Source organism: Pseudomonas sp. S3_G06, assembly GCF_054667565.1.
Genome location: NZ_CP162738.1, coordinates 5,042,501 through 5,154,268 on the forward strand (window position 1 = coordinate 5,042,501; position 111,768 = coordinate 5,154,268).

General features: G+C 60.7%; 110 protein-coding genes (2 of these 110 only partly in view). 62 read left to right on the forward strand and 48 right to left on the reverse strand.

The annotated features are described in order from the left end of the window. Positions 1 to 76 carry the start of a CaiB/BaiF CoA transferase family protein gene (locus AB4N47_RS22420; RefSeq protein WP_073470759.1) on the reverse strand. Its footprint begins 1,145 nt before the window's first position, so the window shows 76 of its 1,221 coding nt (coding positions 1-76); it begins with the start codon at positions 74 to 76; its stop codon lies off the left edge, out of view. A gap of 14 nt (positions 77 to 90) precedes the next feature. Next, positions 91 to 1,272 (reverse strand): acyl-CoA dehydrogenase, encoded by a 1,182-nt coding sequence (locus tag AB4N47_RS22425; protein WP_024015035.1) that lies wholly within the window; start codon positions 1,270 to 1,272, stop codon positions 91 to 93. Between the two features lie 157 nt (positions 1,273 to 1,429). On the opposite strand from AB4N47_RS22425, the gene AB4N47_RS22430 reads away from it, so the two are divergent. The 10 genes from AB4N47_RS22430 (at position 1,430) to AB4N47_RS22475 (ending at position 11,282) form a co-directional block, all read left to right on the forward strand. After that, positions 1,430 to 2,329: a LysR family transcriptional regulator gene (locus AB4N47_RS22430; protein ID WP_341638290.1), complete on the forward strand. Its 900-nt coding sequence runs from the start codon at positions 1,430 to 1,432 to the stop codon at positions 2,327 to 2,329. A 434-nt stretch (positions 2,330 to 2,763) separates the two neighbouring features. After that, positions 2,764 to 3,885: a Re/Si-specific NAD(P)(+) transhydrogenase subunit alpha gene (locus AB4N47_RS22435; protein ID WP_341638289.1), complete on the forward strand. Its 1,122-nt coding sequence runs from the start codon at positions 2,764 to 2,766 to the stop codon at positions 3,883 to 3,885. Positions 3,886 to 3,900: 15 nt separating this feature from the next. Continuing rightward, complete coding sequence (locus AB4N47_RS22440) at positions 3,901 to 4,221, forward strand: NAD(P) transhydrogenase subunit alpha part 2 (RefSeq protein ID WP_003220416.1); 321 nt, start codon at positions 3,901 to 3,903, stop codon at positions 4,219 to 4,221. Next, on the forward strand, positions 4,221 to 5,654 hold the full coding sequence (locus AB4N47_RS22445; protein ID WP_341638288.1) for an NAD(P)(+) transhydrogenase (Re/Si-specific) subunit beta: 1,434 nt from the start codon (positions 4,221 to 4,223) through the stop codon (positions 5,652 to 5,654). The genes AB4N47_RS22440 and AB4N47_RS22445 overlap by 1 nt, the downstream gene beginning before the upstream one ends. A 214-nt stretch (positions 5,655 to 5,868) precedes the next feature. Beyond that, positions 5,869 to 7,362, forward strand: coding sequence for an acetyl-CoA hydrolase/transferase family protein (locus tag AB4N47_RS22450; RefSeq protein WP_071173986.1), 1,494 nt, complete (start codon positions 5,869 to 5,871; stop codon positions 7,360 to 7,362). Between the two features lie 321 nt (positions 7,363 to 7,683). Further along, complete coding sequence (locus AB4N47_RS22455; protein WP_007911656.1) at positions 7,684 to 7,899, forward strand: DUF1127 domain-containing protein; 216 nt, start codon at positions 7,684 to 7,686, stop codon at positions 7,897 to 7,899. A 333-nt stretch (positions 7,900 to 8,232) separates the two neighbouring features. Continuing rightward, entirely contained in the window at positions 8,233 to 8,550 is a 318-nt protein-coding gene (locus AB4N47_RS22460) for a DUF2388 domain-containing protein (protein ID WP_042608980.1), read from the forward strand. A 108-nt stretch (positions 8,551 to 8,658) separates the two neighbouring features. Next, positions 8,659 to 8,976, forward strand: a complete 318-nt coding sequence (locus tag AB4N47_RS22465; RefSeq protein WP_341638287.1) for a DUF2388 domain-containing protein — start codon at positions 8,659 to 8,661, stop codon at positions 8,974 to 8,976. Between the two features lie 27 nt (positions 8,977 to 9,003). After that, positions 9,004 to 9,324 (forward strand): DUF2388 domain-containing protein, encoded by a 321-nt coding sequence (locus tag AB4N47_RS22470; protein ID WP_041476450.1) that lies wholly within the window; start codon positions 9,004 to 9,006, stop codon positions 9,322 to 9,324. Further along, a complete protein-coding gene (locus tag AB4N47_RS22475) occupies positions 9,321 to 11,282 on the forward strand; it encodes a DUF7844 domain-containing protein (protein ID WP_024015030.1) in 1,962 nt (653 codons plus the stop codon). Before AB4N47_RS22470 ends, AB4N47_RS22475 begins: the two co-directional genes overlap by 4 nt. A gap of 58 nt (positions 11,283 to 11,340) precedes the next feature. Here AB4N47_RS22475 and trpA read toward each other — a convergent pair whose 3' ends face one another. Next, positions 11,341 to 12,150 carry a tryptophan synthase subunit alpha gene (gene trpA, locus AB4N47_RS22480; protein ID WP_024015029.1) on the reverse strand — a complete coding sequence of 270 codons (810 nt, stop codon included), beginning with the start codon at positions 12,148 to 12,150 and terminating at the stop codon, positions 11,341 to 11,343. Continuing rightward, a complete protein-coding gene (trpB, locus tag AB4N47_RS22485) occupies positions 12,150 to 13,382 on the reverse strand; it encodes a tryptophan synthase subunit beta (protein WP_341638286.1) in 1,233 nt (410 codons plus the stop codon). Before trpB ends, trpA begins: the two co-directional genes overlap by 1 nt. A gap of 113 nt (positions 13,383 to 13,495) precedes the next feature. Here trpB and AB4N47_RS22490 point away from each other — a divergent pair, with 113 nt between their 5' ends. Then, positions 13,496 to 14,413, forward strand: coding sequence for a LysR family transcriptional regulator (locus AB4N47_RS22490; RefSeq protein WP_341638285.1), 918 nt, complete (start codon positions 13,496 to 13,498; stop codon positions 14,411 to 14,413). Here the strand turns inward: AB4N47_RS22490 and AB4N47_RS22495 are convergent. Further along, positions 14,386 to 14,712 carry an ElaB/YgaM/YqjD family protein gene (locus AB4N47_RS22495; RefSeq protein ID WP_039757078.1) on the reverse strand — a complete coding sequence of 109 codons (327 nt, stop codon included), beginning with the start codon at positions 14,710 to 14,712 and terminating at the stop codon, positions 14,386 to 14,388. The two genes, AB4N47_RS22490 and AB4N47_RS22495, sit on opposite strands and share 28 nt — an antisense overlap. 166 nt (positions 14,713 to 14,878) lie before the next feature. On the opposite strand from AB4N47_RS22495, the gene AB4N47_RS22500 reads away from it, so the two are divergent. Both AB4N47_RS22500 and AB4N47_RS22505 read left to right on the forward strand, forming a co-directional pair. Then, on the forward strand, positions 14,879 to 15,094 hold the full coding sequence (locus tag AB4N47_RS22500; protein WP_016772305.1) for a dodecin: 216 nt from the start codon (positions 14,879 to 14,881) through the stop codon (positions 15,092 to 15,094). A gap of 129 nt (positions 15,095 to 15,223) precedes the next feature. Continuing rightward, a complete protein-coding gene (locus AB4N47_RS22505; RefSeq protein WP_341638284.1) occupies positions 15,224 to 15,448 on the forward strand; it encodes a DUF1161 domain-containing protein in 225 nt (74 codons plus the stop codon). 172 nt (positions 15,449 to 15,620) lie between these two features. Here AB4N47_RS22505 and AB4N47_RS22510 read toward each other — a convergent pair whose 3' ends face one another. Then, positions 15,621 to 16,622 carry an LLM class flavin-dependent oxidoreductase gene (locus tag AB4N47_RS22510; protein WP_122506359.1) on the reverse strand — a complete coding sequence of 334 codons (1,002 nt, stop codon included), beginning with the start codon at positions 16,620 to 16,622 and terminating at the stop codon, positions 15,621 to 15,623. Between the two features lie 240 nt (positions 16,623 to 16,862). Here AB4N47_RS22510 and AB4N47_RS22515 point away from each other — a divergent pair, with 240 nt between their 5' ends. Then, on the forward strand, positions 16,863 to 17,294 hold the full coding sequence (locus AB4N47_RS22515) for an OsmC family protein (RefSeq protein WP_016772308.1): 432 nt from the start codon (positions 16,863 to 16,865) through the stop codon (positions 17,292 to 17,294). A 241-nt stretch (positions 17,295 to 17,535) separates the two neighbouring features. Beyond that, entirely contained in the window at positions 17,536 to 17,775 is a 240-nt protein-coding gene (locus AB4N47_RS22520) for a DUF1161 domain-containing protein (protein ID WP_071173978.1), read from the forward strand. A 7-nt stretch (positions 17,776 to 17,782) separates the two neighbouring features. Here the strand turns inward: AB4N47_RS22520 and AB4N47_RS22525 are convergent, their stop codons facing one another. Together AB4N47_RS22525 and AB4N47_RS22530 are read right to left on the reverse strand one after the other, a co-directional pair. Then, complete coding sequence (locus tag AB4N47_RS22525) at positions 17,783 to 18,202, reverse strand: PA0061/PA0062 family lipoprotein (protein ID WP_016772310.1); 420 nt, start codon at positions 18,200 to 18,202, stop codon at positions 17,783 to 17,785. A 39-nt stretch (positions 18,203 to 18,241) separates the two neighbouring features. Next, positions 18,242 to 18,664, reverse strand: a complete 423-nt coding sequence (locus AB4N47_RS22530; protein WP_016772311.1) for a PA0061/PA0062 family lipoprotein — start codon at positions 18,662 to 18,664, stop codon at positions 18,242 to 18,244. Between the two features lie 58 nt (positions 18,665 to 18,722). Between AB4N47_RS22530 and AB4N47_RS22535 the strand changes: the two genes are divergently transcribed. Beyond that, positions 18,723 to 19,799 carry an aminopeptidase gene (locus AB4N47_RS22535; protein ID WP_341638283.1) on the forward strand — a complete coding sequence of 359 codons (1,077 nt, stop codon included), beginning with the start codon at positions 18,723 to 18,725 and terminating at the stop codon, positions 19,797 to 19,799. Between the two features lie 99 nt (positions 19,800 to 19,898). Here the strand turns inward: AB4N47_RS22535 and AB4N47_RS22540 are convergent, their stop codons facing one another. Both AB4N47_RS22540 and AB4N47_RS22545 read right to left on the reverse strand, forming a co-directional pair. Further along, entirely contained in the window at positions 19,899 to 20,549 is a 651-nt protein-coding gene (locus AB4N47_RS22540) for an HAD family hydrolase (RefSeq protein WP_341638282.1), read from the reverse strand. A gap of 28 nt (positions 20,550 to 20,577) precedes the next feature. Continuing rightward, positions 20,578 to 21,123: a gamma carbonic anhydrase family protein gene (locus AB4N47_RS22545; protein ID WP_125917040.1), complete on the reverse strand. Its 546-nt coding sequence runs from the start codon at positions 21,121 to 21,123 to the stop codon at positions 20,578 to 20,580. A 62-nt stretch (positions 21,124 to 21,185) separates the two neighbouring features. Here AB4N47_RS22545 and prlC point away from each other — a divergent pair, with 62 nt between their 5' ends. From prlC to AB4N47_RS22560, 3 genes are all read left to right on the forward strand, one after another. Then, the gene (gene prlC, locus AB4N47_RS22550) at positions 21,186 to 23,264 is read left to right on the forward strand and encodes an oligopeptidase A (protein WP_460154347.1); all 2,079 of its coding nucleotides are present in this window, start codon (positions 21,186 to 21,188) and stop codon (positions 23,262 to 23,264) included. Continuing rightward, the gene (locus AB4N47_RS22555) at positions 23,261 to 23,551 is read left to right on the forward strand and encodes a YheV family putative zinc ribbon protein (RefSeq protein ID WP_016772316.1); all 291 of its coding nucleotides are present in this window, start codon (positions 23,261 to 23,263) and stop codon (positions 23,549 to 23,551) included. Before prlC ends, AB4N47_RS22555 begins: the two co-directional genes overlap by 4 nt. Positions 23,552 to 23,664: 113 nt before the next feature. Beyond that, on the forward strand, positions 23,665 to 25,689 hold the full coding sequence (locus AB4N47_RS22560) for a M3 family metallopeptidase (RefSeq protein WP_460154348.1): 2,025 nt from the start codon (positions 23,665 to 23,667) through the stop codon (positions 25,687 to 25,689). A gap of 5 nt (positions 25,690 to 25,694) precedes the next feature. On the opposite strand, the gene AB4N47_RS22565 is transcribed toward AB4N47_RS22560, so the two are convergent. Beyond that, on the reverse strand, positions 25,695 to 26,342 hold the full coding sequence (locus AB4N47_RS22565; protein ID WP_341638279.1) for a phosphatase domain-containing protein: 648 nt from the start codon (positions 26,340 to 26,342) through the stop codon (positions 25,695 to 25,697). A 280-nt stretch (positions 26,343 to 26,622) separates the two neighbouring features. Here AB4N47_RS22565 and AB4N47_RS22570 point away from each other — a divergent pair, with 280 nt between their 5' ends. From AB4N47_RS22570 to AB4N47_RS22595, 6 genes are all read left to right on the forward strand, one after another. Beyond that, positions 26,623 to 27,369, forward strand: a complete 747-nt coding sequence (locus AB4N47_RS22570) for a gluconate 2-dehydrogenase subunit 3 family protein (RefSeq protein ID WP_341638278.1) — start codon at positions 26,623 to 26,625, stop codon at positions 27,367 to 27,369. Positions 27,370 to 27,371: 2 nt separating this feature from the next. Then, positions 27,372 to 29,156 (forward strand): GMC family oxidoreductase, encoded by a 1,785-nt coding sequence (locus AB4N47_RS22575; RefSeq protein WP_460154349.1) that lies wholly within the window; start codon positions 27,372 to 27,374, stop codon positions 29,154 to 29,156. A 12-nt stretch (positions 29,157 to 29,168) separates the two neighbouring features. Continuing rightward, positions 29,169 to 30,470, forward strand: a complete 1,302-nt coding sequence (locus AB4N47_RS22580; protein ID WP_341638276.1) for a c-type cytochrome — start codon at positions 29,169 to 29,171, stop codon at positions 30,468 to 30,470. Between the two features lie 74 nt (positions 30,471 to 30,544). Further along, on the forward strand, positions 30,545 to 31,603 hold the full coding sequence (locus AB4N47_RS22585) for a PA0069 family radical SAM protein (RefSeq protein WP_341638275.1): 1,059 nt from the start codon (positions 30,545 to 30,547) through the stop codon (positions 31,601 to 31,603). Positions 31,604 to 31,840: 237 nt separating this feature from the next. Beyond that, on the forward strand, positions 31,841 to 32,569 hold the full coding sequence (locus tag AB4N47_RS22590; protein WP_016772323.1) for a carbonic anhydrase: 729 nt from the start codon (positions 31,841 to 31,843) through the stop codon (positions 32,567 to 32,569). A 90-nt stretch (positions 32,570 to 32,659) separates the two neighbouring features. Beyond that, positions 32,660 to 34,186 (forward strand): SulP family inorganic anion transporter, encoded by a 1,527-nt coding sequence (locus tag AB4N47_RS22595; RefSeq protein ID WP_016772324.1) that lies wholly within the window; start codon positions 32,660 to 32,662, stop codon positions 34,184 to 34,186. Positions 34,187 to 34,322: 136 nt separating this feature from the next. Here the strand turns inward: AB4N47_RS22595 and AB4N47_RS22600 are convergent, their stop codons facing one another. Continuing rightward, on the reverse strand, positions 34,323 to 34,973 hold the full coding sequence (locus tag AB4N47_RS22600; RefSeq protein WP_024015006.1) for a hypothetical protein: 651 nt from the start codon (positions 34,971 to 34,973) through the stop codon (positions 34,323 to 34,325). A 370-nt stretch (positions 34,974 to 35,343) separates the two neighbouring features. On the opposite strand from AB4N47_RS22600, the gene coxB reads away from it, so the two are divergent. The 4 genes from coxB to AB4N47_RS22620 all read left to right on the forward strand — a co-directional run bounded on the left by coxB (position 35,344) and on the right by AB4N47_RS22620 (position 39,866). Continuing rightward, positions 35,344 to 36,471, forward strand: coding sequence for a cytochrome c oxidase subunit II (gene coxB / locus AB4N47_RS22605; protein ID WP_016772326.1), 1,128 nt, complete (start codon positions 35,344 to 35,346; stop codon positions 36,469 to 36,471). Between the two features lie 82 nt (positions 36,472 to 36,553). After that, entirely contained in the window at positions 36,554 to 38,140 is a 1,587-nt protein-coding gene (gene ctaD / locus AB4N47_RS22610) for a cytochrome c oxidase subunit I (protein WP_016772327.1), read from the forward strand. A gap of 261 nt (positions 38,141 to 38,401) precedes the next feature. Continuing rightward, positions 38,402 to 38,953, forward strand: coding sequence for a cytochrome c oxidase assembly protein (locus tag AB4N47_RS22615; protein WP_076564848.1), 552 nt, complete (start codon positions 38,402 to 38,404; stop codon positions 38,951 to 38,953). A gap of 25 nt (positions 38,954 to 38,978) precedes the next feature. Continuing rightward, entirely contained in the window at positions 38,979 to 39,866 is an 888-nt protein-coding gene (locus tag AB4N47_RS22620; RefSeq protein WP_016772329.1) for a cytochrome c oxidase subunit 3, read from the forward strand. Positions 39,867 to 39,935: 69 nt separating this feature from the next. Here AB4N47_RS22620 and AB4N47_RS22625 read toward each other — a convergent pair whose 3' ends face one another. Next, complete coding sequence (locus tag AB4N47_RS22625; RefSeq protein WP_016772330.1) at positions 39,936 to 40,139, reverse strand: twin transmembrane helix small protein; 204 nt, start codon at positions 40,137 to 40,139, stop codon at positions 39,936 to 39,938. A gap of 70 nt (positions 40,140 to 40,209) precedes the next feature. Here AB4N47_RS22625 and AB4N47_RS22630 point away from each other — a divergent pair, with 70 nt between their 5' ends. The 5 genes from AB4N47_RS22630 to AB4N47_RS22650 are packed head-to-tail and all read left to right on the forward strand — an operon-like array spanning position 40,210 to position 44,118. Then, a complete protein-coding gene (locus tag AB4N47_RS22630) occupies positions 40,210 to 40,950 on the forward strand; it encodes an SURF1 family protein (RefSeq protein WP_341638274.1) in 741 nt (246 codons plus the stop codon). Then, positions 40,916 to 41,509, forward strand: a complete 594-nt coding sequence (locus AB4N47_RS22635) for a hypothetical protein (protein WP_341638273.1) — start codon at positions 40,916 to 40,918, stop codon at positions 41,507 to 41,509. Before AB4N47_RS22630 ends, AB4N47_RS22635 begins: the two co-directional genes overlap by 35 nt. A gap of 10 nt (positions 41,510 to 41,519) precedes the next feature. Continuing rightward, entirely contained in the window at positions 41,520 to 42,599 is a 1,080-nt protein-coding gene (locus AB4N47_RS22640; RefSeq protein WP_341638272.1) for a COX15/CtaA family protein, read from the forward strand. Beyond that, on the forward strand, positions 42,587 to 43,486 hold the full coding sequence (gene cyoE, locus AB4N47_RS22645) for a heme o synthase (protein ID WP_341638271.1): 900 nt from the start codon (positions 42,587 to 42,589) through the stop codon (positions 43,484 to 43,486). Before AB4N47_RS22640 ends, cyoE begins: the two co-directional genes overlap by 13 nt. Further along, positions 43,483 to 44,118 carry an SCO family protein gene (locus AB4N47_RS22650; protein ID WP_341638270.1) on the forward strand — a complete coding sequence of 212 codons (636 nt, stop codon included), beginning with the start codon at positions 43,483 to 43,485 and terminating at the stop codon, positions 44,116 to 44,118. The genes cyoE and AB4N47_RS22650 overlap by 4 nt, the downstream gene beginning before the upstream one ends. 233 nt (positions 44,119 to 44,351) lie before the next feature. On the opposite strand, the gene AB4N47_RS22655 is transcribed toward AB4N47_RS22650, so the two are convergent. The 3 genes from AB4N47_RS22655 to AB4N47_RS22665 all read right to left on the reverse strand — a co-directional run bounded on the left by AB4N47_RS22655 (position 44,352) and on the right by AB4N47_RS22665 (position 46,868). Further along, positions 44,352 to 45,122: a MetQ/NlpA family ABC transporter substrate-binding protein gene (locus tag AB4N47_RS22655; RefSeq protein WP_039757123.1), complete on the reverse strand. Its 771-nt coding sequence runs from the start codon at positions 45,120 to 45,122 to the stop codon at positions 44,352 to 44,354. 64 nt (positions 45,123 to 45,186) lie between these two features. After that, the gene (locus AB4N47_RS22660) at positions 45,187 to 45,861 is read right to left on the reverse strand and encodes a methionine ABC transporter permease (RefSeq protein WP_016772337.1); all 675 of its coding nucleotides are present in this window, start codon (positions 45,859 to 45,861) and stop codon (positions 45,187 to 45,189) included. Next, positions 45,861 to 46,868, reverse strand: coding sequence for a methionine ABC transporter ATP-binding protein (locus AB4N47_RS22665; protein ID WP_016772338.1), 1,008 nt, complete (start codon positions 46,866 to 46,868; stop codon positions 45,861 to 45,863). Before AB4N47_RS22665 ends, AB4N47_RS22660 begins: the two co-directional genes overlap by 1 nt. 262 nt (positions 46,869 to 47,130) lie before the next feature. Here AB4N47_RS22665 and katE point away from each other — a divergent pair, with 262 nt between their 5' ends. Then, positions 47,131 to 49,272 (forward strand): catalase HPII, encoded by a 2,142-nt coding sequence (gene katE, locus AB4N47_RS22670; protein WP_341638269.1) that lies wholly within the window; start codon positions 47,131 to 47,133, stop codon positions 49,270 to 49,272. 94 nt (positions 49,273 to 49,366) lie between these two features. Here katE and AB4N47_RS22675 read toward each other — a convergent pair whose 3' ends face one another. Genes AB4N47_RS22675 through AB4N47_RS22690 form a run of 4 tightly spaced genes read right to left on the reverse strand, consistent with a single transcriptional unit; the run spans position 49,367 to position 52,166 of the window. Next, a complete protein-coding gene (locus AB4N47_RS22675; protein WP_460154350.1) occupies positions 49,367 to 50,080 on the reverse strand; it encodes a PA5502 family lipoprotein in 714 nt (237 codons plus the stop codon). Positions 50,081 to 50,117: 37 nt separating this feature from the next. Next, positions 50,118 to 50,906, reverse strand: coding sequence for a zinc ABC transporter permease subunit ZnuB (znuB, locus tag AB4N47_RS22680; RefSeq protein WP_016772340.1), 789 nt, complete (start codon positions 50,904 to 50,906; stop codon positions 50,118 to 50,120). Beyond that, on the reverse strand, positions 50,899 to 51,684 hold the full coding sequence (gene znuC, locus AB4N47_RS22685; protein WP_024014991.1) for a zinc ABC transporter ATP-binding protein ZnuC: 786 nt from the start codon (positions 51,682 to 51,684) through the stop codon (positions 50,899 to 50,901). The genes znuB and znuC overlap by 8 nt, the downstream gene beginning before the upstream one ends. Beyond that, complete coding sequence (locus AB4N47_RS22690; protein ID WP_016772342.1) at positions 51,684 to 52,166, reverse strand: Fur family transcriptional regulator; 483 nt, start codon at positions 52,164 to 52,166, stop codon at positions 51,684 to 51,686. Before AB4N47_RS22690 ends, znuC begins: the two co-directional genes overlap by 1 nt. A 66-nt stretch (positions 52,167 to 52,232) precedes the next feature. Here AB4N47_RS22690 and AB4N47_RS22695 point away from each other — a divergent pair, with 66 nt between their 5' ends. Continuing rightward, a complete protein-coding gene (locus tag AB4N47_RS22695; RefSeq protein ID WP_460154351.1) occupies positions 52,233 to 53,153 on the forward strand; it encodes a zinc ABC transporter substrate-binding protein in 921 nt (306 codons plus the stop codon). A 128-nt stretch (positions 53,154 to 53,281) separates the two neighbouring features. On the opposite strand, the gene AB4N47_RS22700 is transcribed toward AB4N47_RS22695, so the two are convergent. Both AB4N47_RS22700 and AB4N47_RS22705 read right to left on the reverse strand, forming a co-directional pair. After that, the gene (locus AB4N47_RS22700; RefSeq protein WP_110644676.1) at positions 53,282 to 54,235 is read right to left on the reverse strand and encodes a homoserine kinase; all 954 of its coding nucleotides are present in this window, start codon (positions 54,233 to 54,235) and stop codon (positions 53,282 to 53,284) included. Between the two features lie 53 nt (positions 54,236 to 54,288). Continuing rightward, on the reverse strand, positions 54,289 to 54,579 hold the full coding sequence (locus tag AB4N47_RS22705; RefSeq protein ID WP_039757137.1) for a DUF2782 domain-containing protein: 291 nt from the start codon (positions 54,577 to 54,579) through the stop codon (positions 54,289 to 54,291). 74 nt (positions 54,580 to 54,653) lie between these two features. On the opposite strand from AB4N47_RS22705, the gene polA reads away from it, so the two are divergent. Continuing rightward, complete coding sequence (gene polA / locus AB4N47_RS22710) at positions 54,654 to 57,458, forward strand: DNA polymerase I (RefSeq protein WP_341638266.1); 2,805 nt, start codon at positions 54,654 to 54,656, stop codon at positions 57,456 to 57,458. A gap of 416 nt (positions 57,459 to 57,874) precedes the next feature. Here the strand turns inward: polA and yihA are convergent, their stop codons facing one another. Further along, positions 57,875 to 58,519 carry a ribosome biogenesis GTP-binding protein YihA/YsxC gene (gene yihA / locus AB4N47_RS22715; protein ID WP_039757139.1) on the reverse strand — a complete coding sequence of 215 codons (645 nt, stop codon included), beginning with the start codon at positions 58,517 to 58,519 and terminating at the stop codon, positions 57,875 to 57,877. Positions 58,520 to 58,710: 191 nt separating this feature from the next. Between yihA and AB4N47_RS22720 the strand changes: the two genes are divergently transcribed. The 7 genes from AB4N47_RS22720 (at position 58,711) to AB4N47_RS22750 (ending at position 65,977) form a co-directional block, all read left to right on the forward strand. Further along, entirely contained in the window at positions 58,711 to 59,016 is a 306-nt protein-coding gene (locus AB4N47_RS22720; RefSeq protein ID WP_460154352.1) for a c-type cytochrome, read from the forward strand. 30 nt (positions 59,017 to 59,046) lie between these two features. After that, a complete protein-coding gene (locus tag AB4N47_RS22725) occupies positions 59,047 to 59,658 on the forward strand; it encodes a c-type cytochrome (protein ID WP_016772348.1) in 612 nt (203 codons plus the stop codon). A gap of 199 nt (positions 59,659 to 59,857) precedes the next feature. Next, entirely contained in the window at positions 59,858 to 60,499 is a 642-nt protein-coding gene (locus AB4N47_RS22730) for a thiol:disulfide interchange protein DsbA/DsbL (protein WP_016772349.1), read from the forward strand. A gap of 14 nt (positions 60,500 to 60,513) precedes the next feature. Then, on the forward strand, positions 60,514 to 61,392 hold the full coding sequence (locus AB4N47_RS22735; protein ID WP_133335424.1) for an endonuclease/exonuclease/phosphatase family protein: 879 nt from the start codon (positions 60,514 to 60,516) through the stop codon (positions 61,390 to 61,392). Then, the gene (locus AB4N47_RS22740) at positions 61,389 to 63,404 is read left to right on the forward strand and encodes a GGDEF domain-containing protein (protein WP_341638265.1); all 2,016 of its coding nucleotides are present in this window, start codon (positions 61,389 to 61,391) and stop codon (positions 63,402 to 63,404) included. Before AB4N47_RS22735 ends, AB4N47_RS22740 begins: the two co-directional genes overlap by 4 nt. Positions 63,405 to 63,505: 101 nt before the next feature. Further along, positions 63,506 to 64,288, forward strand: coding sequence for an N-acetylmuramoyl-L-alanine amidase (locus AB4N47_RS22745; RefSeq protein WP_341638264.1), 783 nt, complete (start codon positions 63,506 to 63,508; stop codon positions 64,286 to 64,288). 75 nt (positions 64,289 to 64,363) lie between these two features. Then, on the forward strand, positions 64,364 to 65,977 hold the full coding sequence (locus AB4N47_RS22750) for an EAL domain-containing protein (protein ID WP_076564816.1): 1,614 nt from the start codon (positions 64,364 to 64,366) through the stop codon (positions 65,975 to 65,977). On the opposite strand, the gene AB4N47_RS22755 is transcribed toward AB4N47_RS22750, so the two are convergent. Further along, complete coding sequence (locus tag AB4N47_RS22755) at positions 65,974 to 67,764, reverse strand: ATP-binding protein (protein WP_122748201.1); 1,791 nt, start codon at positions 67,762 to 67,764, stop codon at positions 65,974 to 65,976. The two genes, AB4N47_RS22750 and AB4N47_RS22755, sit on opposite strands and share 4 nt — an antisense overlap. A gap of 10 nt (positions 67,765 to 67,774) precedes the next feature. Further along, complete coding sequence (gene algB / locus AB4N47_RS22760; RefSeq protein ID WP_024014980.1) at positions 67,775 to 69,121, reverse strand: sigma-54-dependent response regulator transcription factor AlgB; 1,347 nt, start codon at positions 69,119 to 69,121, stop codon at positions 67,775 to 67,777. Between the two features lie 428 nt (positions 69,122 to 69,549). Here algB and AB4N47_RS22765 point away from each other — a divergent pair, with 428 nt between their 5' ends. From AB4N47_RS22765 to AB4N47_RS22785, 5 genes are all read left to right on the forward strand, one after another. Next, a complete protein-coding gene (locus AB4N47_RS22765) occupies positions 69,550 to 69,834 on the forward strand; it encodes a hypothetical protein (RefSeq protein WP_024014979.1) in 285 nt (94 codons plus the stop codon). Between the two features lie 74 nt (positions 69,835 to 69,908). Then, positions 69,909 to 70,073 (forward strand): DUF1328 domain-containing protein, encoded by a 165-nt coding sequence (locus tag AB4N47_RS22770; RefSeq protein WP_003177151.1) that lies wholly within the window; start codon positions 69,909 to 69,911, stop codon positions 70,071 to 70,073. A gap of 2 nt (positions 70,074 to 70,075) precedes the next feature. Next, positions 70,076 to 70,540 carry an inhibitor of vertebrate lysozyme family protein gene (locus AB4N47_RS22775; protein WP_016772356.1) on the forward strand — a complete coding sequence of 155 codons (465 nt, stop codon included), beginning with the start codon at positions 70,076 to 70,078 and terminating at the stop codon, positions 70,538 to 70,540. Between the two features lie 715 nt (positions 70,541 to 71,255). Further along, positions 71,256 to 72,587 carry a glutamate/aspartate:proton symporter GltP gene (gltP, locus tag AB4N47_RS22780; protein WP_024014978.1) on the forward strand — a complete coding sequence of 444 codons (1,332 nt, stop codon included), beginning with the start codon at positions 71,256 to 71,258 and terminating at the stop codon, positions 72,585 to 72,587. 201 nt (positions 72,588 to 72,788) lie between these two features. Next, entirely contained in the window at positions 72,789 to 74,018 is a 1,230-nt protein-coding gene (locus AB4N47_RS22785) for a nucleoside recognition domain-containing protein (RefSeq protein WP_071173947.1), read from the forward strand. 115 nt (positions 74,019 to 74,133) lie between these two features. On the opposite strand, the gene AB4N47_RS22790 is transcribed toward AB4N47_RS22785, so the two are convergent. From AB4N47_RS22790 to AB4N47_RS22840, 11 genes are all read right to left on the reverse strand, one after another. Beyond that, positions 74,134 to 74,760 carry an ABC-type transport auxiliary lipoprotein family protein gene (locus AB4N47_RS22790; RefSeq protein WP_130888802.1) on the reverse strand — a complete coding sequence of 209 codons (627 nt, stop codon included), beginning with the start codon at positions 74,758 to 74,760 and terminating at the stop codon, positions 74,134 to 74,136. Next, positions 74,757 to 75,695, reverse strand: coding sequence for an MlaD family protein (locus tag AB4N47_RS22795; protein ID WP_341638261.1), 939 nt, complete (start codon positions 75,693 to 75,695; stop codon positions 74,757 to 74,759). The genes AB4N47_RS22790 and AB4N47_RS22795 overlap by 4 nt, the downstream gene beginning before the upstream one ends. 1 nt (position 75,696) lies before the next feature. After that, positions 75,697 to 76,500, reverse strand: coding sequence for an ABC transporter ATP-binding protein (locus tag AB4N47_RS22800; RefSeq protein WP_016772360.1), 804 nt, complete (start codon positions 76,498 to 76,500; stop codon positions 75,697 to 75,699). Next, positions 76,497 to 77,645 carry an ABC transporter permease gene (locus AB4N47_RS22805; protein ID WP_071173944.1) on the reverse strand — a complete coding sequence of 383 codons (1,149 nt, stop codon included), beginning with the start codon at positions 77,643 to 77,645 and terminating at the stop codon, positions 76,497 to 76,499. The genes AB4N47_RS22800 and AB4N47_RS22805 overlap by 4 nt, the downstream gene beginning before the upstream one ends. Before the next feature lie 54 nt (positions 77,646 to 77,699). Beyond that, positions 77,700 to 78,728: a DUF5924 family protein gene (locus AB4N47_RS22810; RefSeq protein ID WP_323167199.1), complete on the reverse strand. Its 1,029-nt coding sequence runs from the start codon at positions 78,726 to 78,728 to the stop codon at positions 77,700 to 77,702. Between the two features lie 211 nt (positions 78,729 to 78,939). After that, positions 78,940 to 80,334 carry a M16 family metallopeptidase gene (locus tag AB4N47_RS22815; protein ID WP_341638259.1) on the reverse strand — a complete coding sequence of 465 codons (1,395 nt, stop codon included), beginning with the start codon at positions 80,332 to 80,334 and terminating at the stop codon, positions 78,940 to 78,942. Between the two features lie 175 nt (positions 80,335 to 80,509). Beyond that, on the reverse strand, positions 80,510 to 82,168 hold the full coding sequence (locus tag AB4N47_RS22820; RefSeq protein ID WP_110599651.1) for a Na/Pi cotransporter family protein: 1,659 nt from the start codon (positions 82,166 to 82,168) through the stop codon (positions 80,510 to 80,512). A 314-nt stretch (positions 82,169 to 82,482) separates the two neighbouring features. Then, positions 82,483 to 83,184 (reverse strand): hypothetical protein, encoded by a 702-nt coding sequence (locus tag AB4N47_RS22825; protein WP_341638258.1) that lies wholly within the window; start codon positions 83,182 to 83,184, stop codon positions 82,483 to 82,485. Further along, on the reverse strand, positions 83,162 to 83,794 hold the full coding sequence (locus AB4N47_RS22830; RefSeq protein WP_282387731.1) for a hypothetical protein: 633 nt from the start codon (positions 83,792 to 83,794) through the stop codon (positions 83,162 to 83,164). The genes AB4N47_RS22825 and AB4N47_RS22830 overlap by 23 nt, the downstream gene beginning before the upstream one ends. Beyond that, positions 83,791 to 84,948, reverse strand: a complete 1,158-nt coding sequence (locus tag AB4N47_RS22835) for a DUF2515 family protein (protein WP_341638257.1) — start codon at positions 84,946 to 84,948, stop codon at positions 83,791 to 83,793. The genes AB4N47_RS22830 and AB4N47_RS22835 overlap by 4 nt, the downstream gene beginning before the upstream one ends. 17 nt (positions 84,949 to 84,965) lie before the next feature. Then, positions 84,966 to 85,463, reverse strand: a complete 498-nt coding sequence (locus tag AB4N47_RS22840) for a PAAR domain-containing protein (RefSeq protein ID WP_341638256.1) — start codon at positions 85,461 to 85,463, stop codon at positions 84,966 to 84,968. 575 nt (positions 85,464 to 86,038) lie between these two features. Between AB4N47_RS22840 and AB4N47_RS22845 the strand changes: the two genes are divergently transcribed. Further along, positions 86,039 to 86,398 (forward strand): DUF6124 family protein, encoded by a 360-nt coding sequence (locus tag AB4N47_RS22845; protein ID WP_460154353.1) that lies wholly within the window; start codon positions 86,039 to 86,041, stop codon positions 86,396 to 86,398. A gap of 129 nt (positions 86,399 to 86,527) precedes the next feature. Here the strand turns inward: AB4N47_RS22845 and AB4N47_RS22850 are convergent, their stop codons facing one another. The 3 genes from AB4N47_RS22850 to AB4N47_RS22860 form a co-directional block, all read right to left on the reverse strand. Beyond that, the gene (locus AB4N47_RS22850) at positions 86,528 to 87,295 is read right to left on the reverse strand and encodes a TerC family protein (protein ID WP_056791183.1); all 768 of its coding nucleotides are present in this window, start codon (positions 87,293 to 87,295) and stop codon (positions 86,528 to 86,530) included. 85 nt (positions 87,296 to 87,380) lie between these two features. Beyond that, positions 87,381 to 88,688, reverse strand: coding sequence for a CitMHS family transporter (locus AB4N47_RS22855; RefSeq protein ID WP_073470799.1), 1,308 nt, complete (start codon positions 88,686 to 88,688; stop codon positions 87,381 to 87,383). 403 nt (positions 88,689 to 89,091) lie between these two features. Next, entirely contained in the window at positions 89,092 to 89,418 is a 327-nt protein-coding gene (locus AB4N47_RS22860) for a DOPA 4,5-dioxygenase family protein (RefSeq protein WP_341638255.1), read from the reverse strand. Between the two features lie 81 nt (positions 89,419 to 89,499). Here AB4N47_RS22860 and AB4N47_RS22865 point away from each other — a divergent pair, with 81 nt between their 5' ends. Beyond that, positions 89,500 to 90,165, forward strand: a complete 666-nt coding sequence (locus tag AB4N47_RS22865; protein ID WP_341638254.1) for an NAD(P)-dependent oxidoreductase — start codon at positions 89,500 to 89,502, stop codon at positions 90,163 to 90,165. 45 nt (positions 90,166 to 90,210) lie between these two features. Here the strand turns inward: AB4N47_RS22865 and AB4N47_RS22870 are convergent, their stop codons facing one another. Then, complete coding sequence (locus AB4N47_RS22870; protein WP_341638253.1) at positions 90,211 to 91,161, reverse strand: choline sulfate utilization transcriptional regulator; 951 nt, start codon at positions 91,159 to 91,161, stop codon at positions 90,211 to 90,213. A 114-nt stretch (positions 91,162 to 91,275) separates the two neighbouring features. On the opposite strand from AB4N47_RS22870, the gene betC reads away from it, so the two are divergent. The 3 genes from betC (at position 91,276) to AB4N47_RS22885 (ending at position 95,507) form a co-directional block, all read left to right on the forward strand. After that, a complete protein-coding gene (gene betC, locus AB4N47_RS22875) occupies positions 91,276 to 92,790 on the forward strand; it encodes a choline-sulfatase (RefSeq protein ID WP_341638252.1) in 1,515 nt (504 codons plus the stop codon). A 16-nt stretch (positions 92,791 to 92,806) separates the two neighbouring features. Continuing rightward, positions 92,807 to 93,727 (forward strand): choline ABC transporter substrate-binding protein, encoded by a 921-nt coding sequence (gene choX, locus AB4N47_RS22880; RefSeq protein WP_341638251.1) that lies wholly within the window; start codon positions 92,807 to 92,809, stop codon positions 93,725 to 93,727. A 211-nt stretch (positions 93,728 to 93,938) separates the two neighbouring features. Next, positions 93,939 to 95,507, forward strand: a complete 1,569-nt coding sequence (locus AB4N47_RS22885) for a SulP family inorganic anion transporter (protein ID WP_341638250.1) — start codon at positions 93,939 to 93,941, stop codon at positions 95,505 to 95,507. A gap of 75 nt (positions 95,508 to 95,582) precedes the next feature. On the opposite strand, the gene aroE is transcribed toward AB4N47_RS22885, so the two are convergent. Together aroE and hemF are read right to left on the reverse strand one after the other, a co-directional pair. Next, on the reverse strand, positions 95,583 to 96,404 hold the full coding sequence (gene aroE / locus AB4N47_RS22890; RefSeq protein ID WP_341638249.1) for a shikimate dehydrogenase: 822 nt from the start codon (positions 96,402 to 96,404) through the stop codon (positions 95,583 to 95,585). A gap of 9 nt (positions 96,405 to 96,413) precedes the next feature. Beyond that, positions 96,414 to 97,328, reverse strand: coding sequence for an oxygen-dependent coproporphyrinogen oxidase (gene hemF / locus AB4N47_RS22895; protein WP_016772373.1), 915 nt, complete (start codon positions 97,326 to 97,328; stop codon positions 96,414 to 96,416). A 150-nt stretch (positions 97,329 to 97,478) separates the two neighbouring features. On the opposite strand from hemF, the gene AB4N47_RS22900 reads away from it, so the two are divergent. Continuing rightward, positions 97,479 to 98,456 (forward strand): quinone oxidoreductase family protein, encoded by a 978-nt coding sequence (locus AB4N47_RS22900; protein ID WP_341638248.1) that lies wholly within the window; start codon positions 97,479 to 97,481, stop codon positions 98,454 to 98,456. 179 nt (positions 98,457 to 98,635) lie between these two features. Here the strand turns inward: AB4N47_RS22900 and AB4N47_RS22905 are convergent, their stop codons facing one another. From AB4N47_RS22905 to AB4N47_RS22920, 4 genes are all read right to left on the reverse strand, one after another. Further along, positions 98,636 to 99,403: a hypothetical protein gene (locus AB4N47_RS22905; RefSeq protein WP_341638247.1), complete on the reverse strand. Its 768-nt coding sequence runs from the start codon at positions 99,401 to 99,403 to the stop codon at positions 98,636 to 98,638. 159 nt (positions 99,404 to 99,562) lie between these two features. Then, positions 99,563 to 100,120, reverse strand: coding sequence for an L-threonylcarbamoyladenylate synthase type 1 TsaC (locus AB4N47_RS22910; RefSeq protein ID WP_039757175.1), 558 nt, complete (start codon positions 100,118 to 100,120; stop codon positions 99,563 to 99,565). A gap of 55 nt (positions 100,121 to 100,175) precedes the next feature. Then, positions 100,176 to 101,273, reverse strand: coding sequence for a DNA-processing protein DprA (gene dprA / locus AB4N47_RS22915; RefSeq protein ID WP_341638246.1), 1,098 nt, complete (start codon positions 101,271 to 101,273; stop codon positions 100,176 to 100,178). Between the two features lie 84 nt (positions 101,274 to 101,357). Beyond that, positions 101,358 to 102,383 carry a LysM peptidoglycan-binding domain-containing protein gene (locus AB4N47_RS22920; RefSeq protein ID WP_071173929.1) on the reverse strand — a complete coding sequence of 342 codons (1,026 nt, stop codon included), beginning with the start codon at positions 102,381 to 102,383 and terminating at the stop codon, positions 101,358 to 101,360. A gap of 159 nt (positions 102,384 to 102,542) precedes the next feature. Between AB4N47_RS22920 and def the strand changes: the two genes are divergently transcribed. The 5 genes from def to AB4N47_RS22945 all read left to right on the forward strand — a co-directional run bounded on the left by def (position 102,543) and on the right by AB4N47_RS22945 (position 107,234). Then, positions 102,543 to 103,049, forward strand: coding sequence for a peptide deformylase (def, locus tag AB4N47_RS22925; RefSeq protein WP_016772378.1), 507 nt, complete (start codon positions 102,543 to 102,545; stop codon positions 103,047 to 103,049). 56 nt (positions 103,050 to 103,105) lie between these two features. Next, positions 103,106 to 104,065 carry a methionyl-tRNA formyltransferase gene (gene fmt / locus AB4N47_RS22930; RefSeq protein ID WP_341638245.1) on the forward strand — a complete coding sequence of 320 codons (960 nt, stop codon included), beginning with the start codon at positions 103,106 to 103,108 and terminating at the stop codon, positions 104,063 to 104,065. Next, complete coding sequence (gene rsmB / locus AB4N47_RS22935; protein WP_123441920.1) at positions 104,062 to 105,372, forward strand: 16S rRNA (cytosine(967)-C(5))-methyltransferase RsmB; 1,311 nt, start codon at positions 104,062 to 104,064, stop codon at positions 105,370 to 105,372. The genes fmt and rsmB overlap by 4 nt, the downstream gene beginning before the upstream one ends. A 21-nt stretch (positions 105,373 to 105,393) precedes the next feature. Next, entirely contained in the window at positions 105,394 to 106,770 is a 1,377-nt protein-coding gene (trkA, locus tag AB4N47_RS22940) for a Trk system potassium transporter TrkA (protein ID WP_016772381.1), read from the forward strand. Between the two features lie 149 nt (positions 106,771 to 106,919). Next, the gene (locus AB4N47_RS22945; protein ID WP_122698783.1) at positions 106,920 to 107,234 is read left to right on the forward strand and encodes a tetratricopeptide repeat protein; all 315 of its coding nucleotides are present in this window, start codon (positions 106,920 to 106,922) and stop codon (positions 107,232 to 107,234) included. A 57-nt stretch (positions 107,235 to 107,291) separates the two neighbouring features. On the opposite strand, the gene AB4N47_RS22950 is transcribed toward AB4N47_RS22945, so the two are convergent. After that, entirely contained in the window at positions 107,292 to 108,179 is an 888-nt protein-coding gene (locus AB4N47_RS22950; protein WP_024014955.1) for a lysophospholipid acyltransferase, read from the reverse strand. Positions 108,180 to 108,220: 41 nt separating this feature from the next. After that, a complete protein-coding gene (gene tag, locus AB4N47_RS22955; RefSeq protein WP_263216541.1) occupies positions 108,221 to 108,778 on the reverse strand; it encodes a DNA-3-methyladenine glycosylase I in 558 nt (185 codons plus the stop codon). A gap of 81 nt (positions 108,779 to 108,859) precedes the next feature. Between tag and glyQ the strand changes: the two genes are divergently transcribed. Both glyQ and glyS read left to right on the forward strand, forming a co-directional pair. Further along, positions 108,860 to 109,813, forward strand: a complete 954-nt coding sequence (gene glyQ, locus AB4N47_RS22960) for a glycine--tRNA ligase subunit alpha (RefSeq protein WP_003187265.1) — start codon at positions 108,860 to 108,862, stop codon at positions 109,811 to 109,813. Beyond that, a protein-coding gene (gene glyS, locus AB4N47_RS22965) for a glycine--tRNA ligase subunit beta (protein ID WP_341638244.1) crosses the window boundary here: on the forward strand, positions 109,810 to 111,768 show its 5' portion. The gene runs 96 nt beyond the window's last position; 1,959 of the gene's 2,055 nt are visible here — the first part of the coding sequence; the start codon lies at positions 109,810 to 109,812; its stop codon lies off the right edge, out of view. Before glyQ ends, glyS begins: the two co-directional genes overlap by 4 nt.

Sequence of the window (111,768 nt, forward strand, 5' to 3'; positions counted from 1 at the left end):
CGAGGATTTGCCCGGCCCAAGGCCCGGCCAGTACTCGCGATAAATCCAGTACCCGCAGATGCGACAGCGCGCCCATGGTCCGCCCTCCTATTAATAGAACGCCTGCAGACCGGTTTGTGCACGCCCGAGGATCAGCGCGTGAACGTCATGGGTACCTTCATAGGTATTCACCACTTCCAGGTTGACGAGGTGACGGGCCACGCCGAACTCATCGGAGATGCCGTTACCACCGAGCATGTCGCGCGCCATCCGCGCGATATCCAGCGACTTGCCGCAGGAGTTGCGCTTCATGATCGAAGTGATTTCAACGGCGGCGGTACCCTCGTCCTTCATCCGGCCCAAGCGCAGGCAGCCTTGCAGTGCCAGAGTGATTTCGGTCTGCATGTCGGCGAGTTTCTTCTGTACCAGCTGAGTTGCGGCCAACGGACGACCGAACTGCTGACGATCCAGAGTGTATTGGCGCGCAGTGTGCCAGCAGAATTCGGCAGCGCCCAGCGCGCCCCAGGAAATGCCATAGCGTGCGGAATTGAGGCAGGTGAAAGGACCTTTCAGGCCACGGACATCCGGGAAAATGTTCTCTTCCGGCACGAACACGTTGTCCATGACGATCTCACCGGTGATCGAAGCGCGCAGGCCGACCTTGCCGTGAATCGCCGGAGCGCTCAGACCTTTCCAGCCTTTCTCCAGAACGAAACCACGGATGTCGCCAGCATCGTCCTTGGCCCAGACCACGAATACGTCAGCGATCGGGCTGTTGGTGATCCACATCTTCGCGCCAGTCAGGCTGTAGCCGCCATCGACTTTGCGCGCCCGGCTAATCATCGCGCCCGGATCGGAACCGTGGTTCGGTTCGGTCAGACCGAAGCAACCGATCCATTCGCCGGAAGCCAGTTTCGGCAGATACTTCTGTTTCTGTGCTTCGGTGCCGAATTCGTTAATCGGCACCATCACTAGCGAGGATTGCACGCTCATCATCGAGCGGTAGCCGGAGTCGACGCGCTCGACCTCTCGGGCAATCAGGCCGTAGCTGACATAGTTCAGACCGCTGCCACCGTATTGTTCGGGAATGGTGGCGCCGAGCAGTCCGACTTCACCCATCTCGCGGAAGATTGCCGGATCGGTCTTCTCATGACGGAAAGCTTCGAGCACACGCGGCGCCAGACTCTGTTGAGCGAACTGGGCGGCGGTGTCGCGGATCATCCGCTCTTCTTCGGTGAGCTGTTGATCCAGCAGCAGGGGATCGATCCAATTGAAACTAGCTTTACCGCCCATGAGTGTGCCCTCGCAATCGGGTGAATTAACGTGGCATTGATCCTAGGCGCGGTTCGCCATCGCGGCAAACGAGGATTTCGCATCCTGTTGTGCTAATTTCTCACTCCGAAACGTCGCGAATTGCCTTTTATGCGGCGCATTAGTGAGGTTGACGTACATGCGCAGGAAGATCCCCAGCACCGCCGCACTGATCAGCTTCGAAGCTGCCGCCCGCCATGAGAGCTTTACCCGGGCCGCTGAAGAGCTGTCGCTCACACAGGGTGCCATTTGCCGACAGATCGCCAGCCTTGAGGAATTCCTCAGCGTGGAGTTGTTCCGACGCTCGCGACGTGGGGTGAAGCTGACGGAAGCGGGACTTTCCTACAGCCGCCGGGTGGCGACTCAGCTCGATGCAGTGGAGCGCGACACCCTCTCGGTGATGGGCCAGCAGGGCACCAACGTCATCGAGCTCGCTGTCGTCCCGACCTTCGGCACGCAATGGCTGCTGCCACGGCTCAAGGATTTCCAGCTCAAGCACCCGGAAGTAACCGTCAACCTGACCAACCGCACCCGGCCTTTCCTGTTTGCCGACACCGAATTCGATGCGGCAATCTACTTCGGCGATGCCGATTGGTCGGGTACCGAATCCCACAGGTTGATGGGCGAAAATCCGATGCCGGTATGCAGCCCCGCCCTACTCGGCGATCACACGCAGCTGACAGCGCAAGCCATCACCGAGCTACCGCTGCTTCAGCAGACCACCCGACCTTACGCCTGGCGCCAATGGTTCAACTCGCAACAGCTGAATATTCCGCGCGACATGACAGGTCCACGCTACGAGCTATTCTCCATGCTTGCCCAGGCAGCCATGCACGACATGGGCGTCGCGCTGATTCCGCCGTTTCTGATTCAGCGCGAGCTGACAGAGAAACGTCTGGTGGTTGCCAACTCTCAAGCGCTCTCCAGCATCAAGGCCTATTACCTGATGATTCCGGAGCGAAAGGTCGAATCGGCATCGCTGAAGGCATTTCGCGACTGGCTGGTAAATCAAGCGCAGAGCTACAGCCTAGAAGAATAAAGGCTCTGCGCATTACTTAACCCCGTAGTCAGAAAAACCAAAGCCCTACAGATATAACTATTTGTCGCTTTTGCGCAGACTGTATCCGAAAGTCGTACAGACGTCCCACAAGCTGCCAAACACGCGGCTTTGAGCCTCTAATGGCGACTCATTACTGCCTATTCACGCCACCGATGCGAATTTTTTTCAAATTCAGCCAGAATCCTTGCAGGGCACGGCCTGCAAGGGGTTCAACTGGCCATCTGCGACATTCGGTCACGGCATGACTTGTAGTTAATTTTCCGTCACCCGTCATAATCCCTTGAAGGGCATAAAGTTCGCCTGCAAAATGCCGCGCCCCGCCCTGATTCGGCGGGATCGTGCTGATCGGCCGCCCCAGTCGCACCATCCGTAGTGCATGGGTTTACTCAATAAGATCACGCAGGAGATTTGACGTGCACATTGGTGTTCCTCTCGAAACCCAGACCGGTGAAACACGGGTTGCTGCAACCCCGGAAACCATCAAGAAGCTGATCAACCAAGGCCATAAGGTCACTGTGCAAAGCGGCGCTGGCGTCAAAGCCAGTGTTGTCGACAGTGCCTATGAAGCGGCCGGCGCGAATATTGGCAGCGCCAATGACGCGTTTGGCGCCGAGCTGATTCTCAAAGTGGTCGCGCCAAGCGATGCCGAACTGACGCTGATCAAGCGCGGTACGGTGCTTGTGGGCATGCTCAACCCGTTCAACAACGAGACCATCGCGAAGATGGCCGAGTGCGGCATTACCGCGTTCGCCCTCGAAGCGGCGCCGCGTACCTCGCGGGCGCAGAGTCTTGATGTGTTGTCGTCGCAGGCCAATATCGCCGGCTACAAAGCAGTGTTGCTCGCGGCTCACTATTACCCACGCTTCATGCCGATGCTGATGACTGCTGCGGGCACCGTGAAAGCGGCGCGGGTGCTGATTCTTGGCGCAGGCGTGGCTGGATTGCAGGCGATTGCCACGGCGAAACGTCTGGGTGCGGTGATCGAAGCGTCCGACGTGCGTCCAGCGGTGAAGGAACAGATCGAATCCCTCGGCGCCAAGTTCGTCGACGTGCCTTACGAGACCGATGAAGAGCGCGAATGCGCCGTCGGTGTCGGCGGTTACGCGCGGCCGATGCCGGCGAGCTGGATGCAGCGTCAGGCGCAGGCTGTGCACGAGCGCGCCAAGCAGGCCGATATCGTCATCACCACTGCGCTGATTCCGGGCCGCAAGGCGCCGACGCTGCTCAGCGCCGAGACCGTGGCGCAGATGAAGCCGGGCTCGGTGGTCATCGACCTCGCGGCCGCTCAGGGTGGCAACTGTCCGCTGACCGTGGCCGATCAAGTTGTTGTGGAAAACGGTGTGACCATCGTTGGCCCGACCAACCTCGCCGGTGAAGTCGCTGCCGATGCTTCGGCGCTGTACGCACGCAACCTGCTGGACTTCCTCAAGCTGGTGTTCACCAAGGAAGGCCAGTTCGACGTCAACCTCGAAGACGACATCGTCGCCGCGTGCCTGATGTGCCGCGACGGCCAAGTCATCCGCAAAAACGCCTAAGCAGGGATTCAGACGATGGAAGAGCTTATCTCCCCCGGTATCTACAACCTGATCATCTTCGTGCTGGCGATTTATGTCGGTTACCACGTGGTCTGGAACGTTACGCCTGCGCTGCACACGCCGTTGATGGCGGTGACCAACGCCATTTCCGCGATCGTGATCGTCGGCGCCATGCTCGCCGCCGCGCTGACCGTTACGCCGCTGGGCAAGACCATGGGCACGCTGGCTGTGGCACTGGCGGCGGTCAATGTGTTTGGTGGCTTCCTGGTCACCCGCCGCATGCTTGAGATGTTCAAGAAGAAAGCCCCGAAAGCAAAAGAAGAGGCGCCGAAGTAATGAGCATGAATCTCGTCACGACGCTCTACCTGATCGCGTCGATCTGCTTTATCCAGGCCCTCAAAGGCCTGTCGCACCCGACCACTTCGCGGCGCGGCAACCTGTTCGGCATGCTCGGCATGGCGCTGGCAATCATCACCACGGTCGGCCTCATCTATAAGTTGGGCGCTGAACTGGCCACGGCTGGCATCGGTTATGTGATCGTTGGCTTGCTGGTCGGCGGTACCGCCGGCTCGATCATGGCCAAGCGCGTTGAAATGACCAAGATGCCGGAACTGGTAGCGTTCATGCACAGCATGATCGGCCTCGCGGCGGTGTTCATTGCCATCGCGGCGGTGGTCGAGCCGCAATCGCTGGGTATCGTTAAACAACTGGGCGATGCGATTCCGGCAGGCAACCGTCTGGAGCTGTTCCTCGGTGCTGCGATCGGTGCGATCACCTTCTCGGGTTCGGTGATCGCCTTCGGCAAGCTCTCGGGCAAATACAAGTTCCGTCTGTTCCAGGGAGCACCGGTACAGTTCGCCGGTCAGCACAAGCTCAATGCGGTTCTGGGTCTGGCTACGCTGGTTCTCGGCCTGACCTTCATGTTCACCGGCAACCTCACGGCGTTCGCACTTATGCTGGCGCTGGCGTTCATAATGGGCGTGCTGATCATCATCCCGATCGGCGGCGCCGACATGCCGGTAGTGGTGTCGATGCTCAACAGCTATTCCGGCTGGGCGGCGGCGGGCATCGGTTTCTCGCTGAACAACTCTATGCTGATCATTGCCGGTTCGCTGGTGGGTTCGAGCGGTGCGATCCTCTCGTACATCATGTGCAAGGCGATGAACCGTTCCTTCTTTAATGTACTGCTCGGCGGTTTCGGCAATACGGCAGACGCAGGTCCTGCCGGTGCGCAGGAAGCACGCCCGGTGAAATCCGGCTCGGCTGATGACGCAACCTTCCTGCTGACCAACGCCGATACCGTGATCATCGTCCCGGGTTACGGCCTGGCAGTGGCCCGTGCCCAACACGCACTGAAGGAGCTGACCGAGAAGCTGACCCATCGCGGCGTGACCGTGAAGTACGCGATCCACCCGGTAGCCGGTCGCATGCCTGGGCACATGAACGTCCTGCTCGCCGAGGCCGAAGTGCCTTACGACCAGGTGTTCGAAATGGAAGACATCAACTCCGAGTTCGGCCAAGCCGACGTGGTGCTGGTGCTCGGTGCGAACGACGTGGTCAACCCGGCCGCGAAGAACGATCCGAAGTCGCCGATTGCCGGCATGCCGATTCTCGAAGCATTCAAGGCCAAGACCATCATCGTCAACAAGCGCTCGATGGCCAGCGGCTATGCCGGCCTGGACAACGAACTGTTCTATCTGGACAAGACCATGATGGTCTTCGGCGATGCGAAGAAAGTCATTGAAGACATGGTCAAAGCGGTCGAGTAATTCACCGCTGCAATAGCGAACGCCCCGACTTGTCGGGGCGTTTTTGTTTGCGCCAGAAGCTGGACAATTTGCCGCGTTGTTGCAGATCCGGTAACGGTGTTTTACTGCAAACCCGCGAAATAGAGGCCTCGTTTGCGACCTTGGTAGCGGGACAGGCGCCGGCCAAATTCACTAGACTGCGCATCCTGCTACTCGTTGCCCGAGATAATAATCCATGTACCGTGACCGTATTCGCCTGCCTTCGTTGTTGGACAAAGTGATGAGCGCTGCCGACGCCGCTGCTCTGATTGAGGACGGCATGACCGTCGGCATGAGCGGTTTCACCCGCGCCGGCGAAGCCAAGGCCGTTCCCCATGCACTGGCCGAGCGCGCCAAGGTCACGCCGCTGAAGATCAGCCTGATGACCGGCGCCAGTCTGGGGAACGACCTCGACAAGCAACTGACCGAGGCCGGCGTGCTGTCGCGGCGCATGCCGTTTCAGGTCGACAGCACGTTGCGCAAGGCAATCAACGCCGGCGAAGTGATGTTCATCGACCAGCATCTCTCGGAAACCGTAGAGCAACTGCGCAACCAACAGTTGAAGCTGCCGGACATTGCCGTCATCGAGGCAGTCGCCATCACCGAACAAGGCCATATCGTGCCGACCACTTCGGTGGGCAACTCGGCCAGTTTCGCGATCTTCGCCAAACAAGTGATCGTCGAGATCAACCTGGCCCACAACGCCAACCTCGAAGGCCTGCACGACATCTATATCCCGACGTACCGCCCGACGCGCACGCCAATCCCGCTGGTGAAAGTCGACGATCGCATCGGCAGCACTGCAATTCCGATTCCACCGGAGAAGATCGTTGCGATTGTCATCACTCAGCAGTCGGACTCGCCGTCCACAGTGTCGGTACCGGACGTTGATACCAATGCCATCGCCGAACACCTGATCACCTTCTTCAAGCAGGAAGTCGCGGCCGGCCGCATGACCAACAAGCTCGGCCCGCTGCAGGCTGGCATTGGCAACATCGCCAACGCAGTGATGTGCGGCTTGATCGACTCGCCGTTCGAAGACCTGACCATGTATTCGGAAGTGCTCCAGGACTCGACTTTCGACCTGATCGATGCCGGCAAGCTGAGCTTCGCCTCGGGCAGTTCGATCACCCTGTCCGAGCGGCGCAACAGCGACGTGTTCGGCAACCTGGAGAAGTACAAGGACAAACTGATTCTGCGGCCGCAGGAGATCTCCAATCACCCGGAAGTGGTGCGCCGTCTGGGCATCATCGGCATCAACACCGCGCTGGAGTTCGACATCTACGGCAACGTCAACTCCACCCATGTCTGCGGTACGCGGATGATGAACGGCATCGGCGGCTCCGGCGACTTCGCGCGCAATGCGCATCTGGCGGTATTCGTGACCAAGTCGATCGCCAAGGGTGGCGCGATTTCCAGCGTGGTGCCGATGGTCAGCCACGTCGACCATACCGAGCATGACGTCGACATTCTGGTGACCGAGGTCGGCCTCGCCGACCTGCGTGGCCTGGCGCCACGGGAGCGTGCACGAGTGATCATCGACAACTGCGTGCATCCGGACTTTCGCCAGGCACTGAATGATTACTTCAGCGCTGCCTGTGCAATCGGCGGTCATACCCCGCACATCCTGCGCGAAGCACTGAGCTGGCATATGAACCTGGAAGAAACCGGGCGCATGCTGGCGGTGTGATTCACACAGATAATCACCGAGGCAAACACAGTTTTGCCTCGGTGGATGCTCGCGAGAAGCAGGATCGCAAAAAACTGTACTGCTGTACCGGTCTTTTCCTACAGCAAAGCCCCACTCAATCCCGTGATACGAGCCGAAATGCACCAATCAAGTGCGGACAGGTACAGTTTGCCCAATTTCGACCCGTACACCATCCATAAACAGTTAACTGCTCACTCACAATACAAATGAACTGTATCTACAGAGACTATCCAAACGAGAGGATCATGGGCACCAGTCAAACCACTACCTGATCCCGCCACAAGCGGAAGGATGTCAACCATGGAACGTACACTCAGTTCCGAACTGTTCTTCGAAGACAAAGCTGTAAACACCCAGGCTTCCCTGCCTCTGCGCGTTATTGCCAACCTGATGTTGTGGCAGCGCCGCATCTCCAGCCGCCACCAACTGGCCCGTCTGGATTCGCGTCTGCTGGCTGACGCCGGTATCAGCGAAGCACAACGCTACGAAGAGCTGAGCAAGCCGTTCTGGCGCTAAGCAGCGTCGCTGGCTCTGGTCGTCAGACCCACCGCCAGCAACCCGAATTGCACAAGCAGAACCCGTCGTGGGCAACCACGACGGGTTTTGTCGTTTCAGGGGCCTTGAATGCTCTAAAACGCATATATGAACGAGCACAGGTACAATTTAAGAAATACTCGAATATACCGGTACAGTTATCCAGAACCTTTGAAGTATCACTGGCCACCACTGGGCGAACCGCATCTGGCAGCCTAATATCCATGCAGAACGTGGCGAACGTTGCGCAACAGGCGTCTGACTCCTCAGATACCGAGCCACCTCTCACTACGGTTTATCCAAAGGAGTTCCATCATGACCCGTCTTCGTCTGCTCAGTGCCGCCGCCCTGCTGGCGGTGGCTGCCAACGCCAGCGCTACCAGCTTCATCGTCACCACCGACTCGATCGTCGGCGCGCTGAAGGCCTCTTCTGACGCCACTTCCGATGTGACCTCCTCGTTCCGTGACGACAAGATCGTCCTCGCCGCCCGCGACGATGCCGCCAGCTTCGTGGCCAGCGAAGGCGATATCCGTGGAGTGAAGCTGGAAAGCGCGCTCGATCACATCCGCCATCAGGCGCCACAACTCAATGCCACCGATGCCCAATTGGCTCAGGCCATTCTGACCCTCTGATCGTTTGCGGTATTGCGGGACACGCCAGCCGTGTCCCGATGTTTCAACGCTGGCTCTGGCCCGGGCATTTGCGCTAGCCTTCAGGCTCGTTAACAGTTGTCGAGTCCCATGCGCTTTCTTCCAAACCTGCTCATCTCTTCTACTTTATTCACGGCCTGCTGGGCGATGTCCGCCAACGCCTTCGATGCTTTCAATGCGTCGACCCAAGGCACGGTGGTCAGCGGTTACGCGACCAGCATGGTGTCTTCTGCGCCGTTCGACCGTAAACTGCTGCGCGCTGCTCATGATGACGCGGCCGCCTTTGTTGCCAGTGACGGTGAATGGCGAGGCGCACGGCTGGAATCCGCGCTAAATTACCTGCGCAAAACCCGGCCGAAACTTCATGCCAGCGACCTTGAACTGGCAGAAGCAATTCTCGTCCAATAGTTATCCTTGTCCTTCCGGAGTCGTTCCATGCGTAGCCCGCTGATTGCTGCCGCCCTTGGCCTGTTTGTGTTGGCCGATGTGGCCCAGGCGCACACCCTGGTAGCCACCAGTAACATCATCGTTCGTGCCTCCCAGCGCAGCATCGATTTCACTTCCGATACCACCACGTCGATTCGCGATTCGAAAATCATCCGCGAAGCCCACGACGACGCCGCCAGTTTCGTCGCCAGCAACGGCGACATCCGTGGCGCGCACCTCGAAGCCGCCCTCAACACCTTGCGCACTCGTGTACCGGAAGCGCGCGACGCCAGTGATCAGGTACTCGCCGAAGCCATTCTCGCGCTGTGAAGTCCGTTGGCGCCTGGCTGCTGGCCGGGGCATTGTTGCTGCTCGGCAACAGCGCCCACGCCGGCCTGCAATTGCGGCTCAAGACCGAGGGTCTGAGCCCGGCTCAACAACAGGCCAGTCAGGCGCTGATCGATGAGGCGATGGCGAAACTGCCGCCGAGCTTCATCGAGCGGCTGGATCGGCGCATCGACGTCGGCTGGACCGACGACATGCCTGCCAACGCTTACGGGCAGGCGACGCTGGTGTCCGAGCTCGATCTGAATCGCAAACTGCTCGCCGGTCTCACCGATGGCAGCGCGGCGAAAGAGAAAACCAATCGCCCCCACGGCACTGTGCGCCAGGAACTGCTGGCCACGGTACTGCACGAAATCACGCATATCTACGACCGCGCGCGTTTATGGCCGAGCGCCGAGCGCACGTTGATCCAGCGCTGCACCCGACGCTTCAACAGCGCCGGGCTGATCGGTATTCCCGATGAGTGTCGCGGGCAGAACGGTCGCCGCTTCACCATCAGCGACGACCCGCGCCTGCTCGATCTGGCCGGGTGGCAACAGTACGTCGGCCGCCGTGGCGAGCGTGAACAACACAACCGCCAGATCGCCCGCAGCCCGGACCTCTACGAAATTTCCAGTCCCAAGGAGTTTGTCGCGGTCAACATGGAGTACTTCCTTCTCGACCCGAGCTACGCCTGCCGCCGCCCGGCGCTGTATCGCTACTACAAGGAACATTTCGGCTGGGCGCCGCCAGCGCAGGACACCTGCAGCAAGAGCTTCGCCTTTCTCAATGCGGGCAATGACTTCGCCAAGCAGCCTCTGGGGCAAGTCGATCCGGAACGGGTCTACGCTGTCGATTACCTGCTGGCCGAGGCCAATCAGAACTGGGTCAGCCGCTGGGGCCACAGCATGCTGCGCCTGGTGATCTGCGCCCCCGGTCGTCCGCGTGGCCCGGATTGCCGCCTCGACCTCGATCAGCACCTGGTGCTGTCCTATCGCGCTTTCGTTGGCGATGTGCAGCTGTCGAGCTGGGACGGACTGGTCGGCAAATACCCGTCACGGCTGTTCGTGTTGCCGCTGGCGCAAGTGATCGACGAATACACCAAGACCGAGCTGCGCAGTCTCGCTTCGGTGCCGCTGAAGCTGTCTCGCGAGGAAATCGAAGGCGTCGTCGAACATGCTGCCGAGATGCACTGGAGCTACGACGGCAACTATTTCTTCCTGTCCAACAACTGCGCGGTAGAAGGTTTGAAACTGTTGCGCAGCGGCAGCAATAACAGCCAACTGGTCGGCCTCGACAGCATCATGCCCAACGGCTTGCTGGAAGTGCTCAAGGGCCGTGGTCTGGCCGACACCAGTGTGCTCGACGATCCGAAAGAAGCGCTGCGTCTGGGTTACCGCTTCGACTCGTTCCGCGATCGTTATCAGGCGATGTTCGATGTGTTGAAGAAGCAGCTGCCGATCAAGCAGACCACTGTCGAAGACTGGCTGTCACTCAGCGCTGAGCAACGCCGCGAATGGTTCGACCGCGCCGACCTGCGCACCAGTGCCGCGCTGTTGCTGCTCGAGCAGGCAAGTTTCCGCCGGCAGTTGTTACTGGCGCAGGATGAGGTCAAGCAACGCTACCTCGGCGCCCGCGAGCTGGAAAACGGCGGCATGGACAAAGCCAATGCGACCTTGCAGGAGATCCTCGCCAACAGTGGCTTCCTCAGCCGCCCGGCGGAACTGCTCGACTCTAAAGGTTACGGACTGCCCCAGCCGAGCGAGTTTGGCCGACTGGAAGCGGAAAGCAGCCAGCGGCAGAAGAAGCTGCTGGCACTGTCCGGCGATCTCGATACCGAAGTGCGCAAGCTGCTCGAACCCAAGCGGGCGGCCGAGATTGCCGCCAGCGAGGCCAACGTGAAGCAGATTGGCGAGCATCTGCGCAAACTGCACAAGGCTTCGGGCGGACTGCAATTGCCCTGAGCACAAAAAAAGGCTTCAGAACGCCTGTTCTGAAGCCTTTTTGTTTTCCCCTGCGGCTTTAGACGCGAGCCTTGCGCACTCCTTGGGACAGCGCCGAACACAGACTCAACACGCCATCGATAGCCTGCTCAGGCGTATCGGCACTGGCGATGTGATCGATCAACGCCGAGCCCACCACCACACCGTCAGCCAGACGCGCGATGGCCGCAGCCTGCTCCGGCGTACGGATACCGAAACCGATGCTGATCGGCAGGTCGGTATGCCGACGCAGACGTGCAACCGCCTCTTCCACGTGTTCGAGAGTCGCTGCACCGGCACCGGTGACACCGGCCACCGACACGTAGTAGACGAAACCGGAGCTGCCGTTGAGCACACGCGGCAGACGCGCGTCGTCGGTGGTCGGCGTGGTCAGGCGGATGAAGTCCAGGCCAGCAGCCTGCGCCGGGTCGCACAGCTCTTCGTTGTGCTCTGGTGGCATGTCGACCACGATCAGGCCGTCAACGCCAGCCTCTTTGGCTTCGGCGATGAAACGCTCGACGCCGAATTTGTGAATCGGGTTGAAGTAGCCCATCAACACCAGCGGCGTGTCGCTGTTGCCTTCACGGAACTCGCGAACCATTTGCAGGGTTTTCGCCAGATTCTGTTTGGCGCCCAGTGCGCGGATATTGGCCAGCTGGATCGCCGGGCCATCGGCCATCGGATCGGTGAACGGCATGCCCAGCTCGATCACATCGGCACCTGCGGCAGGCAGGCCTTTGAGGATCGCCAGCGAAGTATCGTAGTCAGGATCACCGGCAGTTACAAAGGTCACCAGCGCGGCGCGGTTCTGTTGCTTGAGGTCGGCAAAGCGGGTTTGCAGGCGGCTCATCAGTGTTTCTCCTGCTGCGACTGTTGCATATGGTGCATCACGGTTTGCATGTCCTTGTCGCCACGGCCCGAGAGGTTGACCACCATCAGGTGATGCTTCGGCAGCTTCGGTGCACGTTTGAACACTTCGGCCAGGGCGTGGGCGCTTTCCAGGGCAGGAATGATCCCTTCCAGACGGCAGCATTTGTGGAACGCTTCGAGGGCTTCGTCGTCGGTCACCGAGGTGTACTGGACGCGGCCGATGTCGTGCAACCAGGCGTGTTCAGGGCCGATGCCCGGGTAATCGAGGCCAGCGGAAATCGAGTGGGCGTCGATGATCTGGCCATCGTCGTCCTGCAACAGGAAGGTGCGGTTACCGTGCAGCACGCCCGGCACCCCGCCGTTGAGGCTGGCCGCGTGCTTGCCGGTTTCGATGCCGTAACCGGCGGCTTCGACGCCGATGATCTCCACGCTCTTGTCATCAAGGAACGGGTGGAACAGGCCCATGGCGTTGGAACCGCCACCGATGCACGCCACCAGGCTGTCCGGCAGACGACCTTCCTGAGCTTGCAGTTGATCGCGGGTTTCCTTGCCGATGACGGCTTGGAAGTCGCGGACCATTGCTGGATAAGGGTGTGGGCCGGCCACAGTGCCGATCAGATAGAAAGTGTTGTCGACGTTGGTCACCCAGTCACGCAGCGCTTCGTTCATCGCGTCTTTCAGGGTGCCGGTGCCAGCCACGACCGGAATGACTTCAGCGCCGAGCAGCTTCATGCGGAAGACGTTGGCCTGCTGACGTTCGATGTCAGTCGTGCCCATGTAGATCACGCAGTCCAGCCCGAAACGCGCAGCAACGGTGGCAGTAGCCACGCCGTGCATACCGGCGCCGGTTTCGGCGATGATGCGCTTCTTGCCCATGCGCCGTGCCAGCAGAATCTGGCCGATGCAGTTGTTGATCTTGTGCGCGCCGGTGTGGTTCAGCTCTTCGCGCTTGAGGTAGATCTTCGCGCCGCCGCAGAACTCGGTCAGGCGTTCGGCGAAATACAGCGGGCTCGGACGTCCGACGTAATCACGCTGGAAGTAGGCCAATTCTTCCTTGAATGCCGGATCTTCCTTGGCCGCTTCGTATTCACGGGCCAGGTCGAGGATCAATGGCATCAGGGTTTCCGCTACATAACGGCCACCGAACGCACCGAACAGGCCGTTGGCGTCAGGGCCGTTACGCAGATCAGAGGTGTTCGAAGTCTGGGTCATGGGTCGCTCCAGGTGAATTCGGTCAGAAGACAATGACGATCACTCTACCCCTGACTTTCCAGGCTGAAAACCGATAAGATCGCCACAACCTGTCAGGAAAACTCACAGATACCATGAGCCATGACCTTCCCCCGCTGAATGCCTTGCGCGCCTTCGAGGCCACCGCCCGTCTGAACAGTGTGAGTCAGGCTGCCGAACAGCTGCACGTCACCCACGGCGCGGTCAGCCGCCAGCTCAAGGTGCTCGAAGAACATCTAGGGGTGAGCCTGTTCGTCAAGGACGGCCGCGGCTTGAAACTCACAGATGCCGGAGCGCGTCTGCGCGATGCCAGCGCTGAGGCGTTCGATCGGTTGCGCAGTGTTTGCGCCGAACTTACGCAAAGCACAGCGAATGCGCCGTTCGTGCTGGGTTGTTCGGGGAGCCTGCTGGCGCGCTGGTTTATTCCGCGTCTGGGGCGGCTGAATGCCGATTTGCCGGATCTGCGTCTGCACCTGTCGGCCGGTGAAGGTGATCTCGATCCCCGGCGCCCGGGCCTTGATGCGTTGTTGCTGTTCGCCGAACCACCGTGGCCGGCCGATATGCAGGTCTATGAACTGGCGGCGGAACGCATCGGCCCCGTAATGAGCCCGTTGTATAGCGGTTATCAGAAGCTGCACACCGCTGTGGCCGCAGATCTTTTTGATGAGCCCTTGCTGCACACCACCTCTCGCCCACAAGCCTGGCCCAGTTGGGCGCAGCAAAACCACCTCGATCCCAGGGCGTTGAAGCTCGGGCAAGGTTTTGAGCATTTGTATTATTTGCTGGAGGCGGCTGTTGCAGGTCTCGGCATGGCAATCGCGCCGGAGCCGCTGGTAACCGAAGATCTGAAGGCGGGTCGCCTGGTTGCGCCGTGGGGCTTTTGCGAAACCCCGGCGCAACTGGCGTTGTGGCTACCCAAGCGCGCCGCAGACGGACGCGCCCGGCAACTGGCGCAGTGGCTCAAGAACGAGCTGCGCCAGACTGATCACTCACCGCGCTTGAACAAAAAGTAGGCGGCGAGCAGACCGATTGCACCGACAGCCACGCCGGCTGTGGTCCATGGGTGTTCCTGCGCGTAGTCACGAGTGGCAATGCCGGTCTCGCGGGTTTTCACTTTGACTTCTTCGTACGCGTCGCTGAGCAGATGACGGGAATGTTTCAGCGCACTTTCGGCGTTGCTTTTCAGCGCCTTGAGGGTCTTGCGCGACTCGTCCGAAGCATCGTCTTTCAAGCTTTCCAACGATTTGAGCAGACTCTCGATCTCGGCTTCCATGCTTTGCAACGAGGCTTTACGTAAAGAGGTGTTGGCCATGGTGGCTCTCCTGCATTGGTGATGAGTGGCGTGTGTTGGTTGGGACTTCAGCATGTCGAGAAAGTGCAGAAATTCTGAACTTCGGCAGCGCAGCGGCGCCGAAATCATCAGTGCAATTGCCTGCTAGGCTCAATTTCACACGCCATTCCAACCCAAGGAGAACGCCATGAGTGACCATCACACCTACAAGAAAGTCGAGCTGGTCGGCTCGTCCACTACCAGCATCGAAGACGCCATCAACAATGCATTGGCCGAGGCGAACAAGACCCTGCGCAATCTGGAATGGTTTGAAGTGACCGAAACCCGTGGCCACATCGAAAATGGCCAGGTAGCGCACTTTCAGGTCACGCTGAAAGTCGGCTTCAAGATTGCCGCCAGCTGAGTTTGAGCTAGTCTTCTGAACTTGCGCGCTGGCCGAGTGCCATAGGGAATGGCAAAGCGCTACAAGGTGAGCGCATCGGGTGGATGACTCGATGCCCGCCTCTTTCAATCCGACCAGGGAGTGCGACCGATGAAGAAGTTCATGTTGGCAGTAGGTTTGTTGAGCCTTGCGGGTGGTGCGTTTGCAGCCGGCAAGCCATGTGAGGAGCTGAAGACCGAAATCGCCGCGAAGCTCGACGCCAAAGGCGTTTCCGGTTATTCGCTGGAAGTTGTCGACAAGGGTGCGGCGGCTGATGGTGACGTCGTCGGCAGTTGCGAAGGCGGCAGCAAGGACATCGTCTACAAGCGCGGTTGATTACGCCTGAAATACAAAAGCCGACGTGGATGCGTCGGCTTTTTTGTGGGCTCCATGTGGCCGATGTGGGAGCGAGCTTGCTCGCGAAACCGGTGGGTCAGTCGACATATCGAGTGCCTGACACTCCGTCTTCGCGAGCAAGCTCGCTCCCACAAGGTATGTGTGGTGAATCTTAGCCCTTCATCACCTGCGCCAGCAGCTCGTAGGAATGCACGCGATCGGCATGCTCGTACAGGTCCGAGGTGAAAATCAGCTCGTCCGCCTGGGTCTGCTCGATCAGCACCTCAAGCTTGGCGCGGATCTTCTGCGGGCCGCCGACCATGGCGAGGCCGAGGAAATCGCCCACCGCTTCACGTTCATGGGGCAGCCACAGGCCATCCATGGTTTTCACCGGTGGACGCTGCACCAGGCTCTGGCCACGCATCAACGCAAGAATGCGCTGGTACACCGACGTCGCCAGGTAATCGGCTTGCTCATCGGTATCCGCTGCCACCAGCGGCACGCCGAGCATCACGTACGGCTTGTCGAGCACCGCCGACGGTTTGAAGTGATTGCGGTAGATGCGGATCGCCTCGTGCATGAAGCGCGGCGCGAAGTGCGAGGCGAAGGCATAAGGCAAGCCGCGCTCACCCGCCAATTGCGCACTGAACAGGCTTGAGCCGAGCAGCCAGATCGGCACGTTGGTGCCGGTGCCGGGCATGGCGATCACCCGTTGCTCCGGGGTGCGCGGGCCGAGGTAGCGCATCAATTCGGCAACGTCTTCAGGGAAGTCGTCAGCGCTGCCCGAGCGCTCACGGCGCAAGGCGCGGGCGGTCATCTGGTCAGAGCCGGGGGCGCGGCCCAGACCCAGGTCGATGCGTCCCGGGTACAGGCTCTCGAGGGTGCCGAACTGCTCGGCAATCACCAGCGGCGCATGGTTGGGCAGCATCACCCCGCCGGAACCGACGCGGATCGTCGACGTGCCTCCGGCCAGATAGCCGAGCAACACCGAAGTGGCCGAACTGGCGATGCCGTCCATGTTGTGGTGTTCGGCAACCCAGAAGCGCGTGTAGCCGAATTTCTCGGCATGCTGCGCCAGGTCCAGCGAGTTGCGCAGCGATTGCGCCGCGCTGCCGTTTTCGCGCACCGGCACCAGGTCGAGAGTGGAAAATTTAACGTCGGACAGTTTTTTCATGAACCTGCATCTCCGGGTGGGGAGGCAGGTTTTTCTTGCGAACGAAAACCTGCCAAATCCATAAGCGTGTTTTATGGAATGAGGGCATATACCCGAGATTCAATAGCAGCGACGAAATTTCCTACTAAAAAAGTCAACGATTCAGCCAGGCTGAACTTTGTTCCGCCGTCTATCCTCAGAAGCCTTGCTAGTAAAAACCGCGACGGCGCGGCGTTCCGCGCCATATTTGAGGAGGCAGACATGGCTATCGTGAAAAAGGCATCGGCGCATTGGGAAGGCGATCTGAAAACCGGTCTCGGCTCGATCTCCACCGAAACCGGCGTACTGCGCGAAGCGCCGTATGGCTTCAAGGCGCGCTTCGAAGGCGGCAAAGGCACCAACCCGGAAGAACTGATCGGCGCGGCCCACGCCGGCTGCTTCTCCATGGCGTTTTCGATGATTCTCGGCGATGCCGGCCTGAAGGCAGACAGCATCGACACCAACGCCGAAGTCACCCTCGATCAGGTTGACGGCGGCTTCGCGATCACTGCGGTGAAGCTGATTCTCAAGGCGAAGATCCCGGGCGCGACTCAGCAACAGTTTGAGGAGTTGAGCAACAAGGCCAAGGAAGGTTGCCCGGTTTCCAAGGTGCTGAATGCGAAGATCACGCTTGAGGCTTCGCTGGTCAGCTGATTCGGCGTTTGCCGGGCTGACGCCTTCGCGAGCAGGGCTCGCTCCCACGGGGGATTTGTGCACGTCGCAGATCCAGTGTGTGAGCGAGCTTGCTCGCGAAGGCAGTCTCGAAACCTGCTCAGCGGCCGGCAATTAATACAAGGTGTGAGCAAAGTCAGAACCCGCTCTGCAGAATTGTGGTCGAATAATCGACAGCAGCTTCAGCGCACACCCGTGCGGGCTGCCTCAAGGAGCTTCATCGATGAAACGTATTGGCTTGGCGATCCTTTGCAGTGCACTGGCCACGTCCGCTATCGCAGCCCCCAAAAAATGCGAGGAGCTTAGAAAGGAGATCGAGATCAAGATCCAGGCGAAGGCGATCCCGACGTACACCCTTGAAATCATCACGGCAGAAGAGGCGAAGCAGCACGACTCGGCCATGATCGTCGGTTCTTGCGAGAACGGCACCAAGCGGATCATCTATCAGAGAAACGATAGCTGATTGCCTATCACGGCACGCAATTGATCTGCCGCTCGTTGGCAACGATCTGCCCCTGACGATTGATCAAGCGTGCACTTGGCGTAAAGGCCAGCGATCGGGCCTCAAGGCGGTAACGCTGCCCGGCCTCGAAGTGTTCATAGGGCACGGTCATGTAGCACAGCCGCTCTTGCGGATCGGTATCCATGCCCTGACCACCCCCGAATACTTCGAAGTCAAAGCGCACGGTGAGCTCATGACTACCGGGCGTCACCTGAAAAAAGCGTCCGTCGCGCAAGCGCTGTTTATCCAGGCGCTCGGCCATCAGCACTTTGCCGCCGGGGGTAGGCATGGCGAAGTCGACCCAGGCTTTGTCTGGATCGGCCGCCGGCAACGGGCTCTGACAACCGGCAAGCACACTGGCGGCCAGCAATGTCGTCAACTTGCGCATGATCGATATCCTTTGACGGGATTTGCAGCATAGCGCCGATCAACTGCTCTGACAGCCCGCCGGTGTGCCCTGGCCGACAACCTTGCGCTGTTCGTCATAAAGCTTGGCCCAAGGCCGGAAGCCGATGCTGCCCGCCTGCAGCTGATAGCGCTGGCCGGCGTTGAAGTCCTTGAATTTCACGCTCAACTGGCAATCGCGCCACAGCGGTTCGGCAGTCGGGCCGATGTTGGTGGCCTCGACCGGGAATTGATAGCGCACCTTCAGCTCATGGCTGCCGGGCTGCACTTCGAAATAACGTTTGTCGACAGCCTGTGTGGCATCGACTTGTACGGCTTGCAGCGCCGTGTCGTGTTGGCGAGCGTCAAGATCGATCCAGGCTTGCGAAGGGTCGGGGTCGGGCATTCCGAATCCGGCACAACCGGCCAGCGTCAGCAGGCCTCCTGTCAGCATCAACATGCGCATAGCGGTGCTCCTTGAGGCGGGATAGTCTTGGGGCAGACTTTCCGGGGAATTTCTTATTTTGATCAGGCCGCTTTCCAGCCTTGGGTTACTTGATCGCGTTTTTCCGATTTTGTTTCCGGGTGTGTTGTTTTTGTTGCTCAACGGTTGCACCAGCGTCAGCTATTACAGCCAGTTGGCCAGCGGCCAACTGCAATTGCTGCGCGCACGGGAGCCGGTCGAAAAAGTCATTGCCGACCCCAGCCGCGATGCCCAAGTGCGCGCGCATCTGGCTCAATCACAAAAGGCCCGCACGTTCGCCAGCGAGCACCTGCACTTGCCGGACAACCAGAGCTATCGTCTCTACGCCGACATCGGCCGGCCGTTCGTGGTGTGGAACGTGTTCGCCACCGCAGAGTTTTCCCTGACGCCGCAGAATCACTGCTTCCCGATTGCCGGCTGCGTGGCCTATCGCGGCTACTACAGCCAGAGCGCCGCCCGTGGCGAAGCGGCGCTTCAGCGCTTGCAGGGCATGGACGTGTCGATCGGCGGGGTCGAGGCGTACTCGACGCTCGGTTGGTTCAATGACCCGATCCTCAACTCGATGATGGGCTGGGGCGATGAGCGTCTGGCCACACTGATCTTTCATGAACTGGCGCATCAGCGTTTCTATGTGAAGGACGACACTGAGTTCAACGAGTCATTCGCGACGTTTGTCGAGCAGGAAGGCACGCGGCAGTGGCGCGCATTTCGCGGGCTGCCGGCGGAGTCGGATGCCAGGCTCAAGCAGCGTGACCAGTTCATCGGTCTGGTACTCGACACGCGCTCACGACTGGAGACGCTGTATGCGCAGCCGCTGTCGGTTGAGCAGATGCGTGAGCGCAAAGCAGCTGAATTCGAGCGCTTGCGCCGGGAGTATCGGGTCATGCGCGACAGTCAGTGGGCCGGGGATAAGCGCTATGACGCCTGGGTCAATGCGCCACTGAACAACGCGCGGTTGTTGCCGTTCGGGCTGTATGACCAGTGGGTGCCGGCGTTTGCGGCGGTGTTCCGCCAAGTAGATGGGGATTGGCTGAGGTTTTATGCCGAGGTTGAGCGGTTGGGACGGTTGCCGGTTGATGAGCGTAAGGCGAGGCTAAAAGCGCTGGCCCAGTCCTAAGGAACTCGGGGGCATAACGGCCCTTTCGCGAGCAGGCTCGCTCCCACATTGGATCGCGGTGCCTCTGTGGGAGCGAGCCTGCTCGCGAAGGCTATCTGATCAGCGCTGCAAAAACGCCTGATGCAACTCGTCCAAGGTTTCAAAGTGATAAGCCGGCGATTCGGCGTTCAATTCCTCGAAGCTGCCAAACCCATAGCCCACCGCCGCTGCATCCAGGCCATTGCTGCGCGCACCGATCAGGTCGTGCTTGCGATCGCCGATCATCAGGGTCTTCGCCGGATCCAGGCGTTCTTCCTCGAGCAGATGGGCAATCAGTTCAACCTTGTTGGTCCGCGTGCCGTCCAGCTCGCTGCCGTAGATCACTTTGAAATGCCGGGCAAAATCAAAATGCCGGGCGATCTCGCGGGCGAACACCCACGGTTTGGAGGTGGCGATGTACAACTGCCGCCCCTGCCCGCTCAAGGTTTCCAGCAACGGCGTGACCCCGTCGAACACCCGATTCTCATAGAGGCCGGTGACCTTGAAGCGCTCGCGATAGAAATTCACCGCTTCCCAGGCCCTGGCCTCGTCGAAGTCGTAGAACTGCATGAACGCTTGCAGCAGCGGCGGGCCGATGAAGTGTTCCAGTTTGCTCAGATCCGGTTCGTCGATGCCGAGATTGGCCAAGGCAAATTGAATTGAGCGGGTGATGCCCTCACGCGGGTCGGTCAGGGTGCCATCGAGGTCGAACAGTACGGTCTGGTAATGCATGAGAATTCCTGAGCTGGTGTAGGGCAATTCAGAGCTGGTCGTAGCCTTCGGCCAAATGCAGGTCCTTGAGCTTTACGTAATTCGCCGCGCTGTACGTAAAGAAGGCGTTTTCCTTATCGGTCAGCGGGCGCACTTGCTTGACCGGGCTGCCGACATACAGGAAGCCGCTCTGCAGGCGCTTGCCCGGCGGCACCAGGCTGCCGGCGCCGATGATCACGTCGTCCTCGACCACGGCGCCGTCCATGACGATGCTGCCCATGCCGATCAATACGCGGCTGCCAACGGTGCAGCCGTGCAGCATGACCTTGTGGGCGATGGTCACGTCATCGCCGATCAGCAATGGAAAACCGTCCGGGTTGAATGGGCCGGCGTGGGTGATGTGCAGCACGCAGCCATCCTGCACGCTGGTGCGCGCACCGATGCGGATGCGGTGCATGTCGCCACGGATCACCGTCAGCGGCCAGACCGAGCTGTCTGTGCCAATTTCGACGTCGCCGATCACCACCGCCGAACCGTCGACGAATGCGCCGTTGCTCAGGCGGGGGGTGTGATTCTGGTATTTGCGAAGGGACACGATTAGTTCTCTCTCTGTCGCCGATAGCTGCGGTGAGTGTCGATTGTAATTAAGATGGGCGCATGTTTCTTCCAGCCAAGGTGCCAACCGTGAGCGTGAACAACCCTCTTTTGCAGTCCTACGACCTGCCGCCGTTCTCCACGATCCGTGCCGAACACGTCCTGCCCGCCATCGAAACCATCCTCGCGGACAACCGCGCCGCCATCGCCGAAATTCTCAAGACCCAGGGCAAGAACCCGACCTGGGCCGGTCTGGTGCTGGCGATGGACGAACTCAACGATCGTCTCGGTGCGGCCTGGAGCCCGGTCAGCCATCTTAACGCCGTGTGCAACAGCGCCGAACTGCGTGAAGCCTACGAGTCGTGCCTGCCGGCCCTGAGCGCCTACTCCACCGAGATGGGCCAGAACCGCGAACTGTTCCAGGCGTATGAAGCGTTGGCCAACAGTCCGGAAGCTGCCAATTTTGACGTCGCGCAAAAGACCATTCTGGAACACGCCCTGCGCGATTTCCGTCTGTCGGGTATCGATCTGCCGGAAGCCGAGCAGAAACGTTACGCCGAAGTGCAGAGCAAACTGTCCGAGCTCGGAAGCCGCTTCTCCAACCAATTGCTCGACGCCACGCAGGCGTGGACCAAGCACATCACCGACGAAGCCGCCCTCGCCGGCCTGACCGATTCGGCCAAGGCGCAGATGGCTGCCGCCGCCCAGGCCAAAGGTCTGGATGGCTGGCTGATCACCCTGGAATTCCCCAGTTATTACGCGGTGATGACCTACGCGCAAGACCGTGCGCTGCGCGAAGAAGTCTACGCCGCGTACTGCACCCGCGCCTCGGACCAAGGCCCGAATGCCGGGCAGAACGACAACGGCCCGGTGATGGAAGAGATCCTCGACCTGCGTCAGGAACTGGCCCGACTGCTGGGTTTCGCCAGTTTCGCCGAGCTGAGCCTGGCGACGAAAATGGCCGAATCCAGCGATCAGGTGCTGAGCTTCCTGCGCGATCTGGCCCAACGCAGCAAGCCGTTCGCCGCGCAGGATCTGCAACAGCTGCGCGCGTACGCCGCCGAACAGGGCTGCGCCGATCTGCAAAGCTGGGACAGCGGTTTCTACGGTGAAAAACTTCGCGAGCAGCGTTACAGCGTCGCTCAGGAAACCCTGCGAGCCTACTTCCCGATCGACAAAGTCCTCAGCGGCCTGTTCGCCATCGTCCAGCGTCTGTACGGCATCGAGATCGCCGAGCAGAAAGGCTTCGACACTTGGCACCCGGACGTCCGCCTGTTCGAGATCAAGGAAAACGGCCAGCACGTCGGCCGCTTCTTCTTCGACCTGTATGCCCGTGCCAACAAGCGTGGCGGCGCGTGGATGGATGGCGCCCGCGACCGTCGTCGCACCGTCGACGGTGTGCTGCAAAGCCCAGTCGCCAATCTGGTGTGCAACTTCACCCCGGCCGACAGCGGCAAGCCTGCGCTGCTGACCCACGATGAAGTGACCACCCTGTTCCACGAGTTCGGCCACGGCCTGCATCACCTGCTGACCCGCGTCGAACACGCTGGCGTATCCGGCATCAATGGCGTGGCCTGGGACGCGGTCGAGCTGCCGAGCCAGTTCATGGAAAACTGGTGCTGGGAGCCGGAAGGCCTGGCGCTGATTTCCGGCCACTACGAGACCGGCGAGCCACTGCCACAGGACCTGCTGGAAAAAATGCTCGCGGCGAAGAACTTCCAGTCCGGCCTGATGATGGTGCGTCAGCTGGAGTTTTCGCTGTTCGACTTCGAACTGCATGCCACCCATGGCGATGACCGCAGCGTGGCGCAAGTGCTCGAGGGCGTGCGTGACGAGGTATCGGTGATGCGTCCACCGGCTTACAACCGCTTCCCCAACAGCTTTGCGCACATCTTCGCTGGTGGTTACGCGGCGGGTTACTACAGCTACAAGTGGGCTGAAGTGCTGTCCGCCGACGCCTTCTCGAAATTCGAGGAAGACGGCGTGCTCAACGCTGAAACCGGTCGGGCGTTCCGCGAAGCGATTCTGGCGCGCGGCGGCTCGCAGGCACCGATGGTGCTGTTCGTCGACTTCCGTGGCCGTGAGCCGTCGATCGACGCGCTGCTTCGCCACAGCGGCCTGAGTGAGGACGCGGCAGCATGAGCGACGGCCCTGTGATCACCAAGAAGCGCTTTATCGCCGGTGCGGTCTGCCCGGCGTGCAGCGAGCCGGACAAGTTGATGATGTGGAACGAAGACGGCGTGCCGCACCGCGAATGCGTGGCTTGCGGCTACTCCGACACCCTCAACGAGCAGGGCCTGTCGGTGCCCAAAGAACTGGGCACGCGGGTCAATACCAGTGCGCTGAAGCCTGCCGCCGACAAAAAGGTCCAGGCCGTGCAGTTCTTCCCCAACCCCAAGTTGAAGAAAAAGCCCGACGAGCAACAGTGACAACTACCGCCACCTGCCGATGATCGTCGTCAGGTGGCGGTAACTATCTACCACCTCGCCCCCGCGCTTCGTGATTAGGCTGGTCAATCCAGCCCTTACTCACGGAAGACGCCATGCCTGACACCAACCCACTCCTGCAACAATGGCAGTTGCCGCCCTGGTCGGCGATACGCGCCGAACATCTGCTGCCGGCAGTCGAGCGCATCGTTGCCGACAACCTGCTGATCATCGAAAACGTCATCGCCACTCAGGTTGATCATCCCAACTGGGACGACGTGGTCATTGCCATTGATGAAGCCGATGCACGCCTGAATGAAACCATGGCGATTATCGAATTCCTCTCGGTCAGGCATGCCGATGATCCCGAGTGGTTGGCGCAGGAAGCGCTCAGCACCCACGCTGCACAGCATCACAAGGCTGCGAAGGCCGGCAATCGACAGTTGCTCCAGGTTTATCAACGATTGGCACAGAGCTCCATAGCCGCCAACTTCAGTGATGCACGCAAAGCCTCGCTGGCGAAAATCCTGCGCAGGTTTCACTTGGCCGGCAGCGAATTGTCGAGTGCGCAGCGCAAGGATCTGACGCGATTGAACGGCGAAATCGATCTGCTGGAAAAGCGCTTCATGAGCAATCTCAGATCGGTCAACGCTGCATGGAGCAAGGACGTCGACGATGCAGCGCTGTTGGCGGGACTGCCAGCCGAAACGCAGGCGCATCTGGCCGCCGATGCCAAAAATGCCGGCCTGTCCGGGTGGCGGCTGACACTCGATCAGAACACTTACGATCAGGTCATGAAGCGGGCGCGGCACCGCGGTTTACGTGAAGAGTGTTTCAAAGCCTGGTGCACCCGCGCTTCGGATCAGGGGCCATACGCCGGCCGCTTCGACAACGGACCGGTGCTGCACAAGCTGCTGGCGGCGCGTCATGCCAAAGCCCGGCTGTTGGGTTTCGACAACTTCGCTCAGCTGCGACTGCTCGACCGCATGGCCGTGGATACTGACCAGGTCCGCCGTTTTCTGCAGCAGCAGATCGCTCTCAATGCAGCGGCGCTTGCGCGCGAAACCGATGACCTGCAAGCCTCTGCACGCCAGTACGGTATTGATCAGATAGAAGCGTGGGATCACGACTTCCTCGCCGAGCAATTGCGCCTGAAGCAGTTGGGCGGCGAGGAGCAGGACCTGCGCCTGTTTTTTCCGCTGGACGCCATACTGCAGAGCCTGTGCCGCTTCAGTGAGCACATGTTCGGCATCAGGATCAGCGAAAACATTCGCCTGGAGACTTTCAACGAAAACGTGCGCCTGCTCGAAGTCAGCGAGCATGAGCAAGCGGTCGGCTTCATCTACATCGACCCGTTCCACCGCGCCGCTGGCGCCGACTACGCCTGGACAGGTGTACTGCGCAACCGACGGATCAATGCGGAAGGCCGGCCATCACTGCCGATAGCCTCGCTTCAATGCAATTACACGGCCGCCGCCGACGGGCTGAATCTGCTGGCACATCAGGATCTGCGCGTGCTGCTGCACGAATTCGGCCATTGCCTGCATCACGTGCTGACACATTCGCCGCACTACAACCTGTCCGGCATTTCGCATCTGAGCCGCGACGCTGCCGAGTTTGTCGGGCAGCTGTTCGAGAAATGGGCGCTATCCGGGCAATTCCTGCGCTGGCTGGGTACGCATCATCAGAGCGGTGAGCGCCTGTCGCAAACGCAGGCCGACGCCGCGTTTTCCACCACCGACATCCAGCGCAGCCGAGAGACGGCGATGCTGCTGCTGAGCGCGCTGTTCGACTTCGAACTGCATCGCAGTCACGGCGACGGTCGCACTGTTCAGCAAGTGATGGCGGATGTGCAAAGCGAATTCCCGGGCCTGCATATTCCAGCCTACTGCCGCTTCGCCAACAGCTGCGATTATCTGGTCACCGGTTACGAGGCTTCGCTGTACGCCTACAAATGGTCGGGTATGCTCGCGAGCGAGGCATTCAAACGCTTCGAACGTGAAGGCCTGTTCAACGAACAGACGGGCCGGGACATGCGCGAACACCTGCTCTCGGGTGACAGGCAGGCACTGCCCGCCGCACTGCAAGCCTTTCTCGGAAAACCGATCGACAGCGCACTGTTTCCTGCGCCAGCCGATTGAGCTGATCAACGCTGTACGTGCGCCGAGTCGAACCAGTTCTTCATCGAACACATGGCGAATGCACTGGTGCTGCATTCGCCATTGATCAGGGCTTCGTGCAACCGATCGACATCGGCCTGCATCACGTAACGCACGCTGTCGTGGAAATGCTGACTGTCACCAAAACCGCCCTCGGTCATCTCCTTGAGCGCCTGCTCTTTGCTCCAGCCCTGCACCACCACGCGGTACATCGCCGCCATCAGACCGGTGCGGTCAGAGCCGTGCTTGCAGTGCATGAGCACCGGGCCGTCGGCTTCGGCGGACTGAATCGCGCGCAGAGCCTTGAGCACATCGCTGTCGTCGACGTGGTTGGTGCGATACGGCAGCTGCACTTGCTTGATGCCCGACGCGAAGAGCCAGTCGCTATCAGCATCAGGCAGGAAGTTGATTACGGTGACGACATGCAGATCGTTCAACAGCGGCACCGCGGTGCGGCTGGGCAAGGCGCTGCGATACAGCGTCGGTGACATGCGGAACAGGTTGAACTGCGCCTCGACCGGTTGCGCCCACTCGGACGGGCGAGATGGCGTGGCGTCGGCCGCCCGGGCGGCAATGCCATGCAACAGTGCAACAAGCGAAAAACATAACGCGGGGAAAAAGCGCACTCGAGACATGCTGGGCTGACCGTTTCGGCAATCTTCATGGGAGGAATTGCAGCTTCGCTTTTGAGCGGTCAACGCGCCGTGAGCCGGTCGTCAAAGAAACGTGAATCGTCGCTTCGCCGGGCTTTTTTCCGTGCAAACGGTTTTTCTTGATGCTTAGCCTGCTACCATTTGTCACATGATGTTGCAGACGTGGCGCCCTTTTTCGGGACAGACCCTCGTCATCGCGACGCAAAATTCCTCGAGCTGCTCGCAGAAGTGGCTGACTTCAATGCCTGATGAGGTGCCCCCCATGTCTGATCAAGATCGAGACAACCCGCGGCGTGAATTCTTGCGCAAATCCCTGACCCTGATTCCGGTGGTCACGCTTGCCGGTACCGGCCTGGGCAGCAGCGTGCTGCAAGCCGCACCTGAAAGCGCACCGGCGCCGGCCGCAGCAAAACCTGCCGCTGTTGGCGCCGGTGATTATCAGCCAAGCTTTTTCACCGCCGAAGAATGGGCGTTCATCAACGCCGCCGTCGCCCAGTTGATCCCCAACGACGCACAAGGCCCCGGTGCCCTCGAAGCGGGCGTGCCGGAATACATCGACCGCCAGATGAACACGCCGTACGCCGCCGGTGCCCTGTGGTACATGCAAGGCCCGTTTAATGCCGACGCGGCACCGGAGATGGGCTGGCAGAGCAAACTGGTGCCCAAAGACATCTATCGCCTCGGCATCGCCGCCACGGATCAGTGGGTAAAAGGTCTCAGCGGTAAAACATTTGCCGAGCAAGACAGCGCTACCCGAGACGATTTGCTCAAGCAACTCGAAGCCGGCAAGCCGCAGTTCGATGCGGTACCGGCGAAGATTTTCTTCAATCTGCTGCTGCAAAACACCAAGGAAGGTTTCTTCTGCGACCCGATCCACGGTGGCAATAAAGGCATGGTCGGTTGGACCATGATCGGTTTCCCCGGCGCCCGCGCCGATTTCATGGATTGGGTGGAACGCAACGAGCAATACCCCTTCCCGGCAGTGTCGATTCGCGGCGAGAGGGCGTAAGCATGGCAACGGTATTGAAGAAGGTTGATGCAGTCATCGTCGGTTTCGGCTGGACGGGCGCCATCATGGCCAAAGAGCTGACCGAAGCGGGTCTGAACGTGCTGGCGCTGGAGCGCGGGCCGATGCAGGACACCTACCCCGACGGCAACTATCCGCAGGTGATCGACGAACTCACCTACAGCGTGCGGAAAAAGCTCTTTCAGGACATCTCCAAAGAGACCGTCACAATTCGCCACAGCGTCAACGACATCGCCCTGCCCAACCGCCAGTTGGGCGCGTTCCTGCCGGGGGATGGCGTCGGCGGCGCCGGTCTGCACTGGTCGGGCGTGCACTTTCGCGTCGACCCGATCGAATTGCGCATGCGCAGCCACTACGAAGAACGCTACGGCAAAAGCTTCATCCCCAAAGACATGACCATTCAGGATTTCGGCGTCAGCTATGAAGAGCTGGAACCGTTTTTCGACTTCGCGGAAAAAGTCTTCGGCACCTCCGGCCAGGCCTGGACGGTGAAAGGCCAACTGGTCGGTCAGGGCAAGGGCGGCAACCCTTATGCGGCGGATCGTTCCAACCCGTTCCCGCTTGAAGCGCAGAAGAACACCGTATCCGCACAGCTGTTTGGTAAAGCGGCTACAGAAGTCGGTTACAAACCCTACAACCTGCCTTCGGCAAATACCTCTGGGCCGTACACCAATCCCTACGGCGCACAAATGGGGCCGTGCAACTTTTGCGGATTCTGCAGCGGCTACGTCTGCTACATGTATTCCAAGGCCTCGCCGAACGTGAATATTCTACCGGCGCTCAAGCCCCTGCCGAATTTCGAACTGCGGCCCAACTCCCATGTGCTGCGGGTCAATCTCGACAGCAGTAAGTCGAAAGCCACCGGCGTCACCTACATCGACGGCCAGGGCCGCGAGATCGAGCAGCCGGCGGATCTGGTGATCCTCGGCGCGTTCCAGCTGCACAACGTGCGTCTGATGCTGCTCTCCGGGATCGGCAAACCCTACGACGCGATCAGCGGCGAAGGCGTGGTCGGGCGTAACTTCGCCTACCAGAACATGGCGACCATCAAGGCCTTCTTCGACAAGGACACCCACACCAACAACTTCATCGGCGCTGGCGGCAACGGCGTGGCGGTGGACGACTTCAACGCCGATAACTTCGATCACGGCCCGCACGGCTTTGTCGGTGGCTCGCCGATGTGGGTCAACCAGGCTGGCAGTCGACCGATTGCCGGCACCTCGAACCCGCCGGGCACGCCGGCCTGGGGCAGCGCGTGGAAACGCGCCACCGCCGATTACTACACCCACCAGGTATCGATGGACGCCCACGGCGCGCATCAGTCCTACCGTGGCAACTACCTCGATCTCGATCCGGTGTACCGCGATGCCTACGGCCTGCCGCTGCTGCGCATGACCTTCGACTGGCAGGAAAACGACATCAAGATGAACCGCTTCATGGTCGAGAAAATGGGCAAGATCGCCCAAGCCATGGGCCCGAAAGCCATTGCGGTAATCGGCAAGCAGGTCGGTGACCACTTCAACACCGCCTCGTACCAGACCACCCACCTCAACGGTGGCGCAATCATGGGTACCGATCCGAAGACCAGCGCGCTGAACCGCTATTTGCAGAGCTGGGACGTGCACAACGTGTTCGTCCCGGGCGCCTCGGCGTTCCCGCAGGGCCTGGGCTACAACCCGACCGGACTGGTGGCGGCGCTGACCTACTGGTCGGCGAAAGCGATCCGCGAGCAATACCTGAAAAACCCCGGCCCGCTGGTGCAGGCTTAAGGAGCGATGACCATGAAAACTTTCGTTATCGCCACCCTCGCCCTGCTCGGCAGCACTGCAATTTATGCGGCCGATGTTGATCAAAATCTGATCAAGCAAGGTCAATACCTCGCCCGCGCCGGTGACTGCGTGGCCTGTCACACCGCCAAGGGCGGCAAGCCGTTCGCCGGCGGCCTGCCGATGGAGACGCCGATCGGCACGATCTACTCGACCAACATCACCCCGGATAAAACCGGCCTGGGCGATTACAGCTTCGAGGACTTCGATCAGGCCGTGCGCCATGGCGTGGCCAAAAACGGCAGCACGTTGTACCCGGCGATGCCTTATCCGTCCTACGCGCGGGTCAACCAGGCGGACATGCAAGCGCTGTATGCGTATTTCATGCACGGCGTCGAACCGGTGGCGCAGGAGAACAAGGCCAGCGACATTCCGTGGCCGTTGAGCATGCGCTGGCCGCTGATGGGCTGGCGCTGGCTGTTCGCACCGAAGGTCGAGGATTACCAGGCCACATCGGCCGATCCGGTGATCGATCGCGGCGCATACCTGGTCGAAGGCCTCGGCCACTGCGGCGCCTGTCACACCCCGCGCGCCCTGACCATGCAGGAAAAATCCCTGAGCGCGGCGGACGGCAGCGAATTCCTCGCCGGCAGTGCGCCGCTGGAAGGCTGGATCGCCAAGAGCCTGCGCGGCGATCACAAGGATGGCCTCGGCAGCTGGAGCGAAGAACAACTGGTGCAGTTCCTCAAGACCGGGCGCAGTGATCGCAGCGCAGTGTTCGGCGGCATGAGCGATGTGGTCACCCACAGCATGCAGTACATGAGCGACGCCGACCTCACCGCGATTGCCCGCTATCTCAAATCACTGCCGGCCAATGATCCAGCGGATCAGCCGCATCAGTACGACGAGAAAGTAGCCACAGCGCTGTGGAACGGTGACGACAGCCAACGCGGCGCGTCGGTGTACATCGACAACTGCGCGGCCTGCCACCGTACCGATGGCCATGGCTACACCCGGGTGTTCCCGGCGCTGGCGGGCAATCCGGTGCTGCAAACCGACGATCCGACCTCGCTGATTCATATCGTGCTCAAGGGCGGGACTTTGCCGGCAACGCACACCGCGCCATCGACCTTCACCATGCCCGGTTTCGCCTGGCGCCTGTCGGATCAGGAAGTCGCGGATGTGGTGAGCTTCATTCGTGGCAGCTGGGGCAACAAGGGTGCGCCAGTGAAAGCTGCCGATGTTGCAGAGTTGCGTACCGAGGATATGAAGCAGACCTCCGGTGACGATCTGGGCCAAGTGACGCAACACAACTGACCACTCGCCCGACGGCACTAGCCAGATGAGGATCGCCTCGATACTGTGCGCATATACAGTATCGGGGCGTTTTCATGTCTACTCCATTGCCACCTCGCGGTCGCGGCACCGCAACCAACCCGCACAACCGCTTTGCCCCCAGTCGTTCGGTGGCCGAGGACGATGGCTGGTATCAGGAAGTGCCAGAGACGCAAAACACCGAAGTGATCATCGAGAAGGCCAAATCGATCATCAGCCGCAACACCTCGCCGGATCTGCCCTTCGACCGTTCGCTCAATCCCTATCGCGGCTGCGAACACGGCTGCATCTATTGCTACGCACGGCCCAGCCACGCCTACTGGGACATGTCGCCGGGCCTGGATTTCGAAACCCGGCTGATTGCCAAGACCAATGCCGCCCAGGTCCTCGAGGAACAACTGAGCAAACCCGGCTATCAATGTGCGCCGATCAATCTCGGCTCCAATACCGACCCGTATCAGCCCATCGAGCGCGAACACAAGATCACCCGTCAGACCCTGGAAGTGCTGCTGCGCTATCGCCACCCGGTGACCATCGTCACCAAAGGTTCGCTGATTCTGCGCGATCTCGATTTGCTCACGGAGCTGGCGCAGCAACGGCTGGTGTCGGTGATGATCAGCCTGACCACGCTGGATGATGAACTCAAACGCATCCTCGAACCGCGCGCCGCTGCGCCCAAGGCACGCCTGCGCGCGATCCGGGTCATGCGTGAAGCAGGCATTCCGGTGGGCGTGCTGTGTTCGCCGATGATTCCGATGATCAATGACAGCGAAATCGAAAGCCTGCTCACCGAGGCCCACGCTGCCGGTGCGCAAAGCGCTGCCTACATGATGCTGCGCCTGCCGCTGGAAGTCGCGCCGCTGTTCGAGGAGTGGTTGCAGGCGCACTATCCGCAACGTGCCGCCCATGTGCTGAGCCTGATCCGCCAGAGTCGCGGCGGTGAACTCTACGACAGTCGATTCGGCGCGCGGATGCGCGGTGAAGGGCCGTTTGCCGACCTGCTCGCACAAAGATTTGCCAAGGCCATCAAAAAGCTTGGCCTGAACAAACGCGAGGGCTATAACCTCGACTGCTCGGCCTTCTGTCCGCCGGGTCGCCAGATGTCGTTGATTTAGCGACAATTGGCTTTGGGTTGACGGGTTGGAATCCTTCCGCCGAAACACGCCGGTCACGTTTTTTGTGACCTGGAACACACGTTCTAGAGCGTTTGATTCAGTTTCAGTTAAGTTTCGGCGGCTACCTTGTTCATCGAGTGACTGACGGGTCGGGATGACCCGGATGGTTTAAACAGCCACTGGCTTCATACCGGAATACCGGGGAAGACTCCCTGAATCCGCACAAGAGGATGAATCATGAGTGACAAGGATAAACAGTCGTTGGCTGCCTCGGCGCAAAGCCCTGAAGCACAATCCGCCGATGCAGCACTGCGACAGATCGTTGATGGCTTTTTACGCTTTCACCATGACGTTTTTCCGCAGCAGGAAGAACTGTTCAAGAAGCTCGCCACCGCTCAGGCGCCCAAGGCGATGTTCATCACCTGCGCCGACTCGCGCATCGTTCCCGAGCTGATCACCCAGAGCTCGCCGGGCGATCTGTTCGTTACCCGTAACGTCGGCAACGTGGTGCCGCCCTACGGTCAGATGAACGGCGGCGTCTCCACCGCGATCGAATACGCGGTACTGGCGCTGGGCGTGCAACACATCATCATTTGCGGCCACTCCGATTGCGGCGCCATGCGCGCGGTACTCAACCCCGACAGCCTGGAAAAAATGCCGACGGTCAAAGCCTGGCTGCGCCACGCTGAAGTCGCGAAAACCATGGTGCACGACAACTGCAACTGCACCGACGAAAAAGACAGCATGCCGATCCTCACCGAGGAAAACGTCATCGCCCAACTGCAGCACTTGCGTACCCATCCTTCGGTAGCCTCGCGCATGGCGAACGGTCATCTGTTCATCCATGGCTGGGTCTACAACATCGAAACCAGCGAAATCAAAGCTTACGACGCGGACCAGGGTCGTTTCCTGCCTCTCGACGGCAGCCATCCGATTCCTGTGGCGACGCCCAAAGCGCGCTTCTAAATCTTCCCAACAATCTGTGTGGTATGACGCCGGCCGCTGATTCAGCGGTCCGGCCTCGCCACGCCTGAAGAAAACTTCGGGAGAATCGCCATGCGTGCGGCTCAATTGAAAGCTGTGTTGCCACGGGAGCTGCTCGCCTCCGTGGTTGTGTTTCTGGTCGCCCTGCCGCTGTGCATGGGCATCGCGATCGCCTCAGGGCTGCCGCCGGCAAAAGGTCTGATCACCGGCATCATCGGCGGTCTGGTGGTCGGTTGGCTGGCGGGCTCGCCGTTGCAGGTCAGCGGGCCGGCGGCGGGTCTGGCGGTGCTGGTTTTCGAGCTGGTGCGCCAGCATGGCGTCGAGATGCTCGGGCCGATCCTGCTGCTCGCCGGATTTCTGCAACTGGTCGCCGGGCGACTGAAGCTTGGCTGCTGGTTTCGCGTCACGGCGCCAGCGGTGGTCTACGGCATGCTCGCGGGCATTGGCGTGTTGATCGTGCTCTCGCAAATCCATGTGATGCTCGATGCCAAGCCGCAGCCTTCCGGGCTCGACAACCTCACGGCGTTCCCGGCGGCCGTAGCGCAAGCCTTGCCGTCGTTCGGCTGGCAGGCGGGTCTGCTCGGCTTGTCGACGATTGCGGTGATGTGGCTGTGGGAAAAATTCCGCCCGCATTCGCTGCGCTTCATTCCCGGCGCATTGCTCGGTGTGGGTCTGGCGACGGTGGCGAGCCTGATGCTGGCGTTGCAGGTCAAGCGCGTCGAGGTACCGGCGAACCTGGCCGAGGCGATCGATTGGCTCAAGCCAGCCGACCTGATGAATCTGGCCGACCCGACGCTGCTGATAGCCGCGTTCGCCGTGGCGTTTATCGCCAGTGCCGAAACCCTGTTGTCGGCGGCAGCGGTGGATCGCATGCACAGCGGCGTGCGTTCGGACTTCGATCGTGAACTGTCGGCGCAAGGTGTCGGCAACATGCTCTGCGGTCTGGTCGGCGCGCTGCCGATGACCGGGGTGATCGTGCGCAGTTCGGCCAACGTTCAGGCTGGTGCGACCACACGCTACTCGACGATTTTCCATGGCCTGTGGCTGCTGGCATTCGTGCTGTTGCTGTCGAGCGTGCTGCAAAGCATTCCGGTGGCGAGTCTGGCGGGGGTGCTGGTGTATACCGGCTTCAAACTGGTCGACCTGAAAGCTTTCCGTGGTCTCGGCCGGTACGGGCGGATGCCGATGTTCACCTATGCCGCGACGGCGCTGGCGATCATCTTCACTGATCTGCTCACCGGTGTGCTGATCGGTTTCGGCCTGACCATGTTGAAACTGGCATTCAAGGCTTCGCGCCTGAAAATCAGCCTGATCGACCTGCCGCAGGACGGCGAAATGGAACTGCGTCTGGTCGGCGCGGCGACGTTCCTCAAAGTGCCGGCGCTGACTCAAGTGCTGGGCAGCATTCCCCACGGTACGACGGTACATGTGCCGCTGAACAACCTCAGCTACATCGACCATTCGTGTCTGGAGTTGCTTGAGGAATGGGGCCGGGCGAATGCGGCGAAGGGTTCGAAGCTGTTGATCGAATCGCGCGGGTTGAAGCGCAGGCTGGAAGGCCGGGTGCGGACCAATACCGGGATTGGTGCGGCGGGTTAGAAGTCGACCTCAAAACGCAAACCCTGTGGGAGCGAGCCTGCTCGCGAAAGCGGTGTATCAGCCAACAGAGATGTTGAATGATCGACCGCATTCGCGAGCAGGCTCGCTCCCACACTGGATTTATGACACAAGAAAATCAGGCAGCAGGCTGATCCAGCTCAAGCCCCACACCCAACCGGCGGCTCATGCACGGCCAGCGTTTCCACGCCGCGCCAGTGTCCGGACTGCTGAGTTTTTCGCGGTAGGCTTCGACCGACTCCAAAGCAAAACTCTCTTCGTTGAGCATCTCGTCGATCGCGTGATGCACCGCTTCGTCCAGTTGGTTGGCGAATTCCTCACCGATCAATTGGTGAGCAATCAGGTTGGCGACCGTCATGTCCAAGGGGATCAGTGGCTGGCCGAAATGCTTGATGTACAGGTCGTTGACCTCTTCGACAAAACGGTGTGCCAGATAGGCCTCGTCGAGCAGGCTGTCCAGGCCGACATGTCCGGCCATGATCGCCGGCGGCTGGAGGAAATACTGTTCGGCGATCTTCAGCACCGGTTTGATCTGCGATTCGATTCCCGCTTCCCTGGCGACTTCATTGGCTGCATCCAGCAGGTCCGGTACTTCATCAATGTAGGCGGCGACAAAACGCGTCAGCACGCCCTGGGCGTCGGCTTCCGGCAACTGGATCGCCGGGTGCAGGTGAGGCAGCTTGCTTTCCAGCTGACGGGTCAGCAGGCCGGTGTCTTTTTCGTGCTGTTGGGCTTTTTGGATCTGCTCGCGCAATGCGGCGGTGTTCATGAAAACTCCAGGAAACAAGGCAATGAAATAGGGAAGACATAACTTAGCTGGCTTACGAAAAACGCTAAGACGCATTTGTCATAATTATTTCATCCTTGATGCAGCTACGTTATATCCATTCGCCACCACTCGTCTGCATCCTTCTCCATTCGGGCACTTGAACGCAAGCGCCGGGTGTTTCAGCTCATTTACGTGCCCGGGTTGCAATTCCCGGGCGCTGTCTATACTCGCCAATGAATGGAGTTAGCTGATGACGCCCGACTGCACCCGCAGCAAGGCCCGGCGATTCAAGTTCGTAGTCTGATGCAGCCGCTCCCTTGCCGCAGGCGATACGCCGGCGGGATAACAAGAACGATAAGGGGAACCCGCAATGATGCGACATCCACATGTCTGGATGGGCCTCCTGTTGTGGTCGATTTTCAGCCCGGCCAACGCGGCATGGACTGTGAATATGGCGCCTGGAGCGACTGAAATCAGTCACGCAGTATTCGACCTGCACATGACCATTTTCTGGATATGTGTGGTGATCGGGATCATCGTCTTCGGCGCCATGTTCTGGTCGATGATGGTGCACCGCCGCTCTACCGGCCAGGTCGCGGCCAAATTCCACGAAAGCACCGGCGTCGAGATCATGTGGACCATCGTGCCGCTGCTGATCCTGGTGGCCATGGCCGTGCCGGCCACCGCGACGCTGATCAAGATGTACGACACCAGCGAGCCGGACATCGATATACAGATCACCGGCTATCAGTGGAAGTGGCATTACAAATACCTGGGCCAGGACGTCGAGTTCTTCAGCAACCTGGCCACCCCCGCCGAGCAGATCCACAACAAGGAAGCCAAGGGCGAGCACTACCTGCTCGAAGTCGACAAGCCGCTGGTGCTGCCGATCGGCGCCAAGGTGCGCTTTCTGGTGACCTCGGCTGACGTCATTCACTCATGGTGGGTGCCGGCATTTGCGGTCAAGCGCGATGCGATTCCCGGGTTCGTCAATGAGGCCTGGACGCGCATCGACAAACCCGGCCTCTACCGTGGCCAGTGCGCCGAATTGTGCGGCAAGGACCATGGCTTCATGCCGATCGTGGTCGAGGTCAAGGAACAGGCCGACTACGAAAAATGGCTCGCCGAGCGCAAGGCCGAGGCCGCGCAGCTCAAAGAACTGACCAGCAAGGAATGGACCCTCGACGAGCTCAAGGAGCGCGGCGACAAGGTTTACCACACCACTTGCGTGGCCTGTCACCAGGCCGAAGGCCAAGGCCTGCCGCCGATGTTCCCGGCACTCAAGGGCTCGAAAATCGCCACCGGGCCGATCAAGGATCACCTGAGCATCGTCTACCACGGCAAACCCGGCACCGCCATGGCGGCGTTCGGCAAGCAGCTGTCGGAAGTCGATATCGCAGCGGTCGTGACTTACGAACGTAACGCCTGGGGCAACAACAAGGGCGACATGGTCACGCCAAAAGAAGTGCTGGAGCTGAAACAGGCGGAAAGCAAATGAGCCGGTCAATTGCGTATTCAGTGAACCGGTCGGGGCAGCGCGCCCCGGCCTGCCCCGTCCACTTTCGTGAAGGAGACCGGCCATGAGCGCTGTCATCGATGACCACGGTCACGCCGACCACGCCCACGGCCCCGCCAAAGGCCTGATGCGCTGGGTGCTGACCACCAACCACAAGGACATCGGCACGCTGTACCTGTGGTTTGCCTTCTGCATGTTCCTGCTCGGCGGCTCGTTCGCCATGGTCATTCGCGCCGAGCTGTTCCAGCCCGGCCTGCAGATCGTGCAGCCGGAATTCTTCAACCAGATGACCACCATGCACGGTCTGGTCATGGTGTTCGGTGCGGTGATGCCGGCGTTCGTCGGCCTCGCCAACTGGATGATTCCGCTGATGGTCGGCGCGCCGGATATGGCCCTGCCCCGGATGAACAACTTCAGCTTCTGGCTGTTGCCGGCGGCGTTTCTGCTGCTGGTCTCGACGCTGTTCACCCCGGGCGGCGGACCGAATTTCGGCTGGACCTTCTACGCGCCGCTGTCCACCACTTACGCACCGGAGAGCGTGACGTTCTTCATCTTCGCCATCCACTTGATGGGCATCAGTTCGATCATGGGCGCGATCAACGTGGTCGCGACCATCCTCAACCTGCGCGCCCCCGGCATGACCCTGATGAAAATGCCGCTGTTCGTCTGGACCTGGCTGATCACCGCGTTTCTGCTGATCGCAGTAATGCCGGTGCTGGCCGGCTGCGTGACGATGATGCTCATGGATATTCACTTCGGCACCAGTTTCTTCAGTGCTGCCGGCGGGGGTGACCCGGTGCTGTTCCAGCATGTGTTCTGGTTCTTCGGCCACCCCGAGGTGTACATCATGATCCTGCCGGCGTTCGGCGCGGTCAGCCAGATCATCCCGACCTTCGCGCGCAAGCCGCTGTTCGGCTACACCTCGATGGTCTACGCCACGGCGAGCATCGCGTTCCTGTCGTTCATCGTCTGGGCGCACCACATGTTCGTGGTCGGCATCCCGCTGGTGGGCGAGCTGTTCTTCATGTACGCGACCATGCTGATCGCCGTGCCGACGGGTGTGAAAGTGTTCAACTGGGCGAGCACCATGTGGCAGGGCTCGATGACCTTCGAGACGCCGATGCTGTTTGCCGTGGCGTTCGTCATCCTGTTCTCGATTGGCGGTTTCTCCGGGCTGATGCTGGCGATCGCCCCGGCGGACTTCCAGTATCAGGACACCTACTTTGTCGTCGCGCACTTCCACTATGTGCTGGTACCGGGGGCGATCTTCGGCATCTTCGCCTCGGCCTATTACTGGCTGCCGAAGTGGACCGGGCACATGTACGACGAAACCCTCGGCAAGCTGCACTTCTGGCTGTCGTTCGTCGGCATGAACCTGACCTTCTTCCCGATGCACTTCGTCGGTCTTGCGGGGATGCCGCGACGGATTCCGGACTACAACCTGCAGTTCGCCGATTTCAACATGGTCTCGTCGATCGGCGCGTTCATGTTCGGCGCCACGCAGATCTTCTTCCTGTTCATCGTCATCAAGACCATCCGTGGCGGCGCACCGGCCCCGGCGAAACCGTGGGACGGCGCCGAAGGGCTGGAGTGGAGCGTGCCGTCGCCGGCGCCGTACCACACCTTCACCACGCCGCCGGAAGTGAAATGAACACCTGCTGTTTTTTGCAATGTGTGCAGAGGCACAGATCCCCAGTGGATGCTCACAGATCTCCTGTGGATGTACACAGATCCCTTGTGGGGAGGGGATTTATCCCCGTTGGGCTGCGCAGCAGCCCCAAAACCTGCAATCGAAATTCATCAGGTAGACCGTGTGCGCTGGATTCAGGGCCGCTTCGCAGTCCAACGGGGATAAATCCCCTCACCACACAGGTATTGCCGGGCAAAGATGATTACCGGGGAGGCATGAATCATGGCTGACTCGATCTCGCTGAAGAAACTCGTCACCCGCCTGCTGCTGGTGGTGGTGGCGATGTTCGTCTTCGGTTTCGCCCTGGTGCCGATCTATGACGTGATGTGCAAAGCCTTCGGCATCAACGGCAAGACCGGTGGCCAGTATGCGGGCGAGCAAGTGGTCGACACCTCGCGCCAGGTGCGCGTGCAGTTCTTGTCGACCAACACCGCCGACATGCCGTGGGACTTTTACCCGAAACACGACGAGATGACCGCCAATCCCGGCGCGGTGAACGAGATGGTCTTCATCGCGCGCAATCCCACCGACAAACCGATGAGCGCGCAAGCGGTGCCGAGCATCGCGCCGAGCAACGCGGCGGCGTTTTTCCACAAGACCGAATGCTTTTGCTTTACCCAGCAGGTGCTGCAACCCGGCGAACAGATCGAGATGCCGGTGCGTTTCATCGTTGACCGCGACATGCCCAAGGAAGTGAAGCACCTGACGCTGTCCTACACGCTGTTCGATATCACCGCCCGACATCCGCCGGTGGCTGTTAACACTGGCGGTTGAGCGTGGCCGATAAGGAGAACAATAAATGGCAACTCATGAGCATTATTACGTCCCGGCCCAGAGCAAATGGCCGATCATCGCCACGCTCGGGATGTTCGTCACCGTGTACGGCCTCGCCACCTGGTTCAACGATCTCAAGGCCGCACGCCCGGATTCCCACGGCCCACTGATCTTTTTCGTCGGCGGCCTGCTGCTGGCGTACATGTTGTTCGGCTGGTTCGGTGCGGTGATCAAGGAAAGTCGCGCGGGGTTGTACAGCCCACAACTGGACCGTTCGTTCCGCTGGGGCATGAGCTGGTTCATCTTTTCCGAGGTGATGTTTTTCGTCGCCTTCTTCGGCGCGCTGTTCTATATCCGCGTCGTGTCGGCACCCGGGCTGGCCGGCGAAGGCAGCAAGGGCCTGTCGGAAATGCTCTGGCCGAACTTCGAATATGTCTGGCCGTTGCTGAACAACCCCGACCCGAAATTGTTCCCACCGCCCAAGGATGTCATCAGCCCTTGGGGCCTGCCGCTGCTCAATACGATCCTGCTGGTCAGCTCCAGCGTGACCATCACCATCGCCCACCATGCGCTGAAGAAAGGCCATCGCGGCGCGCTGAAACTGTGGCTGGCGATCACCGTACTGCTGGGCATCGCGTTCCTCGGCTTCCAGGCCGAGGAATACATCCACGCCTACCAAGAGCTGGGCCTGACCCTCGGTTCGGGCATCTACGGCGCGACGTTCTTCATGCTTACCGGCTTCCACGGCGCCCACGTGACCATCGGCACCATCATTCTGTTCGTGATGCTGATGCGCATCATGAAAGGCCACTTCGACAACGAGCACCAGTTCGGTTTCGAAGCGGCGAGCTGGTATTGGCATTTCGTCGACGTGGTGTGGATCGGCTTGTTCTTCTTCGTCTATGTGCTTTGACGGCAGCGGCAAGCTTCAAGCGGCAAGCTTCAAGTAAAAGCGGTAAGGCTTCTAACTTGCAGCTTGCAGCTACCACGGCGCATGGGACACCAACTGGCCGCTGTAGAAACCCCAGGCCATCAGGCCGACGGTGACCACGGCCAGTGCCACCCGAACACTCAAGGCGATGACCAGGCGGTTGGAGCTGCTGTCGTCCTTGACCAGGAAAAACAGGCCGCTGAACAGGCTGACGACCGTGGCAATCAGCATCAGGACGATCGCTGCTTTGAACATGGCAAGACTCCGGGGGACAGGCGATGAAATTGAGTATAGCGAGCGCGATCACTGACTTTACGGCACACCCATGAAGCGCTTTCGCCCGGGCGTGATTCCCACTGTCGTGGTGGCGCTGTTGCTGCCGCTGATGGTTGCGCTGGGCTTCTGGCAACTGGGCCGGGGCGCGGAGAAAACCGCGCTGCTGGCCAGTTATGCCGAACGTCGCGTGGCCGAACCGCTGGCCAGCAGTGAACTGCTCGGCAACGCCGACCCGGCTTACCGCCGCGTGCGCCTGCACGGCCAGTTCGACCCCGCCCACACGCTGTTGCTGGACAACCGCCAGCGTGGCGGCAAGGTCGGCGTCGAATTGCTGCAACCGTTTCAGGACCAACGCAGCGGCCTCTGGCTGCTGGTCAATCGCGGCTGGCTGCCATGGCCCGATCGGCGCGTGCCGCCGCAATTCACGACACCGGCCGAGGCGCTGACGCTCGACGCCTGGGTCTATGTCGCCCCCGGCGCAACGTTCCAGTTGCACGCAGATCCGGTCAGCGATGTCTGGCCGCAAACCATTACCGCCGTCGAGCCGGGCAAATTGTGGCAAACCCTGGAGCGCGACGGCTTCGCCTACGAACTACGCGCCGAACCCGGCCCGGCCAGCTACCAGACCGATTGGCCGGTAGTCGCGATGGGCCCGGAAAAACACCTCGGCTACGCCGTGCAATGGTTCGCCATGGCCACGGCGTTGCTCGGGCTCTACCTCTATTTGGGCTGGCACAACGCAAAGGAGAAACGCCATGGGAAGCGCCATGAATCCACCCAGCATGTCTGAGGCCAAACCCGTTCCGAGCCGCCGGCGCGGGCGCATTCAGTTGTTGCTGATTGTCCTTGGCGTGGTCGGGCCGATGCTGCTCGCCACCGGCATGTACAAATTGCAGTTCTGGGTGCCGGAAGGACGCAGCTACCACGGCGAGCTGATCGGTAACGGCCAGACCCGCGCCGACCTCGGCGTGCAGGCCGATGAGCAGCGCTGGCAGATTCTGGTCACGGCGCCAAAGGACTGCGCAGTCGATTGCCAGCAACTGGTTTATCTGGCCCGGCAGATCCAGATCAGCCTCGGCCGCGAAGCTGGGCGCGCCAGCCACGCCCTCGCCGCCGCGCAACCGTTGAGCGCTGATTACGCCGCCAAACTCGACCGTGAATATCCGCAGCTGCAGCGCTATCCGCTGGATGCCGGGGTGTTCGCCAGGACCATCGGCGATAAAGCCGTGCCGCAGCTGTGGATCGTCGACCCGCACGGCAATCTGGTGCTGCGTTACGAGCCGAATGTGAAGGGCAAGGATCTGCTTAACGACCTGCGGCATCTGCTGAAACTGTCGAACATCGGATGAGGGCATCGTCATGGCCAAACCTGGATTTCGCCTCGCGCTGTTTGCCACCCTGCTGGCGCTCATTGTGGTGCTGCTCGGCGCCTACACCCGCCTGACCCACGCCGGCCTCGGCTGCCCGGACTGGCCAGGCTGCTATGGCTTTATCAGCGTGCCGAAAAGCGAGGCGCAACTGGCCCATGCCGAACTGCATTTCCCTGACGCGCCAGTGGAGGCGCACAAGGGCTGGAACGAGATGATCCACCGCTACTTCGCCGGCACTCTGGGTTTGCTGATTTCAGTGCTGGCCGGGCGCGCCTGGGTCAACCGGCGCCATCCGGGCCAGCCGGTGAAACTGCCGCTGTTTCTGCTGGCGGTGGTCATCGCCCAAGCGGCGTTCGGTATGTGGACGGTGACGCTCAAGCTCTGGCCGCAAGTGGTCACCGGGCATTTGCTCGGCGGCTTTGCCACATTGAGTCTGCTGTTCCTGCTGACGCTGAGGTTGTCCGGCGTGCTGCCGGCGCTGACCGTACCCAAGCGCCTGCAATATTGGGCGACGGCGGGGCTGCTGCTGGTGATCGGCCAGATCGCCTTGGGCGGCTGGGTCAGTTCCAACTACGCAGCGGTGGCCTGCATCGACTTCCCCACCTGCCACGGCCAATGGCTGCCGCCGGCGGACTTCGCCAATGGCTTTCACCTGACCCAGCACATCGGCCCGAATTATCTCGGCGGACAACTGGATAGCGACGCGCGCACGGCCATTCATCTGACACACCGCATCGGCGCTTTGCTGGTGACGGTCGTACTGCTCGGTCTGGCCTGGCAGTTGAAAGCGGTAGGCATGACCCGACTGGCCGGGTTGCTGCTGATCGCCCTCACCGCGCAGATCACCCTCGGCATCAGCAACGTGCTGTTTCATCTACCGCTACCAGTGGCCGTCGCCCATAACGCTGGCGGTGCGGCGCTGTTGCTGACTCTGGTGCTGGTCAACTATCACGCGCGCACCAGCCTGTTGCGGGTGAACCAACCGGTGCTGGCGCGCTGGCGCTTGAGTGCGCACAAACCTGTCGTCGCGCCCATCGCATTGAAAGGAGAAACGCCATGGCGAGTCTGATCGGCCAGCGTGCGGCGCAAGCGCTGTGGCGCGATTACCTGGAGCTGACCAAACCGAAAGTCGTGGTGCTGATGCTGATCACCTCGCTGGTCGGCATGTTCCTCGCTACCCGCGCCGGCGTGCCGTGGACAGTGCTGGTGTTTGGCAATCTGGGCATTGCCTTGTGCGCCGGCGGCGCGGCGGCGGTCAATCATGTGGTCGATCGGCGCATCGATGCGGTAATGGCGCGCACGCACAAAAGGCCACTGGCCGAAGGCCGGGTTTCACCTGCGGCGGCGCTGACCTTCGCCCTGGTGCTGGCATTGCTCGGCCAGGCGCTGCTGCTGACCTTCACCAATCAGCTGACCGCTTGGCTGACTCTCGCCTCGCTGCTCGGTTATGCGGTGGTCTACACCGGTTTTCTCAAGCGTGCGACGCCGCAGAACATCGTCATCGGCGGCCTCGCCGGTGCCGCGCCGCCGCTGCTGGGCTGGACCGCCGCCACCGGCCATGTCAGCGCCGAACCGCTGTTGCTGGTGCTGATCATCTTCGCCTGGACCCCGCCGCACTTCTGGGCGCTGGCGATTCATCGCAAGGAGGAATACGCCAAGGCCGACATTCCGATGCTGCCGGTGACCCATGGCGAGCACTACACCAAAGTGCACATTCTGCTCTACACCTTTGCGTTGCTGGCGGTGAGTCTGCTGCCGTACGTGATTCACATGAGCGGCGTGCTGTATCTGGTCTGCGCGCTGGCGTTGGGCGCGAGGTTTCTGCAATGGGCCGTGGTGCTGTACCGTGGCAGTCAGCCGCACGCGGCGATCAACACCTTCAAGTACTCTATCTGGTACTTGTTCCTGTTGTTCATCGCCCTGCTCGTAGACCACTACTTACTGTTGAACCTATGACCCGAACCCAGAAAACCGTCTTCATCCTCGTCGCCGTGATCGCGCTGATCCTCGGGCTTACCGTGAATAAAGTGCTGAACGGCAAAGGCCAGGGCGATCCGACTGCGCTGATCGACGCCGGCATTATCCTGCTGCCGCAGAGCCGCAACCTGCCGGACGTGACCATGACCGATCAGGACGGCAAACCAGTTGCCATCGACGAGTTGAAAGGCAAGTGGAGTCTGTTGTTCTTCGGTTATACCTTCTGCCCGGACATCTGCCCGACCACCCTGGCGCAACTGCGGCAGATCAAGAGTGAATTGCCGAAAGAGGCTGTGGATAAATTGCAGATCGTGCTGGTCAGCGTTGACCCCAACCGCGACACGCCGAAGCAGTTGAAACAGTACCTGGGCTACTTCGATCCGCAGTTCATCGGCCTGACGCCGACCTCGATTGAAGAGCTGCAGAAGGTCGCGAACGCGGTGAGTATTCCGTTTATTCCGGCGGACACCAGCAAGCCGAATTACACCGTCGACCATAGCGGCAATCTCGCGGTGATTGGTCCGGACGGCACGCAGCGCGGGTTTATTCGGGCGCCGCTGAACAACGCCAAACTGGTGTCGCAGTTGCCGGTGATGCTTAACCGCAAGTAAGTCACCACTGGAAGCAACGAGAACCCTTTGTGGCGAGGGGATTTATCCCCGTTGGGCTGCGAAGCGGCCCCAAACCTGCAACTGCGGTGTATCAGGAATACCGTGTGCAATGATATTGCGACTGCTGCGCAGTCGAACGGGGATAAATCCCCTCGCCACGAATGCGGTGCGGTATTCATGCAATGAAAAAGGGGCGCATCAAATGCGCCCCTTTTTCATTGCAGCAACCTTAATCAGAACGCCGGCAACACCGCGCCTTTGTACTTCTCGGTAATGAACTGCTTCACTTCCGGGCTGTGCAGTGCAGCCGCCAGTTTCTTCATCGCGTCGCTGTCCTTGTTGTCCGCGCGGGACACGAGGATGTTCACGTATGGCGAGTCGTTGCCTTCGATCACCAGCGCATCCTTGGACGGATCAAGCTTGGCTTCCAGCGCGTAGTTGGTGTTGATCAGCGCCAGATCGACCTGGGTCAGCACGCGCGGGATGGTCGCGGCTTCCAGTTCACGGAATTTCAGGTCTTTCGGGTTTTGCTCGATGTCTTTGAGGGTCGACAGAATATTGCTCGGGTCCTTCAAAGTGATCACGCCAGCCTTGGCCAGCAGCAACAGCGCACGGCCGCCGTTGGTGGCGTCGTTCGGGATCACCACGTTGGCACCACCGGGCAGGTCTTTCAGATCCTTGAGCTTGCTCGAATAAGCACCCAGCGGCTCCAGGTGCACGCCTGTCACGGCGACGAGGCTGGTGCCCTTGGCCTTGTTGAACTCATCGAGGTACGGCTGGTGCTGGAAGAAGTTGGCGTCCAGACGCTTTTCCGCGACCTGTACGTTCGGCTGAATGTAGTCGGTGAAGACCTTGACCTTCAGATCCACGCCTTCCTTGGCCAGGGCCGGTTTGACGAACTCGAGGATTTCCGCGTGCGGCACCGGAGTGGCGGCAACGGTCAGGGTCTCGGCGTGGGCCGAAAACGCCGCAACAGCGGCGAAAGCAGCGATCAGTTTTTTCATTCAGCTAACTCCTTGTGAGGGCGCCCGCCAGCGAATGGCCCGCGCCTCTTGATTAAAAAACCGCTTATTTGCGCGAGAAATGCACGACCAGGCGGTCGCCAACCATTTGCAGCACTTGCACCAGAATCAACAGCAGCACCACGGTGACGATCATCACGTCGGTCTGGAAACGCTGGTAGCCGAAACGGATCGCCAGGTCGCCCAGACCACCGGCGCCGACCACACCGGCCATCGCCGTGTAGGACACCAGTGTAATCGCTGTCACCGTAATCGCTGCGAAGATGCCCGGACGGGCTTCCGGCAGCAAGGCGTTCATGATGATCTGCCGCGTGGTCGCGCCCATCGACTGGGTCGCTTCGATGATGCCGCGATCGACTTCGCGCAACGCAGTTTCCACCAGACGCGCGAAGAACGGCGTAGCACCCACCACCAGCGGCGGGATCGCCCCGGCCACACCCAGAGACGTGCCGGTGATCAGCACGGTGAACGGGATCATCACGATCAGCAGAATGATGAACGGCAGCGAACGCAAGATGTTCACCACCAGCGACAGCACAGCGTAGAGGCCACGGTTTTCCAGCAATTGACGCGGGCTGCAGAGAAACAGCAGCACGCCCAGCGGCAGGCCGAGCAGCACGGTGAACAGCAGCGAACCGCCGAGCATCAGCATGGTGTCGCCGGTGGCCAGCCAGATTTCGTACCAGTCGATATTGGCGAAGAAACTCATCAGGTCGGCCATTAGCGCAACACCTCCATGTGAACGTCAGCGGCGGTGAAGCGGGCAAACGCCGCCTCCATGTCGCCACCGGTGACAGCGAGGGTCAGTTGCCCGTACGGAATGTCTTTGATGCGGTCGATGCGACCGGCAAGGATGCTGTAGTCGACGCCGGTTTCCCGGGCGACGGTGCCGAGCAACGGCGCGTAGGTCGCTTCACCCTGGAAGGTCAGACGCACGATGCGCCCGGGCACGTGGGCGAAGTCGTCACGCTGCTCGCTCTCGTCGATCTGCTCGCTTTCCTGGACGAAACGCTTGGTGGTCGGGTGCTGCGGATGCAGGAACACATCGGCCACCGGACCCTGCTCGACGATCACGCCGGCGTCCATCACCGCGACCTGATCGCAGACGCGCCGGATCACGTCCATTTCGTGGGTGATCAGGACGATGGTCAGTTTCAGTTCGCGGTTGATTTCGGCCAGCAGTTGCAGAACCGATGCCGTGGTCTGCGGGTCGAGGGCGCTGGTGGCCTCGTCGCACAGCAGAATTTTCGGCTTGGTCGCCAGCGCACGGGCGATGCCGACGCGTTGCTTCTGGCCGCCGGACAATTGCGCCGGGTACTTTTTCGCGTGGTCAGACAGACCGACCCGAGCCAGCAACTCGGCCACCCGTTGGTTGATTTCACTGCTCGACAGCTCACCGGCCAAGGTCAGCGGCAAGGCCACGTTATCGGCGACAGTCTTGGAGGCGAGCAGGTTGAAGTGCTGGAAGATCATCCCGACCTGCTGGCGGAAACGGCGCAGGCCGTTGGCGTCCAGTGCGGTGACTTCTTCGCCGTCGACGATGATCTTGCCGCCACTGGAATCTTCCAGGCGATTGATCAGACGCAGCAGGGTACTTTTGCCCGCACCGGAATGGCCAATCAGGCCGAACACCTGGCCGTTCTCGATGGCGAGACTGGTCGGGTGCAGCGCGGGAATATCCTTACCGGCAACGCGGTAAGTCTTGTGGACGTTTTGAAACTCGATCACGTAGCGAACCTTGTGGGGCGCGTTGGAAAAGGATCAGCGGTTAGCCGGGCGCGCATTTTAGCCTGTCCGTATAGAGGTTCTTAGCATTTATTTCGCAATTAACCTTCAATTTGGCAATAACGCGATCAAAGGTCAGATAAACGGAACGGCTGAAACGCTCATCAGTCACTAAGTAAGCGACTTGAAACCCTGGGTGCCGTGCCCGGGAATCACTCAAGGGTCTGCGGAAGGCATCCGGGGCCAAACGAGGAGTTTACGTCTGATGAGCATCAAAAAGCCTGCACCCGATAAAAGCGAGATGGCCGGAACCGACACCCCGGATCGTGCCAACACCAACGCCAAGCTCGACAGCCTGGAAGAATTCCGTTCGGACGCCACCGGTCAGGCACTGCGCACCAATCAGGGCGTGAAGATCGCCGACAACCAGAACACCCTCAAAGCCGGGCCGCGCGGGCCTTCGCTGCTGGAAGACTTCATCATGCGTGAAAAAATCACGCACTTTGACCATGAGCGGATTCCGGAGCGCATTGTCCATGCGCGCGGCACCGGCGCGCACGGTTTCTTTCAGACCTACGAGAACCATGCAGCGCTGACCAAGGCCGGTTTCCTACAGGATCCGGGCAAGAAAACCCCGGTGTTCGTGCGTTTTTCCACGGTGCAGGGGCCACGGGGTTCCGGCGATACCGTGCGTGACGTGCGCGGCTTTGCGGTGAAATTTTTTACCGATGAAGGCAACTTCGACCTCGTCGGCAACAACATGCCGGTGTTCTTCATTCAGGACGCGATCAAGTTCCCGGATTTCGTCCACGCGGTGAAACCCGAGCCGCACAACGAAATCCCCACCGGCGGCTCGGCGCACGACACGTTCTGGGATTTCGTCTCGCTGGTGCCGGAATCGGCGCACATGGTGATCTGGGCGATGTCCGACCGGGCCATCCCGAAAAGCCTGCGCAGCATGCAGGGCTTCGGCGTACACACCTTCCGCCTGATCAACGCCGAGGGCAAATCACGCTTCGTCAAATTCCACTGGCGCCCTACCGCCGGCACCTGCTCGCTGGTGTGGGACGAGGCGCAGAAGCTCGCCGGTAAAGACACCGACTACCATCGTCGCGACCTGTGGGAAGCGATCGAGATGGGCGACTACCCGGAGTGGGAACTGGGCGTACAGATCGTCGAAGAAGAGAACGAACACGACTTTGATTTCGACATCCTCGACCCGACCAAGATCATCCCCGAAGAAATTGTCCCGATTACGCCGCTGGGCAAAATGACCCTGAACCGCAACCCGGACAACTTCTTCGCGGAAACCGAGCAGGTCGCTTTCTGCCCTGGCCACATCGTGCCAGGCATCGACTTCTCCAATGACCCGCTGCTGCAAGGTCGATTGTTCTCCTACACCGACACGCAGATCAGCCGACTCGGCGGGCCGAACTTCCATGAGCTGCCGATCAACCGTCCGGTGGCGCCGTTCCACAACGGCCAGCGTGACGCACAGCACCGCACCACCATCGATAAGGGTCGTGCCTCGTACGAGCCAAACTCGATCGACGGCGGCTGGCCGAAAGAAACCCCGCCGGCGGCACAGGACGGTGGTTTCGAGAGCTACCCGGAGCGCATCGACGCCGCGAAGATCCGTCAACGCAGCGAGTCGTTCAGCGATCACTTCTCCCAGGCCCGCTTGTTCTTCAACAGCATGAGCGACCACGAGAAAGAGCACATCATCGCTGCCTACAGCTTCGAGCTGGGCAAGGTCGAACGTGAGTTCATCCGTGCCCGTGAAGTGAACGAGATCCTTGCCAATATCGACCTGACCCTGGCCAAACGCGTGGCGGAAAACCTTGGTTTGCCGGCGCCAGCCAAAGGCACGATCGAAGTGCGCAAGACCTCGCTGGAGCAATCGCCAGCGCTGAGCCAGGCCAACCTGCTGCCGGGCAATATCAAGACGCGTAAAGTGGCGATCCTCGCGGCCAATGGTGTCGACGGTGCTGCGATTGATGCGATGAAGAAAGCACTGGAAGCCGAGGGCGCCCACGGGAAACTGCTCGGCCCAACCTCGGCGCCAGTCAAGACCGCTGACGGCAAGGCTTTGCCGGTGGATGCGTCGATGGAAGGCATGCCGTCGATCGCTTTCGACGCGGTATTCGTGCCGGGTGGCGCGGCGTCGATTACTGCGTTGAGCGGTGATGGAGTGGCGTTGCATTACCTGCTGGAAGCGTACAAGCACCTGAAGGCGATCGCGCTGCACGGCGAGGCCAAGCAATTGCAGGACTTGCTGAAGCTCGATGCGGATGCCGGGTTGTTGCAGGGCGCGGATGTGGGTGCGTTGACCAAACCGTTCTTCGCCGCGATTGGCGAGCATCGGGTTTGGGCGCGCGAGCCTAAGGCCAAGGCTATTCCGGCTTAAGATCTTTATTGGTTGAGAGGACGCTTTCGCGAGCAGGCTCGCTCCCACAGGTACGCTGTTGCACCTGTGGGAGCGAGCCTGCTCGCGAAGCTTTTTATGGCTTGCGCGGGCTTAAAACCATCTGCGCCGGCACTGTGCGCAAGATCTGCTTCTCGATCTGCAAATCAAAATCAGGATCGAGCTTCTTGACTCGCTTGCTCAGCAACGTCGCCAGCCACGGATAATCCGCGGTGCGTGGCGCCTGAATGCTGACGGCACATTCGTAATTCACTACATCGGCGGCGATAGCATCGAGTTGTCGTTGCAGCTTGTGAATATCGCCGATGTTCAACGCAACCGTCGTGCTCTCGGCGGTCGGGTCGATGACCTTGGCTTTCGGCCTGGCTTCGGCAGCCAGCAGCGCGGCCTCAGCCTTTTCCAACTCGGCCTTGCGCGCTTCGGTGATCGCGTCATTGACGCCGCCGGTCAGCGCGGGCGCTTTGGGCATCAGGGCGCGAGCACGGCTTAATGCAGTGGCGGCAGCGTTGACATCGCCTTTCTGCAGGACGATCTGGCTGCGGCGCAGGTAAGACTCGGCCAGCTGCCGCTGGTATTGCTCAAGGGATTGATCATTGGGGGTTGCGGCCTGCAACGCGGCCAACTGGTCTTCGGCGGTGGCCAGTTCGCTGCTGGCCAGGCTTTGCTCCAGCTGTGCGATGGCCGTAGCCCGCGCATCCGGGACTTCAGCCACCGGCGGCGTGCTTTGGCAGGCGCCCAGCAGCACGGAAAATGCGACAAGGAGCAGATAACGGGAGGCGAACGGCTTCATTCCTGCGACTCTCTAATTGCGCAAAAAGCGGCCAAGTCTACACCCCACGACGGGGCAGAACAAAACTCAACAGAAACAGCGCGGCTGCCGTCACCACGATCGACGGCCCCGCCGGGGTGTCCTTGAACCACGACAACGCCAGCCCGCCGCACACCGCGAGCATGCCCAACAGGCTCGCGCCCAGCGCCATCTGCTCCGGCGAACGGGCGTGACGCTGTGCCGCAGCCGCCGGGATGATCAGCAGCGAAGTGATCAACAGCACCCCGACGATTTTCATCGCCACGGCGATCACCACCGCGATCAACAGCATCAGCGCCAAGCGCAAACCCGCAACCGGCAAGCCTTCGACCCGCGCCAGTTCTTCGTGCACGGTGACCGCCAGCAGCGGCCGCCACAGCGTCACCAGCAACACCAGCACCGCCGCGGTGCCACCGAGAATCCACGCCAGGTCGCTCGGACTGATCGCCAGCAAGTCGCCAAACAGATAGGCCATCAGGTCGATCCGCACTTCATGCATGAAGCTTAGTACCACCAGGCCGAGAGAGAGCGTGCTCGGTGCAAGAATTCCCAACAGCGTGTCGGACGCCAGCGGCTGACGCTGTTGCAGCGTCACCAAGAGCACCGCCAGCAGCAGGCAACCGACCGTCACCGCCACCGTCGGGCTGACGTCCAGCAAAAAGCCCAGCGCCACGCCGAGCAGTGCGGCGTGGGACAGGGTATCGCCGAAATAGGCCATGCGCCGCCACACCACAAACGAGCCGAGCGGTCCGGCCACCAGCGCCAGCGCCAGACCTGCAAGCAGGGCATACAAAAGAAAATCAGCCATGCTTGCAGCCGTCTCCATGAACATGAGGTTGCCCGCCGAGCGGGCCTTTGACCACCGAACCGTGCAGGTCGTGGGCGTGGTCGTGATGGTGGTGATAGATCGCCAGACTCGGCGCGTTCTTGCCGAACAGCTCGACGAATGCCGGGTCGCCGCTGACCTGCTCGGGGTGCCCGGAGCAGCAGACGTGGCGGTTGAGGCAGACCACCTGATCGGTGGTGCTCATCACCAGATGCAAATCGTGCGACACCATCAGCACGCCGCAACCGTGGCGGTCGCGCAGCCGGGTGATCAGGCTGTACAGCTCGGCCTGCCCGGCCACGTCGACGCCCTGCACCGGCTCATCGAGCACCAGCAGCTCAGGCTCACGCAGCAGTGCCCGAGCCAGCAGCACGCGCTGCATTTCGCCGCCGGAAACGCTCTGCACCGGGCTGTCGATCACGTGTTCGGCGCCGACTTCCTTCAACGCGGCCAGGGCACGCGAACGATCGACGCCAGGCACCAGGCGCAGGAAGCGCAGCACTGACAGCGGCAGGGTCGGGTCGACATGCAGTTTCTGCGGCATGTAACCGACGCGCAGCTTCGGCTTGCGCCAGACGCTGCCGCTGTTTGGCTTCAACAGCCCGAGCACGGCGCGTACCAGCGTGGTCTTGCCAGCGCCGTTGGGGCCGATCAGGGTGACGATCTGCCCCGGCTCGACGCTCAGCTCGATGTTGTCCAGCACGGTCTGCCCGGCAAACGTGACGGCGACCTGCTCCAGACGGATCAGCGCGTTGCTCATCAGGCCCCCTGGCAACCGGCGCACAGACCAACCACTTCGACGGTCTGCGCTTCGACGATGAAACCGACGTCTCTGGCGCTGCTGATGATCGCGTCGCTGATCACTTTTTGCTCAAGTTCGATGGCGGCGTGGCACTCGCGGCAGATCAGGAACTGGCCCTGATGCGCGTGTTCAGGATGCACGCAGCCAACGAAGGCGTTGAGCGACGAGATGCGATGGACCAGGCCGTTTTCCAGCAGGAAATCCAGTGCGCGGTACACGGTAGGCGGCGCGGCGCGGCGGCCGTCCTGCTCGCTGAGCACCGCAAGGATGTCGTAGGCACCCAGTGGCTTGTGACTCTGCCAGACCAGTTCCAGCACGCGGCGGCGCAGGGCAGTCAGACGCAAACCTTTCTGCGCGCACAAGGTATCGGCCTCGGACAGAGCGCTGTGCACGCAATGGGAGTGGTCGTGGGGACGGCTGGCAATCGGTGTAATAGGCATGAGCGGCGACGAGATTTGCTGGAGACGTTATTATGTTACCCGTTCTCGCTTCCTTGAGTGGTCATCGTGTCCCGACTTTTTTCTGTTTTTGTGGCTTTTGTTGCCAGTTTTGTGCTGATCGGTACGGCTCAGGCCGAGGTCAAAGTGCTCACCAGCATCAAACCGTTGCAGTTGATTGCCGCTGCCGTGCAGGATGGCGTGGCGATTCCCGAGGTGCTGCTGCCGCCGGGGGCCTCGCCGCACAATTACGCCTTGCGCCCGTCCGACGTACGGAAGGTGCAGTCGGTCGATCTGCTCTACTGGATCGGCCCGGACATGGAAGGCTTCCTGCCGCGCGTACTCGGCGGTCGCAGCCTGCCGAGCGTCGCGGTGCAGGATCTGCCAGGCCTGAAGCTGAGGCATTTCGGCGCGGACAACCATTCCCATGCCGAAGAAGCCGACGAGCATGATCACGATCATCGCCCCGGCTCGCTGGACGCGCACTTGTGGTTGTCACCGGTCAATGCGCGGGTGATCGCCGACAAAATGGCCGCCGACCTCAGCGCCGCCGACCCGGCCAATGCCCAGCGTTATCAGAGCAATGCCAAAGCCTTCGATGAACGTCTGGATGCGCTGGATCAGCGCTTGAAGAAGCGCCTGGCCAATGTCGAAGGCAAGCCGTACTTCGTCTTTCATGAGGCGTTTGATTATTTCGAAGACGCTTACGGCCTGAAGCACGCGGGCGTGTTCGCGGTGGCCGCGGAAGTACAGCCCGGCGCCCAGCATGTCGCGAAGATGCGCAAGCGTTTGCAGGACGTAGGCAAGACCTGTGTGTTCAGCGAGCCACCGTTGCGTCCCCGTCTGGCGGAAACGCTGGTGGCTGGCCTGCCGGTGAAGCTGGCGGAACTGGATGCGTTGGGCGGGTACACCCCGGCGACAGCTCAGGGGTATGAGCAGGTGCTGGAAAAACTCGGCAATGATCTGGCGGGATGCCTGGAATCGTTGTAACAACACAAAACCTGTGGGAGCGAGCCTGCTCGCGAAAGCGGTGGGTCAGTCAGCAAAAATGCTGAACGGGCCGCCGCCTTCGCGAGCAGGCTCGCTCCCACAGGTTCGTGTTTGCTTGGCGAATCTACTCAGAGGGCGAAGGGCAACGGTGTATTGACCTTCTGCCGCTGCGCCAGGCGCTGCTCGAACTCCTGCGGATCGTGAATCAACACATCCTGCCCGGCGAACTGCTCGGCGGCGATCAGGCGTGACAGCCAGAACCGCACACAAGCGACACGCAGCATCGTTGGCCACAATTCGGCTTCCGCCGCCGTGAACGGCCGCAGCGCCGCATAGGCACCGAGAAACGCACGCGCACGCGGGCCATCGATCACGCCCTCCTCGTCCGAACACCAGTCATTCAAGGCAATTGCCACGTCGTACAGCATCGGCCCCGAGCAGGCGTTGTAGAAGTCGATCAGCCCGGTCAGGTGGGTGCCTTCGAACATGGCGTTGTCGCGGAACAGGTCGGCGTGAATGTTCGCCCGAGGCAGCGCGAGGATCTTGTCTTTGCGCTCGGTGATCTCATCCAGCGCCTTTTGCAGCAAGGCACGCGGCTCATCGCTCAGGTGCGAGAGAAATTCAGTGCCCTCCTCCAGCATCCAGTCCAGACCACGATCGGTCTTGCGCTTGATCATGCGTTCGCCCTGAGTCGCCAGGTGCAGATGCGCCTGCAACTCGCCCACTTGCGCGCAATGCTGGGCGTTGGCGACTTTGATGTGCTTGCCGGACAGGCGCGGTTGCAGCAGCGCCGGTTTGCCTTTGAGCTCACGCAGGGCCAAGCCGTCGGTGGTGCGCAGGGCGTAAGGCACCGGCAGTTCGGCTTCGTGCAGCACGTCGAGCAGGTCGATGAAGAACGGCATCTCTTGCACCGGGCCGCGCTCGACCAGGGTCAGGACAAACTCGCCCTGCTCCAGACTGATGAAGAAATTGGTGTTTTCGCTGCCGGCGGCGATCCCCTGGAAATCAAGCAGGCGGCCGAGCCCGTAAGGGGCGAGAAAGGTTTCCAGCTCGGGCCGAGCCAGGGGAGTGAACACAGACATGTCTTAACTGCCAGTACGGGCGCCGCAGCGGCGGCGCCGGGTGAATTAAAAACCTACTTCCATTCGAATATCTTCCATGACGGGATCAGCATATCCGGCTGATCCGAACGGATGAAATTGGCATCCGTCCCGTCGGCGCGCACCAGAAAGTACGGCGGCGCGCCCTTTGGCGTGACTTTGATCGCATAGAGGAAACCGTTCTGGCGGTACTCCTGAATGGTCTTGTCGCCCTCCGTGCGGATAGTGACCTCGGGGTCGCCGCCCGGCGCATCATCCGCCGCCATCGCGGCCAGTGGTGAGACAGCGATCAACCCGACCAGCAGCAAGCGATTTAACGTACGCATGATAACCTTGTCCCTTTGTCGTCAACGGTCCCGCTATTCTAGCCCCGGACCCGCCGAAAAGGTTGATCCTGCTCATGAGCCAAGCCCCCCTCGTCCTGGTGGACGGTTCGTCTTACCTGTACCGCGCCTTTCATGCACTGCCGCCACTGACCACGTCCAAAGGCCTGCCGACCGGTGCGGTCAAAGGCGTGCTGAACATGCTCAAGAGTCTGCGCAAGCAGTACCCGGACAGCCCCTTCGCCGTAGTGTTCGACGCCAAGGGCGGGACATTTCGCGATGAGATGTACGCCGAATACAAGGCCAACCGGCCAAGCATGCCCGACGACATGCGCGTGCAGATCGAGCCGCTGCACCAGAGCGTGATCGCCCTCGGCTTCCCGCTGCTGTGCGTCGACGGCGTCGAGGCCGACGATGTGATCGGCACCCTCGCCCGCAGCAGCGCGGCGGCCGATCGCCCGGTGATCATCTCCACCGGTGACAAGGACATGGCGCAACTGGTCGATGGCCACATTACCTTGGTCAACACCATGTCCGGTAGCTCGATGGATGTGGAGGGCGTTAAGGAGAAATTTGGCGTCGCACCGGAGCAGATCATCGATTATCTCGCGCTGATGGGCGACTCGTCCGACAACATCCCGGGCGTGCCTGGCATCGGCCCGAAGACGGCGTCCGGCCTGCTGGTCGGCGTCAACGGCGGCCTGACCGAGCTGTACGCCAACCTCGACATCGTGCCGACCCTGCCGATCCGTGGCGCAAAAACCTTGCCGGCCAAGCTCGAAGAGCACCGGGAGATGGCTTTCCTGTCCTATCAACTGGCGACCATCAAGGTCGACGTGCCACTGGATATCGGCCTCGATGATCTGCAGATGGGCCAGGAGGATCCGGCCAAACTCTACGAGCTGTACACCCTGCTGGAATTCAAGAGCTGGCTCAATGATCTGGATCGCGATGCCAAGCGTCTGGAACTGAGCGCGGCGGCCGAACCTGCGCCGGCGGGCGATCTGTTCAGCGCCCCGCAAGCCGAGGCACCTGTTGCTCCTGTCGAGGCCGCATACGAAACCATCCTCGATCAAGCCCGCTTCGACGTCTGGCTGGAAAAACTGCGCAACGCCAAACTGATCGCCTTCGACACCGAGACCACCGGCATCGACGCGCAGCAGGCGCAACTGGTTGGCCTGTCGTTCGCCGTACAGGCCAACGAAGCCGCGTACATCCCGCTGACCCATTCCTACATCGGCGTGCCGGAGCAGCTGGATCGCGACACCGTGCTGCGCGCACTCAAGCCGATTCTGGAAGACCCGAGCAAACTCAAGGTCGGCCAGCACGCCAAGTTCGACATGAACATTCTGGCCAACTGCGCCATTGGCGGCGATCAGAGTGAAGGCATCAGCGTGCGCGGCATCGCCTTCGACACCATGCTCGAGTCCTACGTGCTCAATTCCACCGCGACCCGTCACGACATGGACAGCCTCGCGCAGAAGTACCTTGACCACACCACGGTGAGCTTCCAGGACATCGCCGGCAAAGGTGCCAAGCAACTGACCTTCGACCAGATCGCCTTGGAACAGGCCGGGCCGTACGCCGCCGAAGACGCCGACATCACCCTGCGCCTGCATCAAACGCTGTTCGACAAGCTCAGCGCGATTCCGAGCCTGGCCGGCGTGCTGACCGACATTGAGATCCCGCTGGTGCCAGTGCTGGCGCGCATCGAACGCCAGGGCGCGTTCGTCGATGCCGAGTTGCTGGGCATTCAGAGCATCGAGCTGGGCAACAAAATGGTCGCGCTGGAGCGTGAGGCCTTCGAAATTGCCGGGGAGGAATTCAACCTCGGATCGCCGAAGCAGCTGGGCGTGATTCTTTATGAAAAGCTCGGCCTGCCGGTGCTGAAGAAAACCGCCAAAGGCCAGCCGTCCACCGCTGAAGAAGTGTTGGCGAAACTCGCCGAAGACGATCACCGCTTGCCGAAGGTGCTGATGGAGCACCGCTCGATGAGCAAGCTGAAAAGCACCTACACCGATCGCCTGCCGGAGCAGATCAACCCGCGCACCGGGCGCATCCACACCTCGTATCACCAGGCTGTGGCCTCGACCGGGCGCCTGTCCTCCAGTGATCCGAACCTGCAGAACATTCCGGTGCGCACTGCCGAAGGCCGACGCATTCGTCAGGCGTTCGTCGCACCCAAAGGCTACAAACTGCTGGCGGCGGACTATTCGCAGATCGAACTGCGGATCATGGCGCACCTGTCCCGTGACGAAGGCCTGATGAACGCCTTCCGCAACAATCTCGACGTGCACACTGCAACCGCTGCCGAAGTATTCAAGGTCGAGCTTGATCAAGTGACATCCGACCAGCGTCGCAGCGCCAAGGCGATCAACTTCGGCCTGATCTACGGCATGGGCGCGCAGAAGCTCGGCAAGGACATCGGCGTCGACACCAAGACCGCCAAGGCTTACATCGACACCTACTTCGCCCGTTATCCAGGCGTGCGCGAATACATGGAGCGTACCCGCGCGCAAGCGGCGGATCAGGGTTACGTCGAAACCTTCTTCGGGCGTCGCCTGTATTTGCCGGAGATCAACTCGAACAAGCCGCAGGAACGCGCCGCCGCTGAACGCACGGCGATCAACGCGCCGATGCAGGGCACGGCCGCGGACATCATTAAGAAAGCCATGGTGGCTGTGGATAACTGGCTGGCGACGTCGGGTCTGGACGCGCGGGTCATCCTGCAAGTGCACGACGAACTGGTGCTGGAGGTTCGCGAGGATCTGGTCGAGCAGGTCAGCGCCGAAATTCGTACGCACATGAGCGAAGCGGCGAACCTGGATGTGCCGCTGCTGGTGGAAGTTGGCGTGGGCAACAACTGGGATGAGGCGCACTGAGTCATTGTTGCGCAACCGTCGCCGCGACCTACCGTCGCGGCAACTGCCGGGAATCCGGCTTAGATCGAAAGGCGCTTGAGGCTATTCCAAAGCTTTTTGAAAAAAATCTGAACTAATCTGTCGATCGAACACTCAGAGGTACTGAATGGCTGGTGAAGCCCTTCGATGCTCCTATGTTGTGTTAAGTGTTGGCAGATATCTGAACCCCGCCCTAGCGGTTCGGAACTTGAACCCCGGAATTTCTCCCTCCCCAATGAAATCCGGGGCTTTTTTTTGCCAAAAAATCGGCTGTAGCGCGGCCATGCTGCGTTAAAAGCATCGCTAAAAATGCTCATTTAGGTCCCCTAAACTCCGCTTTTTAGCGCTACTTTTGCCTTGCCTGGCCACACTACAGCCAATTTTTCCCCATTCTGAATTTACTCGGCAGCGGCCTCGGCGCCTTTGTCTGCCAGTTCCATCCAGTCGGCCAACACAGTGTAGGCCTCTTCCAGGCCCATGCGTTTTGGTGCGGAGAACAACTGGATGGTGATCGAGTCGCCCCAGCCTTTGCGGATTTCCGACTGTACTTTCAGCAGGGTGTTCTTGGCTGCGCCGTAGGTGAGCTTGTCGGCCTTGGTCAGCAGGATGTGCATCGGCATGCCGGCGGCGACGGCCCAGTCGAGCATCAGCAGGTCGAAGTCGGTCATCGGATGGCGGATGTCCATCATCAGAATCAGACCTTTCAAACTCTCCCGACCACCGAGGTAAGCCTCGAGGTGGCGCTGCCAGTGTTGCTTGAGCGGGATCGGTACTTTTGCATAACCGTAGCCCGGCAGGTCGACCAGACGGCGATCATCGTCTAGCTTGAAGAAGTTCAACAGCTGTGTGCGACCCGGAGTTTTCGAGGTGCGCGCCAGGCTGGCGTGAGTCAGGGTGTTCAGCGCGCTGGATTTGCCAGCGTTGGAACGACCGGCAAACGCCACTTCGAAGCCTTCGTCGTCTGGGCATTGATCGACTTTGGCGGCACTGAGCATGAACGTGGACTGTTGGCACAGGCCGAGGATGGGATTCTTGAGTTGCATGGGATTTCCGATGTGGGCGGCGCCGGGATTGGGCGCGGAACGCGGTGTCGCTTCCGTTTCAGTGACGCCAGTATATAATGCCGCAGATTTTGTGTGTGCTTTGTCCCAGCGAAGGATGAAGTTCACGAGAGCGACAGACTTTGATTGCGCATTAGAACGCAGAACGCTCTCAACCCTGAAAAGGTCGTTTTATGACGAAATGGCTGCTGGCTGCCGGAGTCTTGATGCCGCTTTACAGCGCACAGGCTACACAGGATCCGGAAGCTGTGTACAACCGTGTTTGTGGTGCCTGTCATTCCGGCCAACTACCCATGGCGCCCGCAGGAGGCGATCAGGAAGCTTGGACGCCGAGGTTGGCGAAAGGTATGGGGACGCTGGTGCAACACGTGACCCAGGGTTTCAAGGCGATGCCGCCGCGTGGTTTGTGCATGGACTGCAGTGCCGAGGATTACCAGGCCATCATCCTTTGGATGAGCGAGAGTAAGCCCGGTCCATAACTTAACCCTTAGCCGTAGTTGGATTAGCTGATGAACAAATTGATCGTGAGTCTGCTGTTGACCGTGGGAATTTCAGGTGTCGCCCATGCTGCCGGCGATGCCGCAGCAGGCCAGGCCAAAGCTGCCGTGTGCGGAGCCTGCCATGGCCCGGACGGCAACAGCATGGCGCCAAACTTTCCGAAACTGGCAGGTCAAGGTGAACGCTACCTCGACAAGCAATTGCACGACATCAAGTCGGGCAAGCGCGTGGTGCTGGAAATGACCGGGCTGCTGACCAACCTGAATGACCAGGATCTGGCCGACATCGCTGCGTACTTCGCCAGCCAGAAAGGCAGCGTCGGCGCCGCCGATCCGAAGATCGTCGCTCGCGGTGAAGCGCTGTTCCGTGGCGGCAATCTGGAAAAAGGTCTGCCAGCCTGCACCGGCTGCCACTCGCCGAACGGCTCCGGCAATGCCGCCGCAGGCTTCCCACACTTGGGTGGCCAGCACGCTCAATACATCGCCAAGCAACTGACCGATTTCCGCAAGGAAGACGGCGGTCGCGCCAACGACGGCGACGCAATGACCATGCGCACCATCGCACGCAAGCTGAGCGACGAAGACATCGCTGCGGTTTCCAGCTACATCCAGGGCCTGCACTGAGGCCCTGATTCGAGTGTTGCACGAGGCGCGTAACGCCGGTCACGTTAACGCTCGATTAATCCTTCGCAGCAAGTATAAAAAGGGTGGCTTTGGCCGCCCTTTTTTGTGGCCGCTGCCGTTACACTACAGCACTCATGCCCGCCAGGATCTGTGTCGAAACAGGTCGAGCGAGGCGACCCAAATTGTTCAGGAGTAAAGCATGCGTAATCTGATCATCAGCGCCGCCCTCGTCGCTGCCAGCCTGTTCGGCGTCACCGCCCAGGCCGCTGAAGCCCCTGCCGCCCCTTACGTCGAACTGGCCAACCCGGTGCCGGTGGCAAAGCCTGGCAAAATCGAAGTGGTCGAGCTGTTCTGGTACGGCTGCCCGCATTGCTACGCTTTTGAGCCAGTGATCAATCCATGGGTTGAAAAACTGCCGTCCGACGTCAACTTCGTGCGCATTCCCGCCATGTTCGGCGGCCCATGGGACGCTCACGGCCAGATGTTCCTGACTCTGGAAGCCATGGGTGTCGAGCACCAGGTGCACAACGCCGTGTTCAACGCGATCCAGAAAGAACACAAGAAGCTCACCGACAAGAACGACATGGCTGACTTCCTCGCCACTCAAGGCGTGGACAAGGACAAGTTCCTCGCCACTTTCGACTCGTTCGCTATCAAAGGCCAGATCGTCAAGGCCCGTGAGCTGGCGAAGAAGTACGAAATCACTGGCGTGCCAACCATGATCGTCAATGGTAAATACCGCTTCGACATCGGCTCTGCCGGTGGTGCCGAGCAAGCCCTGAAACTGGCTGACGATCTGGTCGCCAAAGAGCGAGCGGCTAACAAGGCTGCTGCCAACTAAGCGCGGCATTCGCCATGCGCCGCTGGAAGTCCGAACGCATCGTTGGCCTGCATGATCCGCGGGTCAACGAGCATCATCTGGCGTCTACGGGCCTGCCCGCAGACCAGCGTCTGCGCTTGCTCAGTTTCAACATTCAGGTCGGCATCAGCACCGAGCGCTATCGGCATTACCTGACCCGCAGCTGGCAGCATCTGCTGCCCCACACCGGGCGTTCCGGCAATCTGCAGAAGATCGGTGACCTGCTCGGCGACTTCGATCTGGTCGCGCTGCAGGAAGCCGATGGCGGCAGCCTGCGCTCGGGCTACGTCAATCAGGTCGAACATCTGGCCCACCTCGGCGCCTTTCCCTACTGGTATCAACAACTCAATCGCAACCTCGGTCGACTGGCCCAGCACAGCAACGGCGTGCTCAGTCGCCTGAAGCCGTGGGCGATCGAGGATCACCCGCTGCCCGGCCCGAAAGGTCGCGGCGCGATCCTGCTGCGCTTCGGCGAAGGTCCGGAAGCGCTGGTGGTGGTGATGATGCACCTGGCCCTCGGCGCGCGGACGCGCAGCCTGCAACTGGCCTACATTCGTGATTTGATCAGCGGTTACAAGCATCAGGTGCTGATGGGCGACATGAATACCCATGCCAGCGATCTGCTCGAACACTCGCCGTTACGCGATCTCGGCCTGCTGGCCCCGCAGGTGGAAGCGACCTTCCCCAGCTGGCGCCCACAGCGTTGCCTTGATCATATTCTGCTCAGCCCGACCCTGACCCTGGAAAAGGTCGAGGTGCTGGCCCAGCCCATTTCCGATCACCTGCCGGTCGCGGTGGAAATTCGTCTGCCGGGTTCGCTCACGGCCGACGCATTGCCCGCGTTGAGCCCTGCCCCTCGCGGAACCTGTGAATGAGCGACGACGCCCAGCGCTGGAAAGAGAAGTACCTCAAGAGCATCGAACAGCAGGACAAGCTCGAACGCCGCTGGGCCGCGCGGCTCGACCTGCTGCGGCGCGGTCTGGTGCGCAGCACGCTGGCGGCCGAGGGCACCGACAAGGTCGTCGATCAGTGCATGAAGGAAATGCGCGAAGTCGTGCGTACCGATGACATGGACGCCGGCCTCGCCGCCCTGCTGCCGCGTCTGGAAAAAGCCGTGCTCGACTCCGAGCAGCGCCGTGAAACGCGCATTGATCAGGTCAGCACGGCGCTGACAGCGCTGGTCACCCAGTTGCAGGCCCTGCCATTGCCGCGCGAAGTCGCGCAACCGCTGAAGAAATTTGCCAAACAACTGGACAGCCGCGTCGGTCAGGCACGGGAAATGCCGCTGCTGTTGAGCGAACTCAGTGGCTTGCAGGGCAAGGCCTTGAGTCAGTTGGAAACGCCAGCCGAGCCTGGCCGGCCGGGGCTGTTGCAGCGTTTGTTTGGCAGCCGTGACGGTGAGGAAGCCGCTGCACCGGCGGCCGACATACCAGCAACACCAGTGCCGCAGCCGGTCGAAGCCCGGCAACCTGAACCGGAGCCTGCGCAATCGGCACCGGTGGCCAACGCGGAGCCAGCAATTGCAGCGCCCGAGACCGTCATCGAGGCGCCCGCCCAGACGCCGCCTGATGAGCCGCAAGTCGTTGCGTTCGCTGCGCCTGTGGTCGTCGTTGAAGCCGAGCCAGTGCAGGTTGAACCAGCCCCTGACACCGAGATGACCGTCGCTGCGCCAGCAACCGAGGCGTTCAACCCCGATGAACTGATCCACCCCGGCGATCCGTCGCCGCTGATTCTCGATAGCCTGCCCTTGCCCGAGCCGATCGCTCAGGCCTTGGCCGCCATCGACCCGGAGCAGTCAGAGCACGACATCCTCTTCGCTCTGCCGGATTCCCCGGAGCCGTCCTACAGCTCCGTAGCCAGACATATCGAAGACACGCTGATCGGCCTGCTCGACGACCTGACCCTGCCCGAGCGCCACCGGCCACAAGCCGAAGCCATGCGCGAACGGCTCAAACACGGGCTGAACTGGTACGAACTGTTGCCGATCCTCGACGATCTCGCAACTTTGATGCTGGCGATTACCGACAGTGGTCAGCACGAATTCGAAGCCTATCTGCAACAACTCAACGAACGCCTCGAAGCGTTTCAGAGCAACCTGCAAGCGGCCAGCGAGGGGCATGCCGACAACAGCTCGGCGGCGCGGGCCATGGACACGCAGATTCGCGAGCAGGTCGACGGCTTGCAGAGCAGCGTCCAGCAAGCGGCGGACCTCGACGACCTCAAGCATGTGCTGGAGAATCATCTGGAAGGCCTGCTGGGAACGATGGACCAGCACCAGAAGCAGCGCGACGCCCGCGAACAGGAAGTCGCCGCCAGGTTGAAGAGCCTGTCGGAGCGCGTGGCGCATATGGAGCAGGAAGCCATGGGCTTCCGTGAACACCTTGAAGAGCAGCGGCAGAAAGCCCTGATCGATCCGTTGACCGGCCTGCCCAACCGCGCGGCGTGGAGTGAACGCCTGGAGCATGAAATCCAGCAATGGCAGCAGCACGGCAACACCCTTAGCCTGGCCATGCTTGACCTTGATCACTTCAAGCGGATCAACGACAGCTACGGCCATCTGGCCGGCGACAAAGTGCTGAAGATCATCGCCACGGTATTGCGCAAACGCCTGCGCGGCTCGGATTTCATCGCCCGTTTTGGTGGTGAAGAGTTCTTGCTGTTGCTGCCCGCGACGCCGCCAGCGGTGGGCGCGAAACTGCTGGAAACCCTGCGCGCGGCGATCGAAGCCTGCCCGTTTCACTTCAAGGGCGAGCGAGTGACCATCACCATATCGATGGGGCTGGCCTCGTTCAGGGTGGGAGAACACAGCGATCTGGTGCTGAAAAGAGCCGATCAGGCGCTGTACCGAGCAAAAAACGCCGGGCGCAACCGAGTCGAGCTCGGCTAAGGCAATTGTTCCATTTTGTTTAAATCCGCCCGCTGGCGGACTCTGAGCAAATCCGTACGTTACACTGTTGCATTATCGTTTTCAGCGTATCGTCCTCTGCCATGAAATTCCTTGCCCTTGTTGCCTCGCTGCTCGTCCTCGCTGGTTGTGCCAGCGGCCCGCGTTACGACACCAGCCACCCTTCGGCCAATTACGACAGCCGCATCCAGTTTGTTGTGGTGCATTACACCTCGGCGTCGCTGGAGCGTTCGCTGCAATTGCTGACCCATGGCGACGTCAGCAGCCATTACCTGATCGGCGATGACAAGAGCGGCACGATTTACAAGCTCATGGACGAAACCCAGCGCGCCTGGCACGCCGGCGAAAGTCAGTGGCAGGGCCGTACCTGGCTGAACTCCAGTTCCATCGGCATCGAGATCGTCAATCCCGGCTACAAGGACACCCCGACCGGGCGCCTGTGGTATCCGTACAGCGAAGCGCAGATCCAGTCGTTGATCACCCTGCTCAAGGACATCAGCAAACGCAACGGCATCAGCCCGCGGCACATCATCGGTCACAGCGACATCGCGCCGTTGCGCAAGCTTGATCCGGGGCCACTGTTCCCCTGGAAACGTCTCGCCGCCGAAGGCCTTGGCCTGTGGCCGAACGAGCAAGCGGTGGCGCGTCAGCAGGCTATTTTTAACAGCAACCCGTTGCCGGAGATCGGCTGGTTCCAGGCGCAACTCGCGCGGTTGGGTTACGACACGCCGCAAACCGGCGAGCTGGATGTAGCCACGCGCCACGTCCTGGCCGCATTCCAGATGCATTACCGCCCTGCCCGCTTCGACGGCACGCCGGATGCACAAACCGCAGCACTTCTGCTGGTGCTCAACCAGACAAAATAATGACGCCCGCCCGACGGTCAGGGCGAAATCGCAATCAGCAGCTATAACTCATGGTAATTCTTCGGAAAATCCCTGATGGCTGCGACCCGAGAGACGCTGCGTAGCTGGTTTTATCGTCCTGTTTTTTTGGCGATGATCGCGGCTGTCCTCAGCGCCAGCCTGCTGATTGCCGGCGGTATGTTCGCGGCGATGCGCCAGATGGAAATGCGCGAGAGCCAGGAAATGAACGCCCAAGGCGAGCGTTTCCTCGCGCGCCTCGAACAATTGTTCGGCCAGTTGCGCGAAAGTCTCGACGACCTTGAAGCCCAGCCCTTGCGCGGCTGCGACGAAGAAATGATCGCGACCCTGCAACAAGTCACCTTCAACTACCGCTTCGTCTACGAAGCCGCGTACATGGACGCCTCGCGGTTCTGCTCCAACCGTCCGCGCCAGGAAGGTCTGTCGTTGGTGCGCGCGCCGGACATTCAGGGCCCGACCTACAGCTATTGGCTGAACACCACCACCGAACCCGATGAAAACCGCGCGGCGCTGATGCTCGGTCGCGGCAACTTTCGTGTCGCTACCTCGCGCGGGCATTTGACCGACATGGTCGATCTGTCGTCCGGCAGCAGCCTGCTGGTGGTACTCGATCACGGCACTCGCGCGATTCCGGTGCTCGGCACCGCACAGACCTGGCCACCGACCGAACCCTGGCCACCGAAGAGCCCTGATGCGCTGCAAGTCACGCAAACGCGGCTGATCTATCGCATGCCCACCGACAACCCGGAATATCAATTGGTGCTGATTACGCCGCGCACGGGCATGCACGTCCCGGCTGTGTGGTGGTGGCTGTTGCCGGTGTGCCTGATCGCCGGCGCCGTCGTCGGCTTTCTGACCTTGCTATTGGTGCGTCAGCGCCAGTCGCTGGATGCCGAGCTGCACGGGGCGATCCGCCGGGGTGAGTTGCAGGTGCTGTATCAGCCGATCTTCGATCTCGACAGCCGCAACTGCGTCGGCGCCGAAGCGCTGCTGCGCTGGCGGCGCCCGGACGGCACGCTGACCAGCCCCGACCTGTTCATTCCCATGGCGGAGAACACCGGGCAGATCCGGCAGATGACCGACTTCGTCTTGCAGCGTCTGCTCGAACAGCTGGGGCAGCTACTGCGCGCCAATCCGCAGCTGTATATCTCGGTGAACCTCGCGGCCTGCGATGTCATGGTGCCGCGCATCGGCCAGGTCATGGCGCGGCTGCTCGCGCTGCACCGTGTCGCCGCGCGGCAGATAGCCTTCGAAGTCACCGAGCGGGGCCTGATTGATGTGGTGGTGGCGCGGGAAAACCTGCAAGCCTTGCGCGACGTCGGCCATCAGGTGCTGATCGATGATTTCGGCACCGGCTATTGCAGCCTCGCCTATCTGCAGACCTTGCCAGTGGACTGCCTGAAGATCGATAAGGCGTTCATCGATGCGCTCGGCCATGACGCAGCGAGCAGCGGCGTCGCTCCGCACATTATTCACATGGCGCAGGCGCTGGATCTGAAAGTGATTGCCGAAGGTATCGAGCTGGAATCCCAGGCAGCGCTGCTCAGCAGTGAGGGGGTCAAGTTCGGTCAGGGCTGGCTGTTCGCCCACGCACTGAGCGCCGTGCAGTTCATTGAACTGATCACCCGTGGACGACGCCTGGCGGGACGGCGTATGGACGATGAAGCCTAAACTGCCAGCGCCATGTAGAACTGGGTGCCCTGCCCCGGCCGCGAATAAACGCCCATGCGCCCGCCGTGCAACTGGACGATTTCCTTGCACAGCGCCAGACCAAGGCCAGCGCCGCCCTTCTTGCGCCCGACCTGCACGAACGGTTCGAAGATCCGCCCCTGCTGGCCGTAGGCAATGCCCTCGCCATTGTCTTCGACGCTGATGATGACCCGCTCGCCATGCCGGCGCGCTTGCAGCCGGATCTGCCCGTCGCGGGCGGTGTGGCGTAAGGCGTTGTCGATCAAGTTGTCGAGGACGCGATCAAGTTGCGCCTGATCAGCCTGCAACCTCGGCAGCGGGCCTTGAATCTCGACGTTCAGCGCAACACCTTTGGCCGCAGCCACGTCGGCAAAGCGCAGCTGCGCCTGCTCCAGCAGGTCCTCAATGGAACATGGCGCCAGAGTGAGTTTCTGTAGGCCGTTCTGGTAGCGCGAGAAATTCAGCAAGTCGTTGATCAACTGCATCAGGCGCTGCATTTCTTCGTTGACCGTATCCAGCAGGTCAGCTTCGCGCGATTCCGCCGGGAATTTCGTCCGCTCGCGGAACAGCCCGAAAGCCATGTGCATGCCTGTGACCGGCGTGCGCAGCTCGTGGGAAGCGCGCAAGACAAACTCACTGCGCACGCGCTCGAACGCGCGTTGCTCGGTGACGTCGTGCAGCACCATCACCGCGCCGAGAATATGCCCCTGGGTATGACTGACCGGCGTCAGGCTGTAGGTCAGCAGGCGCGATTCGCCATCGACTTCGATGCTCAGATCTTCCGGCGCACGCTCCAGCGTGCCGCCGCGCAGGACCAATTGCAGTTGCGCATCCAGCTCCGGACGGCCGAGTGCAGTTCCCAGGCCTTGGCCGAGGCGGTCGTCTTCCCAGCCCAACTGGCGCTGAGCCACGGGGTTGAGGTGTTCGAGCTGGCCCTGGCGATCAATCATCAACAAACCGTCGTCGATACTGTCGAGCACCGCTTGCAAACGCTGCTGACCGGCCAACAGTTCGTCGACATTCATCGCCTGGTGTTCGCGCAGCGCCTCGGCCATCAGGCCGAAGCGTCGCGACAACAGGTTGACTTCCATGGCCGTGGAAATCGGCAGGGTCACGTCATAGTTGCCCTGGCCGATATTGTCGGCAGCCTTGGCCAGCGCTTCGATCGGTGCGCCGAAACGTCGGGCGATGCCCTGGGCGGTGACGAAACCGATGATCAGCACCGCCAGTCCGACCAGGCCAAGCAGCCCGGCAATCAGCAACGCGCGTTCACGGGCAGCGTGCTGGACCGCGTTGATGGTTTCCAGCGCATGTTTGTGCTCAGCGATCAAACCGTTACGGAGAATATTGAAGCGCTCGCGGAAATCCGCGCTGGTGCTCGCGTTCTTCGCCGCTTCGGCGGTCACGTCGAATGAGGCGAGGAAGTTCAGGTAGTCGGCCTTGGCTTGGCGGAAACCGTAAGGCTGGTCATCGCCCTCCGGCTGCTGGGCGATGCCTTGGTCGAGCAACTCGAAGTAGTGCTGTTTGGACGCTTCGAACGCAACGGGATCGGGTTTTTCGGCGAGCATGATGATCAATTGATCACCGAGGGTCTGGCGCAGCTTGAGGCCCAGATCCAGGGTGACGAAGTTGCTGCGCACCAGCGCTTCCTGTGACCCGGCCATCTGCATCACGCTGACCAGCCCGAGCAAGAGCCCGAGCAAGGCCACGGTGATCAACGCAGAAATGCTCAGGAACAGGCGCGTGCGCAGCTTGATCGCCAGTTTCATCGCGCAGTGCTCACAGGTTGTACTGCTTGCGTTTGCGATACAGGGTCGAGGCGTCGATGCCGAGGGTTTTCGCCGCTTGGTCCAGAGTGCCGGCGGTGGCCAGCACCGCGCCGATGTGCGCTTTCTCCAGCTCGTCCAGGCTCAGTGCCGCGCCGACCCGTGGCGCATTGTTGGCCGGCTGTTCGGCCATGCCCAGGTGGCTGATTTCCACGCGTTCCTGCGGGCAGATGATGCTCGCTCGCTCGACGACGTTGCGCAGTTCGCGAATATTGCCCGGCCAGCGATAACCGAGCAGCGCTTCGCGCGCCTCATCGCTGAAGCCGCGCGCCGGACGCGCGTACTCTTTGACGAAACGTGCGAGGAAGCGATCGGCAAGGGTCAGGATGTCTTCGGCGCGCTCGCGCAACGGCGGCAGATGCAGGGTGATGACGTTGAGACGATAGAGCAGGTCTTCGCGGAAACGGCCGTCGCGGACCATGTCTTCGAGGTTGAGGTTGGTGGCGGCAAGGATGCGCACATCGGCGCGGCGAGTGACCGGATCGCCGACCCGCTCGTATTCCTTGTCCTGGATGAAGCGCAGCAACTTGGGTTGCAAAGTCAGCGGAAAGTCGCCGATCTCGTCGAGAAACAGCGTGCCGCCGTCCGCCTGGTTGACTCGACCCAGCGTGCTTTCGCTGGCGCCGGTAAACGCGCCACGGCTATGGCCAAACAGCTCGCTTTCCATCAGCTCGGCAGTCAGCGACGGGCAGTTGATAGTGACGCAGGATTTCTTCTCGCGCTTGCTCCAGCCGTGGATCGCACGGGCCAGTTCACCTTTACCCGTGCCGGACTCGCCAAGGATAAGAATGTTGGCGTCGGTGCTTGCGACCTGCCGGGCCGTTTCCAGCACGACTTTCATCGCCGGGCTGTGGGAATCGAGACCGTCTTTCGGTTTGCGGATCTCGCCTTCCAGCGCTTCAAGGCGCGCGGAGAGCTGGCGCACTTCCAGTTGCTTGGCGGTGGCCAGGCGCAGTTGATCAGGGCTGCACGGCTTGACCAGATAATCGGCGGCGCCAGCCTGAATGGCATCAACCGCGGTGTCGACCGCCGAGTGGGCGGTGACGATCACTACGCGCATCCACGGCGCCTGAATGCGCATCTGCGCGAGGACGTCGAGACCGTTGTCCTCGCCCAGGCGCAAATCAAGGAAGCACAGATCGAAGACCTGACGTTGCAGCAAAGCATCGGCCTGGGCTGCGCTATTGGCGGTGGCTACCGTATAGCCTTCGTCTTCGAGGCAATAACGAAACGTACGCAGGATGGCGGATTCATCGTCCACCAGCAGAATGCGGCCTTGTTGCTCAGTGGCAGATTCCATTTTTCCTACGCTCCATAGTGATTAGTCTTGGGTTAGTCCCGGAAAAATCGGGCAAGTTGCATGGTTGATTCTGAACGATACCAGCCATAGGAGGGTAGCTCTCTACTGCCATAACGGCCAATTCATTGATTTCGTTGGGTTTTAAAACATTCTGCGTTTTGCAGGGCAGATCCTGCGTCCTCTTCTGACATCTGCGTACCGGTAGCAATTCCATATCATCGAAATTTCCCACGAAATAATCGTGCATTGCGCACGACCGCAGAAGAGCCATCGTGCAGGATGCGTCTTAGGAAATTTCTCAACCACGTATAACTCATTGTTTTAATTGGTTTTTTCACAGATGAAAAAACTGGCATGCAGGCTGCAATACCTCACTCAGCCCGGGCAGAACAGCACTGCCCCAACAGAACAAGCGTGAGGAACACAGGATGACTCGCCCAATCGCCGCCCAAGTACGTATTTCGCCACTGCAGATCCAGCAAGGTCTGTTCGGTGTACTGGCGTTGCTGATCACCCTGATCGTCTGCCAGCAGTACATGAGCTGGGAAAACAGCCGTAAGCCCGAGCCACTGATTTCGATGCAGCACAGCACTCAAACGCACTTCAGTGCCGTGAGCAGCAGCCAGGCCGAGAACGCTTCGATGCACATGATCGATGTCGACCAGGCGCAACCGCTGGATCAATTGCCACGGGAAGAGCGCTGGGTTTTCTAAGCCTTTGAACACATTCGGGCGCGTAGCGTCGGAAACCGGAAACACCCCTAAATAGAGAAGTAAGGAGAATCACCATGTTGAGCTGGGCAATTACATTCTTGATCATTGCCATCATCGCCGCCGTTCTGGGCTTCGGTGGTATCGCGGGCACCGCCACGGGTATCGCCAAGATTCTCTTTGTCGTGTTCCTGGTGATGTTCATCGCTTCCTTCTTCTTTGGCCGTCGCGGCCGAGGTTAACGATGATCGGTCTCAAGACATTGGCCGCCGCCCTGCTTCTGGGCGGCAGTGCCATGGCCATGGCGGCCAATGACGGCCAGACCCGGGTCAACGAACTGCTCGCCTCCGACGCGCAGTATCGTGAAACCTGGGAAGGCGTGATCAAAAAGGAAGAGCGCGTACCGGAATGGGTGATCAACCTGTCCGGCACCTCCGAACAACAGATGCATGCCGTTACGGAAGATGGCGATCAGTATCTGGTCGGTCCGCTATGCGAGAGTCAGGACAAGTGTCTGAATCACCGTTTGATCGTGGCCTTCAGCTTCGACAAGGATGACGCCTACGCCATGCTGGTCGATGTGCCGGAAGGTCTGCCGCAGGACAAATCGCCGACGCGACACGCGACTTATCGCTTCTTCGGCAAACCTGATCAGGGCATGCAGGATCTGCTGATGGAAACCCTGAAGAAAGATCCGAAGTGGTACTGACGCAGGACGCGCAACGGTTTCGAACACGAAAGCAGCGCCCCGCTGCTTTCCATTGCACCGCCCGATGAGGGTCGGTGCATGACCAGGGGGCCGGGACGTTCTGACTGATACAGGGTCGGAGTGACCTACGGGTACAGGGAGTACCTGCGCAAGGGCCGGGTCAGGGTGAAAGCTGCGCCGCAGGTTCGTCGACCCGGTGGTCTGACGAATCTGCGCTGGGCTTTGAATCAGCTAAAACATTGATCCAGCACGGCAAATTCCTTTTTTCAATCGACGACACTGCGAGGAAAACATTTCGCGGTGTTTCCTGGCGACCGTATATCGACAAAGATCGCGCTCGTTCCGTGTGACTTCTAGTCTTGCGATTCAGACTTTTTCCGGAAATTTCCGCCGGTTTTGCCTGTGCAAAATTTAACCAGCCTACGCTGTAACGGCCGGTTCACGGCACTTATGCTGGCACAAATGTCACAATCGAACCGCTTGGGACGCCAGTTTCAAATGAAAAAGCTCATGCCGATTAGGCATAGGGTAGGCGTTTACGGCATTAGACGGCGCCACCTTGCATCGGAATAGTTGCGCCTTTTTTCGCCTGCCGAAGAGCCGTAAACACGCGCTTCGGGGCACCTTATACGGAGGCAGATGCACAGACTTTTCCGCTGATGAGCGTTCCAGTTCCTGCATGTGCCTGAGTCAAACGCAAGTAAGGGTAAAGATAATGAAGAAGGCAAAAATCAGCCTCGCCTGGCAGATCCTCATCGGTCTGATTCTGGGGATTGCAATTGGTGCGTTGCTCAACCACTTCAGTGCCGAAAAGGCCTGGTGGATCAGCAACGTCCTGCAACCGGCAGGCGATATCTTTATCCGTCTGATCAAGATGATCGTGATCCCGATCGTCATTTCCTCGCTGATCGTCGGCATCGCTGGCGTCGGCGACGCCAAGAAACTCGGGCGTATCGGCCTGAAGACAATCATCTATTTCGAGATCGTCACCACCATCGCCATCGTTGTCGGTCTGGTGCTGGCCAACGTGTTCCATCCGGGCACCGGCATCGACATGAGCACCCTGGGCACGGTCGACATTTCGAAGTACCAGGCGACCGCCGCCGAAGTGCAGCATGAACATGCATTCATCGAAACCATCCTCAACCTGATCCCGTCGAACATCTTCGCGGCCATGGCTCGCGGCGAAATGCTGCCGATCATCTTCTTCTCCGTGCTGTTCGGTCTCGGCCTGTCGAGCCTGCAGTCGGACCTGCGCGAGCCGCTGGTGAAGATGTTCCAGGGCGTTTCGGAAAGCATGTTCAAGGTCACCCACATGATCATGAACTACGCCCCGATCGGCGTGTTCGCACTGATCGCAGTGACCGTGGCCAACTTCGGCTTCGCCTCGCTGCTGCCGCTGGCGAAACTGGTGATCTTGGTTTACGTCGCCATCGCCTTCTTCGCCTTCGTCGTGCTGGGCCTGATCGCCAAGCTGTTCGGCTTCTCGGTGCTCAAGCTGATGCGCATCTTCAAGGATGAGCTGGTGCTGGCCTACTCCACCGCCTCCTCGGAAACCGTGCTGCCACGTGTCATCGAGAAAATGGAAGCCTACGGCGCGCCGAAAGCCATCTGCAGCTTCGTGGTACCAACCGGTTACTCGTTCAACCTCGACGGCTCGACCCTGTACCAGTCGATCGCGGCGATCTTCATTGCCCAGCTGTATGGCATCGACCTGTCGATCAGCCAGCAACTGCTGCTGGTGTTGACGCTGATGGTCACCTCCAAAGGTATCGCCGGCGTACCGGGCGTGTCTTTCGTGGTGCTGCTGGCCACTTTGGGCAGCGTTGGCATCCCGCTGGAAGGTCTGGCGTTCATCGCCGGTGTCGACCGCATCATGGACATGGCGCGTACCGCACTGAACGTGATCGGTAACGCCCTGGCGGTGCTGGTGATCGCGCGCTGGGAAGGCATGTACGACGACGCCAAGGGCGAGCGCTACTGGAACTCCCTGCCGCACTGGCGCAGCAAGGAAAAACTGCCGGCTGGCGAAATTTCCAAGAACTGATGCAAAACCTGTGGGAGCGAGCCTGCTCGCGAAGACGGTGTATCAATCTACAGAGATGTTGAATGTGCCGGCCTCTTCGCGAGCAGGCTCGCTCCCACAGTGATTGATGCAAGCCCCACCAACAAACCCCGGAGCAATCCGGGGTTTGTCGTTTCTGGCGACCCCGCTATCATTCGCCGCATTCTTCGGGGGATTTGACTGATGCTTAATGGCCTGTGGCTTGGCTTCTTCATCGTGGCAGCCGTGTCGGCGCTGGCGCAGTGGCTGATCGGCGGCAACGCCGGGATCTTCGCGGCGATGGTGGAAAGCATTTTCGCCATGGCCAAGCTGTCGGTCGAAGTCATGGTGCTGCTATTCGGCACCCTCACCCTGTGGCTGGGCTTTCTGCGCATCGCCGAAAAAGCCGGAATCGTCGAGTGGCTGGCCAAGGTCCTCGGCCCGCTGTTTCTGCGGCTGATGCCGGAAGTCCCGGCCGGCCACCCTGCCCTCGGCCTGATCACGCTGAACTTCGCCGCCAACGGTCTGGGCCTGGACAACGCCGCCACACCGATCGGCCTGAAAGCCATGAAAGCGCTGCAGGAGCTCAACCCCAGCGCCACCATCGCCAGCAACGCGCAGATCCTGTTTCTGGTGCTCAACGCCTCGTCGCTGACCCTGTTGCCCGTGACCATCTTCATGTACCGCGCCCAGCAAGGCGCGCCGGATCCGACGCTGGTGTTCCTGCCGATTCTGCTGGCGACCAGTTGCTCGACTATCGTCGGTTTCCTCTCCGTAGCTTTCATGCAACGCCTGCGCATCTGGGACCCGGTGGTGCTCGCCTATCTGCTGCCCGGCGCGCTGATTCTCGGCGGCTTCATGGCCCTGCTTGGCACGCTCTCCGCGACAGCACTGGCGGGATTGTCGTCAATCCTCGGCAATCTCACGTTATTCGGCTTGATCATGCTGTTTTTGCTGATCGGCGCGCTGCGTAAGGTCAAGGTGTACGAGGCGTTCGTCGAAGGCGCGAAAGAAGGCTTCGATGTGGCGAAGAACCTCTTGCCGTATCTGGTCGCGATGCTGTGTGCGGTTGGCGTGCTGCGCGCCTCTGGTGCGCTGGATTTCGGCCTGGACGGTATTCGTCATCTGGTCGAATGGGCCGGCTGGGACACGCGCTTCGTCGATGCGCTGCCTACGGCGATGGTCAAACCGTTCTCCGGCAGCGCCGCGCGGGCGATGCTCATCGAGACCATGCAGACTTCCGGCGTCGACAGCTTCCCGGCGCTGGTCGCGGCGACGGTGCAGGGCAGTACCGAAACCACGTTCTATGTGCTGGCGGTGTACTTCGGCGCGGTGGGGATTCAACGCGCACGGCACGCGGTGGGGTGTGCGTTGCTGGCCGAGTTTGCCGGAGTGGTGGGCGCTATTGGGGTCTGCTACTGGTTCTTTGGTTGAGCAAAATTCCCATGTGGGAGCGAGCCTGCTCGCGAAGACGGAGTGTCAGTCAACGCTTAAGTGACTGATACACCGCTTTCGCGAGCAGGCTCGCTCCCACAGGAGTTGTGGTGTGTCAGCGCGGTTGCGGGGCGAGTTTCTGCCCTTGCTCTACGGCCCATGCCACAACCTTGGCCGTCAGGCGATCACTGGCCTTACCAAACCCGGCGACCACCGCTGGCACCTGCACATCATTCAGCGACTGGCGCTCTTCAAAACGGCGGCTGGCGAGGATGCGCTGGTCATAGCCGCGCACCAGCAATGCATCGACCCGCACCACGACGCCGGCCTGGGTGCCCTGATATTCGGTCTGAAACGCCTGCAAACTGCCGCCCAGTTCCAGATCCGCCTGGAAGTTGCTGTCGTCGGTGCTCAGCAACGTCACTCTGCCGTCACGCTGGAATCCATCGAGCAGGCGATTGCGCAGCAGTACCGGCGCCGGATCGCTCCAGCGCGAGCCCTTGTAGCTGCTGATCACATCGCCCTGCGGGATAACGGCAATGCTCGGCCGGTTCAGTGCTTCGCTGGCCTGCAATTTATTCAAGCGCAGCGACCACGACTGCGTCGCCGCCGGGCTGGCCGAGGCGGGCGCTTGCGCGGCGGGCAGGCGGTAGACGTCCGAGGGTTCCGACTTGGGCAAGATCGAGCACGCGCCGATCAGGGTCAGGCCAGCGCCGAGCAGGGCGATTCGAGTCAGCTTCATGGGGTGAATTCCTTGTTCTTGTCGCTGCCCAGCAGGTAGCCGCTGGGGTTGGCCTCAAGGCGTTGGGAAATGGCGCGCAGCGAGGTCAGCGTCTCGCGCAGTTCGCGAATCGCCGGGGCCAGGCCGTTGAGGCCCTGCATGCCGTTATCCAGCGAATTCTGGTTTTTGCTGAGCAAGCCGTTGATGGTCACGCTGCTTTGCTCCAGCGACTTCATCGCCTGTTCGGCGCTGCCCAAGGCCTGCTTGCCCTGATCATTGAGCAGGCCGTTGGCGTTGCGCATCAGCAGTGAGGTCTGCTCGAGCATGCTGCTGGCCTGTTTGCCGACGGTCGCCAGTTGCTGCATGGCTTGTTTGATGTCGCCGCGCTGGTCGTTGATGGTGCCGGTGGTCTGTTCCAGATGGGCAAGGGTCTTGCTCACACGCTCGACGTTTTCCGCGGAGAACATGTGGTTGGCGTTTTGCAGCAGGGCGCTGATGCCGGTCATTAAGTCGCTGCTGTCGTTGAGCAGACGTGAGATAGGCGAGGGCGAGGCGACCAGCGTCGGCAGCTTACCGTCATGCCCGCGCAGTTTCGGGCTCTCGGGTGTGCCGCCGCTGAGCTGGATGATCGAGGTGCCGGTGATGCCGGTCAGTGCCAGCTTGGCCTGGGTGTCTTCCTTGACCGGCGTGTCGCCCGCCAGACGAATCCGCGCCAGCACCCGGCGCGGGTCCTGCGGGTCGAGGCGCAGGCTGACCACGTCACCGACCTTGATCCCGCTGTACTGCACCGAGCTGCCCTTGGACAGACCGCTGACCGCCTCGTTGAATACGACTTCATAGTCTTTGAACTCGGTGTCGACGCTGGATTTGGCCAGAAACAGGCCGAAGAGCAGGGCGCCGGCCACGACGATCACCGTGAACAGGCCGATCAACACATGATGGGCTCGGGTTTCCATATCAGACCTCGTTGAGCTGTTTGGCGGCGTCCAGCGCCGAGCGGCCGCGCGGGCCGTGGAAGTATTCGTGAATCCACGCGTCGGCGGTTTCCGAGACGTCGTCGATAGGGCCGGCGACCAGCACTTTCTTCTGCGCCAGCACCGCCACGCGATCGGTGATGGTGTACAACGTGTCGAGGTCGTGGGTGACCAGAAACACACTCAGACCCAACGCATCACGCAGGGTCAGGATCAATTGATCGAACTGCGCCGCGCCGATCGGATCTAGGCCGGCGGTGGGTTCGTCGAGAAACAGAATGTCCGGATCCAGCGCCAAGGCCCGCGCCAACGCCGCGCGCTTGATCATGCCGCCGGACAGCGACGCCGGGTATTTGTCCGCCGCCGACAACGGCAGCCCGGCCAGCGCCAGCTTCACCGCCGCCAGGTGCTCGGCGTCGTGACGGCTGAGGCCGGCGTGTTCGATAAGGGGCAGGGCGACGTTCTCGGTCACGGTCAACGACGAGAACAGCGCGCCTTTCTGAAACAACACACCGAAGCGCCTTTCGATCAGCGAGCGTTCATGCTCGGGCAGATTCGGCAGGTTCTGGCCGAAGACCTTGACCATGCCTTCGCTGGGCCGATTCAGCCCGACGATGCTGCGCAGCAGCACCGATTTACCGGTACCGGAGCCGCCGACCACGGCGAGGATCTCGCCCTTGTACACGTCCAGATCAAGGTTTTCGTGCACGCTTTGCGGACCGAAGCGATTGCACAGGCCACGGACTTCGATCACCGCCTCCGAGGGCGCGCGGGGTAGACGACTCACCAGCCCATCTCCATGAAAAACAGCGCAGCCACCGCATCAAGTACGATCACCACGAAAATCGACTGGACCACGCTGGAGGTGGTGTGCGCGCCGACCGATTCGGCGCTGCCGCTGACCTTGAAACCTTCCAGGCAACCGATCGCCGCAATCAGGAAGGCGAAGATCGGCGCCTTCACCAGCCCGACCAGAAAATGCTGAATGCCGATGTCGGATTGCAGCAGCGAGAGGAACATCGCCGGCGAGATGTCCAGCGACACTGCGCAGACCACACCGCCACCGACGATCCCCGAGAGCATCGCCAGAAACGTCAGCATCGGCAGCGCCACCAGCAGCGCCAGCACGCGCGGCACCACCAGCAATTCGATCGGGTCGAGGCCAAGGGTGCGGATCGCGTCGATTTCTTCGTTGGCCTTCATCGAGCCGATCTGCGCGGTGAATGCACTGGCGGTGCGCCCGGCCATCAGGATCGCCGTGAGCAACACGCCGAATTCGCGCAGGAAAGAGAAGCCGACCAGGTCCACGGTGAAAATCGTCGCGCCGAAACTGGCCAGTACCGTGGCGCCAAGAAACGCCACCACCGCACCGACCAGAAACGTCAGCAAGGCCACGATCGGCGCGGCGTCGAGGCCGGTCTGCTCGATGTGCGCAATCATCGGCGTGATGCGCCAGCGCTTGGGCCGCAACAGCCCACGGGCGATGACTTCAAGGATCAGGCCGACGAAGCCGAGCAGTTGCAGCGTGTCGGTCCAGACCTTGTCCACCGCGCGGCCGATGCGCGTCAGCAGTTGCACGCTGACGCTGATTTCCGGCTCCTTGATCGGCACGCAGAAATCACTCAGCGAGCAGTACACGGTTTGCAGCAAGGCGCGGTCGGCAGTTGAAAGGGTGCAATCGGGGTGTTCGGCGGTTTTGCCCAAGCGCTCGGAACCGAGCAGCTCGACCAGCAACGAGGCGCCGGCGGTGTCGAGGGCACCGAGGCCGTTCAGATCGATGGAAGTGTTGGCATCGTACTGGCCGCGGAGCTTTTCGCTCAGGTGCTTGAGCGCGGTGTAGTGGGCGAGCGTCCAGTCGCCGCTGACGCGCAGGCGGGCAGGGCTGAACGCGGTGTCCAGGTGGGCACTGCCGGGGGTTGGGCTGCTGGTCATAAGCTCCGTGCTTGTACGGCCGTTACGAGATCCTACGTAATAGCACGAACCGGATTACTTTTCTTTGGCCGGTGTGCTGTCGGTGATTGCGAAACGCAGCACGCCGATCAACTGCCCGTCCTCGGTCAGCACCCGCACCTGCCATTTGCCCGCCGGGTTGCCGGGGAAGTTCTGCTTGTGCGTCCACGCCCGGTAGCCTTCCTTGCGCCCGCCATGGATGTCGAGGGCGATGCGGTCGACCTCTTTGCCGTTGAAGGTCCACACGTGATAAATCCGCTCGTCGAGACCGCGCGGCGCGTTGATCGCAGTGTAGGCGTAGAGCCCGCCGCTGCGGATCTGCTCGGCGCTGACGGTATCGAGGCTGGCGCCGGGGGTGCGATCCTGCAGCTGCGTGCTGATCGCCACGTCGGTCATCCACAGCGTTGCCGGTGGCACCCACGAACGCAGCGCCCAACCGACGCCGCCGATGCCGACTGTGATGAACAGAATCGCCAGGGCGTTGCGCACCGTGCGGATCGGGAAGATCGACGCCAGGCTCGGGAACGACAGCAGCACGGCAATCCCCAGCGCCCATTTGAAACTCTGCGCGGTGGTCAGGTGCATGATCACCGGCAGCGCGGTGAGCAGGGCGGCGAACAGGGTCAGGGTGTGCAGCGCGAGAAACGCCCAGCGCCGTGGCGCCAGCCATTTGTAGTACAGCGGATCGACGATAGAGATCAGTGCAGCAACGCTGAGCAGGCCGGTGAAGACCAACTGGCCGCTGTTCCACGTGGTGGTGATGAAGAAGAACGGCAGGACGAAAAACAGGCTTTCCTGATGGATCATCTGTGTCGCATAACGCAGCAGCGGCTGGGGAATCTCGCGCTTGAAGATCCGTGTGAACAGCCCGGTCAGGGTGTTTTCCAGCATCAGCCAGATCCAGCTGAGCAGCATGATCACCGTGATCCAGCTGGCCAGCCCCTGTTGGCGATCGACGAGGATGAAACTGCCGACCCCGGAAATGAAACCACCCGCCGCGATCAACCCGGGGTAGCGCTTCATCAGCTCGAGAAGGCGCTGGATAAGGAGGGTCAGTTTTGGCATTTTGGCGGTTCACGACGATATGGGGAAAATCCCGGAAAGGTTAACGCCGCATGACCCCTGTGGCGAGGGGATTTATCCCCGATCGGCGGCGCAGCCGTCGTAGATCCTGCAAGCGAATTTTGTCTGGCTATACCGAGCTGCCCTTATTGGGGCTGCTGCGCAGCCCATCAGGGATAAATCCCCTCGCCACAAGTGCTCACTCATCACAGGGTTAATGGCTTCCGGCAATTTTGTGGCGGCGATGCAGGCGCCAGCCGATCACGATCAGCAGCAACAACCCGATTCCACCAGCGACCAGCCACAACACCTGATCATCACTGATCAAAGGCTTCTCGATCCGGATATACCCCGGCTGCAGCAACAGCTCGCGCATCGCCTTGTTCGCCGCTTCCAGCGTCACCCCTTGCAGCTCCCGCGCGGGATTGGCAAAGCGGCCATCCTGATAGTCGGCCAGCGCGCTCCAGTAATAGTCCGCCAGTGCGCTGTTGCCCTGCACGGCCCAGGCCTGGTGGGCGATGGCGGCTTGTTTGATGCGGGCGAAGGTGCTCGGGTCGAGGCCGTTTTTCAGCAGGTCGGCCTTGAGGTCATCGAGTACCTGGATGGCTTCGTCGACGTCATCGCGATCCAGGTCAGCGTTGAGGCTCATGAAGCCGACACCACCGAACACTTCGCGCTCGGCCCACGGCCCGTACGACAAGCCATGGTTGAGACGAATCTGCCGGTACAGCGCCCAGTCGAGGTAATCCTTGAGAATGTCGAACGTCTGGTCGTACTGATCGTCGAGCACCGGTTCCGGCACCAGCCAGTGCAGCTTGGCGCTGTCGCCGATAAAGCCACGGGTAAGGGTGCGTTCATGGGCGGCGCTGGTGCGGATGTCCGGCAGCGCGCGGTGTTCGGTGGGCTCGACCGGCTCCAGCTCACCCCAGGTACGCTCGAGATAGGCCGGCAGCAGTTTGTCGAGTTCGCCGACGACGATCAGGGTCATGTTGTTCGGCGCGTACCAGGCCTTGCGCACCGTCTCCAATTGCTCTTGGGTCAGATGGCCGACCTCGGCGCGCTGTGGGCATTTCAGACCCAACTCGACAGCCAGCTGATTGCTCGCAGTATGGCCGAGGTCCTGACGGTCGAGGAAACGTTGCAGCCTGGTGTAATGCCCGCCGTCCTCACGCTCGACCACCCGTTTCGCCGCGTTGATTGCGTTGTCGTCGATGCGTGTCTGGGTCAGCAGCGCGAGCAGCAGGTCAAGCACCTTGCGCTGGTTTTTCGCCGGGGCTTCGATGACGAACGTGGTGTCGGCATTGCTGGTGAACGCATTCCAGTCCCCGCCCAGCGCCTGCATGCGTTCTTCCAGACCGCCTTCGCCGGTGGCGTCGATACCGCTGAACAGCAGGTGTTCGAGCAAATGCGGCAGCTCTTTTTCATCGCAGTCGAAGTCATCGAGGCCAACGCCGACCACCAGCCGGATCGCCACATGCCCACGCTCGGTGCCGGGCTTGAGCATCAGTTGCAAACCGTTGGGCAGCGCATAGCCTTCGACCTGAAAGCGATCCAGGGCAAAGGCGGGCAGGGAACCGAGCAACAGACAGGCGAACAACAGGCAACGCATAACAGGCTTCCATACGGCTGATTTGGAGATCCGTGTCGTCAGTCAGGCCCCATCGCTGGCAAGCCAGCTCCCACAAGGATCTGCGGCGCTCACAAAACCCTGTGGGAGCTGGCTTGCCAGCGATGACGGTCTCAAGGCTGAACCACTGTAACTGACTGGCCCCAGCCCCAGACGTTCAAGGCGAATGCGTAATGTCGGCCATGTCATCCACCGCCAGCGCGCCGGTGTCCGCCGTTTCCAGCACGACATAGGCGCTGCTGCAGAACAACGAATTGAGCCGTTTCATGTCGGCGATCAATTCCAGATGCAGCGAGCTGGTCTCAAGGCTCTGCACGATCTTGCGTTGCAAACGGCTGACATGCGCATGGGCCAGACGCCGTTCCTGCGCACGAAAGCGGCGTTTCTCGCGCAACAACTGCCGCGCGCTTTCGCGGTCGCCGCTGAGAAACACCGACAGGCCCAGGCGCAGGTTGGCGATCAGTTGCTGTTGCAGCCCGGCAAGATCTTCCAGGCCCTCTTCGGAAAACGAACGGCGCTGCGACGTCTTCTGCTGCTGGATCTTGCGCAGCATTCGCTCGATCAGGTCGGCGGCGAGTTTGAGGTTGATCGCCAGTTCGATGATCTCGGCCCAGCGCCGACTGTCGTGCTCGCCGAGATCCTCGCGGGGCATCTGCGCCAGATACAGCTTGATCGCGCTGTACAGCGCCTCGACGTCGTCGGTCAGGCGGCGCATTTCCTGAGTGACGGCGGTCTGCTTGCCGCGCAGCACATCGAGGGAGGCATCGAGCATGTTGTCGAGCAGATCGCCCATGCGCAGGGTTTCCCGCGCGGCATTGGCCAGCGCCAGGCTCGGCGTGACCAGCGCGGTCGGGTCGAGATGGCGCGGCTTGGCGGCGCCGTTGACCTCCGGCCGCTCCGGCAGCAGCCACGCACAAAGCCGCGCCATCGGCCCGACGCTGGGCAGCAGGATCAGGCAGCGCGCGGTGTTGTAGAGCAGATGGAAGCCGATGACCATTTCCTGCGGGCTGAAATCAAGGCTGTCGATCCAGTGCACCAGCGGGTCGAGCACCGGGATGATCAGCAGCAAACCGATCAATTTGTACAACAGACTGCCCAGCGCAACCTGGCGGCCGGCAGCGTTCTGCATGCTGGTGCTCATGAACGCGAGAATGCCGCTGCCGATGTTGGCGCCGATCACCAGACCGATCGCCACCGGCAGGCTGATCACCGCAGCCCCGGCCAGCGTGGCGGTGAGCAGCACGGCGGCGAGGCTGGAGTAGGAAATCATCGCGAACAGTGCGCCGACCAGGGCGTCTAGAAGGATGTCGCCGGTCAGCGAGGCAAAAATCACCTTCACCCCTTGCGCGTGCGTAATCGGCGCGGCGGCCTCGACGATCAATTGCAGGGCGAGAATGATCAGCCCCAGCCCGATCGACACCCGGCCCATTTGCCCGAGCCGCGTCTGTTTGCGCGACAGAAAGAAAATCACCCCGAGGAAAATCAGCAGCGGCGACAGCCACGACAGATCGAGGGTCAGCACCCGCGCCATCAACGCGGTACCGACATCGGCGCCCAGCATGGTCGCCAGCGCCGGGGTCAGCGCCATCAAACCCTGCCCGACAAACGAAGTGACCAGCATCGCCGTAGCGTTGCTGCTCTGCACCATTGCGGTGACGAGAATACCGGCGATGAACGCCAGCCATTTCTTCGACATGTTCTGGCCGATGACATGTCGCAGATTGGTGCCATAAACCCGCAGGATGCCGGTTCGGACGATGTGCGTGCCCCAGATCAACAGGGCGACGGCGGACAGCAGATTGAGCAGGGTGAGCATGCAGACCCCCTGTAGTAGCAGCGCCCCAGAGGGGCAAGTGGACGGCACCGCGCGGTTTCTACGTTTTTGATACTTAAGCTGTAGTTGGCGAACGGTCTCGGCGCCAGCATTGCACAGCTAAAGAGTGGATTGAAACAAAAGTGTCATCAAAACGGCTTCACTCACATCGCTGAAACCGACACAGATACCTGTAGGAGTGAGCCTGCTCGCGATAAGGTCATCAGCTTCAACATCATCGTCGTCTGAGAGACCGCTATCGCGAGCAGGCTCACTCCTACGGGTTTGACCGTGCAGGATCAGCTTGTGGCGACTTTTCATGCCCCGCTTCGATCCCGACCCACACTAATATCAATCAAATATTTTGCAGTCCTCGGATCTTCCCTGTCACAGCTTGCGTAGCACTTGATCAAGAGCAGTAAGCTGTACTTTCCCGGTACGTACAAATCAATGCCCACAGGTTGATCGAAGAGTTTGGCCTGTAGTCGCCCGCGCTTGGCAGCGGAGTCAACGTTGAACCAATCATTGTCTTCCAAAGGCTCAATCTTCCACCCCCGCGATTTGAGGATATTTTGCGTAGCAATCAATCGATCCAGAGCTTCTGCAAACGGCAAGGTTTCTGTCATCGGCGATGTCGTCAGTGTCGAGACTTTCTGACTCGCATAAGTAACAGCACCGAACACGGTCGGGGGAAGTTTGAAACCATGAACGGGGTCGTCGAACTCAATGATCGTCGGGCTGCTAATCCATGTAGAGCCGGGACGAGGGGAATCCGTCGGGTCATGGGGATCACCAGGATAGATTGCCGTTTTGTCTTCAACCGAGAAGGTTGAGTCTTTGATCACCTGTTCGTAAGGTTTTCCAATATGAACGCATAGGGTCGTGGCGCCCCATGGCCACGCCATGACACCACCCAGCAAAATCGTAGCGGCGCCCATCGACAGCCAATGCTTACCTGCCAAAGCCGTCGACTTCCTCTGAGACGATTGAAAACGGTCAATCACTGAAGTGATCTTCACCAAAACCCACATCAATCAAATATTTGGCCGTATCAGGATTTCGTTCGTCGCAACGTGCGTAGCATTTGATGTGGAGGAACAGGCTGTACTTATGCGGAATCAACAGAATGACACCGTCCAACTGGTCAAAAAGTTTGGCTTGAAGGCGCACCTTGTCTTCTTGAGTTTCAGTCTTGAGCCAATCATTCCCTTCAACAGCTTCTGGCGACCAGCCTGCCTTTTTGAACGTCTGCTGCAGCACTCCCAGCAGATTCACTGCTTGCTCGAAAGGTAACGTTTCCAGCATTGGTGAGGTAGAAAGGGTGATCGCTTTGAAATCAGACCAGCCAATCGCACCGAATTTTGTAACGGGTAACGTGAACCCGTGTTGTTCGTCATCGAATGTGATGACCACTGGACTACTGATCCAAGTCGAACTTGGGTGAGGTGGATCACCGGGATAGATGGCAGTTTTATCCGTCACAGGAAATGATGAGTCGCGCACGACATCGTCATATGTTTTTCCAATGTGGAAAGAAATTTGTTGCGGACCTCTTCCGAAATACAAGGTTAGCGCGATAGCTCCCAATACGGCGGCAGCAGCAACGTAGAAACTGCGTCTATGAATCACTTAACCCCCCCGCCAGCTGCAATTTCTCGGATAGATTGCTCAAGTTTTGCGCGAGAGGACGGCTGTTTAAGCAGTTCGTTAAATTGAGTGGCAGCGCGCAGTACGAACTCCATTCGCTGATCCTTATCGGCAAGGTTAGCCAGCGGATTGCTGCCAAACGCGACTTTTCGACTGTCGGGCGCTTTACATTGGCTAGCGAGAGTAAGCTGGATCTCCTCGGCAGCACCTGGCAACAATCCGGTCACAACAGAAATCACGTCACCGCCATGTGTGCCTCGCATCAACAGGGCAAAGTGGGTTTCGTCGTACATCGCCGGCTGAAGGATGTTGACTTGTTCATGGAGCGCCATTTGTTCAACGCTACCTGAAATGTTCCCTTGATCAATGGCTTTGAAGGTCGCGTAAATCTCAGGATTATCACGGCCAAACTCTACCTTCTCAGCAATCGGCCACATTACATCCTTCCCAATGCCACGCCGGCTTCTCAAACACTTTTCCATTTCCTTGTACCCCCGCACCATGAAAAACCGGTGCAACGGATAAACATCGAGAAACAGCGACGTATTACCCAGCGCCAACATCTCATACACATAGTCCAGTTGCTGCTGAACCACTGAGCGTGGGTTGTCGCCGAAGGTGATGTCCTCCGTCGGCATCGGATTGGCTGCCCGAGCCTTGGCCAACTCCTGCTCTGCCTCGGGATTGGTCTTGCTGAACTTGAATCCAAAGCCTTCGAACAGAGTTTCCGATGGTGCGGTTCGCAGCTTTTCCTGTGCCGCCTTCTGTGCAGCGATGGCGGTTTGCAGTTTGGTGGCGTGGATCAGCCCACACCCCACCTGCTTCGAAGCAAACGCCGCCAACCCCGCCCACTGAAAACGGTTATCCGCCAGCCACAACTGCGCATACGCGGCGTTGATCTTGCGGTTGCGGACCTGGGGGTCTGCGATGAGGACGCCGCCAGGGGCAACCCAGTCTTCGGCTTCTTTCTGGAAGCGGCGCCACAGGCAGTTGCAGGTCAGCAGCGGGACTTCGACGCGGGTTTTCGGGTTGGGGCCGGCGGTGCTGGTTTCCCGCTTGCAAGTGGGCAGCTCACAGGTGCTGTCCCAGAGTTTTTTCATGTCCAGGTCGTCTGGAGCGATGCATTGTCCGGTCATTGTTTCTTCCTTGAAGCTCAGGCGGTCCAGCGAACGATGGCGAGATCGGGCTGCAGGGTGGCGACGCTCTGGGTCATGCCCTGCGCATTGGTCAGGCCTTTGACGATACGGCCTTCGGCGGTTTCGATTTCGTAGCCTTGTTCGGCGATGGGCTCACCGTTACCGGCGCTGACCGCTTTGAATTCGACCAAGGGCAGGCCGATGATTGGTAACGGTGGAACGAACGGAGCAGGGGTGTGCGAGCTGCCGATGATCACATTACCGGAACCGCCGACCACGACGCCGCCGTGGCTGGCCGTGCTGTCGAGGGTCATGGCGTTTTTGCCGTTGATGAACACCGTGGCGGAGAAGGCGCCATTCAGGGCTTGGCCGCAGGTGCAGGTGTCGCCGAGGCGAGCGGCGGCGAGGCCGTTGAAGAAGACATCGCCCGAACCGCTGGCAATCGGGTTGGTACCGTGGCCGGGAATCGGGCAAGTAGTCGGATCCGTGACGCGAGCGGCGGGTTTTCCAGACATGAACGTTCCTTGTTTGTCGTTGATGCGAGGGGTGGACGCTAACGAGCGAAGGTCGGTGAGTCAACCTTTTCGGCCCGTTTCGAATGGATGCGATATGCCTCTGTGGGAGCGAGCCTGCTCGCGAAAGCGGTGCGTCAGACAGCCTCTTTTTTCGACCGATATGACGCCTTCGCGAGCAGGCTCGCTCCCACAGGTTGTGTGTCTGATCCAAGAGAGGATAAACACGGATTGCGCTGGGTGCTTACGCAGACGCCGTGTTACGCGGCGACAGGCTACAAATCCTTGCGCCGTTGCCTACGGCTACGCCAGAATCCGCCGGCTTGTGCGCTTTGGGGCTGGTCTCTATCGTTTTGCTGGCCACTGCTCATCAGTGGTCGGGATTAGTAGCCCGGGTTGCTAGTTATTGTGCGCAAGCATCTTTGCGTCAGGTTATGCCTGATCCTGATGGTGGTTGTGCGCAGGGCGCCTTCGGGTGCGCCGGAAAAGCTAGCTCCCCGGTCTACTAACCTGCGTACAGCCGCCTCCCTTCTTTTAGTAGAGAACGGCAGTGGCTTCATTCTATGGAGCAGCTGAACATGAAAAAGATAACGCCAGATCCACCGGTCGATGATCTTCCTCACCCTGATCTAGAAGCGCAAAGACTCAAACAAGCCGCCGACCGCGCCCTCGATTTCTACCTCTGTCCCGGTCTCAAACAAGACCCCGGCGCCGCGCGCAAGCCCAGCACCATTTTTCTCGTCGATCCGGCTGTGGATAACGAAACGCTGCTGGTGCACGCCTGCGAATCTTTGGCGTCGGCGAGCATCATGGCCAGTGATCTGGCCGGGTTTATTGATGGACCGCAGCGCAATTCACTGCTGGGGATCCAGCAAGTCATCATGTTGGGTGAGCTGGCCGTCAACCGCGTCCTCGACTACCTCGTTCCTCCTGCCTGAACGCAGAAACAAATGTAGGAGTGAGCCTGCTCGCGATAGGGCCATCAGCTTCAACATCATCGTTGGCTGACAGACCGCTATCGCGAGCAGGCTCACTCCTACAAGGGGTGTTGCCTGAAGACTACCGGGTTATTGCCCCGGCACATCCTTGCGCAGTTTCACCGGATCCTGCTGTTTCTTTTTCCGGGCCATCGCGCCGCGCAGTTTGATGTTGATCGCTTCCACCGCCAGCGAGAACGCCATGGCGAAGTAGACGTAGCCTTTTGGCACATGCACGTCGAACGATTCGGCGATCAGCACGGTACCGACCACCAGCAGGAAGGACAGGGCGAGCATTTTCAGCGACGGGTGCTTGTCGATGAATTCGCTGATCTTGCCCGACGCCAGCATCATCACCAGCACTGCCACGACGATCGCCGCGACCATGACCGGAACGTGGGAGACCATGCCGACGGCGGTGATCACCGAGTCCAGCGAGAAGACGATATCGATGATCGCGATCTGGATGATGGTGTAGAGGAAGTTGCCGCCCTTGCCCGATGGCGCGTCGTCGCTTTCATCTTCACCTTCCAGCGCGTGGTACATCTCCTGCGAGCTTTTCCACAGCAGGAACAGGCCACCGAAGAACAGGATCAGGTCGCGACCGGAGATGCCCTGGCCGAACACTTCGAACAGGTCGGCAGTGAGGCGCATGACCCAGGTGATCGACAGCAGCAACAGGATCCGCGTGACCATGGCCAGGCCAAGACCGAAGATCCGCGTGCGCTGCTGCATGTGTTTGGGCATGCGGCTGACCAGGATCGAAATCATGATGATGTTGTCGATACCGAGGACGATTTCCAGGGCGGTCAGGGTAAAGAAGGCAACCCAGATTTCGGGGTTGGTCAGCCAATCCATGTGTATTCCTTTGAGCAATTGTTGAACCGAAAAAGGTCCGGGCTTCAAACCGCGAAGCCAGGACCCGTAACGGTGAGTCTTGGGCTTATAGAGTGCTGAACATCGGGAAAGTCCCCAACAGCAGTGCAGCAATCAGAATGCAGATACACACCAGGATCGCCCATTTCAGGGTGAAACGCTGGTGATCACCGAAATCGATGCCAGCCAGCGCCACCAACAGATAGGTCGACGGCACCAACGGGCTCAGCAAGTGGACGGGCTGGCCGACGATCGAGGCACGGGCCATTTCCACCGCAGTGATCCCATAGTGGCTGGCCGCTTCGGTCAGCACCGGCAATACACCGTAATAGAACGCATCGTTGGACATGAAGAAGGTGAACGGCATGCTCACCAGCGCCGTAATCACCGCCAGGTACGGGCCGAGGAAATCCGGAATCACCGCCAACAGGCTCTTCGACATCGCATCGACCATGCCGGTGCCCGACAGGATACCGGTGAAGATACCGGCCGCAAAGATCAGCCCGACCACTGCCAGCACGCTGCCGGAATGCGCGGCGACACGATCTTTCTGCATTTGCAGGCATGGGTAGTTGACGATCATGGCAATACTGAAGGCCACCATGAACAGCACCGGCAGCGGCAACAGGCCGCCGATCAGTGTGCACATCAGGCCGAAAGTCAGTGCGGCGTTGAACCAGATCAGCTTCGGACGGCGTGCGTCAGGGAATTGCGAGACGCTGATTTCACTGTGATCGATCTCGTCGCCGACCAGATGCAGCTCGCCGAGACGGGCGCGTTCACGCTTGCCGTAGAAGTAGGCAATCACCAGGATCGCCACGACACCGGCGGCCATGGCCGGGATCATCGGTACGAAAATGTCCGACGGGTCGACATGCAGGGCACTCGCCGCGCGGGCGGTCGGGCCGCCCCACGGGGTCATGTTCATCACGCCACCGGCGAGGATGATCAGACCGGCCATGATCCGCGGGCTCATGCCGATGCGGCTGTACAGCGGCAGCATGGCGGCCACACAGATCATGTAAGTGGTCGCGCCGTCACCATCGAGGGAAACGACGAGCGCCAGAACGGCGGTACCGACCGAAACTTTCAGCGGGTCGCCCTTGACCAGTTTGAGGATCTTGCGCACGGCCGGGTCGAACAGGCCGGAGTCGATCATCAGGGCGAAATACAGAATGGCGAACATCAACATCACGCCGGTCGGCGCCAGTTTGGTGATGCCTTCAAGCATCATCGGGCCGATTTTCGGCGCGAAACCACCGAACAGCGCGAACAGGATCGGGATGATGATCAGGGCGATCAGCGCGGACAGGCGCTTGGTCATGATCAGGAACATGAACGTGATGACCATGGCGAAGCCAAGGAAAGTCAGCATGGGAATACTCCAGGCGTAGCGCGGCTAATGGAATGAGCGGATCGGGCGGGATCAGCGCAGAACGGGAGGCGCGAGGCGTACGGGCGGAGTGACCAGCAGGAAGCGGGAGAAACGGCGGGTTGCAGAAGACATCAGAATCACCATTGTTGTTGTTAATTGGGCCGGGCCTGTGGAAAAAACACAGGGCTAGGGCCAACCGGTCTGTTGCCGGGAGTGGGGCGATCCTAATCGGGGAAGCTTTCAGCTACCTTTCGGGCGCGAAAGCGATGAATGAATGGTCAACCGGCGGTCGGATGCAACGACAGCCAATGAATACGGGGTTGGTAGCGATGCGGATAAACGGACAGTCAGCGCTGGCTGGCTGTCTGGACATATCCGTTATCAGTTCAGCGTCAGCATCTGGTTAAAAAATCGACAGATCCAAGGGCCGCACCGCGCCCATCCAGATCGCGTGTTCGGTGTGGTCAAGCAAGTCATCGCCAGTCTCCGGATGCAGGAATACCACCAGGCCCTTGCGGTTGAGCGCCAGCCATGGCAGCACTTCGCCGATCAGCTCGGGACCGAAAGCCAGTTGGCAGCTCCAGTCGGGATGCGGCCCCACCGGGCGTTCGTGCACGCGGCCCATTTCCAGCGCAAACAACTGCGCGGCCTGTTCGCACAAGGCCCGCGCCTGGTCGATGGTTTGCGCGTCGAAATAGACATGGGCGTGATAGCCCTTGATCCCTTGCATCGTGTCGCCTCTCAATCGGTTCGAACCCTTGGCTGTTTCCACCGTCACAGGTCATATAGGACAACTATAAGGAAAACAGCCATGAAAAATGCCGAGACCCCAGTGGTCAAAGTGGTGCTTTATGGTGCCATGGCCAGCCTGGGCGGTGCATTGATGGCTGAATTGCTGCGTCGCCAACATGAAGTCATCGCCATTCTCGACGATCTCACCGCACTCGCGCCGCGTCCGGGGTTGCGCACCAAGACCGGCGATCTGTTCGATGCCGAGCGGGTCAATCAAAGCGTCGCCGGCAGCTCGGCGGTGATCTGCCTGCTGGACGCTCCGGGGTTGCCGTTCAGCAGCGACCACGTTGAGCGCACGGTGACGCTGGGGCCGGTGGAACAAGTGCTGGCAGTCGACGCCTTGGTCGAAGGTTTGCAACTGGCCAGCGTGCCGCGCCTGTTTCTGGTCGGTAACTTCGGTGTGCTCGACGAGCCAGAAAATGACGAGCGTCTGCAACGTCACGCTGCCGAAGAAATTCTCGAGGCGGTACAAAGCAGCTCACTGCGCTGGACCTTGGTCAATGCGCCCCATGGCGTGGCCGGGTTGACCATCGAGCACTTCAGTCAGGTCGGCGGCAATCTCGAACCGGGGCTGGCCGAACCGCTGGAGCGCCTGAACCGTGTCGCGGTGGGCATCGCCGACGAGCTGCGGTTGAACCTGCATGTGGGGCAGCATGTGAATTTTGTGGCGGCTTCTGATTCGTAAAAGATCATCCGGATGCTCGGGCCGCGATCGACGACCTTTTGCTCTTCACACCGCAATCGAGGGCAGGGCCAGACCGTTAAGCGATTCGGCACTGCTGGCCTGTTCCGCCATTAACCAATCAACAAATTCCTGAATCAACGCACCCCGACGCTTGCGTTGCGGCAACACCACGTAATACCCCAGCCGCGACAGCGTAGTTTCCGCCAGCGGCCGGCACAGCAACCCCTGCACCAGCAAGTTATCCACAAGGTGCCGCCAACCAATCGCCACGCCTTGTCCGCCAATCGCCGCTTGAATCAGCAAGGTGTAATTGTCGAAGCGCAATTGCCCCGGCGCTGGCGGCGTAGTCAGGCCCAATTGACGAAACAAGCCACTCCAGTCGAACCAGTTGCTGCTGTTTTCCCCACGCAGATGCAACAGCGGAAATTCCAGCAGTGCCTTCGCGGGCAACGGCAATGAACGCTCCTTGAGCAGCAGCGGACTGCACACCGGGAACACCTCTTCGCTGAACAGCCAGTGGCTCTCGCCCTGCTTGAATCGACCATCGCCAAACAGGATCGCCACGTCGATGTCGGTGCGCAGCATGTTGTGGTTACGCTCGCTGGTGACCAGGCTGACATCGATGTGCGGATTGGCCTCATGGAAGCGGTGCAGGCGCGGCATCAGCCAATAGGCGGCGAAAGCGAAATCCGTGGCCACTTGCAGCACTTCATGTTGCTGCTGAGTGCTGATTGCGCTCAATCCTGCGTCGATATTCTGCAAACCGAGGGTAACTTGCTCGAACAGCAGGGCGCCAACCTCTGTCAACTCGATACCCCGGTAAATCCGGTCGAACAGGCGCGTACCGAGCTGCTCTTCCAAACGTTTCATTTGCTGGCTGATCGCTGGCTGCGTGGTGCCAAGCTCCACCGCAGCAGCGGTAAAACTGCGATGGCGGGCCGCCGCTTCAAAAGCGCGCAGCAGATCGAGGGAGAGGTCACCGAGGGCGTCATACATAAGCTGTACTTATCCTAGTCATTGTCCAGCGCGGGCTTTACCGGAACAGGCATGGAATCCATGCTCGATCGCAGCACTCTCGCATAAATATTCAACATGGAATGCCGCGATCACATGAAGCGCAAGAACATTCTTTTCATCATGGCCGATCAAATGGCCGCGCCAATGTTGCCGTTCTACGGCCCATCGCCGATCAAACTGCCGAATCTGTCCCGCCTCGCCGCCCAAGGCGTGGTGTTCGATGCTGCCTATTGCAACAGCCCGCTGTGCGCGCCGTCGCGCTTCACCCTGGTCAGTGGCCAGTTGCCGAGCAAGATCGGCGCCTACGACAACGCGGCCGATTTCCCCGCCGACATTCCAACTTACGCGCATTACCTGCGGCGTCTCGGCTACCGCACCGCGCTGTCCGGCAAAATGCACTTCTGCGGGCCGGACCAGTTGCACGGTTATGAAGAACGCTTGACCAGCGACATCTACCCGGCCGATTACGGTTGGGCGGTGAACTGGGACGAGCCGGACGTAAGGCCGAGCTGGTATCACAACATGTCTTCGGTATTGCAGGCCGGGCCGTGCGTGCGCACCAATCAGCTGGATTTCGACGAAGAGGTGGTGTTCAAGGCGCAGCAATACCTGTTCGATCACATCCGCGAGGACGGCGACCAGCCGTTCTGCCTGACTGTGTCGATGACCCACCCGCACGATCCGTACACGATTCCCAAGGCTTTCTGGGATCTGTATGACGATGCTGATATTCCGTTGCCTACAGCCTTGAACCAGGACGATCTCGATCCGCACTCGCAACGTCTGCTCAAGGTTTACGACCTGTGGGACAAGCCGCTGCCTGTGGATAAAATCCGCGATGCCCGTCGCGCCTACTTAGGCGCTTGCAGCTATATCGATGCCAATGTCGGCAAACTTGTGCAAACACTTGAGGAAACCGGGCTGATCGATGACACCATCATCGTCTTCTCCGGTGACCATGGCGACATGCTCGGCGAGAAGGGCCTCTGGTACAAAATGCACTGGTTCGAGATGGCCGCGCGAGTGCCGCTGCTGATCAGCGCCCCGGGACAATTCGAGGCCGGCCGAGTCAGCGCCGCCGTATCCACCGCCGACCTGCTGCCGACCTTCGTGGATCTGGCCGGCGGCACGCTTGAGCCCGGCTTGCCACTGGACGGTCGTTCGTTGCTGCCGCACCTGCAAGGGCAGGGCGGGCATGACGAGGTGTTCGGCGAATACATGGCCGAAGGCACTGTCAGCCCGCTGATGATGATTCGCCGGGGCGCCTACAAATTTATCTACAGCGAAAGCGACCCGTGCCTACTCTTCGATGTGGATAACGATCCGCGCGAAGAAGAGGAACTGAGCCAATCGCCGCAACATCGTCAGCTGTTCGAAGACTTTCTCGCTGAAGCGCGGGCCAAGTGGGACATTCCGGCGATCCACCGGGACGTACTGGCCAGCCAGCGCCGACGCCGTTTCGTCGCCGATGCGTTAACCATCGGCAAGCTGAAGAGCTGGGACCACCAGCCGCTGGTCGATGCCAGTCAGCAGTACATGCGCAACCACATCGACCTTGATGATCTGGAGCGCAAGGCCCGTTATCCACAACCCTGCCAAAACCAATAACGTTAAGGGGAAGTCCATGCGCAAGTTATCCACAGCTGTCACCGTTGGCCTGATCGCATTGAGCAGCGCCTCGGCCTTCGCCGAGCAAAGTTGCGAAACCGTGAAGATGGCCGATCCGGGCTGGAGCGACATCGCCGCGACCAATGCCATCACCGGATTTCTGCTCGACGGCATGGGCTACAAGGCCAAGGTCGACACCCTCGCGGTGCCGATCACCTTCGGCGGCTTGAAGGATGGCCAGGTGGACGTGTTCCTCGGCAACTGGATGCCGGCGCAGCAGGGCTTCTATGACAAGTTCGTCGCCACAGGCGATGTGACGCAATTGGCCAAAAACCTCGAAGGCACCGAATTCACTCTCGCCGTCCCCGACTATGTCTGGGAGGCGGGTGTGCATGATTTTGCCGACCTGAACAAATTCGCCGACAAGTTCGACAAGAAAATCTACGGCATCGGATCAGGCGCGCCGGCGAACATTTCGTTGCAGGAGATCATCAAGAAGAATGACTTCAACATGGGCCAGTGGAAGCTGATCGAGTCCAGCGAACAGGCGATGCTCGCCGAAGTGTCGCGGGCGGTGAAGAAACAGAAATTCGTCACCTTCCTCGGCTGGACCCCACACCCGATGAACGTGCAGCTGAAAATGCGTTACCTCAAGGGCGGCGAAAAATACTTCGGCGACACTGGCAACGTTTTCACCCTGACCCGCAAGGGCTACGCCGAGGCCTGCCCGAATGTGGGCAAGTTGCTGACCAATCTGGCGTTCACCCAGGACATGGAGAACAGCATCATGGCCGAGGTGGTGAACAAGAAGGTCAGCAATGCCGAAGCGGCGAAGGCGTGGATCAAAGCCAATCCGGCGGTGCTGGACAAGTGGCTGGATGGGGTGAAGACCGTGGATGGCAAGGATGCGCTGGCGGCGGTGAAGGCCAAACTGTAATGCTATCTGACTGTCGACCACATACCTGTGGCGAGGGGATTTATCCCCGATCGGCTGCGAAGCAGTCGCAAGATCCGTGAACTCGATATACCTGACTCACCGAGAACTCTGGGTTTGGGGCCGCTTCGCGGCCCATCGGGGATAAATCCCCTCGCCACAATGATTGCTGTGTCCTGATAGGCTTGCCTGCCCCCCCCAACCGCGAGGACCCATGGCCTTACCCAGCCGCCATTCACTGTTTCCTTTCCTGAGCTGGTTGCCACGGCAAACCCGCGCCAGCGTCGGGCGGGACCTGATCGTCGGCCTCAGCGGTGCGATACTCGCCTTACCCCAGTCGATTGCCTACGCACTGATTGCCGGGCTGCCACCGGAATACGGGCTGTATGCGGCGATCATCCCGGTATTGATCGCGTGCCTGTGGGGTTCGTCATGGCATCTGATCTGCGGCCCGACGGCGGCGATTTCGATCGTGCTGTACGCCAGCGTCAGCCCGCTCGCGGTGCCGGCGTCCGAGGACTACATCACCCTGATCCTGCTGCTGACGTTCCTTGCCGGGATTTTCCAGTGGCTGCTCGGTTTGCTGCGCTTCGGCGCGCTGGTGAATTTCGTTTCGCATTCGGTGGTGCTCGGCTTCACCCTCGGTGCCGCCGTGGTGATCGCCATCGGGCAATTGCCCAATCTGCTCGGGCTGGAGTTGCCGGCCAACACCACGGCGCTCGCCAGCCTGATGGACCTGCTGCGACATCTGGGGGCTGTGGATACGCCTTCGCTGATGCTCGGCGTCGCCACGGTAATCGTCGGCATGACCCTGAAAAAACTTCTGCCGCGCTGGCCGACGCTGTTGCTCACGCTGGTGCTGGCCAGTCTGCTGGTGTGGATCTGGCCAGCGATGTTCGGCCATGTGCATCTGGTCAGCGCTTTCGTCGGACGCCTGCCGCCGCTGAGCGCCTTGCCGCTGGATCTTGAAGTGGTCTTGCGCCTGCTGCCAAGCGCGGTGGCGGTGGGCATGCTCGGGCTGGTCACCAGTCTCTCGATCGCCCGTTCGATATCGGCGCGCTCGCAACAGTTGCTCGACGCCAATCAGGAAGTCCGCGCACAGGGTCTGTCGAATATCGTCGGTGCGTTCTTTTCCGGGTCGCTGTCCGCCGGATCGTTTACCCGCTCGGGATTGAGTTATGAGGCGGGTGCCTGCTCGCCACTGGCCGGAGTGTTCTCGGCGCTCTGGGTGGCGCTGTTTGCGGTGTTCGGCGCGGGGCTGATCGCGCATATTCCGATCCCCGCCATGGCAGGCAGCATCCTGTTGATCGCCTGGGGTCTGGTCGACCACCGGGGCATTCGCGCTTTGCTGCGGGTCAGCCGCGCCGAGTTCGTGGTGATGGCCCTGACCTGCCTCGCGACCTTGCTGCTGGAATTGCAGACGGCGATCTACGCCGGGGTGCTGGCGTCGCTGTTTTTCTACCTCAAGCGCACCTCGCAACCACGGGTGCAGCATTGGCGCGACGGTGACGACGATGTGCTGCGGGTGGGCGGTTCGATCTTTTTCGGCGCCAGCCATTACCTGCAGGTACGCCTGCAACGCCTGCATGGCGCGCGGGTGGTGATCGAGGCGCAACAGATCAACTTCATCGATTATTCGGGGGTGGAGATGCTGCACCAGGAAGCGCGGCGCCTGCTCGGCCAGGGTCGCAGCCTGACCTTGCGCCGGGCGCGGCCGCCGGTGGTGGAGGAGTTGCGCAAACTGGAAGGGGCGGAGAAGTGCCCAATCAGGTTTGAGGATTGAGCTGATATCGGTGGTGATGCGATTTGCGAGCAGGCTCGCTCCCACATTGATCGCATTTCAATGTGGGAGCAACGCTTAAAGGGCCAGTTGGCGGCGCAGCTCGGCGAGTACCGGCGCGGTATCCGGGCGTATGCCGCGCCACAGCCAGAATGCCTCGGCCGCCTGTTCGGCAAGCATGCCCAGACCATCCATCGCCAGCGCCGCGCCGTGCTCAGTGGCCCAGCGACAGAACGCGGTCGGTTCCTTGCCGTACATCATGTCGTAGCACAAGGTCTGGCCCGGCTCGATCAGGCTTGGCGCAATCGGCGGCACGTCGCCGGTCAGGCTGGCCGAAGTGGCGTTGATGATCACGTCCACCGGCTCGCGCAGCCAGTCGAAACCACTGGCCGACACCGGCCCCAGATCGCCGAACAATTCCGCCAGCAGTTCCGCCTTGTCCACCGTGCGATTGGCGATGATCACCGAGGCCGGTTTCTCCGCCAGCAAAGGCTCCAGCGCACCGCGTACAGCGCCACCGGCGCCGAGCAAGAGGATGCGCTTGCCGGTCAGGCTGAAACCGGCATTGACCGTCAGATCGCGGACCAGTCCTGCGCCATCGGTGTTGTCGCCGAGCAGCGAACCGTCGTCCAGTTTGCTCAAGGTGTTCACCGCACCGGCGCGCTGCGCGCGGGCGGTCAGGCTGTTGGCCAGCCGGTAAGCGTCTTCCTTGAACGGCACCGTCACGTTGGCGCCGCGGCCTTCGCGAAAGAACGCCGTGGCGCAGCCGGTAAAATCATCCAGCGGCGCGAGCAGCGTGCTGTAGTCGAGGCGTTGGCCGGTCTGTTCGGCGAACAACTGGTGAATCATCGGCGACTTGCTGTGGCCGATCGGGTTACCAAAAACAACGTAACGATCCATCACCCGTCCTCAGGCCTCGGCCAGCCAGTCGCGATCCTGCAGGAAGTACTCGGTCAGGCGCGCTTCTGCGCTGCCCGGCTCGGCCTTCCAGTCATAACCCCAGCGCACTTGCGGCGGCAGCGACATCAGGATCGATTCGGTGCGGCCACCCGACTGCAAGCCGAACAGCGTGCCACGGTCGTAAACCAGGTTGAATTCGACGTAGCGGCCACGACGGAATTCCTGGAATTCGCGTTGCTGGGCGGTGAAGGCGTCGTTCTTGCGCCGTTGCACGATCGGCAGGTAGGCCTCGATGTAGGCATCGCCGATGGCGCGCATGAAGGCGAAGCTGGTGTCGAAATCCCACTCGTTCAGATCATCGAAGAACAGACCGCCAATGCCGCGCGGCTCATGGCGATGCTTGATGTGGAAGTAGGTGTCGCACCAGGCCTTGTAGCGCGGATATACATCCGCACCAAACGGCGCACAGGCTTGCTCGGCGACGCGGTGCCAGTGAATGCAATCTTCCTCAACGCCGTAATACGGGGTCAGGTCGAAACCGCCGCCGAACCACCAGACCGGTTCTTCACCTTCTTTTTCAGCAATGAAAAAACGCACGTTGGCGTGGGAGGTCGGCACATGCGGGTTGTGCGGGTGGATCACCAGCGACACGCCGAGCGCCTCGAAGCCACGCCCGGCCAGTTCCGGCCGATGGGCGCTGGCCGAGGGCGGCAGGCCGCTGCCGAACACGTGGGAAAAATTGACGCCGCCCTTTTCGATCAGCGTGCCGTTGTCCAGCACGCGGGTGCGCCCGCCACCGCCCGCCGGCCGGGTCCAGGCGTCTTCGACGAAGCATTTGCCGCCGTCTTCGGTTTCCAGTGCAGCGCAGATGCGGTCTTGCAGATCGAGCAGATAGGCCTTTACGGCGTCGGTGCGGGTCGTCATGGCTTCACCTTGAATCGGGCGGCGCCCGGGCAGGCGGGCGGCGCAAATGGGCGCACAGCATACCATCGCAGACCGGCGCGCCGCAGTTGACGAAGATCAAGCAGGGGAGTTGGATAGAGGGCTTAGCAACGACCCAAGGAGAGCAGGCAGATGGCAAAGCGTATCCAGTTCCGCGCCCACGGCGGTCCCGAAGTGCTCGAATATGTTGACTACGAACCCGCTGCGCCCGGGCCGAATCAGGTGCGCGTGGCCAACCAGTCGATCGGCCTGAATTTCATCGACACCTATTACCGCAGCGGCCTCTACGCGCCACCGGCGTTGCCGTCCGGCCTGGGTTCGGAAGGCGCCGGCACGGTCGAAGCGGTGGGCAGCGAAGTCACCCGGTTCAAGGTCGGCGATCGCGTGGCATACGGCAGCGGCCCGCTCGGCGCCTACAGCCAGCTGCATGTTCTGCCGCAGGACAATCTCGTTCACCTGCCCGATGAAATCAGTTTCGAAACTGCCGCCGGGGTCATGCTCAAGGGCCTGACCGTGCAATACCTGTTGCGCCAGACCTACCAGCTGCAGGGCGGTGAAACCATCCTGTTCCACGCCGCAGCCGGCGGCGTCGGCTCGCTGGCCTGCCAATGGGCCAAAGCGCTGGGCGTGAAGCTGATCGGCACCGTCAGCTCGAAGGAAAAAGCAGAACTGGCCAAGGCCAACGGCGCCTGGGCGACCATCGACTACAGCCATGAAAACGTTGCCGAGCGCGTGCTGGCGCTGACTGACGGCAAGAAAGTCCCGGTGGTGTATGACGGCGTCGGCAAGGACACTTGGCTCACATCCCTGGACAGCGTCGCACCTCGGGGCCTGGTCGTGAGTTTCGGCAATGCTTCGGGCGCGGTCGACGGCGTCAATCTGGGCATTCTCGCCGCCAAGGGCTCGTTGTACGTCACCCGGCCGACACTGGCGACCTACGCCAACAACGCCGAGAACCTGCAACGCATGGCCGACGAGCTGTTCGAGATGATCATCAGCGGCAAGCTGAAGGTCGACATCAAGCAGCGCCATGCACTGGCGGATGCGGCGAAAGCACAAACCGAACTGTCGGCACGGCGCACGACCGGTTCCACAATTCTGCTGCCATAACACCTCAAGTTGATACTCGGCGAACTCCTCCATGAGTTCGCCGAGCATCTTGCGGCTATATCAAGTACATCTTGCGGTGAAGTTTCTTCGCCGCTGGCCTACGACCGGCAAACTTCCTGCGCAACTTCTTCGATTCATATACGAGCCATTTCTCAGCCCACTCTTCAATCACTGGCGGATCAATACTGACGGTTAAAAACATCACGATACTCCGGCTGATGCGCGTTCATGTTCACAGGCTGATCCAGGGCCATCAGGATTTGCCGCCATTCGGCGGATAACAGCCAATAATCGCCCCGGGCGCGCTGCTCGATATGCATGGCGTGCGAGGCGATCGGTGTCAGGCCGAAACGCTGAAACAGTTGTCGCTGTGGCGATCTGCACAAGGCCGTCACCCCCTGATATCCGCGATCGATCGCCCATTCCGCAGCGGTGGCGAGCAGGCCATTGATCGACACCGGCCGGTGCTGCTGGGAATGGGTAATCAAGCGACTGAATTCGACATGCCGTGCCAATGCCACAGTGGGAGACACATGATGCTGCGCCAGTGAAGCCCATTCGAAGGGCGCCGGAGTTGCCCGCAGCACCGCAATAAGCTGATCACGCTGATACAACAGAAAGTGCGTGCTGCGTGAGGTGATCGCCAGTCGGGTTTCCAGCGCCCGGGCTCTGGAGGTGAGCATGTAATGCTGCAATCGCAGGCGAAACTGTCGATTGATGAAGCGTTCAAATTCCCCGGCATCCGATCCTGCCTCAAGAATGGCTACACGATAGTCGGCCTGTTGATTCTTGAGTGTCTCCTGAAAGCCCTGCAGATAATCCTTGAGGTGTAAATCCGTAATATCCATTACTTCTCCGCAGCCATTAATATTTCGAAGTTGCTTCAAGCACATTGAAAGAATGGATGCTTTTGGAAATATCGCCACTGCACGTGTTCTGATAAACATGTGGGAAAACTTACAGAAATTTCAGACTCGAAGATTCGTCTGACGCTCGCAAGAACAATGGCAACAGATAGGCTTTAACTAGCTGCAGAAAGAATCGCAGGCATGCGCAGAACTCCTCGTCGACGCCGAGGAGTCCGCAAAAAAATAAAAAGAATGGCGTCAGTCAGGACGAACGACGTTACCGGTGGCGAGGTCGCGGATCACGCTGGGATTCTTGCGCCCGCCAAGGCTGCCGCCGAGCACCAGATCGACCTGACCACGGAAATACTGCTCGATGCGCAAACGCGTGCGCGCCGGCGGTCGCCCCTGGGGGTTGGCCGATGTGGAAATCAATGGCCCGACCAGCGAGCACAGGTCGCGCACCTGCGGGTGATCGCTGACCCGCAGCGCCACGGTGTCATGCACGCCTGTGACCCATTCCGGCAACAGGTTCTGGTGCGGCACCAGCCAGGTGTTCGGCCCAGGCCAGGTGCTGGCCATGCGGTCGATCCAGTCCTGCGGGAAGTCCTCGAACAGGAAATCGAACTGGCGGATATTGTCGGCGACCAGGATCAGCCCTTTGCTCACCGAGCGATTCTTGATCGCCAGCAAGCGGTCCACTGCGTCTTCGTTCCACGGGTCGCAACCCAGCCCCCAGACGGCTTCCGTTGGATAGGCAATCACCGCGCCGGCGCGAACTTCACGCGCGGCTTGTTGCACACGCCAACTGTTGACCATGAAAAAACTCTCCACAAACAGGTTTCGCGCAGTTTACCGATCTTCATCGTAAAACCTAGCTCGACCGCGCCAGCCAGCGACCGTTTTCGCATACCGCACGGCCTTCGATTTCCAGCTCGGTCAACGTTGCCAGCACTTTCGGCAACGCCCAGCCACAGCTCGCGGCCAAGGCCTCGCTGGTGTGCGGCGCCGCGTGTAGCAGCGCCAGCAACGGGTGATCGGCCTGCGCCGCCGCTGTGGATAACAACGGCTGCTGCCAGCCGCGCAGGGCTTCGAGGATATGTTCGATAGTCTCCACCAACACCGCCCCGTCGCGAATCAACTGGTGACAACCGCGCGCGCCGGGGTGATGGATCGAGCCCGGAATCGCATAAACCTCGCGCCCTTGCTCTGCCGCCAGCCGCGCGGTAATCAACGAACCGCTGGCAACGCTGGCCTCGACCACCAGCACGCCGAGAGACAACCCGCTGATGATGCGGTTGCGCCGGGGGAAGTTGCTCGGGCTCGGCCCGGCGTCCAACGGAAACTCCGAGAGCACCGCGCTGCCCGAGGCGATCATCGCCTCGGCCAGGCGTTTATTGCGTTGTGGATAAAAATTTTCCAGCCCCGTGCCGAGCACACCCACGGTCAAGCCGCCAACATCCAGAGCAGCCTGATGGGCAGCGGCATCGATGCCCAGCGCCAGACCACTGTTGATGACAAAACCGGCCCCGGCCAGACTGCGGGAAAACGCCGCCGCCGTATCCATGCCCGGGCGCGAAGCGCGGCGGCTGCCGACCATCGCCAGTTGCGGTTTTTCCAGAATCGATGGATCGCCCGCGACGAATAACAGCGGCGGCGGATCGGCAATTTGCGCCAGCAACGCTGGGTAATCCGCTTGATCCCACATCAGCAAATGTTGATCGGGACGCTCTAGCCAGCGCATTGCGTGGCTGGCGCCGTCGCGCACCGTTGGACAACGCCGTGCTTCGGCACAGGCCGCCGGCAACCCGAGTGAGCGCCAGGCACTGGCCGGCGCGCTGAGGGCTTTGGACGCCGAGCCGAAGGCTTCGAGCAACTTGGCAAAACGCTTGGGACCGATATCCGGCATGCGGTGCAGGCGCAGACGCGCCTCCAGTTCCGCCGGGGAAATGGCCGTACTGACAGACAACATGAATGGATCATCCTTGATCGTTCTATGCTCCGAACCATTCGGAACAAGTTGTGGATAACTCTGTTGGTAACTTGTTAAGCAAGCTTACGGATTTCGCACCTTGTCGAGCACCGCCAGCGAGCGTGAAGCATTGAGGACCAGGCCGTAACTGAGTTTGTCGTAGGTGCGGAACACCATCAGCAGGCCGGCGCGTTCATCGGGAATTTTCAGCGGTTGGCCGGTGATCCGATCACGCACCGTTTCGCCGGTTTTCATCACCGCCAGAACATTGCCTTCGGCCAGACCGTCACGTTTGCCTTTGTTCAGGGTAACCACATCCATCACACCGATCTGCGTAACGCCGCGTGGCACGTCAATGATCAGCCCGTCGATGGAACGCTTCGGCGCGCTGGGCATGAAAGTCGAATTGATCGAACGTTCTTCACCGCCGAACAAGCGGTCACCGAGGCGCACTTCCTGGGTGGTGCGTTGCAGGGCGAGGGTGGCGACGTCGCCTTCGGTGGCAACAACCTCGCCGCCGCCGATATCGTCGGCGTTGATGCCGAGGAATTCCTTGGTCTGCGGGTCGGTGTAGACCTTGCCCTGGCGGAAGATGCCGTACACCGGTTGCTCCGGATCGAAATGGCCACGGGCGAAGATGCGGTCACCGGTACCGCTGAGCACCCGTTCGGCATCGCCGGCGACGATGTACGGGGCCTTGTCGAAGTCTTCGGCTTTGTCGACGATGCGGTTGCTCAGCAGAAAGCTGTTGATCGATTTCAGCGGAATGCTCGGAATCGCCTCGGCCACCGGGCTGGTGCGAATCCGTGGCGAGAGCTTGATGGTACCGCGCGACTCGCCACGATGGACGGTCAGTTGCGGCTGGCCGTTGACGTAGCTGAGGGTCAGCGTGTCGCCGGGATAGATCAGGTTGGGGTTTTCGATCTGCGGGTTGGCCCGCCACAGTTGTGGCCACTGCCAGGGCTCGCGCAGGTATTTGCCGGAAATGTCCCAGAGCGTGTCCCCGGAAACCACCGTGTATTGCTGTGGAAAACCATCCCTGAGTTGCACTTGCCCTTGCGCGGCGCCAGCCGAAGCCAGAAGCAGCAGGGCGAGTAGTGTTTTCCTCATGCGGTGAATCCCTTTATCATGTGCATTCGCGTGAATCGTCAGAGCCCCCGTGGCTCGCTTCTGTTTTTCAGAAGCTACGCTTCACAACGGTAGCCTGCATCTTCGGACCCGCCAGGCCATCGACCCGACTTTACTCAACGTGTGCAGCAATCGAAGCCTATGGCCATTTTAAACATCCTCGAATTTCCGGACCCGCGTCTGCGCACTATCGCCAAACCAGTGGCTGTAGTGGACGACGAAGTGCGTCAGTTGGTCGACGACATGTTTGAAACAATGTATGAAGCGCCGGGCATCGGCCTCGCCGCGACCCAGGTCAACGTGCACAAACGTATCGTCGTGATGGACCTGTCAGAAGACCGTACCGAGCCACGGGTGTTCATCAACCCCGAGTTCGAACCGCTGACCGACGAGATGGACCAGTATCAGGAAGGCTGCCTCTCGGTACCGGGCTTCTACGAAAACGTCGACCGCCCGCAGAAGGTCAAAATCAAGGCGCTGGACCGCGACGGCAAGCCCTATGAGCTGATTGCCGAAGGCCTGCTCGCGGTGTGCATCCAGCACGAATGCGACCACCTCAACGGCAAATTGTTCGTCGATTACCTGTCCACGCTCAAACGCGACCGGATCAAGAAGAAGCTGGAAAAGCTGCACCGCCAGAACGCTTGATGCCCCTCTTCAAAGGCTTGCTGCGGCAAGCCTTTTTCTTTTATGAGACGCCCTTCATGACTGAGCCACTGCGCATTGTTTTTGCCGGCACCCCGGAATTCGCCGCCGAACACCTCAAGGCCCTGCTGAGCAGCCCGTACGAGATCGTCGCGGTCTACACCCAGCCGGATCGGCCGGCCGGCCGTGGGCAAAAACTCATGCCAAGCCCGGTCAAACAACTGGCCCTGGAAAATAATATCCAGGTGTTGCAGCCGCCGACCTTGCGCAATGCCGACGCTCAGGCGGAGCTGGCCGCGCTGAAGCCGGATTTGATGGTGGTGGTCGCCTACGGTCTGATTCTGCCGCAAGTGGTGCTGGATATTCCGCGTCTCGGTTGCATCAACAGTCATGCATCGCTGCTGCCGCGCTGGCGCGGTGCGGCGCCGATCCAGCGCGCGGTCGAACACGGCGATGCCGAAAGCGGTGTGACCGTGATGCGCATGGAAGCCGGTCTCGACACCGGGCCGATGCTGCTCAAGGTCGTCACCCCGATCAGCGCCGATGACACTGGCGGCACCCTGCATGATCGCCTCGCCGAGATGGGTCCGCCCGCTGTGGTGCAGGCGATTGCCGGTCTGGCTGCCGGCACCCTGCAAGGTGAGGTGCAGAACGACGAGCTCGCCACTTACGCGCACAAACTCAACAAAGACGAAGCACGCATCGACTGGAGCCGTCCGGCGGTGGAGCTGGAACGTCTGGTGCGCGCCTTCAATCCATGGCCCATCACCCACAGCACGCTCAATGGCGAAGCGTTGAAAGTGCTGGCCGCGACCGTGGCCGACGGCAATGGCGCTCCGGGTGAAATCCTCAGCGCCAGCAAGGACGGCCTGATTGTCGCCTGCGGTACACAAGCGCTGTGTCTGACCCGCCTGCAATTGCCCGGCGGCAAGGCGCTGAACTTCAGCGACCTGTTCAACAGCCGCCGCGAGAAATTCGCCGTCGGCAGCGTGCTCGGCGCTGCGGTGGAAGCGCAATGAATCCGCGTCTGGCCGCCGCCAAGGCTCTCGCTGCCGTACTCAGCGGCAAGGCTTCGCTGAACAGCTCCCTGCCGACGCAACTGGACAAGGTCGAGGATCGCGATCGCGGTTTCACTCAGGACCTGGCCTTCGGCACCGCACGCTGGCAGCCACGCCTGTCGGCACTGGCGGAAAAACTCCTGCAGAAACCTTTCAAAGCCGCCGACGCTGATGTCGAGGCGTTGCTGCTGGTTGGTCTGTATCAACTGCTCTACACCCGCGTACCGGCCCATGCCGCGATCGGCGAAACCGTCGGTTGTGCCGACAAGCTGAAAAAGCCCTGGGCCAAAGGTCTGCTCAACGCCGTGCTGCGCAATGCCCAGCGCGAAAGCGAGACGATCTTCGCCGAACTGGAACGCGACCCGGTGGTGCGCACGGCTCACCCGCGCTGGCTGCAAAAATCCCTGAAAGCCTTCTGGCCGCAACAGTGGGAAGCCATCTGCGCAGCGAACAACGCGCATCCGCCAATGATCCTGCGGGTCAACCGCCGTCATCACGGCCGCGATGCTTATCTTGCGTTGCTGGGCGAAGCCGGGATCGCCGCGACGCCGTGCGTTTACAGCCGCGACGGCATCGTCCTCGAAGCTGCTGCCGACGTGCGCAGCCTGCCGGGTTTCGCCGAAGGCTGGATCAGCGTGCAGGACGAAGCCGCGCAACTGGCTGCCGACCTGCTTGATCTGGCGCCGGGGCAGCGGGTGCTTGACGCCTGCTGCGCCCCTGGCGGCAAGACCTGCCACATCCTCGAAGCCGAACCGGCGCTGGCCGGGGTGGTGGCGGTGGATCTGGAAGCCAAACGTCTGGTGCGCGTAAAGGAAAACCTCGAGCGCCTCGGCCTCGACGCTGAACTGATCGCCGCCGACGGTCGCGATATCGACAAATGGTGGGACGGCAAACCGTTCCAGCGCATCCTCCTCGATGCGCCATGCTCGGCCACCGGGGTGATCCGCCGCCATCCGGACATCAAGCTGACCCGCCAGCCCGACGACATCGTCGCGCTCGCACAACTGCAAGGCGAACTGCTCGACGCCATGTGGAAAACCCTCGAAGTCGGCGGCATCCTGCTCTACGCCACGTGCTCGACGCTGCCGACCGAGAACACCGAAGTCATCGCCGCGTTCCTCGAGCGCACCCCCGGCGCGCGGGAACTGGATCTGGCCACCGCGGCCGGCATCAAACAGCCCCATGGTCGCCAGTTGCTGGCCCAGCAGGGCGGGCATGACGGGTTCTACTACGCCAAGCTGATCAAGATCGCCGCCGCGCGCGGCTAAACGGATTCATGGAGTGACTGGATGAAAATCATCATCCTCGGTGCGGGACAGGTCGGCGGTTCGCTGGCCGAACATCTGGCCAGCGAGGCCAACGACATCACTGTGGTCGACACCGATGGCGAGCGCCTGCGCGACCTCGGCGACCGCCTCGACATCCGCACCGTGCAGGGCCGGGGCTCACTGCCGTCGGTGCTGCGTCAGGCCGGTGCCGACGACGCCGACATGCTGGTCGCGGTGACCAACAGCGACGAGACCAACATGGTCGCCTGCCAAGTCGCGCACACGCTGTTCCACACGCCGACCAAAATCGCCCGGGTGCGCGAAGCGTCGTACCTCAATCGCGAGGAACAACTGTTCCAGAACGAAGCGATTCCGGTCGACGTGCTGATCAGCCCCGAGCAGGTCGTGACCAATTACATCAAGCGCCTGATCCAGCACCCCGGCGCCTTGCAGGTGATCGACTTCGCCGAAGGCGCGGCGCAACTGGTGGCGGTGCGCGCTTATTACGGCGGGCCGCTGGTCGGTCAGCAACTGCGCCAGTTGCGCGAGCACATGCCGAACGTCGAAACCCGCGTGGCGGCGATCTTCCGCCGTGACCGGCCGATCCTGCCTCAGGGCGACACGGTGATCGAAGCCGATGACGAAGTGTTCTTCATCGCCGCCCGCGAAGACATTCGCGCGGTGATGAGCGAAATGCGCCGCCTCGACGAAACCTACAAACGCATCGTCATCGCCGGTGGCGGACAGATCGGCGAGCGCCTGGCCGAGGCCATCGAAAGCCGTTATCAGGTGAAGATCATCGAGATGAGCCCGGCGCGCTGCCGCTACCTCTCCGACACCCTCGACAGCACCGTGGTCTTGCAAGGCAGTGCCTCGGACCGCGATCTGCTGCTGGAAGAGAACATCGCCGACGCCGATATCTTCCTCGCTCTGACCAACGATGACGAAGCCAACATCATGTCGTCGCTGCTGGCCAAACGGCTGGGGGCGAAGAAGGTCATGACGATCATCAACAACCCGGCCTACGTCGACCTGATCCAGGGCGGCGACATCGACATCGCCATCAGCCCGCAACTGGCGACCATCGGCACTTTGCTCGCCCATGTGCGTCGAGGCGATATCGTCAGCGTGCACTCACTGCGGCGCGGCGCGGCGGAAGCGATCGAGGCGATTGCCCACGGTGATGCGAAATCGAGCAAGGTGATCGGCAAGCCGATCGAGAAGATCGGCCTGCCGCCCGGCACCACCATCGGCGCGGTGATCCGCAACGAGAAAGTGATCATCGCCCACGACGACACGGTGATCGAAGCGGGCGACCACGTGATTCTGTTCCTTGTGGATAAAAAGCATATTCGCGATGTGGAGAAGCTGTTTCATGTGGGGTTGAGCTTTTTCTGACCTGAAAACAACGTTGCCCGTAATTGCCCCTTCGCGAGCAGGCTCGCTCCCACAGTGGAATGCATTCCAAAGGTGGGAGCGAGCCTGCTCGCGAAAGCGGTCTGACAGACTTGCAGGTTCTCTGACGAACAATAGAAAGGAATCCGCCAATGCTCGAATCCCTGGAAAAAATGCTCGCCAAGGGTGTGGATAACGCTCTGTTGCGCTTCGGTCTGGGCAAGGGTTATCTGGACTTGGGTGACAACGCCAAGGCTGCCGAGCATTTTCAGCGCTGTGTCGCGTTCGATCCGAAATACTCGGCGGCGTGGAAGCTGCTGGGCAAGGCGCAGCTGGCGCTAGGCGATCACGCCGCTGCGCGTCAGGCCTGGGAGCAAGGCCTGGAAGCGGCCCGCGCCCACGGTGACAAACAGGCGGAAAAGGAAATGACGGTATTCCTGAAAAAGCTCGAGCGGCAGGCGCCTTGAGCTACCGATAGCGCAAGGCGAGGCCGCCTGCATTGACCGTCACCCAAGCAGAGTTGCTCAGTACCAGCGCGCCTCGCCCGGCGGACGCTTCTTGAAGCGTTTCATGCTCCACATGTACTGGCTCGGATACGCCGCGACGTAACGCTCGACCACTTTGCTCATGGCTGCGCAGGACTCTGCGGTATCGGTGCTGTACATGGCTTCTGGCGCGGCTTCGAGAATCACTTTGTAGCCCGAGCCGTCAGGCAGGCGCAGGGCGTGCAGGAACACACCGACCGCTTTGCCGCCGGCCAACATGTTCGGCACGAATTTGCTGGTCAGTGCCTGAGTGGCAAAGAACGGCACGAAAATCCCTGCGGATTCGGCCGGTTCCGGGTCGGCGGGGATGCCCACGGCACCGCCCTTACGCACTTCCTTGATGACGCTGAGAATGCCTTCCTTGGTCGACGCCGCGACCTTGTTGCCCAGCTGCACACGCTGTTTGCGCAGCAATTCATCCACTGCCTTGAGCTTCGGCGGACGGTAGAAAATGATCGGTTTGCACTGGCTGCAATAGAAGTGGTTGAGCACTTCCCAGTTGCCGAGGTGGCTGGTGATGCCGACCACGCCTTTGCCCGAAGCGAGCGCATCCTTGAGCACATCGAGGCCTTCAACTTCGCGAACCAGATCGATCGAGCGCTGCGCCGGCCAGATCCACGCGCAGGCGCTTTCGGTCAGCGACTTGCCGATGTCTTTCAGACTCTGCCCGACCAGACGCTCACGTTCGGCCGCATCCATCTGGGGAAAACACTTGGCGAGGTTGATCCGCACCACGTCGCGGGAACGGTTGGGGGTTTTCCACATGATCCAGCCGATCGCCGAACCCACGGCCTGCACGGCTCGCCATGGCAGCAGGGCAAACAGCCGCAGAGCGCCTACCAGCAAGGCGCCTTTAAACTTTTCCACAGGTCACTCCTGATCTTTGTGCTGTGCGCGAGGCGGGCATTCTAACCGGCGTTGGCAAGCTGCGCGTAGCGGTCGCAATCCTGGGTGTGGTCCATGACCATGCCCGAGGCCTGCATCAGCGCGTAGCAAATGGTCGGACCGACGAAGGTGAAGCCGGCTTTTTTCAGCGCCTTGCTCATCGCCAGCGCTTCGGGGGTGATCGCCGGGACTTCGCTGCGATCCTTGAAATGATTGATGATCGGTTGCTCGCCAACAAACGACCAGAGCAACGCCACCGGATCCTCCAGCGCCAGCCACGCCTGGGCATTGCGCCGCGCAGCGTTGAGCTTGAGGCGATTGCGGATGATGCCCGGATCGAGCATCAGTTCGTCGATTTCGGCATCGCTCATCTGCGCCACGCGCTGCACATCGAAGCCGAACAGCACCTGACGGTAACGCTCGCGTTTGCGCAACACCGTGATCCACGACAGCCCGGCCTGGAACCCTTCGAGCAAAAGCAACTCGAACAAACCCTGCGCATCGCGTAGCGGCGTGCCCCACTCCTGGTCGTGATAAGCCATGTACAGCGGATCTTCGGTACACCAAAAGCAGCGTGGCATAAGGCTCCAGGGGGCGTGCGCAGCAACGAATCGGGTATACTCCCGCTCTTTAAATCGCAGCCCAAGAAACAGGTGAATTTCGTGAGCCAGCCTACGCCAGCCGTGCGTACCTTCCAAGACTTGATCCTCGCGCTCCAGCAATACTGGGCCGAGCAAGGTTGTGTGGTACTTCAGCCCTACGATATGGAAGTAGGCGCCGGCACTTTCCACACCGCGACCTTCCTGCGCGCCATCGGCCCGGAAACCTGGAACGCCGCGTATGTACAGCCAAGCCGCCGTCCGACTGACGGCCGTTACGGCGAAAACCCGAACCGTCTGCAGCACTACTACCAGTTCCAGGTAGTCCTGAAGCCGAACCCGGACAACTTCCAGGAACTGTACCTGGGCTCGCTCAAGCATGTCGGCCTCGACCCGCTGGTGCACGACATCCGCTTCGTCGAAGACAACTGGGAATCGCCGACCCTCGGCGCCTGGGGTCTGGGCTGGGAAGTCTGGCTCAATGGCATGGAAGTCACCCAGTTCACCTACTTCCAGCAAGCGGGCGGCATCGAGTGCTACCCGGTGACCGGCGAGATCACCTACGGTCTTGAGCGTTTGGCGATGTATCTGCAAGGCGTCGATTCGGTCTACGACCTGGTCTGGGCTGACGGCCCGTTCGGCAAAGTCACCTATGGCGATGTGTTCCACCAGAACGAAGTGGAGCAGTCCACCTACAACTTCGAACACGCCAACGTCGACAAACTGTTCGAGCTGTTCGACTTCTATGAAAGCGAAGCCAAGCGCCTGATCGAACTCGACCAGCCGCTGCCGTTGCCGAGCTACGAAATGGTGCTGAAGGCGTCGCACACCTTCAACCTGCTGGATGCGCGCCGGGCGATCTCGGTGACCGCGCGTCAGCAATACATTCTGCGTGTACGCACCCTGGCGCGTTCCGTTGCGCAAGCCTACCTGCTGGCCCGCGCCAAGCTGGGCTTCCCGATGGCGACCCCGGACCTGCGTGACGAAGTACTGGCCAAGCTGGAGGCTGCACAATGAGTGCGCAAGATTTTCTGGTTGAACTGGGCACCGAAGAACTGCCACCCAAAGCCCTGAACACTTTGGCTGATGCGTTCCTCGCCGGTATCGACAAGGGCCTGCAAGCCGCCGGCCTGAGCTACGAAAGCAAAACCGTGTATGCCGCGCCACGTCGTCTGGCCGTGCTGATCACTGCGCTGGCCACTCAGCAGCCGGATCGCAGCATCAACCTCGATGGCCCGCCACGTCAGGCCGCGTTCGACGCTGATGGCAATCCGACTCAGGCCGCCCTGGGCTTCGCCAAGAAGTGCGGCGTCGAGCTGAGCGAAATCGACCAGAGCGGTCCGAAACTGCGCTACAGCCAGAACATCGCCGGCAAGCCGACCGCGAGCCTGCTGCCAACCATCGTCGAAGATTCGCTGAACGACCTGCCGATTCCGAAACGCATGCGTTGGGGTACGCGCAAGGAAGAGTTCGTGCGTCCGACCCAGTGGCTGGTGATGCTGCTCGGTGATCAGGTCATCGACTGCACGATCCTCGCGCAGAAGGCTGGCCGTGAATCCCGTGGTCACCGTTTCCACCATCCGCAAGCCGTACGCATCGGTTCGCCGTCGAGCTACCTCGCCGACCTGCGTGCCGCTTACGTATTGGCCGATGCCAACGAGCGTCGCGAGATCATCAGCAAGCGCACCGAAGAGCTGGCCACCCGTCAGGAAGGCACGGCGATCGTTCCGCCGGCATTGCTTGACGAAGTGACCGCGCTGGTCGAATGGCCGGTGCCGCTGGTGTGCTCGTTCGAGGAACGCTTCCTCGACGTGCCGCAGGAAGCGCTGATCACCACCATGCAGGACAACCAGAAGTACTTCTGCCTGCTGGATGCCGACGGCAAGTTGCTGCCACGTTTCATTACCGTGGCCAACATCGAAAGCAAAGACCCGCAGCAGATCATCGCCGGTAACGAGAAAGTGGTTCGCCCACGCCTGACCGACGCCGAGTTCTTCTTCAAGCAGGACAAGAAGCAGAAACTTGAAGACTTCAACCTGCGCCTGCAGAACGTGGTGTTCCAGGAAAAACTCGGCAGCGTCTACGACAAGGCCGAGCGCGTATCGAAACTGGCCGCGTACATCGCCGCACGCATCGGCGGCAACGCCTCGTGGGCTGCCCGTGCGGGCCTGCTGTCGAAGTGCGACCTGGCCACCGAAATGGTCGGCGAGTTCCCGGAGATGCAAGGTGTCGCCGGTTACTACTACGCCCTCAATGACGGCGAGCCGCAGGACGTCGCGCTGGCCTTGAACGAGCAGTACATGCCACGCGGTGCCGGTGCCGAATTGCCGGCGACCCTGACCGGTGCAGCCGTCGCCATCGCCGACAAGCTCGACACTCTGGTCGGCATCTTCGGTATCGGCATGCTGCCAACCGGCAGCAAAGACCCGTATGCCCTGCGCCGTGCAGCACTGGGCGTGCTGCGGATCCTGATCGAGAAACAACTGGATCTGGACCTGAACGACGCCGTGGCTTTCGCGGTGAATGCGTTCGGCGGCAAGGTCAAGGCTGCCGGCCTCAACGAAGCCGTGCTGGAATTCATCTTCGACCGTCTGCGTGCGCGTTATGAAGATGAAGGCGTCGACGTCGCCACTTACCTGTCGGTACGTGCGCTCAAGCCGGGCTCGGCGCTGGACTTCGACCAGCGTGTGCAGGCGGTGCAGGCCTTCCGCAAACTGCCGGAAGCGGCAGCGCTGGCGGCGGTGAACAAGCGTGTGTCGAACCTGTTGAGCAAGGTCGAAGGCTCGGTGCCGACCGTGGTCGAAGCCAAGTATTTCGACAACGCCAACGAGTTCTCGCTGTATTCGGCAATCCAGCAAGCGGATCAAGCGGTGCAGCCAATGGCCGCGGCGCGTCAGTACAACGAATCGCTGGCACGCCTGGCGGCACTGCGCGAGCCGGTCGATGCGTTTTTCGACGCAGTGATGGTCAAT

What these genes read in the sequence shown, in the direction of transcription:
- AB4N47_RS22425 (WP_024015035.1), bottom strand. Translation starts at nt 1,272, where the DNA reads ATGGGCGGTAAAGCTAGTTTCAATTGGATCGATCCCCTGCTGCTGGAT.
- AB4N47_RS22430 (WP_341638290.1), top strand. Translation starts at nt 1,430, where the DNA reads ATGCGCAGGAAGATCCCCAGCACCGCCGCACTGATCAGCTTCGAAGCT.
- AB4N47_RS22440 (WP_003220416.1), top strand. Translation starts at nt 3,901, where the DNA reads ATGGAAGAGCTTATCTCCCCCGGTATCTACAACCTGATCATCTTCGTG.
- AB4N47_RS22445 (WP_341638288.1), top strand. Translation starts at nt 4,221, where the DNA reads ATGAGCATGAATCTCGTCACGACGCTCTACCTGATCGCGTCGATCTGC.
- AB4N47_RS22450 (WP_071173986.1), top strand. Translation starts at nt 5,869, where the DNA reads ATGTACCGTGACCGTATTCGCCTGCCTTCGTTGTTGGACAAAGTGATG.
- AB4N47_RS22455 (WP_007911656.1), top strand. Translation starts at nt 7,684, where the DNA reads ATGGAACGTACACTCAGTTCCGAACTGTTCTTCGAAGACAAAGCTGTA.
- AB4N47_RS22460 (WP_042608980.1), top strand. Translation starts at nt 8,233, where the DNA reads ATGACCCGTCTTCGTCTGCTCAGTGCCGCCGCCCTGCTGGCGGTGGCT.
- AB4N47_RS22465 (WP_341638287.1), top strand. Translation starts at nt 8,659, where the DNA reads ATGCGCTTTCTTCCAAACCTGCTCATCTCTTCTACTTTATTCACGGCC.
- AB4N47_RS22470 (WP_041476450.1), top strand. Translation starts at nt 9,004, where the DNA reads ATGCGTAGCCCGCTGATTGCTGCCGCCCTTGGCCTGTTTGTGTTGGCC.
- trpA (WP_024015029.1), bottom strand. Translation starts at nt 12,150, where the DNA reads ATGAGCCGCCTGCAAACCCGCTTTGCCGACCTCAAGCAACAGAACCGC.
- trpB (WP_341638286.1), bottom strand. Translation starts at nt 13,382, where the DNA reads ATGACCCAGACTTCGAACACCTCTGATCTGCGTAACGGCCCTGACGCC.
- AB4N47_RS22490 (WP_341638285.1), top strand. Translation starts at nt 13,496, where the DNA reads ATGAGCCATGACCTTCCCCCGCTGAATGCCTTGCGCGCCTTCGAGGCC.
- AB4N47_RS22495 (WP_039757078.1), bottom strand. Translation starts at nt 14,712, where the DNA reads ATGGCCAACACCTCTTTACGTAAAGCCTCGTTGCAAAGCATGGAAGCC.
- AB4N47_RS22500 (WP_016772305.1), top strand. Translation starts at nt 14,879, where the DNA reads ATGAGTGACCATCACACCTACAAGAAAGTCGAGCTGGTCGGCTCGTCC.
- AB4N47_RS22505 (WP_341638284.1), top strand. Translation starts at nt 15,224, where the DNA reads ATGAAGAAGTTCATGTTGGCAGTAGGTTTGTTGAGCCTTGCGGGTGGT.
- AB4N47_RS22510 (WP_122506359.1), bottom strand. Translation starts at nt 16,622, where the DNA reads ATGAAAAAACTGTCCGACGTTAAATTTTCCACTCTCGACCTGGTGCCG.
- AB4N47_RS22515 (WP_016772308.1), top strand. Translation starts at nt 16,863, where the DNA reads ATGGCTATCGTGAAAAAGGCATCGGCGCATTGGGAAGGCGATCTGAAA.
- AB4N47_RS22520 (WP_071173978.1), top strand. Translation starts at nt 17,536, where the DNA reads ATGAAACGTATTGGCTTGGCGATCCTTTGCAGTGCACTGGCCACGTCC.
- AB4N47_RS22525 (WP_016772310.1), bottom strand. Translation starts at nt 18,202, where the DNA reads ATGCGCAAGTTGACGACATTGCTGGCCGCCAGTGTGCTTGCCGGTTGT.
- AB4N47_RS22530 (WP_016772311.1), bottom strand. Translation starts at nt 18,664, where the DNA reads ATGCGCATGTTGATGCTGACAGGAGGCCTGCTGACGCTGGCCGGTTGT.
- AB4N47_RS22540 (WP_341638282.1), bottom strand. Translation starts at nt 20,549, where the DNA reads ATGCATTACCAGACCGTACTGTTCGACCTCGATGGCACCCTGACCGAC.
- prlC (WP_460154347.1), top strand. Translation starts at nt 21,186, where the DNA reads ATGTTTCTTCCAGCCAAGGTGCCAACCGTGAGCGTGAACAACCCTCTT.
- AB4N47_RS22555 (WP_016772316.1), top strand. Translation starts at nt 23,261, where the DNA reads ATGAGCGACGGCCCTGTGATCACCAAGAAGCGCTTTATCGCCGGTGCG.
- AB4N47_RS22560 (WP_460154348.1), top strand. Translation starts at nt 23,665, where the DNA reads ATGCCTGACACCAACCCACTCCTGCAACAATGGCAGTTGCCGCCCTGG.
- AB4N47_RS22565 (WP_341638279.1), bottom strand. Translation starts at nt 26,342, where the DNA reads ATGTCTCGAGTGCGCTTTTTCCCCGCGTTATGTTTTTCGCTTGTTGCA.
- AB4N47_RS22570 (WP_341638278.1), top strand. Translation starts at nt 26,623, where the DNA reads ATGTCTGATCAAGATCGAGACAACCCGCGGCGTGAATTCTTGCGCAAA.
- AB4N47_RS22575 (WP_460154349.1), top strand. Translation starts at nt 27,372, where the DNA reads ATGGCAACGGTATTGAAGAAGGTTGATGCAGTCATCGTCGGTTTCGGC.
- AB4N47_RS22580 (WP_341638276.1), top strand. Translation starts at nt 29,169, where the DNA reads ATGAAAACTTTCGTTATCGCCACCCTCGCCCTGCTCGGCAGCACTGCA.
- AB4N47_RS22585 (WP_341638275.1), top strand. Translation starts at nt 30,545, where the DNA reads ATGTCTACTCCATTGCCACCTCGCGGTCGCGGCACCGCAACCAACCCG.
- AB4N47_RS22590 (WP_016772323.1), top strand. Translation starts at nt 31,841, where the DNA reads ATGAGTGACAAGGATAAACAGTCGTTGGCTGCCTCGGCGCAAAGCCCT.
- AB4N47_RS22595 (WP_016772324.1), top strand. Translation starts at nt 32,660, where the DNA reads ATGCGTGCGGCTCAATTGAAAGCTGTGTTGCCACGGGAGCTGCTCGCC.
- AB4N47_RS22600 (WP_024015006.1), bottom strand. Translation starts at nt 34,973, where the DNA reads ATGAACACCGCCGCATTGCGCGAGCAGATCCAAAAAGCCCAACAGCAC.
- coxB (WP_016772326.1), top strand. Translation starts at nt 35,344, where the DNA reads ATGATGCGACATCCACATGTCTGGATGGGCCTCCTGTTGTGGTCGATT.
- ctaD (WP_016772327.1), top strand. Translation starts at nt 36,554, where the DNA reads ATGAGCGCTGTCATCGATGACCACGGTCACGCCGACCACGCCCACGGC.
- AB4N47_RS22615 (WP_076564848.1), top strand. Translation starts at nt 38,402, where the DNA reads ATGGCTGACTCGATCTCGCTGAAGAAACTCGTCACCCGCCTGCTGCTG.
- AB4N47_RS22620 (WP_016772329.1), top strand. Translation starts at nt 38,979, where the DNA reads ATGGCAACTCATGAGCATTATTACGTCCCGGCCCAGAGCAAATGGCCG.
- AB4N47_RS22625 (WP_016772330.1), bottom strand. Translation starts at nt 40,139, where the DNA reads ATGTTCAAAGCAGCGATCGTCCTGATGCTGATTGCCACGGTCGTCAGC.
- AB4N47_RS22630 (WP_341638274.1), top strand. Translation starts at nt 40,210, where the DNA reads ATGAAGCGCTTTCGCCCGGGCGTGATTCCCACTGTCGTGGTGGCGCTG.
- AB4N47_RS22635 (WP_341638273.1), top strand. Translation starts at nt 40,916, where the DNA reads ATGGGAAGCGCCATGAATCCACCCAGCATGTCTGAGGCCAAACCCGTT.
- AB4N47_RS22640 (WP_341638272.1), top strand. Translation starts at nt 41,520, where the DNA reads ATGGCCAAACCTGGATTTCGCCTCGCGCTGTTTGCCACCCTGCTGGCG.
- cyoE (WP_341638271.1), top strand. Translation starts at nt 42,587, where the DNA reads ATGGCGAGTCTGATCGGCCAGCGTGCGGCGCAAGCGCTGTGGCGCGAT.
- AB4N47_RS22650 (WP_341638270.1), top strand. Translation starts at nt 43,483, where the DNA reads ATGACCCGAACCCAGAAAACCGTCTTCATCCTCGTCGCCGTGATCGCG.
- AB4N47_RS22655 (WP_039757123.1), bottom strand. Translation starts at nt 45,122, where the DNA reads ATGAAAAAACTGATCGCTGCTTTCGCCGCTGTTGCGGCGTTTTCGGCC.
- AB4N47_RS22660 (WP_016772337.1), bottom strand. Translation starts at nt 45,861, where the DNA reads ATGGCCGACCTGATGAGTTTCTTCGCCAATATCGACTGGTACGAAATC.
- katE (WP_341638269.1), top strand. Translation starts at nt 47,131, where the DNA reads ATGAGCATCAAAAAGCCTGCACCCGATAAAAGCGAGATGGCCGGAACC.
- AB4N47_RS22675 (WP_460154350.1), bottom strand. Translation starts at nt 50,080, where the DNA reads ATGAAGCCGTTCGCCTCCCGTTATCTGCTCCTTGTCGCATTTTCCGTG.
- znuB (WP_016772340.1), bottom strand. Translation starts at nt 50,906, where the DNA reads ATGGCTGATTTTCTTTTGTATGCCCTGCTTGCAGGTCTGGCGCTGGCG.
- znuC (WP_024014991.1), bottom strand. Translation starts at nt 51,684, where the DNA reads ATGAGCAACGCGCTGATCCGTCTGGAGCAGGTCGCCGTCACGTTTGCC.
- AB4N47_RS22690 (WP_016772342.1), bottom strand. Translation starts at nt 52,166, where the DNA reads ATGCCTATTACACCGATTGCCAGCCGTCCCCACGACCACTCCCATTGC.
- AB4N47_RS22700 (WP_110644676.1), bottom strand. Translation starts at nt 54,235, where the DNA reads ATGTCTGTGTTCACTCCCCTGGCTCGGCCCGAGCTGGAAACCTTTCTC.
- AB4N47_RS22705 (WP_039757137.1), bottom strand. Translation starts at nt 54,579, where the DNA reads ATGCGTACGTTAAATCGCTTGCTGCTGGTCGGGTTGATCGCTGTCTCA.
- polA (WP_341638266.1), top strand. Translation starts at nt 54,654, where the DNA reads ATGAGCCAAGCCCCCCTCGTCCTGGTGGACGGTTCGTCTTACCTGTAC.
- yihA (WP_039757139.1), bottom strand. Translation starts at nt 58,519, where the DNA reads ATGCAACTCAAGAATCCCATCCTCGGCCTGTGCCAACAGTCCACGTTC.
- AB4N47_RS22720 (WP_460154352.1), top strand. Translation starts at nt 58,711, where the DNA reads ATGACGAAATGGCTGCTGGCTGCCGGAGTCTTGATGCCGCTTTACAGC.
- AB4N47_RS22725 (WP_016772348.1), top strand. Translation starts at nt 59,047, where the DNA reads ATGAACAAATTGATCGTGAGTCTGCTGTTGACCGTGGGAATTTCAGGT.
- AB4N47_RS22730 (WP_016772349.1), top strand. Translation starts at nt 59,858, where the DNA reads ATGCGTAATCTGATCATCAGCGCCGCCCTCGTCGCTGCCAGCCTGTTC.
- AB4N47_RS22735 (WP_133335424.1), top strand. Translation starts at nt 60,514, where the DNA reads ATGCGCCGCTGGAAGTCCGAACGCATCGTTGGCCTGCATGATCCGCGG.
- AB4N47_RS22740 (WP_341638265.1), top strand. Translation starts at nt 61,389, where the DNA reads ATGAGCGACGACGCCCAGCGCTGGAAAGAGAAGTACCTCAAGAGCATC.
- AB4N47_RS22745 (WP_341638264.1), top strand. Translation starts at nt 63,506, where the DNA reads ATGAAATTCCTTGCCCTTGTTGCCTCGCTGCTCGTCCTCGCTGGTTGT.
- AB4N47_RS22750 (WP_076564816.1), top strand. Translation starts at nt 64,364, where the DNA reads ATGGCTGCGACCCGAGAGACGCTGCGTAGCTGGTTTTATCGTCCTGTT.
- AB4N47_RS22755 (WP_122748201.1), bottom strand. Translation starts at nt 67,764, where the DNA reads ATGAAACTGGCGATCAAGCTGCGCACGCGCCTGTTCCTGAGCATTTCT.
- algB (WP_024014980.1), bottom strand. Translation starts at nt 69,121, where the DNA reads ATGGAATCTGCCACTGAGCAACAAGGCCGCATTCTGCTGGTGGACGAT.
- AB4N47_RS22765 (WP_024014979.1), top strand. Translation starts at nt 69,550, where the DNA reads ATGACTCGCCCAATCGCCGCCCAAGTACGTATTTCGCCACTGCAGATC.
- AB4N47_RS22770 (WP_003177151.1), top strand. Translation starts at nt 69,909, where the DNA reads ATGTTGAGCTGGGCAATTACATTCTTGATCATTGCCATCATCGCCGCC.
- AB4N47_RS22775 (WP_016772356.1), top strand. Translation starts at nt 70,076, where the DNA reads ATGATCGGTCTCAAGACATTGGCCGCCGCCCTGCTTCTGGGCGGCAGT.
- gltP (WP_024014978.1), top strand. Translation starts at nt 71,256, where the DNA reads ATGAAGAAGGCAAAAATCAGCCTCGCCTGGCAGATCCTCATCGGTCTG.
- AB4N47_RS22785 (WP_071173947.1), top strand. Translation starts at nt 72,789, where the DNA reads ATGCTTAATGGCCTGTGGCTTGGCTTCTTCATCGTGGCAGCCGTGTCG.
- AB4N47_RS22790 (WP_130888802.1), bottom strand. Translation starts at nt 74,760, where the DNA reads ATGAAGCTGACTCGAATCGCCCTGCTCGGCGCTGGCCTGACCCTGATC.
- AB4N47_RS22795 (WP_341638261.1), bottom strand. Translation starts at nt 75,695, where the DNA reads ATGGAAACCCGAGCCCATCATGTGTTGATCGGCCTGTTCACGGTGATC.
- AB4N47_RS22805 (WP_071173944.1), bottom strand. Translation starts at nt 77,645, where the DNA reads ATGACCAGCAGCCCAACCCCCGGCAGTGCCCACCTGGACACCGCGTTC.
- AB4N47_RS22810 (WP_323167199.1), bottom strand. Translation starts at nt 78,728, where the DNA reads ATGCCAAAACTGACCCTCCTTATCCAGCGCCTTCTCGAGCTGATGAAG.
- AB4N47_RS22815 (WP_341638259.1), bottom strand. Translation starts at nt 80,334, where the DNA reads ATGCGTTGCCTGTTGTTCGCCTGTCTGTTGCTCGGTTCCCTGCCCGCC.
- AB4N47_RS22820 (WP_110599651.1), bottom strand. Translation starts at nt 82,168, where the DNA reads ATGCTCACCCTGCTCAATCTGCTGTCCGCCGTCGCCCTGTTGATCTGG.
- AB4N47_RS22835 (WP_341638257.1), bottom strand. Translation starts at nt 84,948, where the DNA reads ATGACCGGACAATGCATCGCTCCAGACGACCTGGACATGAAAAAACTC.
- AB4N47_RS22840 (WP_341638256.1), bottom strand. Translation starts at nt 85,463, where the DNA reads ATGTCTGGAAAACCCGCCGCTCGCGTCACGGATCCGACTACTTGCCCG.
- AB4N47_RS22845 (WP_460154353.1), top strand. Translation starts at nt 86,039, where the DNA reads ATGAAAAAGATAACGCCAGATCCACCGGTCGATGATCTTCCTCACCCT.
- AB4N47_RS22850 (WP_056791183.1), bottom strand. Translation starts at nt 87,295, where the DNA reads ATGGATTGGCTGACCAACCCCGAAATCTGGGTTGCCTTCTTTACCCTG.
- AB4N47_RS22855 (WP_073470799.1), bottom strand. Translation starts at nt 88,688, where the DNA reads ATGCTGACTTTCCTTGGCTTCGCCATGGTCATCACGTTCATGTTCCTG.
- AB4N47_RS22860 (WP_341638255.1), bottom strand. Translation starts at nt 89,418, where the DNA reads ATGCAAGGGATCAAGGGCTATCACGCCCATGTCTATTTCGACGCGCAA.
- AB4N47_RS22865 (WP_341638254.1), top strand. Translation starts at nt 89,500, where the DNA reads ATGAAAAATGCCGAGACCCCAGTGGTCAAAGTGGTGCTTTATGGTGCC.
- AB4N47_RS22870 (WP_341638253.1), bottom strand. Translation starts at nt 91,161, where the DNA reads ATGTATGACGCCCTCGGTGACCTCTCCCTCGATCTGCTGCGCGCTTTT.
- betC (WP_341638252.1), top strand. Translation starts at nt 91,276, where the DNA reads ATGAAGCGCAAGAACATTCTTTTCATCATGGCCGATCAAATGGCCGCG.
- choX (WP_341638251.1), top strand. Translation starts at nt 92,807, where the DNA reads ATGCGCAAGTTATCCACAGCTGTCACCGTTGGCCTGATCGCATTGAGC.
- AB4N47_RS22885 (WP_341638250.1), top strand. Translation starts at nt 93,939, where the DNA reads ATGGCCTTACCCAGCCGCCATTCACTGTTTCCTTTCCTGAGCTGGTTG.
- aroE (WP_341638249.1), bottom strand. Translation starts at nt 96,404, where the DNA reads ATGGATCGTTACGTTGTTTTTGGTAACCCGATCGGCCACAGCAAGTCG.
- hemF (WP_016772373.1), bottom strand. Translation starts at nt 97,328, where the DNA reads ATGACGACCCGCACCGACGCCGTAAAGGCCTATCTGCTCGATCTGCAA.
- AB4N47_RS22900 (WP_341638248.1), top strand. Translation starts at nt 97,479, where the DNA reads ATGGCAAAGCGTATCCAGTTCCGCGCCCACGGCGGTCCCGAAGTGCTC.
- AB4N47_RS22905 (WP_341638247.1), bottom strand. Translation starts at nt 99,403, where the DNA reads ATGTTTATCAGAACACGTGCAGTGGCGATATTTCCAAAAGCATCCATT.
- AB4N47_RS22910 (WP_039757175.1), bottom strand. Translation starts at nt 100,120, where the DNA reads ATGGTCAACAGTTGGCGTGTGCAACAAGCCGCGCGTGAAGTTCGCGCC.
- dprA (WP_341638246.1), bottom strand. Translation starts at nt 101,273, where the DNA reads ATGTTGTCTGTCAGTACGGCCATTTCCCCGGCGGAACTGGAGGCGCGT.
- AB4N47_RS22920 (WP_071173929.1), bottom strand. Translation starts at nt 102,383, where the DNA reads ATGAGGAAAACACTACTCGCCCTGCTGCTTCTGGCTTCGGCTGGCGCC.
- def (WP_016772378.1), top strand. Translation starts at nt 102,543, where the DNA reads ATGGCCATTTTAAACATCCTCGAATTTCCGGACCCGCGTCTGCGCACT.
- fmt (WP_341638245.1), top strand. Translation starts at nt 103,106, where the DNA reads ATGACTGAGCCACTGCGCATTGTTTTTGCCGGCACCCCGGAATTCGCC.
- rsmB (WP_123441920.1), top strand. Translation starts at nt 104,062, where the DNA reads ATGAATCCGCGTCTGGCCGCCGCCAAGGCTCTCGCTGCCGTACTCAGC.
- trkA (WP_016772381.1), top strand. Translation starts at nt 105,394, where the DNA reads ATGAAAATCATCATCCTCGGTGCGGGACAGGTCGGCGGTTCGCTGGCC.
- AB4N47_RS22945 (WP_122698783.1), top strand. Translation starts at nt 106,920, where the DNA reads ATGCTCGAATCCCTGGAAAAAATGCTCGCCAAGGGTGTGGATAACGCT.
- tag (WP_263216541.1), bottom strand. Translation starts at nt 108,778, where the DNA reads ATGCCACGCTGCTTTTGGTGTACCGAAGATCCGCTGTACATGGCTTAT.